This is a genomic window from Flavobacterium calami (assembly GCF_038290035.1).
In the GTDB taxonomy this organism is placed as follows: Bacteria; Bacteroidota; Bacteroidia; order Flavobacteriales; family Flavobacteriaceae; genus Flavobacterium; species Flavobacterium calami.
In genome coordinates this window covers 1-115,343 of record NZ_JBBYHS010000017.1, presented here as the reverse complement: position 1 = coordinate 115,343, position 115,343 = coordinate 1, and the positions used below count along the sequence as shown (strand labels likewise).

Sequence of the window (115,343 nt, the reverse complement as noted above, 5' to 3'; positions counted from 1 at the left end):
GCTCCTTCCATTTTATATTACAGCCGATACTTGGTTTTTGAATTTCATTCAATGAGCGATTGTAAATTAAGGCATCAATAGCACTTCGTAAATCACTTCCGTTTAATGGGATTCCGTTTCCAGGTCTTGAATCGTCTAATTGACCTCGATAAAACAAACGGTTCTGATTGTCGAACAAATAAAAATCTGGCGTACAGGCTGCATCATACGCTTTGGCAATTTCCTGAGTCTCATCAAATAAATAAGGAAAATCAATTTTGTTTTTTAGAGCAAATTCAGTCATCTTTTCAGGCGAATCTTCTGGATATTTTTCGATATCATTGCTTGAAATGGCAATTACACCAAGTCCCTGAACCCTGTAGTCGTTTGCAATCATTACAATTTCATTGATCACATGAAGTACAAACGGGCAGTGGTTGCACATAAAAATAACAAGAGTTCCTTTTGATCCTTTTAAATCTTTAAAAGAGTAAATATGGTTTGAATTAGTGTCTTTTAAAGAAAATTCGGGAGCAATGGTCCCAAGCGGAATCATATTTGAAGGAGTTCTTGCCATTTTTGCTTGAATTAGTTATTCAAAAATAGCTCATAAATTCAGTAAAAGAAAGAGAAGACGAATAAAAATATCCAAAGAAATTATTCTTAGTGAATAAAGTCTTTGGATATAAATTGAAATTTTATGCATTTAGAAATTGAAGTAAATCTTCGTTTAAACGCTCTCTTTCTGTGTAGAATAATCCGTGTGGTGCCCCTTCATAAACGATAAAAGTATTGTTTGCTATGGCAGCTGCCGTTTTTTGAGAGCTAACTTCAATTGGTACATTTTTATCATCACTGCCATGAATGATTAATGTCGGAACTGTGATTGTATGAAGTTCATCCCTAAAATCTGTATTAGATAAAGATTCTGCACATTTAAGTGTGGCCCGTGGTGAAGCAACTGAACATAACATTCTGAAATGTTCTAACAAAGGTGTGCTCAGAGGCTTATTAATAATGTTAACACCAAAAAACGTTTTGCCAAAATTTTCAAGAAAGCCTATTCTGTCCTCTCTGATTGCTTCTGCAGTTGCTTCGCCTTTTTCTCTTGGACGGCCTTCCGGATTGTCATCTGTTTTCAATAAAAAAGGAATTATTGACGAAATTAAAGCTGCTTTTGTAACGCCTTTTCCGCCATGACGACTAAAATAACGAACCACTTCTCCACCGCCCATTGAAAAACCAACCAGTGTAACATTTTCCAATTGAAGCTGTTCTATGATTTCGTGCAAATCATCTGTCAATGTATCGTAATCATAACCATCCCAGGGTTGGGAGGATTTTCCAAAACCGCGACGGTCGTAGGCGATAACCCTGAAGTTGTTCTGAACTAAAAACTCAATTTGATATTCCCACATTTCGTTTGAAAGTGGCCAGCCATGAATTAGAATAACAGGTTTTCCTTTTCCGTAATCCCTAACATAGAGCTTTACGTTTTTGGCTGTTTCTATGTATTTATCAGTGTTTTGAAGTTGTATGTCAAAATCAGAATCTCTTAGAGACGGGCTGGCATTCAGGATACTATTTTCCATTTTATATTTTTTTACAATTAAGTTCAAAGAATGATAAGTAAAATTAAACGCAGTCTAAAAAAAGTGGTTATAGAATTAGGAGCAATAGTTACAAAATTTATAGGTTTGTAAATAAACAGCAAATTATGGATTTAACCTGGAGTGAATTTGAAAGAACCGATATGCGTGTCGGGACAATTATTGAGGCAAATGATTTTCCTGAGGCAAGAAAACCGGCTTATCAGTTAACGATTGATTTTGGTGCTGAAATAGGCATCCGAAAATCATCGGCTCAGATTACCAAACGTTATCAAAAACAAGATCTGATTAACAGACAAATTGTAGCGGTTGTAAATTTTCCTAAAAAACAAATAGGCAAATTTATGAGCGAATGTCTTGTTCTTGGAGCTGTAGGCGAGGAGGGAGATGTAATTTTACTGGCTCCTGATTTTAAAATAGAAAATGGATTAAGAATAGGTTAGTTTTCAGTCTCAGTCTCAGTTACTCGATTGTCAGGCTGAGCGAAGTCGAAGCCCTTTTGTTGTAAACGAGCCTTCGACTTCGCTCACGATGACAATTGAGATTCAATTTCTTCGAGAGACTGAAAACTCAAAGCTAAAAAATTTTCTCAATCAATTTCTGCAAAATCAACTGCCCTTCTTCCCAGTACTTTAAGTCAGAATCAGAGTTGATGTGTCCTTGCAGACCTACATTTACAAAATCGCTTCCCCATTTTTCAGCAAAATATTTTTTTCTTTCGAATGAAGCATAAGGATCATTTTCGCTTGCCACTACAATGGATGGAAAAGGTAAGGTATAAAGAGGCATTGGTGAAAAATTCCGGATAATTTCAGGCGTATGTTCAGGGGAGTCTACATCTGCGGGAGCAACGAGTAGTGCGCCAATAATATTTTTGTTCGAATTGGTTTCTGCCCAATGCAATACTAATGAAACAGCAAGACTGTGTGCTACTAAAATGGTAGGCTCTTCAAGTTTAGAAATAGCTTCGTCAAGGCGTGTAATCCAGTCTTTGCGAAGTGGTTCGTCCCAATTGTCCTGAACTATACGAATTGAATTTTTGAATTTTTCATGCCAAAAGGTCTGCCAGTGTTTTTCTCCAGAATTCCCGAGTCCGGGTAAAATTAAAAGTTGTATGTCCATTGCCGTGGATTTTATTTTTTGGTAATTATTATTTCGATAAAATAATAGAATTTAAATATATAAAAAAAGTCCAAAATGCGGGACATATTGGACTTGTACTTTTGGGAAGTTATATTATTTTAAATATCGTCAAAATCGATATCTGTAAAACTTGATCTTTGCCCTTCAGATTTGTCAGAACTGTATTCTTTTTTGAAATCTTTTTGGTGTCTTTCAGATATTACTTCTTCACCTTTGTGGTTTAATACATAAGAAGTCATTTCTTCCAGTATTTCGGCAAATGCACTAAAATCTTCTTTGTATAAGTAAATTTTGTGTTTTTTAAAATGAAAAGAACCATCCTCTTCAGTAAATTTTTTGCTTTCGGTAATTGTGATGTAATAATCGTCAGCTTTTGTTGCTCTCACATCAAAGAAATAAGTTCTTCTTCCTGCGCGTAATACTTTAGAAAAAATCTCTTCTTTTTCTAACATGTCATTTTCTCTCATAATACGTTCTATCATTTTGGAATTAATAGTAATCAAAAATCATAAAAAATTATCTATTACGCAACATTTAAAGTAATTCTTTTTCCGAAAGTTGTTTTAAATATAACGCTGAATAATAGCCTTCCTGATTTATTAATTGATTATGAGAACCTTGTTGTATTATTCGGCCATCTTCCAGAATAATAATTTTGTCTGCATTTTTTGCAGATGATACCCTATGACTGACAATTATAGTCGTTTTGTTTTTACAGATTTCAAATAAATTATTTAAAATCGTTTCTTCGGTTTCAGTGTCAACAGCAGATAAACAATCGTCAAAAAGTAAAATAGCAGGATTTTTAATGATGGCTCTGGCAATAGAAACGCGTTGTTTTTGTCCGCCCGAAAGCGTGATGCCCCGTTCTCCCAAAACGGTATCGTATTGTTTGTTGAAAGCTATAATGTTATCGTGTACGACAGCATTTTTTGCGGCTTCAGTCACTTCTTCATCAGTTGCATTCTGGTTGCCGAATTTGATATTGTTTTTAATGGTGTCCGAAAATAAAAAAGCATCCTGAGGCACAATTCCGATATTGTTTCTCAAATCATTTAGATTCAAAGTACTGATTTCATTGCCATCAATTGTAATTTTTCCTTCGGTAACATCATACAAACGTGAAATTAAGGATAAGATAGTTGATTTTCCGGATCCTGTTTTTCCCAAAATAGCAAGTGTTTCTCCGTTTTTGACAGAGAATGTTACATTTTTTAAAGCTTCTATATTAGTGTCCTGATAGGTGAAACTTACATTTTCAAAAGCAATTGAACCCTGTATTTCTGATGGATCAGGATTGTTATTTTTGATTTCAGGCTCAATTTTTAAAAATTCATTTAAGCGTTTTTGAGAAGCTTCTGCCTCCTGAACCATTGATGAAACCCATCCTAAAGAAGCAACCGGCCAGGTCAGCATATTGACATACAGAATAAATTCGGCAATCGTTCCTATATTTGGGATGCTTCCATTAATGTACATAACACCTCCAAAATAGATTACGACCAGATTGCTGATTCCGATAAGGGCAATCATCAAAGGACCAAACAGCGATTGAACTTTGGCCAGATCTAAACTTTTCTTTTTGCTTTCATCTGAAAGATCAATCATATTCTTTTGATGCTGATTTTCTAATGAATATGCTTTTATTACCCGAATTCCGGAAAATATTTCCTGTGTAAAACTGGAAACTTTCGATAAATATTGCTGGAAAGTGGTACTGCGTTTATTGATTTCTGAACTTAGTTTAAAAATACAATATGATAGAATTGGTAAAGGAAGAATTGTGTATAAAGTCAATAGTGGAGAGACATTGTACATATATAGAATTACAATTGCAAAGCGAATCACGGTATTGATTGTATACATAACTGCTGGTCCTACGTACATGCGAACTTTTGAAACGTCTTCGCTAATACGGTTCATTAAATCTCCTGTTCGGTTTTGTTTGTAGAAGTTTTGAGAAAGGTTTTGATATTGGCTAAAAACTTCATTTTTTAAATCAAATTCAATATGTCGTGACATTACAATTAAGGTCTGTCTCATTAAAAAGGTTAGAAAACCCGCGACAATCGCACTTCCTATAATTAGCAATACGTTATGGATTAAATCTTGTCTATAATATCCAATAATTATCGAAGATTGTCGGTCGGCATCTGACAGTTTTAAGAATTTTTCGATAGTGTCAAAAGACTGGCTAACCAGTTTTGGAGTAAACAAGAAAAATATTTGTGCGATTATAGTGATTAAAATTCCAAAAGAAAAACTGTATTTGTACTTAATGAAATATTTGTTTAAATAGCTTAATTCTTTCATTTTTTTAAGAAATGTGATGTTGTATTGATTTAAAATTTTGAATTATTATGAATTAAAAGTATAATAATTTGCACTTTAATCAAAACAATTATATTGTAAAATTATTAATTTAAAGTTTAAAAATTAGCACATGTGTATTTTTTATGTATGTTTGAGTTGTCTTTTTGACGAATTCGTAATTTTAACTAAATAATACTAGCGCTATGGATGCAACTTTCGCAACTGGAAAGGAACTTCAAAAAATGGATCCTGTTTTTGGTCAGTTATCTTTTAACGATCACGAACAAATTGTATTTTGCAATGACAAAGATACAGGTTTAAAAGCAATTATTGGTATTCATAATTCGGTTATGGGACCAGCTTTGGGAGGTACAAGAATGTGGAATTATGCTACTGAATGGGAAGCTCTAAACGATGTTTTGCGTCTTTCAAGAGGGATGACTTATAAATCTGCCATTACCGGACTTAATATTGGAGGAGGTAAAGCGGTTATTATTGGTGATGCTAAAACACAGAAAACGCCTGAGTTAATGCGCAAGTTTGGTGAGTTTGTTCATTCTCTAAGCGGAAGATATATTACAGCTGAAGATGTTGGAATGGAAACAAAAGACATGGACACTGTTAGAGATGTAACGCCTTATGTTACGGGAATCTCTGAAGAAAGAGGCGGATCTGGAAATCCTTCGCCTGTTACAGCTTACGGAGTTTATTTAGGAATGAAAGCCGCTGCTAAAAGTCAGTTTGGTTCTGATGTTTTAGACGGTAAAAAAGTTTTGGTTCAGGGAATCGGACACGTGGGTGAAACTTTGGTTGAATATTTAACGAAAGAAGGAGCGCAGGTTACCATTACTGATATCAATGAAGAAAAATTATATCAGGTTGCTCAAAAATATAACGCAGCTATTTATACTGGCGAAGATTTGTATACCGCAGACGTTGATATTTATGCGCCATGTGCAATGGGGGCAACAATCAATGATGCTACAATAGAAAAAATCAAGGCAAAAGTGATTGCGGGTGCTGCAAACAATCAGTTGGCAGATGAAAATATTCACGGTGCAAGATTACAGGAAAGAGGTATTTTATACGCTCCGGATTTCTTAATCAACGCTGGCGGAATTATCAATGTGTATGCAGAATTAGCACACTATGGAAAAGCTGAAATCATGAGTAAAACCGAAAACATCTATAACACAACTTTAGAAATTATCGATTTTGCAGCCCAAAATGGTTTAACAACGCATAAAGCTGCACTTACAATTGCTCAGAATCGTATCGATGCGAGAAGAATTGAAAACGCAGCTAAGAAATAATTTTTTTAGTTTACAGTCTCAGTCTCAGTTTTCAGTTTTATCTGGAAACTGGGACTTTTTTTATCTCTATTCTACAATTGTAAACTGATACTTTTTATATAATTCCTAATATATTATTGAAAACTGAGACTGTGACTGCAAACTGCGACTAAAAGCTGCGACTTTTTCACGAATTAATTTTAATATAATCTCTTTAATTCTTATTTTTGCAGACTAATTTTTAAAAGTTCTTACAAGGTGGTAAATAGAAGACACTTACGCGTTAAAGTCATGCAATCCATTTATGCAATGCATCAAAGTGGTTCTGATAATCTGGAGAAAGAAGAAAAATTTCTTTTTTACAGCATTGATAATATTCAGGATTTATATTTAATAATGCTTTCTTCATTGATTGAAATTTGCAAAAAAGAATCAGTATTCTTGCATCTTTCAAGCAAAAAACATCTTGCAACTGCAGCAGAACGTAATCCGAACGAAAAATTTATCAAAAACAAAATTTTTCAGCTACTTGCCGAAAGTAATTCTCTTAGCATTGCTTTAGAAACCCGTAAAATCAACAACTGGTCTTTAAATGACGATTATATCATTTTACTTTTAAATGATATTAAAGCGAGTGATTTGTATAAAAATTACATGAGCAATAATGTGAATACGTTTGAAGAAGACAGACAATTTGTAATTGATTTGTTCGAAAATGTTATTGTTCCGAATGAAAAATTATATGAGTATCTGGAAGATGATAAATTGACATGGGTTGATGATATTCCGGTTGTAAATACGCATATCGTAAAACAGTTAAAAGCAATCAAAACAGAAGACCCGGATGCTTTCAGAGTTCCGAAATTGTATAAAGATGTTGAAGATAGGGATTTTGCAAAAGATTTGTTCAGACGTACCGTTTTAAATGAGTCAGTTCTTGCAAAAGAGTACGATGATAAAACGCCAAACTGGGATAGCGAAAGAATTGCAGAAATCGATACCATTATCCTGAAAATGGCAATTTGCGAGTTTTTGAAATTTCCTTCAATTCCGGTAAAAGTAACGCTGAACGAATATTTAGAAATTGCAAAAGAGTATTCTACACCAAAAAGCAGTATTTTTATCAACGGAATTTTAGATAATCTGGTAAAAGAACTTACTGCCAATAAAAAAATGATTAAGGTAGGTAGAGGGTTGATGTAATTTTTAAATAAATTCCAAAAATCAAATAACAAATTCCAATAAAAGAATATTAAATATAAATCAAAAATAAATTTAAATTATGGGACAATTAGGTCAATTTGCACCATTCCTTTTAATGTTTGTGGTAATCTATTTCTTCATGATCAGACCACAGCAAAAAAGAGCAAAAAACGAAAAAGAATTTGAAAGCAACCTAAAAGTAGGTGACAAAATAATTACTAAAAGTGGTTTTCACGGTAAAGTTGTTGAACTTGCAGAAACTACTGTTGTTATCGAAACAATGTCTGGAAAATTAAAATTAGAGCGTTCTGCTATTTCTATGGAAATGAGCGCTGCTTTGAATGCTAAAAAAGCGTAAGTTTTTTTTAATTCCAAAAAATTATAAATCCCAAATTCCAATTTAAAACTGGAGTTTGGGATTTTTTGTGTTTAGTCAGTTTTTATATTTTCATATTTATTTGAGAAATAGCAAAAATAAGCATAGGTTAAAAAATAGAAACAGTTAACTAAAAAACCATAATTGTATTTTGAAGGTAACTCAAAATTAACAACGATAACAATTGATGCTATTAGAATGACTAACCAGAACAATATAAAAAAAACCGTTTTTCCTTTTGTATAGTTTATTGCTTTCGTATCACTAAAAAATAATAATACTATATAATTGTAGACCCACCCAATTAGTAAGTTGATGAAATCTAATCCATTATAATAAAGTAAGATTGGAAAGCAACAAAGCGATATACATATAAACATTATTATGGGTATCTTTTTTTCTTTTTTCTTCTCGTCATGGTATAAAAATAAAGGAAAATTTAAGAGCAAAAGAAAAAACGAACCCCATAAATTTACCAATATTGTTGTTTCGGCGCTAAAATCTGTAAAAAACAAATAGAGGTTATAGGCCGCCCAAATTAGATTTATAATTACTGGAATAATGTTTATTTCGCTGGTTGGTTTTGCTAAATTTACATTTTTATGATATTTACTTTTTTGTTGGTTGAGTATACTTATAACAAGTTCTCTTTTCTCCCAAGCTTTGCAAAAAAGTTGGTAAAGTATAAAAGAAACAAATACAATAGGTAAATATGTAAAAAGAGATTCGAACATGTTAAAAATTTTTATTAAAAACCTACAGAAAATGATCATGGAGGTTGCGGAATTTTGTAATCCATTTTTATAAGTTTTCCTTTAGAATCATATTGAGAATGTTCTTCTTCTAATAATATTTATCTATTTTATAAAGTTTCTATAGAGTAGTTTTCCGTCTTTATAATCTTCCTCTTATCAGATGTCTTTAATATTGTTTTTTTCTTACGACATAAGTAACAAATGAAAAAATTAATGTAAAGGCACCCAGTACGAAAGTTGGCAGCCATAAACTTGAAAAATCATTTATTTGTGCATCACTGCTATTATCAGGACTATACATAATTTCAATTTCTTCACCAATATTATAGGCAGGAGAATTTCCTTTACCGGCGTTTGATTTTACATTTATTAATTTTCCTGCTTTGTCTTTAAATTCAAATTCAGGATAGTAAAAAGTTGTTGTTTTTGTACGCTTTTTTTCTTTCTTTTCTTCAATTTTTTCTGTAAAGCCTACAATTTTACCAGTAGTAAAAATTGCTCTTTGAATTTTAGCATATCTGTAATAAGTGACACATAAAGTTATTGCTAAAAAAACGATACTAATTATTAGAAGTACTTTTGCTGCTTTACTTTTTTCTCTTTGCATAGTGTTGTTATTTGTTTTTAGGTTTGTAGTTGTTTTTTATTTTGGCGATGTGTTTATTTCGAAAATAAAGTCATTGTTAGTGTCACTGATTTCACAATCAATTTCGACCTCGTAATGTAATTCTTTAATAAGTTTTTCATTTTCGAAAGCCTGATACATGTAACCATATTTTCTTGTTTCATGAAATCTGGAGTGTTCCAACTCACGATTATTATAAAAGATGATTTTTTCTAACGCCGGCATATAAGAAAAGGCTTATTATTTTTATTTGCCAAATGTAGGATTTTGTTTTCAAAAAAAAACTATGATTAGTCTGGATTTAACAATAATTCTATTATTTAAAGTATGTATATAGAGTCAAAAATCAATGTAGTTATCTTCAAGTTTCTTATTTTGAATAAGATGGATCTTCAAAAGTAACTACATAAAGATTTTTAATATTTTTCATTTCAGAGTACATAGAGATTTTCTTTGCAAATTCTGTAATTAGATTTATCTTACTTTGAAATGACAATACTTTTTAAACTTATGTTCTTGGTTCGAAAAAAAAAACTTAAACCCCAAAAAAACCTTTATCAAAATTTGTAAAACTTTGATAAAGGTTTGTTATAGTTTGGAATTTAGAAATTTTGATATTATTCCAAATTATCTTTTTGATTTAGGTCTTTCAGCACCATCAAAAATTCCCGGAATTGCAGTAAGTTCTGCAATTTTTACGATTACATCTGTAGCTTTTTGAATGCTTTCAGCCGGAACATATTCATATTTTCCGTGAAAGTTGTGACCACCTGCAAAAATGTTCGGACAAGGCAATCCCATAAATGATAATTGAGATCCGTCTGTACCGCCGCGAATAGGTTTGATGATTGGTTTTATGTTCAGGTCACGCATTGCTTTTTCTGCAATATCCACAATATGTTTTACCGGAAGCACTTTTTCCTTCATATTGTAATACTGATCTTTAACTTCAGCAGTTACAATGTCTTCTCCATATTGTTTAGCGAATTTTTTATTGAATTTTTTGGTAATCTTTTCAATTAACTCTTTTCGTTTTTCGAATTTCTTTCTGTTATGATCTCGGATAATCAATTCTAAAACAGTTTCTTCAATGTTTCCTTTTATATGATGAACATGAAAAAAACCTTCGTAACCTTTAGTTTCCTGCGGTGTTTCTCCTTTTGGAAGTTCATTTATAAAATCATTTGCAATCAGCATTGAATTAATCATTTTTCCTTTGGCATAACCAGGATGAACGCTTTTTCCTTTAAAAGTAATTTTAGCTCCTGCAGCGTTGAAATTTTCATATTCCAATTCGCCAATCTGACTACCGTCCATTGTATAAGCCCATTGTGCTCCAAATTTTTCTACATCAAAATGATGTGCTCCACGACCGATTTCTTCATCCGGTGTAAAACCAATTCTTATTTTTCCATGTTTAATTTCAGGATGCTGAATAAGATATTCCATTGCCGAAACAATTTCGGTAATTCCGGCTTTATCATCGGCACCTAATAAAGTGGTTCCGTCGGTTGTAATGATGGTCTGCCCTTTGTATTGTAATAAATCCTTGAAGTAATTCGGAGATAAAATGATGTTTTTTTCGGCATTCAAAACAATGTCTTTTCCGTCGTAATTTTCTACAATCTGGGGCTTTACATTTGCTCCGCTGAAATCAGGTGAAGTATCAAAATGAGAAACAAATCCGATAGTTGGAACTTCATGATCAACATTACTTGGTAAAGTTGCCATGATATAAGCTTTGTCGTCAATTGTTACATCTTCAAGGCCAATTGTTTTTAGTTCCTCGACTAATTTATTAGCAAGATTCCATTGTTTTTCTGTACTTGGTGTAGTTTGTGAATTTGGATCCGATTCGGTATCAATCGTTACATAACTGATAAAGCGGTTTATGATATGTTGCATTTTTTTGAATTTTTAGCAAATATAGAAAATTTTTTCTGCTGAAAATTTAGCTTTCAATATCCGAAATAATAAAAAAGGGACTCTGTTAAGAATCCCTTCAGTATTTTAATTTGTTATTTGCTTTTTACACATCTGAAACCAACGTGGTTTGCGGCAGATCTGATTTCACCTTTTCCTCTGGTTCCGACCATGTATCGGGTACAATACTGGTCTGTACATAAAAATGAACCACCTCTGTGTACTCTTTTTATCTCAGACGGATCGTTGGGATCATAGTAAGCGTCAGGTCCCTGTGGATTTCTTGTTGTTTTTCCACTTTCGGCTAATGATTTATAATAATCTACACTATACCAGTCATTAACCCATTCCCATACATTTCCTGCTATATCGTATAAACCGTAAGCGTTTGGAGCGTATTGTTTTGTTGGAGCAATTCCTTTAAATCCGTCTTCGCCTGTATCTCCATCTTTTATTGGGAAATGCCCCTGATAAATATTAGCCTGAAATTTTCCGTTAGGTTTTAAATTATTTCCCCAGGCATATAGATTCCCTGATTTACCGCCTCTGGCTGCAAACTCCCATTCTGCTTCTGTAGGAAGCCTTTTTCCTGCCCATTTTGCGTATGCTTCAGCATCTTCGTATACAACATGTACAACAGGATATTTTTCTTTTCCTTTAATGGTACTTTGTGGTCCTTCTGGATGTCTCCAGTCGGCACCTGGCTCGTAACGCCACCATTGCAGGAAATTATTCAGATTGACTGCAGATACGGTAGGAGTGAAGACAACAGAACCCGTAACCAAATCTTCTTCACTAGCTGTTGGAAATTCCTCTTTTGTTGGTTTTTTTTCTGCAACTGTCACATAACCTGTGGCTTTTACAAATTTTTCAAACTCCTCGTTAGTAACTTCGGTTTCATCCATATAGTAGCCGTCAACATACACACGATGTATCGGAGCTGCATCTTTTGTAACTCCTTTTATGCTGCATAAACTTTCATCCTCTACATTTGACCCCATTGAAAATTCGCCACCCGGAATCCAAACCATGCCTTTTGGTGCTTTCCCTACAGGTTTGTTTTTGTTCTCAATGGTTGGTTTAAATGCATTTGCTTCAGTTGTGTCCGGAATTTCATGACATTCCTGAGCTACGGCTTCTTTTTTAGGTACATTAACCAATTTTGTATAACCAAAGGCTATTGAAATAATGGAGATTGTAAGTAAACCGATAATCCAAAAAGTTTTATTTTTCATTGTAATAATTTTTTAAGGTATTGTGGTTGTCAATAGGGGATAAAATTATAAAAATAAGATTTAAATTACTCTATTTATTTTATAGAACTTGTGTGTTTTGTTTTAACTGTCTTTTTCAACTGAAACAACTTCATATTTATCCTTACCATCAACTTGAACTGGCTGATAATAGGTTTCGCCAAACTTTACATATTTTACGTCACCAATTGTTACTTCCTCACCACCTTCGGGTAAATTATCAACGATTGTTCCGGCTGTTGGAGCGACTACGGTGTACTTGCCTCCGTCTTTTTCATAATATGTTCCTCCGTAATAATAATTATTAACAGTTCCTGTGTTGACGGTCTCTGCGCCACTCGGAATGTTATTTACTGTGCCGCCAACAGGTGCAGGAACAGCAGTATAACCTCCGTTTGTAGAGGTGTACCAAACTCCCTGGTCATAATGATATTTGTTATTTTCAACGCTTACAATAATTGCTGTAGTTGCCAGAGTTGCAACAAAAAATCCCCATGGATGCCAAACTGGCCCCCAATAAAAAGGTCTGTATGGGCGAGGATAATAAGGATGGTAGCAATTGTATCTGTAGCCACCGTGTACATAAGGAGGACGCACATAAGGTCTAGGGCCAGGTCTTACAACTGTATTTCGATTGTTACGAACATGGACACTATTGTTAACGTTGATATTAACATTGTTTCTGTTTCTATTAACCGTATTGCCACTTATGTTGGTGTTTTTGTTGCCTGAATTATTGATTCTGTTGCCTGAATTCTTGTTTCTATTATTAGTGATATTTCTATTGTTGATTTTAGAATTAGAAGCATTAGACGGCTTGTTTATTTTGGTACTGTTATTATTTGCTTTAGGTCTGGATGCAGACTGATTTATACTAGGTCTGGTCTGTGTGGCTGGTCTTGCCGGTCTTGTTTCCCGATGTTGTCTTGTCGGAGATACTCCGCTAGTTTTGTGAACGCCACCACCGCCGCCACCTGCTCCATGAAAACCCCCTCGGCCACGCTGTGCAAAGCTTTCAATCGAAATCAAAAAAAATGATCCGGCTAAACATATCAATGAAGTTTTTTGTATTGTATTTGTTATGTTTTTCATTTTTAGAGTTTTAGTTTTATAAAGTTATTAAAAAAAAGATCTTCCTTATGGAATTTAACTATATTTCGGGTTAACATATTTATTAGTTTATGAAGTATCCCATTGTATTCTAAAGAACCACCACGTTCTAATGGTAAGTTATTTTAAAAGTAGTCTAGTATCATAAGGTGCTGAAAATCGGAACTACAGATGGCTTTTTCAATTGAAAGAGAATTTTTTGACTCGTGTTTCCAGTTTAATTCTCTTACTTCCATATCGAACATTCATTAGTTTCGTAGTATCTTTTTCTTGCTGAGCAAGTCCTTTGAAACCAATTGATAAAGAAAAACTAAGATTGTGTTTTTAGAACTAAGATTCGGTTTATTTGTACTATATAAGATCAAATAAATTGGTAGAAATTATTTCCCTCCAAAGCTTTTCGCAATTCCTAAACCAAGTCCCCAGCTGTCATAAGCATTCCATTTAAAATCATAACTCACAGTGCCGAAAATTTCCCAGCCTTTTGGAAGTTCGTAACCATATTCTATTCCGGCTCGGGTTAGGAAAAAATCTTCTTCTTTGGCAAATTCACCACCAAAGCCCAAAAGAAAACTCCAATGTTCGTTTGGTTTGTAAATTCCCATTAAGGCAGGAGCTATTGGATAGCTTCTTTCTACAGTTTCTTTGTCTTCTCCACTAGCGTAAACTTTTTCGACTTTAAATTTTTCGACAATAAAATCTGTATGAAGACCGATTGCCCATTTTTCATGAAATTGATACGTATAATCGATTCCCCAGGCAGGTAGCGTTAAGGTTTCTCGATTTCCTTCTTCATCACGACCTTCAAAAACATGAACATGATTTATAGAAATACCGATCTGATGGTGAGGCCTGAAAGCAGCTTCTTCTTGTTCCTGAGCTGTAATTTTGTTTTGAATAATTAAGCAAAAGAAAGCTATCAGAAAAAGTGTTTTTTTAAGATTATGAATAACAGACATTGTGATTTAGTTTTTAATCTTTAATAAAAAAGAGGTATTTTATTCAACTTTTGCAGTTTATAAATACCTCTTTAGTTAGTTTTTTATTAGATTAATCGCGTTTCATGGCTCTAATTGCTTCATTATTTAGGTTTTCAAAGCTTTTTTCACTGATATCAACACCAACTCCTAAAATTTCACCACCTTTAAAAGTACCAGGTGTTTTATATTGGTTACTAACAGCATCACCGCTGTCAAAACCTACACATAGACCATCTCCTGAAAGTGTAAATTTACCCGGTTGAGTTTTCATAGGACCTTTTGCAACTTCTTTACCATCTATGTATAAATGCCCTGTACCAATTTGTTCCCCATTTTTACCAGTGCTTTCTCTAACAAATTCAAAACCCAGAGCATGTTTTCCCGGAGTTAATGTTGAAGAAGAAACAAATGTTTGTTCTGGTTGAATACCTAAGAAATTATAGACATAGTATAATTTATTGTCTTTTATAAAAAGAGAATGACCACCAAAACGGGAACCGTGTGCAAAAATTACTCCGGAAGCCCCTGATTTAATATCAACATCACCGATAATTTTATAAGAACGACCACGAACATTAACCGCTACTCCTTCAGGAACAGCAGATGTGCCAGGATAATATACATAACGTGTTTTTGGTTTTTCCTGTGATGGACGCTCGGTTCCTAAAATTTCTACAGCAGAACGGTCATCTAATGGTAATACTAAGTTTTTGTCTGCTTCGTCGAACCAGGTATCTATTAATTCTTTTAATTTTTCAGGATTCTTTTTGGCTAAATTGTTAGCTTCTGCTCTGTCTACATCTACATTGTACAATTCCCAAACATCCTTATCAAATTTACCTGTTCCGGTAAGAGGGGCGTGAACTGCAACAGCTTTCCAACCGTCTTTCCAGATGGCACGTGTTCCTAACATTGTGTAATATTGAATGTGTTTTTGAGTAGGGGTATCTGGTTTTGCATCAAATGAATAGCGCATTGAAACTCCCGATATAGGGTATTGACCAACGCCATTGAATGTTTTAGGCATTTCTACGCCGCAAATATCCAGAATAGTTGGTACAATATCTGTAGAATGATGATATTGGTTACGAACTTCACCTCTGGATTTTATTCCTTTGAGCCAGGAAATTATTAAAGCATCACAAGTCCCGCCTGAATAATTACTGTAACGCTTGAACATTTTATAAGGAGCTGAAAAACCTGCTGCCCATCCGGTAGGATAATGCTCGTAAGTGTCAGGACCTCCTAATTTATCCACATATTTTAAGTTTTCAGATAACTCGTCAGGATATCCATTGAAGAATTTGTTTTCATTTACAGAGCCTGATGGAGAACCTTCTCCTGAAGCGCCATTATCAGCAGCATAAATTACAACAGTATTTTCTAATTGACCTGTTTTTTCCAAATATTCAATAACACGTCCTACCTGTGCATCGGTATATTCAGAGAAACCGGCATAAACTTCAGCTAGTTTAGAAAATAATTTTTTTTCGTCAGCACTTAATTTATTCCACGGTTTTACATAATCTGCCGGATTTGCAAGATTTGGCGGTAAAAAGTTTAAAGGTGTGTTTTTGGTATCTTTTGGTAAAATCCCTTTAGCAATCATTCGTGGTAAAACCCATTCACGATAAGCTTCATAGCCACTATCAAATTTTCCTTTATACTTAGCAATATATTCTTCTGGTGCGTGATGCGGTGCGTGATTTGCACCCGGACAATACCACATATACCAAGGTTTTGAAGGGTTAGTTGCTTTTTGGTCTTTAATATATTCAATGGCTTTATCTGCTAAGTCTTTAGACAAATGATAACCTTCTTCAGGGCCATAAGGTTGTTCGATAAAATGATTGTCCTCAGCTAAGTCAGGATACCATTGGTTAGTTTCTCCTCCAAGAAATCCATAGAAACGGTCAAATCCCATTTGTGTTGGCCATTGTGATCTGGATCCTCCAGAAGCAACATCCTGTTCTGGTACATTATGGTTTTTTCCAATCCAGAAAGTACTCCAGCCGGCTTCCTGTAATACTTGTCCAATAGTTGCGCATTGTTTAGGTATTCTGGCATTTGCACCAGGGTATCCATCTGCAGTTTCGGTAATTGACGACATACCATTTAGGTGATGATTACGTCCTGTTAATAATGTGGAGCGGGTAGGAGAGCATAAAGCTGTTGTATGCCATTGAGTATAGATAAGTCCGTTATCCGCCAATTTTTGTAGTGTTGGCATGTTTATTCCTCCTCCATAAGGTGACCAGGCTGCCTGACCTGTGTCATCATATAAAATAAACAAAACGTTTGGAGCGCCTTCCGGTGCAGATTTTAGTGTATATGGTTTCCAGTCTGCCTTGGAATTTCGTACATCGAGTTCAATAACTCCTTTAAAATTTTCTTTTCTTACTTCTCTTGGGTCTGCCTGAGCGACTAACTTAGAAACTAATCCAAAAGACAGTAACAATGATAAAATCGAAAAAAAATTTTTACAAATTGATTTAGTGTTGTTGTTTTTCATAATTATCCAGATTGATTAAGCGTTTAAACAAAAAGTACTTGAAGAGAAAACTCAAGTGTTTCAAAATTAGATAATAAAAAAAGTTAAAAAGGTTAAAATCAGATTCGAATGTGTTTCATTTTATAATTTGCAACCTGAAAAAACTGTTTTTTGAAAAATTTTTTTTGTTTTATACTTTGAAAAATTTATTGTTTTAATCTAAAATACATTTATAGAACAAAATTGAAATTATTTGTTTTGCATAAAAAAGCACCGTTTTCAAGTTTAATATTTAAATTTGCATCCAAAAAAATAACAACACACTCTTATGTATAAATTGATAATCCGCCCGATACTTTTTTGTTTTGACCCAGAAGAAGTACATTATTTTACTTTTTCATTTGTAAAATTCATTTCAAAAATCCCGGGAGTTTCATCAATTATCAAATCGATCTACGAAGTAAAAGACAGTCGTTTAGAAAGAGAAGTTTTCGGAATTAAATTCAAAAACCCTGTTGGACTTGCAGCTGGTTTCGATAAAGACGCAAAATTGTATAAAGAACTTGGTGATTTTGGTTTCGGATTTATTGAAATTGGAACTGTAACGCCGGTTGGTCAGGAAGGAAATCCAAAAAAGCGATTATTCAGGTTAAAAGAAGACCAGGCGATTATTAACCGAATGGGGTTTAATAATGGTGGAGTTCTGGAAGCTGTTGAACGCCTGAAAAAGAATTCGGGAGTTTTAATTGGTGGAAATATAGGAAAAAACAAAGTAACTGATAATGAGGATGCTGTAAAGGATTATATCATTTGTTTTGATGCACTTTTTAATCACGTAGATTATTTTGTGGTAAATGTAAGTTCGCCAAACACACCAAATTTAAGAGCGCTACAGGATAAGGAGCCTTTGACTGCTTTACTGCAGACATTGCAAAACAGAAATGTTGAAAAGCAAAAAACAAGTACTCAAAAAGTAAAACCAATTCTTTTAAAAATTGCTCCTGACTTAACAGATGAGCAATTATTAGATATTATTGATATTGTAAAGATTACGCAGATTGCCGGTGTGATTGCTACAAATACAACAATTTCAAGAGATGGCTTATTATCTGACAATAAAACAGAAACTGGTGGTTTGTCTGGAAAACCACTAACAAGACGTTCTACAGAAGTGATTCGTTTTCTTTCTGAAAAAAGTAACAAAGCATTCCCGATTATTGGAGTTGGAGGAATCCATTCTGCAGAAGATGCGATTGAAAAACTAAATGCTGGTGCAAGTTTAGTGCAGTTGTACACAGGTTTTATTTATGAAGGTCCGGCATTGATAAAAGCAATCAATAAAAAAGTTTTACAGCAATTGTAAAAGAAGGAACTGCATAATTAAACCGGTTAGTATTGCAATTCCAAAACTGATTAGCGTACCAATCATTACATATTCGGTAAGTTTTCTATCCTTTGCTTCTTTTAAATCCCCAAACCTGAAAATGGATTTGGCGGCCAGCAAAAATCCAATGGCTTCAAAGTGTCCGGTTAAAATAAAACAAACTACAAACAGACGTTCTAAAATGCCAATGTAATTTCCTGCATTGGCAAGCGAATTGTCCTGATGACTGTTCTGACTTTCAGGACTCCAGATTGAAATAATTGTTTTTATGAAAATCGAAGTGGGTTTAGTCATTAATATAATTCCGGTCATCAGAATCCAGAATTGGTTTTCGAATCTAAAAAAGCTTAAGTTATTGTTTTGATAAAAAAGTACAACGGTAGTTATAATCACTAGATGTAAAATTTGATCGATAACAAACCAAGTACGTTTCGTTTTGTTTTTCTGAAAATTCAATTTGATCAGATCTACTATCCCATGTGTAGCGGCAATCAAAAGGCCATAAGGTATAAAACTGATTTCTCCCACTAGTATTATCGATAGAAATCCGTGAAGTAAAACATGCAGGTATAAATAAATACTTTTATGCTTATTAGCTTCTTTATGAATTACCCATGAAGTCGGCTGCCAGATAAAATCACCTAACAAGTGTGCCAAAAGCAGTTTTATAAATAAAATCATAATGCTGTAAGTTGTTTTATTTGTTTTCTAAAATAACGGTCCAAATTCATAACCAAATCAAATTGGGCTCGTTTTTGTCTTCTGCTCACTGCAGCCTGATTAATACCTAGTTTTTGTCCTAGTTCTTCCTGTGATAAAGTTGGGTTTTCTATTGCGACAGCTACAAATTCAGCCGATTGTGCTAGCCAGCTGTCCATAAAAGTCAAGGCGAGTTGTATCATTAAATTTAACTTTTCATCTATTTCACCATTGCCTGTTCGCATAGCCAAAGTGACTTTTTGCTTTTTTAAAGTTTCAAAAAGTTCTCCTGAGTTAATAAAAGCGGACCCATTACTTTCGGATATTTTTTCTGCATCGTGGGTTTTATCGCCAATACCAATACTCATTCGGGCATCTGATTTTAGAGCTCTCAAATGTGCTTTTACCAAAATGGCTGTTAATAAGGCTTCTTCAGGATTTTTGATTTCGATTTGAAATTCATCTCCTCTGTAAACTTCCCATTGACTTGGTGTTTTACCAAACTGAGCTAAGATTTTTTTTAAATCTTCAACCCAATGTTCTGATTCCTGTTGTCTGGAATCTATTATATCACCTGTGATTATGCTGGTCATACTCAAATAATTAGAAACTTTCTATTACAAATATAATTAATAATTTCTTTTTATTACACTTTTTGGTAATAATTCAATTTATTACGTATTTGGGTAATATTTTGCACTATTACTTATTTGAGTATTATACTTAAATAGTACCTATTTCGGTAATAATAGAAATTATTACAAAAATCTGTAATTTTAAATGGAAGCAGATCATGAATTTATATCATTTTGCATAGTCCCAAAAATAATTACGGAAAGACTTATTTTTATTTCTTTAAAAAACAAACTAACTTAGCATTTGCTAAAAAAATAAGTTTTGAACAAAGAAATCAAAATCATCGAATGTCCACGTGATGCTATGCAGGGTATCAAAACTTTTATTCCTACGAAAAATAAGGTTTCTTATCTACAGGCTTTGCTAAGAGTGGGTTTTGATACGATAGATTTTGGAAGTTTTGTGTCACCCAAAGCGATTCCGCAAATGCAGGATACTGCAGAGGTATTGGAAAAGCTTGATTTATCTCAGTCAACAAGTAAACTTTTGGCAATTATAGCCAATACACAAGGGGCGCAAACTGCTGCAGAACATGAAGCTATTAAGTATTTAGGGTTTCCTTTTTCGATTTCAGAGAATTTTCAGATGCGAAATACGCATAAAACAATTGCTCAATCCTTAATTACACTACAGGAAATTTTTGAAATTGCGGATAAAAAAAATAAAGAAGTCGTAACCTATCTTTCTATGGGGTTCGGGAATCCATACGGAGACCCGTGGAATGTCGAGATCGTGAGTGAATGGACAGAAAAATTATCTGAAATGGGCGTGAAAATCCTGTCGCTTTCTGATACTGTCGGTAGCTCAACTCCGGAAGTAATAACCTATCTTTTTTCTAATTTAATCCCAAAATACCCTCAAATTGAGTTTGGTGCACACCTGCATACAACACCCAATAGCTGGTTCGAAAAAATTGATGCTGCACACAAAGCGGGCTGTACACGTTTTGACGGTGCTATTCAGGGTTTTGGAGGTTGTCCTATGGCAACAAATAAACTAATAGGTAATATGCCTACAGAAAAACTCATTTCGTACTTTACTGCCAATAAAAAAACTACAGGTTTAAATTCTTTAAGTTTTGAAAGTGCTTATAATGAGGCTTCAAAACTATTCGGTGCGTTTCATTAGGATTTTTTGTATATTTACTATAACTCTCACAATATGTGATTGTTAAATGGCGTTGTTTTTTAAATAACTTAATTTTTAGTTATGAAACCAGCAGACATGAGTAAATTTGCAACACTTTTAGTTTTGGTATTTCTAAGTTTTTCCTGCTCGAGCGATTTAGATTTCGATCAGATTGATAATTTGAAACTGGAACCTGTCGTAGTGGCAAATTTAACCTACTTTAATATTCAGGCGAAAGAATTTGTTGATAACGGAAATGAAAACAGTATTGCTTTTGATGCTCAGGATTTTAATCCGTTCAGGAATTCACTCATGCGGGAGGATCTGATAAAAGCCGAATTTAATTTCGAAATAACAAATACAATCAACAGAGCGTACAAAATTGATTTGGTTCTTATTGATGCCCAAAATAATACTATTGAAACATTAAGTTTTAATGTTCCGGCTTATTCAGGCAGTACGACTGTTCTGAATTTTACTGAAGTTTTCGAAAATCAGCGTTTGGTTAACCTTAAAAGACTGCAAAAAATAGGATTTGTGATAACCATGGCCGCAGGTCCTCCATTAACCGAAAACAGTCCGGGGAACTTAAAACTTCGTTCGGCAGGAACACTAAATTTTGATATCGAAATAGAGGATTGAAATGAGAAGAGTATATCTAATCATACTAGCCTTTGTTTATGTCATTTGTTTTTCTCAAAACAAGCAAATCCTGTATAATTTTACTTCGATTCCACAGTCATTACTTGTAAATCCGGGTGCCGATGTGTCCTATAAATATTTTTTCGGGGTTCCGGTATTGTCCGGTGTTTCGGCAAATTTTGGTTCGAGCAGTTTTTCAGCGTATGATTTATTTGCAGACAATGGTGTTGATTTTAATGATAAAGTAAGGAATGTTGTCAATAAATCATCCAGCAGAGATAAGGTGTACACCAACCAACAGCTCGAATTGTTTTCCGGAGGGTTCAGGATTGGAGGAGAAGAAAGCAAATCGTATATTTCTTTTGGAGGCTATCAGGAATTTGATTTTTTAATGTATGTTCCAAAAGATATGGCTATTTTGGCTTTAGATGGAAATCGGGACTACATCGGGAAGTCTTTTGATTTAGCCGATATAAGTTTACGTGCCGAAATACTTTCGGTTTTTCATGTTGGATTTCATAAAAAAATGAATGAAAAGTTCGTGTTTGGAGGTCGGATTAAATTATATTCCAGCGGTGCCAATGCACATTCTACTAAAAACTCAGGGTTCATTTACACAACAAGCGGAACAGCTGATCAAAACATTTATTATCAATATATTTCTTCAGATCTAGAATTGCAGACCTCCGGGATTGCTGCTTTTACAAAAGATGAATATGATGGAAATATAACGGATGATCTTATTCATAATACTTTTTTTAACGGAAGTCTAGGGCTGGGTTTAGATGCAGGATTTACCTATTATTACAAAAAAAATCTTCAGTTTACGGCAAGCATTATAGATGTTGGTTTTGTCAGACATACAAAAGATATCGAAACACTCACCTATAAAGGAAATTATGAATATAATGGTGTAAACCCAAGTTTTGATTTTACAGATGAACCCGAAAATGTTTTCGACGACTTCGATAAAGCTATTCCACGCGATACACTTTATAATAAATATACTACCTGGAGACCTGCCAAATTTAATACTTCAGTAGAATATTCTTTTGGGGAATCCAGATTCGATGATGGCGAATGCAGCTGTAAAGTACCAAATGAGCCGCTATATGTAAATGCAGTTGGAGCACAGTTTTTTGCCATGACTATGCCAAAAGATCCTTTTGTTGCTTTTACAGCTTTTTATAAACGAAGGCTTTTAAGAAAGTTAGAACTCAAGACCACCTATACAATTGATTCGTTTTCCTATAAAAACATTGGTTTAGGAGTGGCAGGAACATGGGGTAAGGTAAATATGTACTTGCTTGTTGACAATGTATTAGAATATAAAGACATTACCAAAGCCAATAGTGCGGCATTTCAGTTAGGTGTCAATTTTGTTTTTCAGGATTCCGATTAATTTGAATTTGATATTAACATTGACATTTGACATTGACATTTGACATTGACATTTGACATTGATATTGACATTTGATTTTTGATATTGACATTGATATTTGACATTGATAGAGTCAAAAAAAAATCTGAATAGGTTAATGAACAAGTTTCCAATTTATTCATTATATTTGCACGCAATTCAACTACAAATTGCAACATGATAGCACACAACTCCAAGATCATCGGCGAAGGTTTGACTTACGATGATGTATTATTAGTACCTAACTACTCGAATGTGCTTCCACGTGAAGTGAGTATCAAATCAAAATTCTCAAGAAACATAACATTAAACGTTCCAATCGTATCTGCTGCTATGGATACAGTGACCGAAAGTGCAATGGCAATCGCTATGGCGCAGGAAGGCGGAATTGGTGTTTTACATAAAAATATGACCATCGAGCAGCAAGCTGGTAAGGTTAGAAAAGTGAAGCGTGCAGAAGCAGGAATGATTATCGATCCTGTAACGTTGCCAATGACTTCGACAATTGCAGATGCAAAAGCTGCAATGAAAGAATTCGGAATTGGAGGTATTCCAATTGTTGACGAAAACAGAATCCTAAAAGGAATTGTTACTAATCGTGACCTTCGTTTCGAAAAAAATAGCTCAAGACCAATTGCTGAGGTGATGACAAGTACTAATCTGGTTACTGTTGCTGAAGGAACCTCATTAGAACAGGCCGAAGTAGTTTTACAAGGACATAAAATTGAAAAACTACCGGTTGTAAATGCTAAAAACGAATTAGTTGGTTTAATTACCTTTAGAGATATTACAAAACTGACTCAAAAGCCAATTGCAAATAAAGATTCATTTGGACGTTTAAGAGTTGCTGCTGCCATTGGTGTTACTGGTGATGCTGTAGAAAGAGCAGGTGCATTAGTTGCTGCCGGTGTAGATGCTATCATTATCGATACAGCTCACGGGCATACTGAAGGTGTAGTGAATGTATTAAAAGAAGTAAAATCAAAATTCCCTCAAATAGATGTAATTGTTGGAAACATTGCAACTCCGGAAGCGGCTAAATATTTAGTAGAAAATGGTGCTGATGGTGTAAAAGTTGGAATCGGTCCTGGTTCTATCTGTACAACCCGTATCGTTGCAGGTGTTGGTTTTCCTCAGTTCTCAGCAGTTTTAGAAGTTGCTGCTGCTATTAAAGGAACTGGTGTTCCGGTTATTGCTGATGGAGGAATTCGTTATACGGGAGATATTCCTAAGGCAATTGCTGCAGGTGCTGACTGTGTAATGTTGGGTTCATTATTGGCAGGAACAAAAGAATCTCCGGGTGAAACTATTATCTTCGAAGGAAGAAAATTCAAATCATACCGCGGAATGGGTTCTGTTGAAGCAATGCAAACAGGTTCAAAAGACCGTTATTTCCAGGATGTTGAGGATGATGTGAAAAAACTAGTTCCGGAAGGAATCGTTGGACGTGTTCCTTACAAAGGCGAATTGAACGAAAGTATGCTTCAGTTTATTGGAGGACTTCGTGCCGGAATGGGATACTGTGGTTCAAAAGATATTCCAACTTTACAGGAATCTGGACGTTTTGTTAGAATTACATCAAGCGGAATCACTGAAAGTCACCCACATAACGTGACTATTACAAAAGAAGCTCCAAATTATTCAAGATAATTTTTAGTATTAATATACAAAAGGCGTAAGAATTTAAATCTTACGCCTTTTTTAGTCTTATCTATTTAAGATTAAATCATTTTTAGAGAGAGGTTGTTTTTTTCTCCGTTTCTCTTACAGTTTGATTTTCTAAAATTTCCTGAATAAAAGGTTTTGTCTGTTTTTCAATCTCAGCTTCAGAAATGTCCAAAGTCTTTGGATCAGAAGTTAATTGCAGCCATGGCTTAGGTTTGTCAAAATCATAGCTTCCAAAAACAACTACAGGAGTTCCTTTTACTTTTACATTTTCTTTGTCTTTCAAAATCCATTCATCTGCGAATTTATACAGATATTTGGCGTCCTTTTCCAGTAATCTTAAGCAAGAGTGCGATGCAGGATAACCGGGTAATTCATATTGGTGGAAACCAACTCCGAGTTTGTTTTCTATGTTGAAATTCCATTTAAGTTCCCATTCGTCATTAAAAGTACTGGTCGTTTTTTCTGCTTTCCAGTTGGTAAAAAATAATCCTGTTGGAGTTGGGTCTGACTTTCTTCCCATATTGGTAGGGCCGGTATAAACTAATTCGCCATTTTCATAAGCTGCAAAAGTTTGTGTAGGATAAGAAAAAATAATGATTTTTGAGACTTCTTCCAAAGCATTTACATGTAGTGGAAACGGAAGGTAATAAACCAAATCACCACTAAAATCTTCAGGAATTACAACTGAGTCTAATTTTTTGATATTGGCTTTGTCAGTACGATTTATAGCATAGACGATATTCAATTTACTGCTGTCGGATTCATTCGTTTTAAGCCATTCTTTAGTATTCTGAATTTGGTAAGAAACTGATTTGGGCTTTTTGTATTCAATTGTTTTTTTAGGTTTGGTATTTTCTGTTAGTTTTATTGTATCACTTTTTTTGCAGGAAATCATCAGAAATAAAATTAGTAAAAGTAATGCGTTTGCGATGTAATATAACTTTTTCATAATTTGGCATGTTTTGATTATGATAAAGGTCTATTTTTTAAGCCGGTCATTCCTTATAGAATTTTTTGAAATATTTATTTGATTTGCATTTTAGTAAATTAGTAAAAACTATAACGATTTATATGAGTCCTTGTATTTTAGCATGTTGTAACAGCATAATGGTTTTTGCATCAGTAATCTCGCCTGATTTAATCATGGCATAAGCCTCATCAAAAGTATATTCCAGAACTTCAATATTTTCTTGTTCAGCATCCAGTCCGCCGCCTTCGCTTACTTTCATGCTTTCATCGTACTCGCCTACAAAAAGATATAAAATCTCAGTTACTGCACCTGGAGACATATAGGTTTCAAAAACTTTCTCAACTTTAGAAATTCGGTAACCTGTTTCTTCTTCTGTTTCGCGGATGATAGCATTTTCGGGATTATCCTGATCTAAAAGTCCGGCACAAACTTCAATCATCATTCCATCTTTATTTCCGTTAAGGAAAGTTGGTAATCGAAACTGCCTTGTTAAAATAACTGTCTTTTTTGTTGAGTTGTACAGTAAAATTCCGGCACCATTACCACGATCATAGACCTCACGTGTATGTATTTCGTGTACGCCGTTTTCTTTCTTGTAATCAAAAGTTACCCGGTTTAAGATATACCAATTGTCTGATAATAATTTAGTTTCTTTAATTTGAACTTCTGGATTTTTCATAATGAAGTAATTTGTGTAAAAAAAAAACGCTCTGATAATCAGAGCGTTTAAAATGTGTTATTTTGTTATTGTTTGCTTTCTGTCTGGTCCAACCGATACGATTTTGATTGGAACTTCAATTTCTTTTTCAATAAACTCAATATATTCTTTTAGCTCAATTGGTAATTGATCGTAAGTTGTCAATCCAGTTAAGTCTTGTTTCCATCCTTTAAACTCTTTGTAAACCGGAGTAACATTTTCTGGCTCGATGTTATAAGGAAAGTGAGAAATATTTTGACCTTTGTAGTTGTACTCAGTACAAACTTTTAAAGTTTCAAAACCGGAAAGTACATCACCTTTCATCATCATTAACTGCGTAACTCCGTTAACCTGAACGGCATATTTTAAAGCTACTAAGTCTAACCATCCGCAACGTCTTTGTCTTCCTGTTACAGAACCAAATTCGTTACCCACTCTTGCCATTGTAGCACCAACTTCGTCAAAAAGTTCAGTTGGGAAAGGTCCGCTACCTACACGTGTAACGTAAGCTTTGAAAATTCCGTAAACTTCTTTGATTTTGTTAGGAGCAATTCCTAAACCTGTACAAGCTCCGGCAGCTGTAGTGTTTGATGATGTTACGAAAGGATAAGTTCCGAAATCAACATCTAATAAAGATCCCTGAGCACCTTCGCAAAGAATAGATTTACCTGCTTTTTGAGCCTGGTGCATGTATTCTTCACTGTCAATGAAGTCTAATTTTTTTAGTTCCTCAATAGCTTCAAAGAATTCTTTTTCAAGTTCAGCTAAGTTATACTGAATATTAACATCGTAAAAAGCAATCATTGCCTCATGTTTATCAGCCAAAGCTCTGTAACGATCTTTAAAGTCTTCTAATTCAATATCTCCAACACGTAAACCATTTCTACCAGTTTTGTCCATATAAGTTGGTCCAATTCCTTTAAGAGTAGAACCAATTTTGGCTTTTCCTTTTGAAGCTTCAGAAGCTGCATCAAGCAAACGGTGTGTCGGTAAAATTAAGTGTGCTTTTCTTGAAATGATTAATTTACTTTTGATATCAAGGTTGAATTTCTCCAAACCTTCAATTTCTTTTTGAAAAACTACCGGATCAATTACAACGCCATTTCCGATGATATTTACTGAATTTTTATGAAAAATTCCGGAAGGAATGGTTCTAAGCACATGTTTAATTCCGTCAAATTCTAATGTATGTCCTGCATTTGGTCCTCCCTGAAAACGTGCAATAATATCATAATTTGAGGTAAGAACGTCAACAATTTTTCCTTTACCTTCGTCTCCCCATTGTAATCCTAGTAATAAATCTACGGTCATTCTGTTTTAATTTGCGTTGGGACAATCTTAGTTGTCCTACTGATTAATGTAGTTAATTTTCTTTTTTTTTATTTTTTGAATAATTCCCTTTCCGGATTATTGTTTTTGCTTTTTATTTCCGTAGAAATACAGTGAATGATTCGTAATTTCGATATCAAATATTTCTTCGATTGTTTTTTTGATGGTCTGAATTCTTGGGTCACAAAATTCAATTACCTCGCCAGAATCTGTCATAATGATGTGATCGTGCTGTTTATCAAAATATGATTTTTCGTAGTAGGCCTGATTTTGTCCAAATTGATGTTTTCTAACCAATGCGCAGTCTAACAATAACTCGATCGTGTTGTATAAAGTTGCTCTGCTCACACGATAGTTTTTGTTTTTCATTTTGATATATAGGTTTTCTATGTCAAAATGCTCTTCGCTGTCGTAAATTTCCTGAAGTATAGCATAGCGCTCAGGAGTTTTGCGATGCCCTTTTTGTTCAAGATACATTGTAAAAACATTTTTTACAATTTCTTGATTTCTAGTGTTGTCAGTTGAAATGAGTGTCATATCCTGCAAAGATAAATTTTTATTTTCAATCAATAAAAGTTTAAGGTTTAAAGTTTAGTTATAAAACCCAGATAGAGTGATTAAAAAAGTTAGGTTCTGTATTCTCTTGTTACTTTGTCAACACCGTCAATTTTTTTAATAGCGTTGATCATTTTTTTCAAAATGGTATTATTTTTTACAATTACGGCAACTTGTCCATGGAAAATCCCGGCATCGGTGCTAAGCGAAATACTCTGAATATTCACACTCATATTGTTTGAAATTACTTTTGTAAGTTGATTAGTAAGTCCGAGAACATCCATTCCTGTAATATTGATAATGGCTTTGAATTCTTCCTGAGAAGAGTCAATCCATTTGGCACTCATGATGCGATACGCATAATTAGACTGCATCCCGATGGCGTTTGGACAATCTTTTTTATGCACTTTGATTCCTTCGTTTATTGTTACAAAACCAAAAACATCATCACCCGGAATAGGGTTGCAGCATTGCGAAAGTTTGTAATCCAGTTTGTCATGTTCGGTTCCGAATACCAGCATGTCGTAATTACTGCTGATAACCGGTTTATGAATATCCTCGGCAGCAGTATCTTTAGTTCTTTTGATTTTGTTTTTAAAGAAATTGATAAAAGTATTGCTCTTTTGCGCTGCATAATCTTTTAATTGTTGATTTTCGATAGCGCCGATTCCAACACGATAAAATAAATCTAAACTAGTTTTTAATTTAAAGAAGTTAACCAACTCGTTTGTGACTTGTTCATTAAGATTAACTTTTAAATGTCTTAATTTTCTTGTAAGTAATTCTTTTCCTTCTTCGGCAATTTTTTTGGTATTCTCGTTAAGAACATTTTTGATTTTATTTTTAGCTCTCGAGGTTGTTACATAATCCAGCCAGTTTACTGTTGGTTTTTGACTTGCTGAAGTTATGACTTCAACCTGGTCACCACTTTTCAATTCGTGATTTAAAGGAACCAAACGTCCATTCACACGGGTTCCACGAGTTTTAATTCCGATTTCAGAGTGAATACTGAAAGCAAAATCCAGAGACGTGGCGCCTTTTGGCAGTGATTTGATTTCTCCTTTTGGGGTAAAAACAAAGATTTCTTTCGAATACAAATTCATTTTGAAATCTTCTACAAAATCAACCGCATTGGTTTCTGGGTTTTCCAGAGCTTCACGAAGCAGGTTTAGCCAGGTATCAAGGCCGCTTTCTTCAGATGCACCGTTTTTGTATTTGTAATGTGCAGCATACCCTTTTTCTGCAATTTCGTCCATTCGTTCGCTTCGAACCTGTACTTCGACCCAACGGCCTTTTGGTCCCATAACTGTAATGTGAAGTGCTTCATATCCAGTTGATTTAGGAGATGAAATCCAGTCACGCAAGCGGCTCGGGCTTGGTCTGTAATGATCTGTAACGATAGAATAGATTTTCCATGCAATAAATTTTTCATCATGAGAATCACATTTATAGACAATTCTAAGCGCAAATTTGTCGTATACTTCATCAAAACTTACATTTTGGGCACGCATTTTACGGCGAATAGAATAAATAGATTTCGGGCGTCCCTTTATGATGTAATCAATATTTTCGGCATCTAAGGATTTTTTTAGAACATCCGAAATATCTTTGATATAAGCGTCCTGCTCTTCTTTGGTTTCCCTTATTTTGCTTACGATATCATTATAAATTGCGGGTTCTGTATATTTTAATCCTAAATCTTCGAGTTTCGTTTTAATATTGTAAAGTCCCAGACGATGGGCGAGAGGGGCGTAAATGTATAAAGTTTCAGAAGCGATTTTGGTTTGTTTATACTCCACCATCGAATCCATGGTCTGCATATTATGAAGACGATCAGCTAGTTTAATCAGGATTACACGTACATCATCGTTTAGGGTAAGAATCATTTTTCGGAAATTCTCTGCCTGCATGGAGGCATTCAAATCTTTTTGAACCAATGAAATTTTAGTCAGACCCTCAACCAACTGAGCAACTTTTGGATTGAACAAGCGTTCAATATCTTCAACAGTTATCGGGGTGTCTTCGACAACATCGTGTAATAAGGCCGCAGCAATAGAGGTAGCTCCCAGACCAATTTCGGAAGCTACAATTTTTGCAACTGCAATAGGATGAAAGATATAGGCTTCGCCAGATTTACGTCTTTGTTCCTTATGGGCATCGACAGCCACGTCAAAGGCTTTTCGAATTAGTTTTTTATCGGTCGGTGTTAAAGTCTGGTAACTGATTCGAAGTAATTCTTTGTACTCTTGTGCAATTGCTTTGTTTTCTTTTTCAATATCTATTTCTGTCATAACGGCATAGGTTCAAGTCCTAAAAATAAGGATTTGTTTGAATATACGCAAGGGAATGGGTTGCTGATTTTGGAGTTTAAATTTTAAGTTTCAATAAGGTGAAATTAGTTTTTTTTTGCAATAAAAAAGACTTCGACTCCGCTCAGTCTGACAAACAAAAAAATAAAGTTTTGTGTTTAAAAATAAATGAAAAGTCTTTAATTTTTTTGTTATAAGAAAATCACAGACTTTTAATTTTCAACTAACAACTAACAACTAACAACTAACAACTAACAACTAACAACTAAAATCCTCTTTGTCTTTTAGCTTCAAAAATCAAAATAGCAGCAGCCACAGAGACATTCATGCTGTCAATTTCGCCCTGCATCGGAATAATGATGTTTTGAGTTGCAGCATCACGCCATTCCTGAGTTAATCCGGTAGCTTCTGTTCCCACGACCAAAGCAGTTGGAGTAGTAAAATTTTGAGTATGATAGGAAGTTGAATTTTGTAAAGTAGCGCAATAAAAATCAATCTTTTTCTCTTTCAAAAAAGCAATGATTTCTGCGGTAGTTCCGGTTGCAATCTGATTGGTAAACAAACAGCCAACACTGGAACGAACAATGTTTGGATTGTATAAATCACTTTTTGGATTTGCAATCAATACAGCATCCAGATTGGCAGCATCGGCAGTTCGTAAAAGGGCTCCGATATTTCCGGGTTTTTCTGGGGCTTCTGCTACCAGAATCAACGGATTTTCGGATAATTTTAAATCTGATAATTGCAGCGATTTGGATTTGGCTACAGCCAAAATACCTTCAGTCGTGTCACGATAAGCCAGTTTTTGATAGACTTCTTTGTTGATTTCGATTAACTGAACCGATGATGAAACCAGTTTGCCAATTTGATTTTCATTAACCAGTTCAGGTAAAAATAAAACCGTTTCTATTTCGTAACCTCCTTTTTGAGCTAATGAAATTTCACGTAATCCTTCAATCAAAAATGTACCTGTTTGTTTACGGGCTTTTGCTTTTTCCTGCAATAAAACAAGCGATTTTATAAACGGATTTTGGACTGATGTGATTTGTTTCATTTTTTGAGCGACTAAGTTTCTGAGGCGCTAAGGTACTGAGATTTTTTGAAAAAGGGATAATGAGGATTAGAGCGATTTTGGTTAGGGTTTTAACTTTTTGTTGTTCTTGACTTCTTAATATTTATTGCAGTTTTAGCTGCTACGAGAATTAGAGTAATCACTAAGAAGATTTGTATACCTATTGCGATATGAAAAAGATTTTTCATACTATTATCTTCATGTATTTGTATATTAGCCGAAAGAGGTGGGTAAATTGTCCATCCTGCTTCTACTATAAGGAGTTTTGTTACCTGAATTATATATCCAACCACAATAATCATTAATACATTTGAAAAAAGGAACATTCCGTTGATGATACTATTCTTTAATCTGGAGACTATTATTCGAATTGAATAAACAATAAAAAATAAAACAGCTATAATCAAAAAAAGAATATTAAGGGATTCTATCACAAAATAGGTGTCGTGAATATTTATATCTATTGTCGATTTATTATTTGAATTGAAAGACAAATCAGGATTATAAATGAAGTAGCTGATGATTAATAAAGCTACTGACCAAATAATTTCTTTTTTTAATAGTTTCATCGCAATTTACATTTCACATTTTACAACTCTCAGTTCACAATTTCGCTACAAAATCCCTCTCGACTTAATCTCCAAATATTTATTAATAGCATCCAGAGTCAGATTCTCAGGCTGTGTAAGAACTGAATGGATTCCATATTTTTTGAGTTCATTGGCAATTAAACGTTTTTCGAACATGAATTTTTCGGCAATTACTTTGTCGTAAACTTCCTGAATCGTATTGGTTTTTTTGTTGATGATTTCGTTCAGTTCAGTATTGCTGAAGAATACGACAACCAATAAATGACTTTTGGCAATTCCTTTCAAATAGGGCAACTGGCGGTTTAACCCGTCCATGGTTTCGAAATTGGTATATAAAATAATCAGGCTTCGCTGGTTGATGTTTTTCTTTACATCTACATACAAACGGCTGTAATCGCTTTCAAAAAAATCGGTTTTAATGTTGTATAAGGTTTCAAGGATTTTTTGCATTTGTGAGCCTCTTTTTTCGGCAAAAACCCTGTTTTCTACTTTTTTAGAGAAAGCAAAAATTCCGGCTTTATCCTGCTTTTTCAGAATCACATTAGCCAAAACCAAAGTCGAATTTATAGCGTAATCCAGTAAACTCAGCCCGTTAAAAGGCATTTGCATTACACGCCCTTTGTCAATCGCCAAGTAAACCGATTGTGATTTTTCGTCCTGAAACTGATTGACCATCAAGGCATTTTTCTTGGCCGTAGCTTTCCAGTTTAAAGTGCGAAGATCATCACCCTGAACATATTCTTTAATTTGCTCAAACTCCATGGTGTGACCAATTCGACGGATTTTTTTAATTCCGTATTGAAACAAATTGTTTGAAAAAGCCAATAAATCATACTTTCTTAATTGAATGTAGGACGGATAGGCTGGGACCATTTTGTCTTTATCGAAAGTAAACCTTCTGGAAATTAATTTTAAAGGAGAAGAAACGTAAATATTTAAATTACCAAAGTAATATTCCCCTCGTTCCGTCGGACGTAAATCGTATGAAACTTTATCCTGAGCAGCTGCTTTAACAGTTCTTTCAATTTTGAAATCACGTACCTGGAACTGAAACGGAATTTCGTCAATAATTTTAATTGAAATCGGAAAAGTATAATGGTTTTTGACTGCAATATTAACCGGATTCAAATCACCGTTGGAGAGCTTTTCGGGCATGTCCCTTGAAGCTTCAATTCCGGTTCGGGCTACATACAAAATCAGAAGGTCAAGAGCCAGAAAAGTAATTAAAATCAGGACAAGAAACCATACTCCGTTGTATAAAACAGGAAAAATAAAAGCACAAACAAACAGTGCTATGATACCTAAAAGCACATAGAAAAAGAAGTTGTTGAGATATAAACTTTTTATGAATTTCAATTTAAAATATTTTTTCAGATTCGGATTTCAGATTTTATTCGTTGTTGTCAGGCTAAACGGAATCGAAGGGCTTCGACTCCGTTTAGCCTGACAATTATCAATTCATAATTATCGTGGTATCTCAACAGTTTCAATAATCTGTTTGATGATTTCTGCACTTGTAATTCCTTCCATTTCACGCTCCGGAGCAACAATTACACGGTGTTGTAAAACCGGAACCGCAGCTTCTTTGATATCTTCAGGAGTTACGAAATCACGACCACGTATTGCTGCAAAACCTTTCGAAGCATTCAAAATAGCAATTGAGGCACGTGGAGAAGCTCCTAAATATAAAAAGGCATTTTCTCTCGTATTTACTACGATTCTGGCAATGTATTCCAGCAAATTTTGCTCTACTCTGATTTGTTTGATCAAAGCCTGATATCCTTTTATTTCTTCAGCAGAAAGAATGGTTTTAATAGCCTCTAATTTCCCGTGATCCTTCAAAAGATGTTCTCTCTGAATAATCAGAATTTCTTCTTCTAATTTTGGATAATCAATCGAAATTTTGAATAAAAAACGGTCCAATTGTGCTTCAGGCAAACGATAAGTACCTTCCTGTTCTATTGGATTTTGTGTAGCGATAACCAAAAATGGAGTTTCTAATTGATATGCAGAACCATCAATGGTAATCTGACGCTCTTCCATCACTTCAAAAAGAGCAGCCTGAGTTTTGGCAGGCGCACGATTGATCTCGTCAATTAAAATCAGGTTAGAAAAAATAGGGCCTTGCTTAAATTCAAATTCTGAATTTTTTAAATTAAAAACCGAGGTTCCTAAAATATCCGAAGGCATTAAATCCGGTGTAAACTGAATTCGGCTAAAACCAATATTAAGTGTTTTCGATAATAATTTGGCAGTAATGGTTTTGGCAACTCCCGGAACACCTTCCAATAAAACGTGTCCGTTTGATAAAATAGCAACCAATAATTGATCGACCATTTTATGTTGTCCCACAATTACCGTTTCAATCTCTTTTTTGATAGTATTGACATGATCTAAAAGAGGCGCTAAATTAAGCCTTGTTTCAAAATTCACATTTTCGTTCGTGATTTCAGTTTCTGTTGTATTGATATCGTCCATGTTTGGTGTGTTTTCTTTTAATGAATTTGAGTTAAAAAATTAATGTAAAACCTTTTCTATTGCATTATTGATTCTGATTAAATCTTCTTCGAGGCTCCCGTGGTAACTTTTTCGGTATTCGTTGATTAAAAATATAAGTTCCCTGATATCGTTTTCATCTTTTCCTGATTTATGATGCAGTTTTTTGATAAAATCATCGTCAAGTTTTGAAGTGTCAAGTAAATATTCATTTCTGATTTTTTCGAGGAAATAAATAATTTTTTTATCAATAATATTATCATGGTCACCTTCCTGATAGTATAAATTCCCAATGGTTTTGGTAAAATCTACTGTTAAGTTCGGCAAAGGTTTTAGTATCGGAACAATTCTTTGTTTTCGCTTGGCGTTAAAAAGAATAAAAATCAGCATTCCGATTAAGGATAGATAAAAAGCCCATTCTAACGGAGGCTGGCTTAAAATGAATCGTAAAGGAGAATCAGAAATCGATTCGCTGTTTTGTCCTTTGGTGTACCAGTAAACATCGCCTTTCGGAATGTAAGAAAGCACACTTTGAGCGTATTCATAATGATTGTCTTTCAGCAAGTGAAAATTAGAAAAAGCGGCAGGCTGTGTGTGTAAATAAAAGTATCCGTTTACGTATGGAACTTTTATGAAATTGATTCGTTTTTTATTTTCATTATTGGCCTGATACCCTAAAACAGTAGTGTTTAAGGTGTCAATTTTTGAAAAATAATAATTACCCATTCCTTCAATGAGACGGAATTTTTTTTGACTTACATTTTTATTGGCCAGCCAGATTTTAGTACTGTCAGAAAATTGAAAATCGGTTCTAAAATCAACTTTTAAACTGTCTAATAACAATTGAGGAAAGGTTTTCATGCTAAGGAAAGCACTATTTCCATGGGAAACAAAATAAAAAAGCTCTTTCATGGACTGATCGTCAATGGATGCAAATTCTGTAATGTTAAGGAAAGTTCCTTTTATTTTATAGGTACCCACAACAGTATCCGGGACATATTTTGAATCGAGAAACTCGTAAGGAGTTAAAGCAGAAACTCTTTCAATCTTTTGCTTTTTTAAAAGTCCGTTAATCTCTTTGTCGAAAACATATAATCCAAGCGGAATTTTATCATTTACAGAATAAGAGGGAGTCCAGTCAATTCTTTTTGGGGAATTGCTGCCTGCTATTAAAATTAAGGCAAAAACCAAAACCAGTATAGCGATATAAACTTTGATCGATTTACCCATGGTTAAAGGTTTTTAGGGATTTTTTAAATTGATTTTCAACTTTTACGAAAGAAGCTTCATCGATTTCAAATTCACCATACCAAATATAATTGTACAAGTATGACAAATATGTAAATTCTTCTTTGTGTGCTGGGTTTTTAATTTCGTACAAATAATCTGTATTCGTTTTTTCAATATCCCATTCGATATAATGATTTTTCGCCATAATCTTCAATAGCCAAAGATAATAGTAGCGGATTGCAATTCTTTTTTCCCCAGAATCAATGCTTTCTTTTATCAGTTTTTCGAAATCCAGAAGGTGGATGTTTTTTTCAGCATCGGTATAATGAACAATTTTTTGTTTTGCATCTTTACTGAAAATCCATTGCCCTTCTTTTGATATCAGAGCCTTTACAATTAAATAAATTACAAAAACGACAATCAGTATAGCCAGTACTTTTAATAAAATTGCCACAAAATTGAGTGATGCCTGAGGGTCTTTAAAAGTGAATATTTCATCGAAAATACCTGCCAGCCATTCTTTAAAATGATCCCACCAATTTTTTTCAGGAATTTTTTGTTCGTATACAAAATCATCGTCAGTATATTCTTTTTTAAAATTTTTCTGAAATGTTTTGGCTTCGATAGTGTCTGAATCGATAGAAATATCAGCTTCGGTATATTTTGTCGGAGCAGCTTTCGGAGGTTCGGTTTTAACCAAAGTATCCTGTGCATTCAGAATATTGCAGCACAGAACAAAAGATAAAATAAGTAATAATCTATTCATTATTGGTTATGGTTAATTCGATTTGGTTTAAAGTTGTTGTGTCTTTTTGTGTACAATAAAAGGATAAACCAAATAATAAAAAGAGATAACACCCAGTGTAAAGAGGATGATAAAACTACTTAGCCAGTTAGGCATATCGATTGAATATCGTGTAATAAAACCTTCAAGAAATCCTGCACTAATGGTAAAAGGAAAGGTGCTCAGAAATATTTTAAAACTGTTTTTAAAACCTATTTTAAAAGAATTGACTCTTGAAAAAGTTTTAGGAAACAAAATAGAAGCTCCTAAAATAAATCCTGCAGCGGTTTCAATTACAATAGCAAATATTTCCATTGAACCGTGAATCCAGATTCCACGGACACTTTTCCAGAAAACATTTTGTTCGTAAAAAAAATATTGAAAGGCTCCGAGCATGATTCCGTTTTGCAGGGAAATGTACAAGGTCCCAATACCGGCAAAAAGTCCCCAAATGTAGCATCTTGCCCCTACATAAAGGTTATTCATGGTGATGCCTACAAAACTACCCCAGTTACTTCCGGAACCATAAACAGCCATGGGATTGCCTTTTTTGATGTTTTCTAAAGTCATATTGACATAGCCATCTCCCAAAATTAACCGAACGAAGTCCTGGTCATATCTTGCAGAAACTACACCCATTGCAACGGTTACAAAAAACAATATAAAGGCATAAAGCAAATATCTTTTGTATTCGTAAACCAATAGCGGTACTTCGGTTTTAAAAAATTCCAGAAACCTGTTTTTTTCTGCACGTTTGGTTTTGTAAATCTTTTGATAAATCTGTGAAGCAAGGTGATTTAAATAAATCACAGTTTTACTTTTGGGGTAATACGTTTGCGCATACGACAGATCATTCATCATTTGAATGTACAAATTAGCTAACTCATCAGGATTTTTTTTAGCTTTACCAAAAATAGCCAGTTCAAATTCCAGCCATTTTTCTTTATTTTGTTTTATGAATGCAACTTCTCTCATTGAGGGCTAAAATATAAAATATGTCAGAATTATCTATAAACACAACACAAAATGTTAAAATAAATTTTATAGCCGCTTCTGCAGGTGAACGAATAGGGGCGTACTTTCTGGATCTGATTATCAAAATAGCCTATGGAATAGTGATTTACCTGATTTTTTTCTATTGGTTAAATCTGGATCTTTTGTTTCAAAATTTAGATCAATGGTCAGTAATGACGATTCTTTTGGTATTTTATTTTCCAGTTTTAATTTATTCGATAACATTAGAAAGCATTTTTGAAGGACAGACCATAGGAAAAAAAATAGTAAAAATAAAAGTCGTAAAAATAGACGGCTATCAGGCCGGTTTTGGAGATTATCTGATGCGATGGTTTTTTCGGCTAATTGACATTTCCATTCTTAACGGAATTATAGCTCTGATCGCTGTTGTTTCAAGTAAAAAAGGGCAGCGGTTAGGGGATATGGTAGCAGGAACTTCAGTGATTACCTTAAAAAATAAAATTGATATAAGCCATACAATTTTAGAAGAAATAGAAGAAACTTATGTGCCTACATATCCTCTAGTCATAAAATTATCAGACAATGATATGCGAATCATAAAGGAAACTTTTTTGAAAGCTGAAGCGAAAAACGACTATGAAATCATTTATAAGCTGATTCATAAAATTGAAAACGTTACCGGAATCAAAAACCAGTCAATTGGTGATCCTGCCGGTTTTATCAGAACGGTTTTGAAAGATTATAATTTTTATACGCAGAATATGTAAAAATTGCAATGTCAATATCAAATTGAACGAAAAAGATTTTTTTTAATCTTTGAAACTTAGCTACTCAGAATCTTAGAACTTTACAATGATGTTCCAACTTTTAGACATTATCGGTACAATGGCATTTGCTATGTCAGGAGCTTTAACAGCCATGCATAAAAGACTGGATCCGTTTGGTGTTTTTATCATTGCCTTTGTTACAGCAGTTGGAGGCGGGACATTACGGGATGTTCTGATTGGGAGAACACCAGTGGTATGGATGCAGGATTTAAAATACGTTTATGTAATTATTTTAGGCTTTGCGTTGGCCATTCTGTTTAGAAAAAAATTCGATAAGCTTCGTACCTCCTTATTTTTGTTTGACACAATAGGATTAGGAGTTTTTACGCTAATTGGTCTTGAAAAAGGAATCTCAATTGGTTTACACCCTGTAATTTGTATTGCTTTAGGAACAATGACAGCTTGTTTTGGAGGTGTAATCCGGGATATTTTGTGTACAGAAATCCCAACGATTTTCAGGCGAGAAATTTATGCTACCATTTGTATTTTTGGAGGAATTGTGTTTTTTGCATTGCGAAGTTTAGATTTAGACAAAGATATTTTGTATTTATCTACTTCAATTGTTATAATTTCGGTGCGCTTAATGGCTGTAAAATTCAAATGGCATTTACCGGCTTTTGATTATAAATAAAAAAGAAATTGGATAAATACACGATAAAAAAATACGAGAAAACTTATTTTAAAATCTGGAATGATTTTATAGCTCAGGCCAAAAATGCTACGTTTCTGTTTCATCGTGATTTTATGGAGTATCATAAAGATCGTTTTGAAGATTATTCATTAATGGTTTTTGAAGGTGAAAACCTTGTTGCGGTTCTACCGGCAAATGTTGTTGGAAAGACGGTTTATTCACATCAGGGTCTGACTTATGGAGGTTTGGTTTTATTACCAAAATCCAAGTTGTACAATACAATTTTTGTTTTCAAGACAATCCTCGAATATCTCAATAAAAATAATGTCTCAAAATTGGTTTTAAAACAAATTCCTTCCATTTACTGTGATTATTTATCGGATGAAATTAATTATTTGACATACATCGCTAAAGGAAAAACAATAATGAAACATAATGTGTCTGTTATTTCTTTGGAGAAAAATTTTGTTTTTTCCAAATCCAGAAGAGAATGTATCAATAGGGGAAAAAAGCAAAATTTGATTATTAAAGAGGAATCTAATATGGGAACATTTTGGAACGAACTTTTGATTCCCAATCTAAGGGATAAATACAAATCAAAACCTGTTCATTCATTGGAGGAAATACAGTTTTTGAGGAGTAAATTTCCAGATAATATTCGTCATTTTAATGTTTACAACAATGATAAATTAGTGGCAGGAACCACACTTTTTATTACCCAAAAAGTAGTAAAACCACAATACATTTCTGGAAGTGAAGAAAATAATTTTTTAGGGAGCATTGATTTTTTATATGATTATTTAATAAAGGTAATTGCCCAGGGAAAAGTTTTTTTTGATTTTGGACCATCACATGAAAATAATGGATTGGAAATTGTTGAAAACATTAATTTTTGGAAGGAAAGTTTCGGTGCGCATTCTTTGGTTCAGGATTTTTTAGAAGTTGAAACTTTAAATCATTATTTGTTAGACACTGTTTTGATATGATTTCCTTTTTAGATTTAAAAAAAATAAATGCTCCCTATGAAAATCTTTTTCAGGAAAAACTGAAATTGGTTCTTGATAACAGTTGGTATATTTTAGGGAATGAGGTAAAAACATTTGAAAGTAGTTTTGCCGATTATTGCGGGACAAAATTTTGTATTGGAGTTGGAAATGGTTTTGATGCTTTAGTATTAATTTTTAAAGGATATATTGAGTTAGGGAAACTTCAAAAAGGAGATGAAGTAATCGTTCCTTCCAATACATATATTGCTAGTATACTGGCGGTTTTACAAGCTGATTTAGTTCCTGTTTTGGTTGAACCAAATTTAGAAACTTACAACATCAATCCAGATTTAATTTTAGAAAAAATCACATTTAAAACAAAGGCTGTTTTAGCGGTTCATCTTTATGGGCAATTGGCTGAAATGAAAAAGATTAATGAAATTGCCAATCAAAATGATTTATTGGTAATTGAAGATGCGGCTCAGGCACATGGTGCTAATTTAGATGAAAATAAAAAATCAGGAAATCTTTCAAATGCTGCAGCTTTTAGTTTTTATCCGGGAAAAAATCTTGGTGCTTTGGGAGATGGAGGAGCAATTACTACAAATGATTCAGAATTGGCAAAAGTGCTTTTTTCTTTAAGAAATTATGGCTCAGAAAAAAAATACTATAACGAATATATTGGTGTGAATTCACGATTGGATGAGTTACAGGCAGCTTTTCTGAATGTTAAATTGCCTAATTTAGATCAAGATAACAATAATCGAATAGTGATTGCAAAACGTTATTTGTCTGAAATTAAAAATGATAAAATTATTCTGCCATTTTGGGATTTTTCAAACAATCATGTCTTTCATTTGTTTGTTATTCGAACCGAAAACAGAGATCAATTACAACAATATTTGTTGGAAAACAGAATCCAAACTGTGATTCATTATCCAGTTGCACCACATAAGCAAAAAGCATTTTCAAACAGGAATAATTTATCTTATCCAATTACTGAAAAAATACACAATGAGATTTTAAGTTTGCCAATAAGTCCTGTTATGTCTATGGAGGAAGTGGATTTTGTTATTGAGATTTTAAATAAATACAGAATTGAATTTTATTAAAAAAATAGTTCAGACACAATTGTTTAAAGTTTCTTCTTTAAACAGTTTAAGTGTTTTATTAAAAATTGGCATTGGTCTTATAACCTCCAAGATATTAGCTGTTTTTGTAGGGCCTGGCGGTATGGCTTTGGTAGGGAATTTAAGAAATTTCATGACTACGCTGGAAAATATTTCTACTTTGGGTTTCTCAACAGGAATCGTCAAATATGTGGCAGAAGCAAAAGAAGATAAATCCGGTGTTCAGAGAATAATGGCTACTGTTTTTATCTGCCTGTTATTGGTTGCTATTGTTTTGAGTTGTATTTTATTTTTTTTTGCTACTTACTGGAATGATCAGATTTTTGGAATTCATTATGGGTATTCTTTTGTTTTTAAAGTATTAGCATTGGCTCTGCCGTGGTATTCAGTTTCATTGATTTTCACATCTTTTATAAACGGTCTCGGTCGATTTGAAAAAGTAATCTGGATTACTATTTGGGGTAATTTTATTGGATTGTTGATGTCCTTAATTTTGGTAGTAAATTACCAAACTTTTGGAGCTTTATTAGCCATTGTGATCACGCCTGCTTCATTGTTTTTGTTGAGTTTTTATTTTGTGAACAAAGAGATTCCTTTTTTGAAAACGATCCGACTGCATTATTTTGATTTTAAGATTCTCAAAAATCTTTCTTCTTATTCCGTTATGATATTGGTTTCATCCGTATTTGGCCCTTTAGTTTTTTTAGCGATAAGAAAAAATGTAATTGATGTTGTTGGAATTACTCAGGCCGGATATTGGGAAACTATGACCCGGATTTCATCTTATTACATGCTGTTTGTTAGCACTATTTTATCTGTGTATTTTTTACCTAAATTGTCTGGAGCCAAAAGCAGAGAAGAGACAAAAAAAGTTTTTTGGGATTATTATAAAAGTATTTTGCCTCTGTTTATTATTGGTCTTTCCTTGATTTATGTACTGCGTTTTTTTATAGTGCAATTGCTTTTTACTAAAGAATTTCTGCCAGTCACCTCAATGTTCTTTTGGCAGTTGACCGGAGATGTTTTAAAAGTGGCTTTTTTAATTTTAGGGTATCAGTTTTTTGCAAAAAAAATGACTAAGGCCTTTATCATTTCTGAGATATCATCACTCGTTGTACTGTATTTTTTTAGTGTTTATTTAATTTCAAATTTAGGGATTCAAGGTGTTTTAATTGCTCAGGTATTGGATAATTTGATTTATTTACTGGTTTTGATAATTTATTTTAGGAAGAATCTGTTTTGATTTTTTTTGATTGAAGATTAAAAATCAATTTTCGTTTACTCCTTTGAATTCGTAAAAAAAAGTCTAGTTTTGAGAAGATTTTAAAAAAAAAAATATGCAAGAGATATAATGGGAGAGAATCCGGTTTTAACTGGGTATATGTTCGTTAATTAGTAATATTGGTAAAATATTTTAGAATAGTATATGAAAAAATTTCTCTGCATAATTCCATTTTATAATGAAGAAATCCGATTTTATCAGTTACCCTACGAAGATTTGTTTTCAAAGTATCCAGAGATTGATTTTTTACTTATTGATGATGGAAGTTCGGATAATACATTAAATATCCTCAAAAATCTTCGAGATAAGAATCATAATGTAAAACTGATTTTGATAAAAAAGAATTTGGGAAAAGCAGAAGCCATCAGAACTGGGGTTCTAAATGATATTTCAATAGATTATGAATATGTAGGTTATCTAGATGCTGATTTAGCCACTCCTATGATTGAAATGAAAAGATTATTTACATTTATTTCTAATAGAGAATCAATTGTAATGGTTATGGGAAGTAGAATTAAATTACTAGGTAACGGAGTAGACAGAAGTTACTTAAGGCATTATTTAGGAAGGATTTTTGCAACAATAATTAGTGGTTTTATTCTGAAAGTTCCTGTATATGATACACAATGTGGAGCCAAAATCATTAGAACTGATTTCGCAAGAAGAATATTCAAAGAGCCTTTTCTGACCAAATGGATATTTGATGTTGAATTACTACTTAGGTTTCGTGGGAATGGAATGATTATTCAGGATTGTGTTGTTGAAATTCCTTTAGAGCAATGGAAAGAAAGAGGGAATTCGAAAATCAAGCTTAAAGAGTTTGTCCTTTTTCCTTTTCAAATACTTAAAATACATTTTTATTATGCTAAATAAATTGTTTGCTTCTAAACTCTTTGCTTTTACAAAAGATGTTTATGTCCGTAAATTAATACTTTTCGGGTTGCTGATTCGATTTATAATTATTTTATTTTATACAAACGTTACAATTTATCCGGATAGTTCTGGATTTTTAGAATTATCCGATTATTTGTTGAATTTTGATTTGTCCGGGTATGAAGGTTACCGGACTATTGGATATCCTTTTTTGATTTTTTTGGGATTTGGAAATGAATGGTTAGTTGTTATATACCAGTTTTTTATTGGGGTTTATGGTTCGGTTGTTCTTTATAAAACAGCAGTTAATCTACGCTTTTCTTCTAAATTTAGTTTTATAATTTCATTAATTTCTCAAAGTTTTTTAAATGTCCTCTTCTATGAGACAGCCATCCTTAGTGAATCATTAACTTTGTTTTTTATGATGTTATTGATGTATGAAATTTCTAAAGGATATTTTTCAAAAACAAATTTAAAATCCGAAATATGGATGGGATTTATTTTGGGATGTTTAGTTTTGATAAAACCATTTTACGCTTACATCGGTTTTTTGATTTACGGTTTGTCTCTTTTACAGGACTTTAAATGGAATAAAATTATTAGTAAAAAAATTATTATTTTAATTCTTCCGTTATTTGCGTATTTCGGATGGTCTTATGTTAATAAAGTGAATACAGGTTATTTTGTTTCTACTACTTATTTTGGTTTGAATTTGTCACAGAACTGTGTTTATTTTGCTGAAAAAGGTCCAAAAGAATACGATTGGATTATGAAACCGTATGTCAAATACAGAGAAATTTATATTGAGGAAGATAAAGATGTTGCTATGACTATTTGGGGTGCGTATGAGACTGAGCTACAATATTCACATACCAGCCTTCCAGATTTTTCTGCAGAATTAGGGAAGTACGCTATGGCTACTGTCCAGATGAATCCGAAAGAATACTTAAAGCAGGTTGTGTGTCGTTCATGGGTTGATTTCTGGAAGCCTGCAATTTACTGGAATTATAATCAATTTAATTTTAAATACGCCAATATGCTTTTTTTACTAATATGGTATTTTCAATTATTGCTGATTACTGTTACGACAATAACGTTTATTATAATTAGCTTATATTATATATCTGATTATTTTAAAACTAAGATTATAAGTTTTGAGTTTTTTGGGGTATTATTGGTTTGGGTTACTTCTATTTTGCAGGCATTGGTTACTTACGGCACAAATGCAAAATACAGATTTCCATTTGAGTTTGTAATACTTTTAGTGGTTATTCTTTTTTTTAGGAATAAGAAAATGATTCCCAGTAGTTTAAATAATTTTTTGCAATAGCAATATAATCATGTTCTTTCTCAATAAATAATCTGGCCCGTTTTCCAATAGCAATTATTTCGTTAGGATTTTCAATTAAAAAAGAAAGTTCTTTTACGATGGAATTGACATCCGGAAGAGCATTGATACAAACCCTTTCATTTAAATTGTAGTGTTCGATAAATTCTCTTTCGGCTCCGGTAAATACCACTTTTCCTTTTGACATTGCTTCCAGTGCATTGTAGCCTTGGTCATAACCATAAATTTGATCTAGAAGTATATGGGATCTGTCGTAGAGTTTTATATATTTATTGTAGGGGATGTTTTTTGTTATTATAACTTCAACTTTCTCAGGGTATTTTTCCTGGATAATTTCCAATGCTTTTTCAAAAAAAACAATTCCTTTTTTAATGGAACTGCTTTCATTTATTCCCAGAAAAATAATTATTTTGTGTGAAATATTTAAAGGCTGTAATGCAATTCTGTCTGTATTTATAGGATTAGGAATAAAGGTGGTTTTAAATCCCATTTCCTGCATGGGTATTTTGTAATCTAAATCAGAGGTGATTATTCCTGAAGCTTTTGTTTTGACGAAATTAAAAGTTTTTCGATAATTTTTTTTTATGTATTTTAGAGTGTAGCGATATTTTTTTTTGAGCTTTTTTGACTCAAAGAGAGGGCTTAAAATAGAATATCTCATTTTGTTTTTTAAAAGATATTCAACTATTGGAGTTTCTTCACCGCATACTAAAAGAAATATTTTTTTGTTCTGCAAAAATAGTTTTTTCAATAAAAATCGTGAAAAAACAGGATAGGTTTCTATAGCATTGGAATTAATTAACTGTACAACATCGTAATCTTTTAATTTTGACAAAAAAAAGTAAAAACGAATACCTTTTTCAAGATTTTCTAAATCTGTTTTGGTAATTAGATATACAAGATTTTTAATTTTTTTAATGAACCAATAATTGCAGCAAAAACTTGGATACAATGAATAATCTACATCGTATTTTTTAAAATTATCACCGGTACCAATAATAAAAACATCATGTCCTAATGTGATTAATGCTTCTTTTAATGAATTATGTAACCTGCTGTATTCGCCAACCAAAAGTATTTTCATTTACATAATCGTTTTATATATATTTGTGCAAATGTAGCAACAAATTGGAAGAAAAATATACAAATCGGGGTTTAGAAATAATAGTTTCAACGATGAATAGAAATTCTTTAGATTTTCTAATTCCAATGTTTCCATTTAGTCATTTTTCTAATTTTTCTATTTTAATAATTAATCAAACAAATAGAGATCAGATTTTACTATCTGATTATCCTTCAGTCCGGGTTATTAATTCGTTCGAAAAAGGGCTTTCAAAAAGTAGAAATTTAGGAATTAAAAACGCTATAGGTAAAATCGTGTTAATTGCTGACGATGATGTTGTTTTTATTGAAAATTTCCAAGAAAAAATAATAAAAGCATATAATGAAAACCAAAATGCCACTGCTATATGCTTTCAAACTCTTACCAAAGACGGACATTTTTATAGTAACTATCCAAAACATCAAAAAGAATTAAATAACAGAAAAATCAGAAAAGTGCTGTCTATTGAACTGACGTGCAAACTTGAAGATTTAAGAAAACATGATTGTGTTTTTAATGAACTCTTCGGTTTGGGAAGTAAGTTTCAGGATTCAGAAACTTTCTTTTTTCTAAAGAGCATACGGCATAAAAAATTAAGGGTAATTTTTTATCCTTTTCAGATTGTTATACATGAAGCCTTTTCTTCTAGTGATGATGCTGGTTCAGATCGTGTGATTTATGCAAGAATGGCTGGTTACTATAAGATTCATGGCATTTTTTCTTATTTGTTTCTGTTCAAGTATATGTTTTTTTTGTTCAGAAAATATAATTTGCCTGTATCTGAAATAAAGAAAAAGTTTGCGATTGGCTTATCTGGTATATATGATTATAGATTAATTTTAAACAAAAAATTAGATTCACGTTATGAATAAATCATCTTTTTTTGAACTTATAAACTTACCAAAAATTGAAGATCCAAGAGGAAATCTTTCATTTATAGAAAACGATATCATTCCTTTTGGAATTAAAAGGGTATATTATTTATATGATGTTCCTAGTGGCGCAGAAAGGGGAGGCCATGCCCATAAAGATCAATCGGAATTCCTCATTGCTTTAAGCGGGAGTTTTGATGTAGTACTAAATGATGGAAAGGATAAAAAGAAGGTTACTTTAAACAGGCCAAATATTGGACTTCTAATCCCAACTGGCGTCTGGAGAGAACTGTATAATTTTTCTTCCGGTTCTGTTTGTCTGGTTCTGGCTTCAGCTGTTTTTGATGAAGATGATTACATTCGGGACTTTGATAAATTTATGTTATTTAAAAACTGAATTTCCTAATCCAAAATTTGCCAAAATTGTCTTTAAGGCTATAAGGATTTTAAGCAAAAAAGAGGGTAGTCTAAGTAATAATCTTTTTTTTAGAGACAATTTATTTAAGTCTATCTGTTTGTAAAGTTTATTAAAGCTTTTTTTATCCTTAATTAATTTGGATTTTATTGCCAATGAAAAACGATTCAGATCAAGGAATTTTTTTAACTCAGGGTTTGTTTCTTCCAGTAATTGGTATTTATAGAAATTTATGGAGTCAATTGTTATTTTATGTTTTTTGGAAAGACTATCTGGATCATACGTATATCTAGCAAGTATTTTCCAGGAAAAGTGTATCGGATAGGCTAATCCAATTCTAATCCATAAATCGGTATCTTCACCACTTTTTATTTTTGTATCAAATGAACCAGAATGTTCAAAAACGGTTTTATGAAAAATGGCAGAGGAAGAACAAAGTACTGTTCTTTTTGAGCTGCCTTTAAAATAGTTTACAACTTCGAAATCACCTGTTTTTTTTATGGAATAATGAGCGGGTATTACACTCTTAGAAGTTTCAATTTCTATTGCAGCCGAAAAAACTTTTAGTTCAGGACAGGTCTTAATATTCTTAAACATTTCGCCTAAAAAGCCCGGATACCAATAATCATCAGCGTCTATAAATGCAATATAATCGGATTTAGCTTTTTCTATGCCATAGTTTCTTGCAGCAGAAACACCATCATTTTTTTGGCGATAATAATGAACTCTTGAATCATTAAATTGGAGAACCTTTTCTTCGCTCGAATCTGTTGAACCATCATTAACAATAATCACTTCAAAATCCGTGAAATTTTGATTGAGAACACTTTTAAGAGTGTTTTCAATAAAATTTTCTTTGTTATATAAAGGAATAATGATCGAAAAATACGGCATAAGGATTATTTTATTGTACACATGTATCCCAATCGGTAAATATCAAAACAAAACAAGTTTGGTTTTTTACTCAAAATTTTTCTTTTTAAAAATGGTTCAAAAATTTTAAAAAACAGTGTTGCAATTGGCAATAAATGAAATCGTTTTATTTTTTTGTAGGTTTTGATTAATGGGTTAATCTTCTCGATTTGATTACAATCAATCAAAAAATGCTTCCTCATCTCAACAGACTTCAGGCTTTTTTCGAAGAAAATTTGATTAGTTTCCAGCCCTAAATGGTAAATTGGATTTTCAATATGGATTACTTTAATTTTATTAAGGAAAAGCTGATATGCGAAGAAATTATCCATACCATAAAATGTGTTTTCTGATGTGTAATTTGTAATTTTAAAAGTTTCTTTGCAAATTAAAATGTTGCCAGAAAAGATATAATTGTATGGAGTAAAGTTTCTTTCTGAAGCTGCTTTTTCTTCTCTATCTTTTCCATATTTATGCCTAAATAGCATTTCAGGGTTAGGTCTTATATTTTGGTAGCGATATCCTCCAACAACAACCTTATATTTATCATTCAGAAATGAAATGTAATTATTAATAAAATTTGAATGTACCGGAATTACATCTGCATCTAAAAATAAAAGCCATTTATATAATGCTTTTTCAGCAAGTTTATTTCGCGTTGAGGTACGCCCTGCATTTTTATCATTTACGAAATAATTACAATTTGTTAATTGCTTGATTTTTTGGTTTTCAATAGAGTAATAAACAGAAGCATCATCAAGACATAAAATCTCAAACTCAATTCTACTTTTCATACATTGTTTGTGTAATTCTAAAACAAGATTATAAACATTGTAATTATAGGTCGGAATAAGAATAGAAAGCATTAATAAAAACTATTTAGTGATATATTTGTAAAGCAATAAAACATTCAAAAATATGGAATTTATAAATAGAATTGAGCTTGCCGAAATTATTTATAAAAGAGTCAATGATGAGAAAGTTCATCTTTCAAAACAGTTTGCAGAATCAAAAGAAGCGATAGGCTATTTTTTTCTGGATAATTTGCTTCCTGAAGAAATAGCAGTTGAATTGTATAAAGTTTTTCCCAAGCAGGATCAGATGGTTCTGAAAAAAAGTATTAAGGAAGATAAATTTGTCGCAGTTCAGATGAATTTATATAATCCGGTTTTAGAAGAAATCATTTATGCTTTTCAGGATAACAGAATTGTAGAACTGATTGGTGAAATTTGTCAAATTAAAGACCCTATTCCGGATGAATTTCTTTATGCTGGAGGACTTTCCATGATGCGGAATAAACAATTCCTGAATCCGCATCTGGATAATTCACACGATAAAGACCGTGAACGCTGGCGAGTATTGAATTTGTTATATTATGTCACTCCCAACTGGAAAGAAGAATACGGAGGTAATCTCGAATTATGGCCGAATGGTTTACAGAAAAAACAGATTACGATTCATAGTAAATTTAACAGACTGGCTGTCATGGTTACACACAATAAATCGCTGCATTCGGTTTCACCTGTGGTTTATGACGGATTCAGATGTTGTATTTCGAATTATTACTTTTCAAAAACACCGGTTTTAGCAACCGATACGTTTCATGTGACTTCTTTTAGGGGAAGACCTGAACATAAATTTACCGATGTAATTCTGAAAATGGATACTTTTTTAAGAATGAATATTAGAAAAATCTTCAAAAAGGGTATTAAAGAAAACCCACACGTTTACAAGAAATAGGTCGTTTTATACACTTCTCTGTACCACCTCAAAAATTCTTTGATCTTCACATTTAAGTGTTTTAGAAGGGAATTTCATTAACAAAGCGTAATCGTGGGTAGCCATGATAACCGTTTTTCCGTTGGCGTTGATTTTTTTCAAAACTTCTAAAACTTCAGAACTTGTCTGAGGATCAAGGTTTCCGGTTGGCTCATCGGCAAGGATAAATTCAGGGTCATTTAATAAAGCTCTTGCAATAGCAACACGCTGCTGCTCACCTCCTGATAGCTGATGTGGCATTTTGTTTAGAAAATCTTTCATTCCAACTTTATCAAGTACTTCGTCAATTTTATGCTGCATAGCTTCTTTTTCAACCCATCCTGTTGCTTTAAGAACAAACAGCATATTGTCTTGTACAGTTCTGTCCGGAAGCAATTTAAAATCCTGAAATACAATTCCGATTTTGCGTCTTAAATACGGGATCTGACTTTCTTTTAAAGCAGCCAAATCAAATTCTACGATATGTCCTTCACCTTCTAAAAGAGGCAAATCACCATACAAAGTTTTCATGAAACTACTTTTTCCGGTACCGGTTTTTCCAATGATATAGATAAATTCACCGTGCTCAACTTCTAAATTGATATGTGATAAAATTTTTCTTCCTTCCTGAAATATAGTGACATCTTTAAGAGATAGTACGGTTTCTGACATAATAAAATTGATTTGAATGGTAAAAGTAATAAGTTAACGGTTGGATTCAAAATAAATTTTAATCATTTGGGAAGAAAAAATTTAGTCAGAAGCAGGTTTTGTAATTGTTTAAATAGTTAAACTATCTTCTTAGAAATTAATCGGTTTGGGAAATTTACAATCTCTGTTTTGGGGTTTGTAAGGCTGAAAATTTAGAAAACATGAAACTTTTGTTCATAATAAAAGCTTAAAACGTTTCGTTATAAACAGTATAAAATGATACATTTGAATACTAAATATAACTAAAATGCGTAAAATTTCCTGGTTCTTTTTTCTCCAGATTCTTATTGTTTCGGCAACCGTATCGGCACAAAAATCGGCAATTTATACTTACGATTTAAAAGATTTTGACAAAGCGCTGGCTTTATATAACGACAAGCAATATGCATCGGCCAAACATATTTTCGAATCTGTAAAAAATACCGAAATTACAGAGGAAGTTCAGTCGGATTGTGCTTATTATATTGCAAATTGTGCCATTAGAACAAATCAGTCTAATGCCGATGAATTAATGGAAAAATTTGTTAGTGATTATCCAACAAGTACTAAACAAAATCAGGCGTATATTGAAGTCGCCCATTTTTTCTTCGAGCAGGCAAATTATCCAAAAGCATTACAATGGTTTGATAAAGTAGACGAAAGTTATATGAATAAATCTGATTTGGATAAGTTTAATTTCCAAAAAGGATACAGTTACTTTAATGCCAAAAAGAAAAAAGAAGCTACAACATATTTCAATAAGGTGGTAAACTCTCCGCAATTTGGTTCACAAGCCAAATATTACCTCGGATTTATGGCTTATGAAGGCGATGATTATAAGGAAGCAACTAAATATTTTGATGAGGTTTCGGGTGAAGAAAAATACAAAGAAAAGCTTTCGTATTTTCAGGCTGATATGAATTTTAAACTAGGAAATTTTCAAAAAGCAATAGACTTAGGACAGGCAGCAATGGCTCAGTCGAATGCAATTGAAAAGTCTGAGTTAAATAAAATTATCGGAGAAAGTTATTTCAATCTAAAACAATACGGCAAAGCGATTCCGTTTTTAGAAAAATATGAAGGCAAGAAAGGAAAATGGAATAATACCGATTTCTACCAATTAGGGTATGCTTATTATGAACAAAAAGAATACGAAAAAGCGATTTCACAATTCAATAAAATTATTGAAGGAAAAGATTTCGTAGCGCAAAACGCTTATTACCATTTAGGTTTAGCATACCTTAACACAGGTAAAAAGCAAGAAGCCCTGAATGCGTTTAAAAATGCTTCTGAAATGGATTTTAATGTCCAAATTCAGGAAGATGCTGCTTTGAATTACGCAAAGTTGAGTTACGAAATAGGAAATGCTTATCAGACTGTTCCGGGAATTTTACTTGATTTCTTGAAAAAATACCCAAATAATTCAAGTCGTTCAGAAGTAGAAAAATTATTGGTGGATTCTTATATTTCGTCTAAAAACTACAAAGAAGCTTTGGTTTTACTGGAAAAAAACAGAACTCCTGAAAATAAATTGGCATATCAAAAAGTACTTTTTTACAGAGGTTTAGAATTATACAATGAGTCAAATTATTCCGAAGCTTTAAAAATGTTTAATGGAGCCGTAAAAGAGCAAAAAAATCCTGAGTTTACAGCTCGTGCCACTTTCTGGAAAGCAGAATCTGAGTATGTAACAGATGATTTTCAGAATGCATTATTGAGCTACAAGCAGTTTGCCGGCTTATCATCAGCAAAAACAACTGACGAATATAAAAACATTAATTATAATATTGGATACACGTATTTTAAACTGAAAGAGTACGATCAGGCAGGAAATTCTTTTCAGGCTCAGATTGATAATGCTACAGGTGACAAAGTGCGATTAAACGATTCCTATTTACGTTTGGGTGATTGCCGATTTGTAACTTCTAAATATGCTCAGGCAATGGAAGCTTACGGAAAAGCAATTAGTGCAAAAGGAGTTGACGCTGATTATGCGCAGTTTCAAAAAGCGATTTCATACGGCTTTATGTCCAGAAACGACAAGAAAATTGACGAGTTGAATAATTTTCTTCAGATGTATAAAAAATCGGAATATCGTGATGATGTTTTATTCGAATTGGCGAATACGTATGTAACTGATAAAAAGAATGAGCAGGCGATTAAAACTTACGATCAGTTAATTTCAGAATACAAAAATGGTTCATTTACTTCAAAATCGATTTTGAGACAAGGTTTGATTTATTACAATTCAGATCGTGACGAACAGGCTTTGACGAAATTTAAAAAAGTAGCTGCCGAATTCCCAAAAACGCCTGAAGCTCTTGAAGCAGTTTCGACAGCGAGATTAATCTATGTTGATTCCGGAAAAGTAGATGAATATGCAACCTGGGTGAGAACGTTGGATTTTGTTTCGGTTACAGATGCAGAATTAGACAATGATACTTATGATGCTGCTTTTAAACAATACAGCCAGAACAACAGTAAACAGGCCATTACAGGTTTTACAGGTTATGTAAGCAAATTTCCTTCGGGATTACATTCATTGGAAGCGAATTTTTATTTGGCACAATTGCTTTATGCAGAAGGTTCAGAAACTAAGTCAGTATCAAATTACCAATACGTAATTGCTCAGCCAAGAAGCGAATTTACAGAGCAATCTTTAAGCAGATTGGCTCAAATTTTCTTAAAAGCAAAAGATTGCGATAAATCGGTTCCGGTTTTGGTTCGTTTAGAAAATGAAGCGGATTACCCTCAGAATAAAAATTTTGCTCAGGCAAATTTGATGAAGTGCTATTACGATAAAAAAGATTACGCTAATTCTGTTATATACGCAGATAAAGTGCTGCAAAATCCGAAAGCAGATGCCAATGTAAAAGCAGATGCGCAGATTATTGTTGCACGTGCAGCAATACAAACCGGTGACGAAGATAAAGCCAAGTCAGCTTATGCAAAATTATCAGCGACATCAAAAGGAGAACTGGCAGCAGAGGCGTTGTACTATGATGCTTATTTTAAAACGAAAGAAGGAAAATTTGATGCCTCTAATACAGTCGTTCAAAAACTGGCTAAAAATTATTCAGGCTATAAATATTACGGTGCGAAGGGATTGGTTCTAATGGCTAAAAATTTCTACGGTTTAAAAGATAGTTATCAGGCGACATATATTTTGGATAACGTAATCAACAATTTTACAGATTATCCTGATGTGGTTGAGGAAGCCAAAAGAGAGCTAAGCGCAATCAAATTGGAAGAGTCTAAAACGAATTCGTCAATTACAAAATAGTTTTATAAGTAAAAAGTAAGATGTTATCTGTAAAAAGAACATAAAGGAAATTACATTTTACATCTCACAAACCACATTTTACAAGTTATGAGTTTACCTTTTTATATAGTTGATGTTTTTACAGATAAAAAATATGCCGGAAATCAGTTGGCTGTTTTTTTAGACGCTGGAAATCTCAGTTCAGAAGAAATGCAAATTATAGCTAGAGAAATCAATTTTGCAGAAAGTACTTTTGTTACCAATCTTGATTTCAAAAACAATAGCGCCGATCTCAGGATTTTTACACCCGAGCACGAAATGCAATTTGCGGGACACCCAATAATTGGAACTTCATGGGTTTTAATGAATAAGATCTTTGATAATTCGCCTGATGAAATTAAACTAAATGTTCCAATTGGGCCAATTGCCATTCATAAGAAAGAAGATTTGATTTGGCTTAAAGCGGCACAGCCAAGATTTTGGGATGTTTTTTCTAAAGAAGACTTTACTTCATTTAGTAATTTAAAAGTCAGTGATTTTGAGAATCAATATCTTATTCAGGAAGTTTCTACCGGAAGTGCTTTTGTGATAGTGCCTTTAAATAGTAAAAGAGCTTTAGAAAATTTAGTTTTAGATAAAGATAAAACGGATGAATGGCTGAAAAGAAATTGTAAAACCAGTCACAGAGCCTTATATTTTTATTGTATAGAAGATTCGGAAATTATAAGCAGAATGTTATGCATAGAACACAATCAGTTGGTTGAAGATGCTGCGACGGGAAGCGCAAGTACTTGTTTGCAGGCATTTCTTTTAAAGTATCATTCGCCGGAAATTGAAACGATAAATCATCAGGGAGATTATATTGGTCGTCCGTCTCAAATTTATTTCAAAGGAAAATTAACAGACAATGAATTTGATATAAAAATAGGAGGGAAGACTCAATTTATAGCTAAGGGCGAATGGGAAGCCTGTTAATTAGAGAATGTGATAATTAGAAAATTTAGATAATGTAATAGAATTGTAAAATGTAATAAGTAAACTGAAATAAAGCATTTTACATTTTACAGAATACATTTTACAAAAAAAGTATAAAATATGAAGATTAATTTCCAGAATAAAACTATAATTCTAACATTGCTGTTTGTTTTTCAGCTTTCGTTTTCGCAAAAGAAAAATGAAAATATTGGAACAGAAACGGTAAACGTAGTAAAACCATATTCTCCAACAATATCAGATGCGTTTAAAGTGAAAGAAACTCCTTCGCTTGACGATTCTGGAAACCAGCCAAAAGAAACTATTAAGTATAGTATTCTGTCTGTTCCTGTGGCATCAACGTTTACCCCTTCAAAAGGAAAAGCGGCTGGCGTAGAAAAAACCAAAAAAGAACGTCTGTTTAATAACTATGTGACTTTAGGTCTTGGAAATTATAGCACACTAAATGGGGAGTTGTTTGTAAATCAGGATTTAGGAAATGATGATTTTGTGTCTGGAATGTTCCGTCATCATTCATCACAGGGCGGAATCAAAGATGTACTTTTGAATGATGAATTTTATGATACGGCATTAAATGTAGGTTATGGACAAAATTACAGGGATATGTCATGGAATGTAGAATTAGGATATCAAAACCAAATCTACAATTGGTACGGACTTCCTGAGGATTTTGGTTCGAATTTACTTCCGCAGGATCGTGTTGATTTAATAAATAAAATCAATCCTGGACATACTTATAATACAATTTCAGTGGGAGGAAATTTTGAATTCAATGAAAGTGTTTTTAGTAAAGTAGCGACAAAATTCACTCATTTTTCGGATAGTTTTTCTTCGTCAGAAAATCGTTTTTACCTGAAACCTACTTTTAAAGTTGATATAATGGATCATTCAATCAACACTAATGTAATTATTGACCATGTAAGCGGAAGCTTTGAAAATAATTATTTTAAGACTAATACAGATCCTGTAAAATATAGTCTGACCAATTTTGGCGTTGAACCAAGTTTCGTAGTAAATGAAAACGACTGGACTCTGGAATTAGGAGCAGGATTGTATTATGCACTGGATTCTGAAAATAGCGGAAATAAGTTTTATATCTATCCAAAAATCAATGCTTCGTATAAATTAGTGGGAGATTTAATGATTTTCTACACAGGAGTAAATGGAACTTTAACGCAGAATTCATATGCTGACTTTGTAAATGAAAATCCTTTTTTATCGCCAACACTAAACATGACGCCGTCAAGCACTCAGTATAATGTGTTTGCAGGTTTGAAAGGTAAATTAGCAAACAATGTAAGCTATAATCTGACAGGTTCTTATCTGAATGAAAAAAACAAAGCTTTGTTTAAAAGCAATGATTACACAGAAGATTTTACAAACGAGAATTACGCTTACGGAAACTCATTCGGAGTGGTTTATGAAGATGTTAGGACATTTCGTTTTTACGGAGAATTAAAAGCCGATTTTTCTGAAAATGTAACTTTTGGAATCAACGGAACTTTTAATAGTTACAAGACAGATGGACCTGTAGAAGCCTGGAACCTTCCAACAATCAAATTAGGTTCTAATCTTGATGTCAATATCACCAGACAATGGTATGCTGGCTTAAACGTTTTTTATGTGGGAGAGCGTAAGGATATGCAGACTAAACAAACTGATTTTACTGTTCCGATTGCAGGAGTTCCAGTTACCCTAAAGAGTTATTTTGATGCGAATGCACATTTAGGATATAAATTCAGCGAACGACTGACTTTCTTCCTCAAATTAAACAATATTGGAAACCAGAATTATGAAAAATGGCTGAATTATCCGGTGCAAGGATTCCAGATGTTAGGCGGTGCGAATTACAAATTCGATTTTTAAACAAAATTCAATTATAAAAAAAATAGCTTCCAAAATCAGGAAGCTATTTTTTTTTGATTTTAAAGTATTGTTATTCCGTAAAAGGAACCGCCACTCTTACTTTATCCCAGCCTAAGTTTAAAACAATTCCTTTGTCTGCTTTTGTGAAAACCATTGAAAAAGCTTCCAAAGAATCTGCTGCTTCAGTTACAGGTACTTTTAATCTTGCTACATCATTTTCTGCTTTGTAATTATAAGAACCCCAAACATTCAGATCTTTGCTGATGATAACAGTGTAAGAATCTTTTTCAGGAATAGTGAAAAAGGTATATGTTCCGGCTTTAATTTTGCTGTCACCTAATTTTACATCTTTGTAGAAAGTGATTTCTGCTGCTTCGTTTGCTCCGGTTCTCCAAACTTTTCCGTAAGGAGCCAATTCGCTTACATTACGCCCTTTTAACTGAGGTCTGCTGTAAGTAATTTTAGCAATTTTAGCACTTACCTTATAATCATTTGGATAAGATGCTGCATCCATTGGACTTTTGTCTAAATCAGGGAACTTTTGAGCATTCATATTTAATGATAAAAGCATTGTGAATGCAAAAGCAATTGTTGTGATAATTGTTGATTTTTTCATATTGATAGTTAAAATTAATGAGTGTTAAAATTATTGATAGTTTACTGAAAAATCTAAAACATCTTGTTAATTTTTGTTAATGAATCTTGATTGGAATAAAAAAAAGCATTTAGCTTTATGAAGCTTTTGGATAAAACCTTTGCATCTTTGTAACTTAGAAACATCAGTACCTTTAAAAATGACTTTTAAACAAAAAATACATTCTCATTACCTGCAAATGGTTCAGGACAGAATCGATGTTTTCAGGGATATGATTTCAAATCTGACCGAAGACTCTAAAAACGACGCCAAAGGTTCTGCAGGCGATAAACACGAAACAGCATTGTCGATGATGCATATCGAGCAGGAAAAACTAACCAATAAGTTAAAAGAAGCAATTACCCAGAAAGCGGTTTTAGACAAAATTGACTCTGCAAAAACAACTGAAAATATTATATCAGGAAGTCTGGTAAAAGCAAACGGAATCTATTTGTATGTATGTGTCGCGCTTCCCAAAATAGCAATTGACGGCATCAATGTTATTGCGCTTTCACCACAATCTCCTTTGGGAAATCATTTAATGGGTAATAAAGCTGGGTTTAAGTTTGAAATTAATAAAACGCATTATAAAATTGAGAGTGTAGAGTAGAGATATTCTGCTCCATTTTTTCATTCCGAGGTACGAGGAATCTTTGTAAGTAGCTCGAGAAAGATTGGTCTAAGTTTTAAATGAATTATATATGAAGGAGTTACTTTTTTAAACCCTTTTGATCTTTCAAATTAAAAATTTCAAGTTTGAGCCTTTTTTTTGCCTTAAAATTTTACATTTAGTATGTAAATTAATTGTTTTGATTGATATTTGTAATTGATATTGGTATTTGTGTTTTTAGATTATAACTAATACTTCATCTTTGCCCTATCAAAATAAAATTTAAAAAGAAAAAAATATAAAATTATGTGTGGAATTGTATGTGCCTTTGATTTGAAGCAAAAAGCCGAAGCGCTAAGACCTCAGGTTTTAGAAATGTCAAAAATTATTCGTCACCGCGGACCGGACTGGAGCGGAATTTTTAGCAATGATAAAGCGATTCTTTCTCACGAGCGTTTGGCAATTGTAGATCCGGCTTCAGGAAAACAACCTTTATTTACTGAAGATAAAAAATTAGTTTTGGCTGCAAACGGCGAAATCTACAACCACAGAGAGCTTCGTAAACAATTTGCTGGAAAATACAACTTTCAGACAGAAAGCGACTGTGAAGTTATCTTGGCTTTATACAGAGAAAAAGGAGTGAGCTTTGTAGATGAATTAAACGGAATCTTTGGATTTGCGATTTATGATGTTGATAAAGATGAATATTTTGTAGCTCGTGACCACATGGGAATTATTCCATTATATATTGGTTGGGATCAGCACGGAACTTTTTATGTAGCTTCTGAATTGAAAGCTCTTGAAGGATACTGTACAAAAATTGAATTATTCCCTCCTGGACATTACTTATCAAGCAAAGACGGAGAATTTGTACAATGGTACAAAAGAGACTGGACAGAATATGATGCTGTAAAAGACAATGAGACAAGTATTCCTGCTATTAAAGAAGCTTTAGAAGCAGCTGTTCACAGGCAATTAATGAGTGATGTTCCTTACGGAGTTTTACTTTCTGGAGGTTTAGATTCTTCTATTACTTCTGCTGTAGCTAAGAAATTTGCTCAAAAAAGAATTGAGTCAGACGATACTACAGATGCCTGGTATCCACAATTGCACTCTTTCTCAGTTGGTTTAGAAGGGTCACCAGATTTAGCTGCTGCAAGAAAAGTAGCAGATCATATCGGAACAATTCACCACGAAATCAAATTTACAATCCAGGAAGGTTTAGACGCTGTTCGTGATGTAATTTACAATCTTGAGACTTATGATGTAACTACAGTTAGAGCTTCAACTCCAATGTGGTTAATGGCAAGGGTTATCAAGTCTATGGGGATCAAAATGGTGCTGTCCGGTGAAGGTGCAGATGAGTTGTTTGGAGGATATTTATACTTTCACAAAGCACCAAATGCTAGAGAATTTCACGAAGAAAACGTTCGTAAATTAGGCAAACTTCACATGTACGACTGTTTGCGAGCCAATAAAAGTTTAGCAGCCTGGGGAATCGAAGGTCGTGTGCCATTCTTAGATAAAGAATTTATGGATGTTGCGATGCGCATCAACCCACAAGATAAAATGATCAACAAAGAACATCCAATGGAAAAATGGGTTGTTCGTAAAGCTTTTGAAGATATGCTTCCGGAAAGTGTGGCATGGAGACAAAAAGAGCAATTTTCTGACGGAGTAGGATACAGCTGGATCGATACCCTGAAAGAAGTAGTGGCAAGAGAAGTTTCAGACGAGCAATTAGCAAATGCCAGATTTAAATTCCCATTACAAACACCAACTTCAAAAGAGGAGTACTACTATCGTTCAATTTTCACAGAGCATTTTCCAAGTGATGCAGCGGCATTATGTGTACCTCAGGAAGCAAGTGTGGCTTGTAGTACAAAAATTGCTTTGGAGTGGGATGAGGCTTTCAAAAACATGAACGATCCATCTGGAAGAGCGGTTGCGAGTGTACACGATGATGCTTATCAAAAATCATAAAGTTTGATGTAGAGCTTATATTACAGAAAACGTTCTCTCTGGGAACGTTTTCTTGGTTTATAAAACTTGTTTGAAATGTTTTTTTGTGAGTTTAATTATTTGCAGTTTAAATGTTTATTTGAATTTTTTATATTTGGCTTTCGCCGAAAGAAGAAATTTTTCAGAATCAAGTCAGGAATAAATACATAATTAAAAACAGAATAGTATGGGTGGGATATTAGCCGTTATAGGTAAAGGAAAAGACCCGCAACTCGTAAAAGAACTTTCTAGAAGAATGTCGCATCGGGGAGCAGATGATAGTGATTTGCATATTATGGAAAATGGAAGCATTTTGGCTAGTGAACGGATGTTTATTATGGATTTGCATTCAGGCAAACAGCCAATTCAGGGATCAAAAAACGCATGGATGGTTCATAATGGAGAAATTTATAACCATCAGAAACTAAGGGATGGGATTTTAAAGCACCACACATTCAAAACAAAAACCGATTCGGAAGTAATAGTACATTTATACGAAGAATTTGGTTATGATTTTTGTAATTTACTTGATGGGGATTTTGCCTTTGTAGTCGTTAATGGTGATGATTACATTGCAGGAAGAGATCCGGTTGGTGTTAAGCCACTGTATTATGGATTAGACGAAAGAGGAAGAATTTATTTTTCTTCGGAAATGAAATCCATAGCAGATCAGTGTAAGTCATTTTCAACCTTCCCTCCGGGTCATTATTATACGGCTAAAACAGGATTTGTTAAATATTATGAACCAGAATATGAGGAATATGAAAATGCAAATCAGCCACTTGATTTAGATTTGATCAGAGAGTCTTTAATTGAGGCAACGCGCAAACGTTTAATGAGCGATGTACCGGTTGGAGTATTGCTTTCAGGAGGATTGGATTCATCTTTAACTTCTGCTATTGCATCACGATTATTAGCAGGAAGCAAAGAAAAATTACATTCATTTTCTATAGGTTTAGATGCGGATTCTCCTGATAATATTGCGGCAAGAAAAGCAGCTGAATTTTTAGGTACTCAACATCATGAAATTTATTTTACAGTTGAGGAAGGGGTAGAGATTTTAGAAAAACTAATTTACCACATCGAAACATACGATATTATTTCTGTACGTTCAGGTGTTCCGATGTATTTATTAGCAAAAGCAATCAGAGAAAAAGGAATAAAAGTGATTCTTTCAGGAGAAGGTGCTGACGAGGTTTTTGGAGGTCATTTGTATTTTAGAAATGCACCGTCTTCAGAAGAATTTCAAAAAGAAACTATCGAAAGGGTTCAAAAGCTGTTTACTGCAGATATATTACGTGCTGATAAATCTACAATGGCGCATAGTTTAGAGCTTAGAGTGCCATTTTTGGATAAAGACTTCCTTGATGTTGCAATTCGAATTAAAACAGAGGAAAAACAACCCAAAACATATGAGGCTGTTGAAAAGTATATTTTAAGGAAAGCTTTTGATACACCTGAAAATCCATATTTACCTTCGGATATTTTGTGGAGACAAAAAGAGCAGTTTTCAGATGGTGTGGGCTATGAATGGGTTAATGGATTAATTGAATATTGTGCTGCGCAGGTTTCAGATGAACAATTGGCAGGAGCAGCAGTAGAATTCCCTTATAATTCGCCTACAACAAAAGAAGCTTATTTGTACAGGTCTATTTTTCATAAACATTATCCTCAGGTAAGTTCAGCACAGACAGTTCGAAAATGGATTCCAAAATGGCAGGATAATCCTGATCCAAGCGGAAGGGCGAATGCAGCACATTTAAATGCTGATGTTGAAATAGCGAAAACAGGAATTGAAGTTTAGGCTTAGTTTCGATTAAATAACATTCGTAATTTTAATATTTTATTAAAATAAGCAATACCGAAATGCATTCAAAATGTGTTTCGGTTTTTTTATGGAGCTTAATTCCGGGAGTTATAAAATAAGGTTTGAAATTTAGAAACATATCGATTTTTACGCTATTCCTATTTTTAGATTTTGGAAATTAATAAAATTGGAATTTAAAGTCGGCTTTTGGGTTTATTTTTTGATTTTTCAGACAATTGTGTTAATAACTTAGGTCTTTAAACAGTAAAATTAAGAGGTATATAAATTGCGTTTTCATATATTTGCGTGTTAAGACAATAATTACATTTTTTAGAATAAATTATATGAGCGAAGAAATCAAGAAGAACAATTATTCAGCAGATAGTATTCAGGCATTAGAAGGAATGGAGCACGTAAGAATGCGTCCATCGATGTATATTGGAGATGTAGGCGTTCGAGGGCTGCACCATTTGGTTTATGAAGTTGTGGATAACTCTATTGATGAGGCGATGGGAGGACATTGTGATACGATTAGTGTTGCAATAAACGAAGACGGCTCAATAACAGTTGAGGATAATGGTCGTGGTATTCCGGTTGATTTACATAAAAAAGAAGGAGTTTCTGCACTTGAGGTGGTAATGACTAAAATTGGTGCAGGAGGTAAGTTTGATAAAGATTCTTATAAGGTTTCCGGAGGTCTTCACGGTGTTGGGGTTTCTGTTGTAAATGCACTTTCGGTTCATATGAAATCTACTGTTTTTAGAGAAGGAAAAATCTATGAGCAGGAATATGAAAGAGGAAAATCTTTGTATCCGGTAAAACAAATCGGAGAAACAGATAAAAGGGGTACACGTCAGACTTTTTACCCGGATGATACTATTTTTACTCAGACAACAGAGTTTTCTTACGATACACTTTCAGCTCGTATGCGTGAGCTGTCCTTTTTGAATAAAGGAATCACAATCACTTTTACAGATAAAAGAGAGGTAGATGAAAAAGGCGAATTTAAAAGTGAAGTATTCCATTCTGATGAAGGCCTTAAAGAATATATACGTTATTTAGACGGAAACCGTGAGCCAATTATTTCTCACGTAATCAGCATGGATAATGATAAAGGAGAAATACCGGTTGAAGTGGCGCTGATTTACAACACAAGCTATTCAGAAAATATTTTCTCTTACGTTAATAATATCAACACACACGAGGGAGGGACACATTTGCAGGGTTTTAGAAGTGGTTTGACAAGAACCCTTAAAAAATATGCCGATGCTTCCGGGATGTTAGATAAGCTGAAATTTGAAATTTCTGGAGATGATTTCCGTGAAGGATTGACAGCTATTATTTCGGTAAAAGTTTCAGAGCCTCAATTTGAAGGACAGACAAAAACTAAACTTGGAAACAGAGAAGTAGTTTCTCCGGTTTCCCAGGCTGTTGGAGAAATGCTTGAGAATTATCTTGAAGAAAATCCAAATGATGCAAGAGTAATTATCCAGAAAGTAATTTTAGCTGCTCAGGCACGTCATGCTGCGAAAAAAGCGCGTGAAATGGTTCAGCGTAAAACCGTAATGGGCGGTGGAGGATTGCCAGGAAAACTTTCAGATTGCTCTGAACAGGATCCGGCAAGATGTGAGGTTTATCTTGTCGAGGGAGACTCGGCAGGCGGAACTGCAAAACAAGGACGTGACCGTAATTTTCAGGCCATTTTGCCATTACGAGGTAAGATTCTGAATGTTGAAAAAGCAATGCATCATAAAGTGTTTGAAAACGAAGAGATTCGTAATATTTTTACAGCACTTGGTGTTACTGTTGGGACAGAAGAAGATAGTAAGGCACTGAATCTGTCAAAATTGCGTTACCATAAAGTAATTATTATGTGTGATGCCGACGTTGATGGTAGTCATATTTCTACCTTAATTTTGACGTTCTTCTTCCGTTTCATGAAAGAATTGATTGAAGAAGGGCATGTTTATATTGCAGCTCCACCTTTGTATTTGGTTAAAAAAGGAAACAAAAAGGAATATGCATGGAATGATGTTCAGCGCGATCAGGCGAATGAAAGAATGGGAGGAAGTGCAGCAATTCAGCGTTATAAAGGTCTTGGAGAGATGAATGCTGAACAGTTATGGGAAACCACAATGGATCCGAATTTCAGGACTTTACGTCAGGTAAATATTGATAGTCTGGCAGAAGCAGATCAGGTTTTCTCAATGTTAATGGGTGATGAAGTACCACCTCGTAGAGAGTTTATTGAGAAAAACGCTGTTTACGCAAATATTGATGCATAATTAAGGAGTTGTTTTTTTTTGCAGGTAGAATTTTTGATTTAAAAGGCAAAAAAAACAAGCAATTTATTCGTCAGGTGTTTAAACAATTCGTAAATTAAACCTAAAAAATAATTAATAACCAATAAAGTATAAAATATGAAAGTTACCATTGTAGGAGCAGGAAATGTTGGAGCCACTTGTGCGGATGTTATTTCTTATAGAGGAATAGCCAGCGAAGTAGTATTGTTGGATATTAAAGAGGGTTTTGCCGAAGGGAAAGCGTTGGATATCATGCAATGTGCTACAAATACAGGTTTTAATACTCATGTGTCTGGTGTTACTAATGATTATTCCAAAACAGCTAATAGTGATGTAGTTGTCATTACCTCAGGTATTCCAAGAAAGCCCGGAATGACTCGTGAAGAGTTGATAGGTATTAATGCAGGAATTGTAAAAACGGTTGCCGAGAATGTATTGAAATATTCGCCTAATACAATTATAGTGATGGTTTCTAATCCAATGGATACTATGACTTATCTGGCTTTAAAATCTACTGGATTACCAAAAAACAGAATAATTGGAATGGGAGGAGCATTAGATAGTTCCCGATTTAGAACATATCTTTCTTTGGCTTTAGATAAACCGGCAAATGATATTTCGGCAATGGTAATTGGTGGTCATGGAGATACAACTATGATTCCGTTAACCCGTCTTGCATCATACAACGGAATACCGGTAACGGAATTTCTTTCGGAAGAAGTGCTGCAAAAAGTAGCTGCTGATACAATGGTTGGAGGAGCTACGCTTACGGGGCTTTTGGGGACATCTGCCTGGTATGCTCCTGGCGCTTCGGTTGCTTTTTTGGTGGATAGTATTTTAAACGATCAAAAGAAAATGATTGCCTGCTCTGTCTTTATTGAAGGGGAGTATGGTCAAAATGATATATGTATCGGTGTGCCTTGTATAATTGGTAAAAACGGAGTTGAACAAATTTTGGAAATTCATCTCAATGAAAAAGAAAAAGCTTTGTTTGCTAAAAGTGCAGATGCGGTTAGGAGTATGAATGATGCCCTAAAATCGATTCTGGCTTAGATATTTTAAATAAAAAAGAATCAAGACTGCACTTTTGCAGTCTTTTTTTTGAGATTAATTAATAAATAAATTGTTTAATCATTTCGAGAATTATATATTTGCTCGGTTTAAAAAAAATGTTGTAATTCGTGATTACGGTTTTTTAGTTTAAAAACTCATATCAGGGCTTATTTTATGGGAGTTTAAAACAAACAACAAACAAAAAACATAATTAATTTTTAGTAATAATGCAGAATAAAGGACTTATTAAATTTTTCGCAATTCTATTTGCATTGGTAAGTATTTACCAGCTTTCTTTCACTTTTGTGGCAAATAATGTCAAGGAAGAAGCCAAAGCTTTTGCAGGAGATAATCCTGATAAAGAATTAAAATATTTAGATTCTATTGGTAAAGTAAAGGTTTTTGATCTTGGTTTTACAGATTTTACTTATAACGAAGTAAAAAACAAACAATTGAATAAAGGTCTTGACTTAGAAGGAGGAATCAATGTGATTCTTCAGATTTCTATAAAAGATGTTTTGAAAGGTTTGGCTAACAATTCTAAAAACCCTGTTTTTAACAAATCATTAGCCGACGCAAGTGCAAATTTAGAAGGGAATAAAACCTATTTAAATAAGTTTTTTGAAGCTTTTGAGGCTAACTCAAAAGGACAAGTGAAATTAGCATCACCTGATATTTTTGCAAACAGAAGTTTGCAGGGAGAAGGTGGTATCGATTTTCAGATGTCAGATGCTCAGGCTCAGAAAGTTATTAAAAGAAAAGTTGATGAATCTGTTGAAAGTGCTTTCAAAGTATTAAGAGAGCGTATCGATAAATTTGGTGTTACACAGCCAAACGTTCAAAAATTAGGAGAAACAGGAAGGATCTTAGTAGAGCTTCCGGGTGCTAAAGATGTTGATAGAATCAAAAAATTATTAGGAGGTAAAGCTCAGTTAGAGTTTTGGGAAACTTTTAAAATTGAAGAAATCGGAAACTTCTTAGTGTCTGCTAATGAGGCTTTGAAAAAGACTGAAATTAAAAAAACTGAAACTAAAACTGTTGCTAAAGATTCATTAAATGCATTATTAACTGATGCAAAGGATTCAACTGATACTAAAAAAGGAAACAATCCTTTGTTTGATAAAATTATTGGTCAGGGTGGCGGACCTGTTTTAGGTTATTTTGCTCCAAAAGATACTACAGTTATTAATGAGTATTTCAAAAGACCTGAAATCAGAATTTTATTGGCAGGAGATCAGCATAATGCAAAATTTGTATGGAGTAAACCAACTGTTACAAAAGATGCTAAAGGAAAAGATATTGAAGCAGTAGAATTATATGCTTTAAAAGGAAACAGAGATAATGCTCCTGCTATGAGTGGTGGTGTTGTTACTGATGCAAAAGATACTTTTGATCAATTAGGAAAACCTGCTGTTTCAATGCAAATGAGTCCTCAGGGGGCTAAAATTTGGGAAGAATTGACAGGAAGAGCTTTTGCTCAAAAAAGTTATATCGCTATTGTTCTGGATAATGTAGTGTATTCTGCACCAGGAGTAACTAGCGGACCAATCGCGGGAGGAAGATCTGAAATTACAGGTTCTTTTGATGTGGCAGAAACTAAAGATTTAGCTAACGTTTTAAATGCAGGTAAATTACCGGCTTCGGCAGATATTATTCAGTCAACTGTTGTTGGGCCATCTTTAGGTCAGGCTGCGATTGATGCAGGTACTATTTCTTCTGTGCTAGGATTTTTGTTAGTTTGTTTATGGATGGTATTCTATTATGGTAAAGCGGGCTGGTATGCTAACCTTGCATTATTATTGAACTTACTTTTCTTGTTCGGAATTATGGCAAGTTTTGGTTTCGTATTGACATTGCCGGGTATTGCAGGTATCGTATTAACTTTGGGTACAGCGGTAGATGCGAATATTATTATATTTGAAAGAGCCAAAGAAGAATTACGCGAAGGGAAGTCTTTGTCTGAAGCTGTGTTAGCTTCCTACGGATGGCATGGTGCGATGCGTTCTATTATTGATGCAAACGTTACTCACGTATTGACTGGAGCAATCCTGTTTATTTTTGGAACAGGACCAATTAAAGGTTTTGCTTTAACATTGCTTATTGGTATAGTAACTTCATTATTTACATCAATCTTTATTGCAAGAATTTTTATTGATAGAAATATAGCAGGAAAAGGAGATTTAACCTTCTCTACAAATATTACTAAAAACTGGTTTACTAATTTCCACTATGACTTTATTAAAGTTAAGAAATTCACTTATATTTTCTCTTCTATTGTAACAGTAGTGAGTTTGGTTTCTATCTTTTTCGTTAATGGATTAGATGAGGGTGTTGATTTTGTCGGAGGTAGAACATTTCAGGTTAAATTTGAGAAACCTGTAGATGCAACTGCTGTTTCGGATGAATTATCTGCTGCATTTGGAACTCCTGTTGAGGCTAAAATCTTAGGTGATGACGATCAGTTGAAAATCACTACGAAATATAAAATCAAAGAGGATGGAGTAGCTATTGATGAAGAAGTGAATCAAAAATTATATAACGCACTAGCGAAATATTTCCCTGGTGTTTCTTATGAGAAATTCATAAATACTTATGATGGAAAAACGGTTGGGGTTTTACAGGCTTCTAAAGTTGGAGCTTCTATCTCTGAGGATATCAAAACTAATTCATACTGGGCAGTTCTTGGAGCAATGGCAGTTATTTTCTTATACTTAATGGTTTCTTTCCGTAAATGGCAGTATTCATTAGGTGCGATCGCAGCTGTTGCGCATGACGTAATCTTTGTATTAGGAATCTACTCTTTATGTTATAAGTTTATGCCTTTCCACATGGAAATGGATCAGCACTTTATTGCAGCAATTCTTACAGTTATTGGTTACTCTATGAATGATACGGTAATTGTATTTGACAGGGTTAGAGAGTTTATTATCGGAAATCGTAAAGGTAGTTTTGAAGATATTGTAAATGCTTCTATTAATACGACTTTATCAAGAACATTGAATACTTCGTTAATGATGATCATCGTATTATTGACCATGTTCATTTTTGGCGGAGAATCAATAAGAGGATTTATCTTTGCAATGTTAATTGGTATTATTGTAGGTACTTATTCATCATTATTTATTGCTACACCGGTCTTGGTTGATACAATTTCAAAAGATGAAAAACACACCATTGAAGACAAACATAACAAGGCCTAATTAAAGTTAAAACCTTGATTAAATATAAAATCCGGCTTTTGCCGGATTTTTTTTTGAAGGGATTGTGAAGATTTATTTTTGAAATAAGAATTTTGAGCGGTTTTTAAGCTGTAATTTTATTAAAATACTGATACTGTTTTATTTGATTGAAATCAGTAGAATGATGTCAATTACAGATGCGGTAAAAAGAATCGTAAGGAATTTTATAATTGATTATTTCGTTATAATTCAGTTTTATAACGTTTTTGATTGAAAGAGTTTTGACTATACACAGTCGATGTTTGGTTCTAATTTTGTCCAACAAACATGATTTATTATGAAAATAAAATATCCTGTTTTAGCCCTGATGGAAGTGGTATCCTTTTTACTGCTTCTTTAGCAGTGAAAAGATATAGCGTACAGCAGGACAGAGGTTGTGGTGGAATCCAGATTTCTGCTTCTAATGTTTGTAGAATGAGAAACGGTAGGGTGTTTGTTAAATTTCGAAACTTTAGTTTTATGATACAAAAAATGCCCAATATTAATTGTATTGAGCATTATATTTATTCTTCACTTTTGTTTAAGATTCCGCTAAAGGATTTCTTTGTGCTCTAATGATGAAGAAAAGACCGATTATGATAAAAGGGATGCTTAGCCATTGTCCGGTAGAGAAATAGCCTAATGCGCTTTCAAAACCACCCTGGCTTTCTTTTACAAATTCTACTATGAATCTTACTACAAATAAAAGAACCAAAAACAAGCCGAACAAATAACCTGATTTAAGTCTGGCATTTGTTTTCCAATATAAGAAGTATAAAATAGCAAAGACAAAAACGTAGCAGAATGCTTCGTATAATTGCGTAGGATGTTTTGCAGGGACCTGAGCTAATAAGCTGGCAAATTTTGGGTCTACTGCTATTGCGGTGTAGGCATCTGCGGGATTAGCTATTTGAGTTGCATTTACAGCTTCATTTTTGCTAAACTGATCGTGTAAAAAACGAATTCCGAAAGCAGAGGTAGTGTCATTTCCAATAATCTCTGAGTTCATGAAGTTTCCGATACGTACAAAGATGGCTCCACTTGCTACCGGAATAACTACGCGGTCTAAAATCCATAATAATGGACGTTTTAGGATCATTTTGCTGTAATAATACATGGCAATAATAATGGCAATTGCAGCACCGTGACTCGCTAATCCCTGAAATCCTGTGAATTCGAATTTTGGTTCAAATCTAAAAGGTAGAAATATTTCTAGTAAGTGGTTTCTAAAGTATTCCCAGTCATAAAATAAAACATGACCCAAACGGGCGCCAATCAAAGTTGCTAAAACAGTCCAGACAAATAAAGAATCCAGTTTGTCAATTGATTCGTTTTCGCGTTCGAACATCTTTTTCATCAGGAACCATCCTAATCCGAAAGCGATAACGAACATTAAACTGTAATAGCGAATCATAAAAAATCCTAAATCGATTCCCTCAGAAGGATTCCAAACGATATTTAAGGCGTGTGTCATGTAATATTGTGTTTTGTTAATTGTAAAAATAAATATTTATAGAAGAGTTCCTCTTTATAAAAAGTTAATGTTTATGTGAGCATTTTTTTTCGGGAACAGGGTCATAGCCTGATTTTCCCCAGGGATTACAACTTAAAATGCGTTTCATTCCTAAATAGCCTCCATAAAATAATCCATGTTTTTGCAAGGCCTCAATCATATAGCTCGAACATGTTGGTTCAAATCGGCATGATGCTGGCGTAAATGGCGAAATAGCATTTTGATAAAAGCGTACTAATAAAACAAATGGAGTTGTAACTTTCATGATTTATTAGGGATAGATCGTTTAAAGTGAAAAGGTGGTACCTTCTTTTCCGTCTTTTAATTGAATGCCCAAAGTAATTAACTGATCTCTAATTTGGTCAGATAGAGCGAAATTTTTATCAGCTCTTGCCTGATTTCTCATTCCGATAAGCATGTTTACTACACCTTCTAATTTATCATTGTTGCTGTCGGCAGCTTTTTCATCGCTTAATCCCAAGACATCAAAAACGAAAGCATTAATTGCAGTAGAAAACGTTTTTAAATCTTCGGCAGAAATGGTCTCTTTGCCTTCTTTTAGTAAATTAATATAACGAACTCCTTCAAATAATTGAGCAATTAAAATAGGTGTATTAAAGTCGTCATTCATTGCGTCGTAGCATAATTGTTTCCACGCATTAAAATCAATTGAACTCGAATTTCCTGCTGAAATTCCAGATAAAGCATCAAGTGCTTCCATTAATCTTTTGTATCCTTTTTCGGCAGCGGTTATAGCATCATCAGAAAAATCAAGGATGCTTCTGTAATGTGCCTGTAACATAAAAAATCTCGTTACCGAAGCAGAAAAGGCTTTGCTTAAAATAGTATTGTCTCCGCTTAAAATTTCTCCTGGCAATATATTATTTCCTGTAGATTTTGCCATTTTTTTGCCATTAAGCGTAAGCATGTTGGCGTGCATCCAGTAATTTACAGGAGACTGACCGGTACAGGCTTCGTTTTGGGCAATTTCACATTCGTGATGCGGGAATTTTAAATCCATTCCGCCACCGTGAATGTCAAAGTGGTTTCCTAAGTATTTTGTACTCATTGCAGTACATTCAAGGTGCCACCCAGGAAATCCGTCACTCCAGGGAGAAGGCCATCTCATGATATGTTCAGGTTCTGCTTTTTTCCAAAGCGCAAAATCCTGCGGATTTCTTTTATCTGATTGTCCATCCAGATCACGTGTATTGGCCAGCATATCTTCGATATTTCTGCCGCTTAAAACGCCGTAATTGTTGGTTTGGTTATATTTGACAACATCAAAATAAACAGAACCGTTGGCAACATAACCAATTCCGGTATCAATAATCTTTTTGATAATTTCGATTTGTTCAATAATATGACCTGTTGCGGTTGGTTCAATGCTTGGTGGTAAAAAATTGAAAGCTTTTAGAATATCATGAAAGTCAACTGTATAGCGTTGAACAACCTCCATTGGCTCCAATTGCTCTAAACGCGCTTTTTTTGCAATTTTATCTTCACCTTCGTCAACATCATCCACAATGTGGCCGACATCGGTAATATTTCGGACGTAGCGAACTTTGTAATCCAGATGTAAAAAATACCTGAAAATGACGTCAAAAGACATAAAAGTCCTTACGTTTCCTAAATGCACATTACTATAAACCGTTGGTCCGCAAACATACATTCCAACATTTCCTTCATGGATTGGTTTGAAATTTTCTTTTTCACCCGAAAGGGAGTTGTATATTTTTAAGGGCTGACTTGTATATAAAGGCATAGTATTTATGTTTAATCGTTTAATCGTTTAATCGTTTAATCGTTAATTTTGATTATCTGATTTATACTTGTGAAAGATAGTATTTTTTTAGATTATTTATTGATTGCAGATTTTTTCAAGTTTTTCACGACATTGAACATATTCTGGTTCTGAAATATAATTTAAATCTTTTGAAAGAATTAAATGATTCAAAGTTTCCATTGCGGATGAATATGAGATTGTTAAAAAATGAGCTTTATCTTTGTTTGTATTTCTAGAAGTTCCTTCTGCAATGTTAGTAGCAATTGATGATGAGCTTCTTTTTATTTGAGAAGTAATACCGAACAATTCATTCGATGGAAATTTACTAGTTAATTTATAAATATCCAAAATAAACATTCTTGCATTTTGCCAAACTTCTAGCTTTTCAAATGAAAAAAGATACATTGATTTCTGTTTAATTGTTGATTTGTTTAATCGTTTAATCGAAAATTAAGGTTTAGTGACGAAGCGATTAAACAAATTAACGATTTACCGATTAAACTAAAACTGAGTATCTAATTTAATATAATCTAAAAATTCTCTTTTCGTTTGAGGATCTTTGAATTTTCCACCAAATTCAGATGTTACTGTACTGCTTTCGATATCTTTAATTCCTCTTGAGTTAACGCAAAGGTGTTTTGCATCAATAACACAGGCAACGTCTTCAGTGCCTAAAGCCTTTTGAAGTTCCTGAACTATCTGCATTGTTAATCGCTCCTGAACCTGAGGTCTTTTTGCGTAATATTCTACAATACGGTTCATTTTTGATAAACCAATAACTCTTCCGCTTGAAATATAAGCAACGTGAGCACGTCCTATAATTGGTAGTAAATGATGTTCACATGTAGAATAAACTGTAATGTTTTTTTCTACTAACATTTCTCCGTATTTGTAATTATTGTCAAAAGTAGAAGCTTTTGGCTGTTTTGCAGGATTTAAACCTCCAAAAATTTCTTTTACAAACATTTTTGCAACTCTGTTTGGAGTTCCTTTTATGCTGTCATCCGTCAAATCCATTCCCAGAGTTTGTAGAATGTTTTCAACATCTTTTTTTATTTTTTCTATTTTTTCCTCGTCAGTTATGTCAAAAGCATCAGCTCTTAAAGGGTTTTGAGCATTACTGCTGAAGTGATTGTCACCTATTTCGTCTAAAAAATCTTCGTTATTTATCATTAAAAACTACTATTATAATGGGTATATCTTTTTAAGGCGGTAAAGATAATTAATAAATAGGAAACCTTTTCTATCGTTTTTACTATTTAATTGCTCCTTTTTGGATATAATTTAAATTAAAAAGAAAAGGTATTTTATTAAAAACACAAAAGACAATAACTTAGGATGTTATTGTCTTTTGAAGATTGTGTTTGCACTTATTATTTTTTGTTATAAACAATAAGCGCTTCCTTTAATATGGTTACTGCGGTAATTAAATCTTTTTTGTTTAAAACATAAGCTATTCTAACCTGATTCAGTCCCATTCCCGGAGTTGAGTAAAATCCTTTAGCCGGAGCAATCATAACAGTTTCACCATTTAAGTCATAGCTTTCTAAAAGCCATCGTGCAAAATCATCGGAATTGTCAATTGGTAATTGTGCAATGCAGTAAAATGCACCTTTCGGCTTGGTTACAATTACGCCCTCAATTTTGTTTAACTCTGCGATTAAAGTATCACGACGATCTTTGTATTCTGATATTACTTCATCAAAATAGCTTTGAGGTGTGTCAATAGCAGCTTCGCAGGCAATCTGTTCAATAGTTGGCGGACTCAGACGAGCCTGGGCAAATTTCATAACAGTAGCCAGAACTTCTTTGTTTTTAGTCACCAAACAGCCGATTCTTGCACCGCACATACTGTAACGTTTTGAAACCGAATCGACCATAATTACATTTTGCTGTACATCATCTAAATTCATTACAGAAAAATGGACATCGTCTCCATCATATAAAAACTCACGGTATACTTCATCAGCGATTAAATATAAATCGTGTTTTTTTATTAAGCCTGCTAATTGTTTAATTTCTGTTTCAGAATATAAATAACCAGTTGGATTTCCCGGATTGCAAATCAGGATGGCTTTTGTCTTCGGTGTAATTAATTTTTCAACTTCTTCTATACTTGGTAAGGCAAAAGCGGTTTCGATTGTAGAAACAAGAGGTACTACAGTTGCACTTGTTGATGATGCAAAGGCATGGTAATTAGCATAAAAAGGCTCTGGAATAATAATTTCATCTCCAGGGTCTGTAATTGTGGCCAGTGCAAAAAGTAAGGCTTCAGAACCACCAGTAGTAACAATGATGTCTTCTGTGTTAACGTTTACATTTTGGCGCTGGTAAAAATGAGCTAATTTTTTTCTATAACTTTCATATCCGGCAGACGGACTGTATTCTATAAGACTCAAATCAATATTTTTTACCGCCTCGATGGCCACTTCGGGTGTCTTGATATCCGGTTGACCAATGTTTAAGTGATACACCTTGTGTCCTTTTTTCTTTGCTAAATCTGCAAAAGGAGCCAGCTTGCGTATCGGTGATTCGGGCATGTTTTTGCCTTTGAGTGAAATTGTTGGCATGAGTATAAATTATTGAAGTGCAAATTTGCATTTTTTTTTCGAATTTAACGTAAACAATACAGGTACTTATAGAAATGTAACAATAATCAATATTTTTAGTAATTTTATCATAAAAAAATATCAATGAAAGGATTTATCATATTGTTTTTTGGGCTTTTGGCATCTTTTACAGTGAAGGGACAAGATGATTTTTTGCTTGAAAGACATAAAAAGAAAGTGGTAATCCCTTTTAAACTGATTAATAATTTAGTTTTTCTTCCAATAAAAGTTAATGGTGTTGAATTGAACTTCTTGTTAGATTCTGGTGTAGATGAAACTATTCTTTTCAGTATGGATGAAAAAAAGGAGGTAAGTTTTAAAAATGTTCAGAAAATTAAGCTCAGAGGATTAGGAAGCGAAGAGGAAATCGAAGGATTGAAATCAACTAATAATATTTTGGAAACACATGGGATGAAATCTGTTAACCACATGCTTTATATTATTTTGGATCAGGGATTTAATTTGTCTTCGCATATAGGTATCCCGGTTAATGGAATTATCGGATATAAGTTTTTTAAAAACAATATTGTAGAAATTAATTATCAGAAGAGGAAAATTTTTGTTTATCAAAATAATGAAAAGATTAGAAAAGATTTGGATAAAAAATTCGTGAGCCTGCCTATTACGATTGAAAGATCTAAACCATATATTGTAGCATCTGTATTTGTAAACAATTTGAACATGCCGGCTAAATTGCTCGTGGATATTGGAAACAGCGATGCATTTTGGGTTTTTGAAAATGATAAAATAAAATTACCTGAAAAGAATTTTCCCGATTTTTTAGGAAAAGGATTTAGTGGTGATATTGAAGGGCACAGAGCAAAAATGACTAAATTTTCCCTGGCTGATTTTGAATTTAAAAATCCAATTGTTTCTTTTCCGGATTCAAGTTCTATAAAAAATGTAAAAATGGTTGTCAATAGAATAGGTTCTGTTGGTGGCGAAGTTTTGAAGCGATTTACAATTGTCATGGATTATGCTGATAAAAAAATGTATCTGAAAAAGAACAGCAAATTCAGTGATCCTTTCACTTATAATAAAAGCGGAATTACGGTTCAGCATAATGGGCTGCAGTGGGTGCAGGAAACGGTTCACTTAGAAACGGTGAAAATAAATACTGTTTCAACGGTTGATGAAAATAACTTAGACTCAAGAAGTAACGATTTTAGGTATAAGTTTCAATTAAAACCTGTTTTTGAGATTGTAAATGTCCGAAAGAAGTCTACTGCAGAAAAATCTGGTCTGCAAAAAGGAGATATAATTATCAGTATAAACGGAAATAAACCTTATAAATATACTTTACAGCAAATTAATAATCTGCTAAAATCAGAAGAAGATGTCTGGATTAATTTAGAAATTGAGCGTAACAGTGCGTTGTTAAAATTCAGGTTCAGGTTAGAAGATGAATTGTAAGTTTTTTTTTAAATAAGAAATAAATTGAGAAGCCTTTTTTATTGGCTTCTTTTTTTTATTTTTATAAAGATAACCATGAATTAAAATGTCAATTATGAAAAAACTAGTTTTATCCTGTCTGATTTTATCTTTAACCGGACTACAAAGCTGTAAAAATGATGAAAAACAAAAAGAAACCGAAGCTGCTAAAGCAGAAGGTGAAAAAGTTGTAAGTACCCAATGTTATAAAGCAATTTATGAGAATGATAATATTGATTTGAAATTGAATAATTTAAAAAATGGAAAAATAAGCGGAAGCATGTCGATGAAAGTTTCTGGTGCAGCAGAAAGAATTGGTGAAATAAAAGGAGAGTTTCATGGAGATACCTTATTTGCAGATTATACTTTTACAGAAGGAGCAGATAAAAAAACGTTCAAAAATCCAATGGCATTTTTAAAAAAAGACAAACAGCTTATTTTAGGAAACGGAACAATGCAGACTACAATGGGAGTAACGTATCTGGTTAAAGATAAACCAATAGACTTTGAACGTGTAAAATATAAATTTGATAGTATCGATTGCGCTGACAAGTAAAATGTAATTGTTTTGCTTATATAAAACAAAAATGCCGTTTCCCGGGAGAAAACGGCATTTGTTATTTAGATTTAAAAATTCTTACTGAACTTCACCTTTAATTTTTAAAGCAACCCTTCCGTCAGGATAATTTACGGCATTAGTTTCAACAGTAATCGTTTTACGAATTGGCCCTGCAGCCATGTTATATTTTACGTCAATTTTTCCTTTTTTTCCTGGCTGAATTGCACCAGCGGGTTTTGTAACCACAATAGAACTCAGTGTGGACTGTGCTGAAATTATCGTTAAGGGAGCATCACCGGTATTTGTAAATTCAAAAGATCTGACAGCATTGTCGCTCTTTGAAACTTTTCCGTAATCAATAGTATTGTCCTGAGCTGAAAACTCAATTTTAGGACCGTTTTGAGAATAACCCGCCACGCTAAACAGTACGATTACAATAAATTTAATAACATTTTTCATTTTGAAATTGTTTTTAAGATAGGAGTAAATATACTTTCTTTTAATTAATACACAAATTATTATTTCGTTTTTTATAGTGTACTTAATTATTTACTTTTGCTGTCGGTTATAAGTACAAGAATTGAACCAAAGTTTCGTTTCTTTGTTTAACTGTTTAATCGTTTGACAGATTTGCCTTAATGGATTTCACAAAAAAAATAAACGATTAAACAATTTAACGATTAAACGAATCAACAAAAAAAAGTAAACGATTAAACAACCTATTTAAATGACAATTCCAGCACAATTTGACGCTAAAGCGATTGAGAACAAATGGTATGAGTATTGGATGAAAAACAATTATTTTCATTCAGAACCAGATCATAGAACACCTTATACAATTGTAATCCCGCCGCCAAACGTCACTGGAGTCCTTCACATGGGGCACATGTTAAATAATACGATTCAGGATGTTTTAATTCGTAGAGCACGTCTTAAAGGTTTCAATGCCTGCTGGGTTCCGGGAACGGATCACGCATCGATTGCTACTGAGGCAAAAGTGGTAGCGAAATTAAAAGCAGAAGGAATCAATAAAAACGATTTAACCCGTGAAGAATTCCTAAAACATGCCTGGGAATGGACCGATAAATACGGAGGAACAATCTTAGAACAGCTTAAGAAATTAGGCGCTTCTTGCGATTGGGAACGTACTAAGTTTACTATGGATCCTGATATGTCTGCTTCTGTAATTAAATCGTTTGTAGATTTATACAACAAAGGATTAATTTACAGAGGATACCGAATGGTAAACTGGGATCCTGAAGCTAAAACGACTTTATCTGACGAAGAAGTTATTTACGAAGAACAACAAGGAAAATTATTTTTCTTAAAATATAAAATCGAAGGTTCAGAAGATTTCTTAACCATTGCCACAACGCGTCCGGAAACTATTTTTGGAGATACTGCCATCTGTATCAATCCGAACGATGAGCGTTTTACACATTTAAAAGGTAAAAAAGCAATCGTTCCAATTTGCGGAAGAGTAATTCCAATTATCGAAGACGAATATGTCGATGTAGAATTCGGAACAGGATGTTTGAAAGTAACGCCTGCGCACGATATGAACGATAAAACGTTAGGAGAAAAACACAACCTAGAAATCGTTGATATTTTTAATGAAGATGCGACTTTAAACAGCTTCGGATTGCATTATCAAGGAAAAGACCGTTTTGTAGTTCGTACTGAAATTGCAAAAGAACTTGAAGAACTTGGAGCTTTAGCAAAAACAGAAATACACTTAAATAAAGTGGGAACTTCTGAAAGAACAAAAGCGGTAATCGAGCCAAGATTATCAGACCAATGGTTCCTGAAAATGGAAGAATTGGTAAAACCAGCCATTAAATCAGTTTTAGAAACGGGAGAAATTAAATTACATCCAAAACGTTTCGAAAATACGTATGCGCATTGGTTAAACAACATTCGTGATTGGAATATTTCCCGTCAGTTATGGTGGGGGCAACAAATTCCAGCGTACTATTACGGAGACGGAAAAGAAGATTTTGTAGTTGCAGAAAACATAGAAGATGCCTTGAAATTAGCACAGGAGAAAACTTCAAACTTGAAACTTGAAACAAAAGATCTAAAACAAGATGTTGACGCATTAGATACATGGTTCTCATCCTGGTTATGGCCAATGTCAGTTTTTGGTGGAATTATGGATCCGGAAAGTGCTGACTTTAAATATTACTATCCAACAAATGATTTAGTAACTGGCCCGGATATTTTATTTTTCTGGGTGGCGAGAATGATCATTGCAGGTTACGAATATGCCGGTGAAAAACCATTTACAAATGTATATTTGACTGGTTTAGTTCGTGATAAGCAACGTCGTAAAATGTCTAAATCATTAGGAAATTCTCCTGATCCTTTAGATTTGATCGATGCTTTTGGAGCCGATGGAGTTCGTGTAGGATTGCTTTTAAGTGCTTCTGCAGGAAACGATATTATGTTTGATGAAGAATTATGTAATCAGGGGAAAGCGTTTTCAAACAAGATTTGGAATGCGTTTAAATTGATTAAAGGTTGGGAAGTTTCAGAAACGATCGCTCAGCCAGAATCGTCAAAAGTAGCAATCGAATGGTACGAAGCAAAACTACAACAGACTTTAGTTGACATTGAAGATAATTTTGAGAAATACAGAATATCTGATTCACTTATGGCAATCTATAAATTGGTTTGGGATGATTTCTGTTCCTGGTTCTTAGAAATGATTAAACCAGCGTACCAACAGCCAATTGACAGTGTAACTTTCGTGAAAGCGATAGAAATGTTAGAAAGTAACTTGAAATTGTTACATCCTTTCATGCCTTTCTTAACGGAAGAAATCTGGCAGTTAATTGCTGAAAGAACTCCTGAAGAAGCTTTAATTGTTTCAACCTGGCCGGAATTAAAATCTTTCGATGCAAAATTAATTGCTGATTTTGAAAATTCAATTGAGGTAATTTCGGGAATCAGAACGATTAGAAAAGACAAAAATATTCCGTTTAAAGATGCAATCGAATTAAAAGGAATCAACAGCGAAAATGTTTCAACTTATTTCGATTCCATTATCACGAAATTAGGAAACGTTTCTGCTTTCGAATATGTTTCTGAAAAAGTAGACGGCGCATTGTCTTTCCGTGTAAAATCAAATGAATATTTCATTCCGATTACTGGAAATATAGATGTTGAAGCTGAAATCAAAAAGCTAACAGAAGAGTTGAATTATACTAAAGGATTCCTGAAATCTGTAGAAGCAAAACTTTCAAACGAGAAATTCGTAAACGGAGCTCCGGAAAAAGTTTTAAATATTGAAAAACAAAAACAAGCCGATGCTTTGGCAAAAATTGCTACAATCGAGCAGAGTTTGGCTGGTTTAAAATAAAAAATTAAACTTAGTTTTTATACAAAACCCGACAGATTTTAAAAATTTGTCGGGTTTTATTTTGGGGCTAAAATGACTAATTTTTATTCAAAAAATATATGTGGTTTTTATGATTTTGTATTTTAAAATGATATAAATTTAATACGATTTTACACTATCTAAATTTTATTTTTTCAATGAAAAAAATCTTCTTTTTTATCTTTATTTCATGTCTCTTTTTTTCTTGCTCCAATAAAATTGAGAATGTTGAAAAATCTGTTTATTACTGGAAAAGTGACAGTTGGGACTTAAGTACAAAGGAAAGTACTATTTTAAAAGATTTAAAAATTAAAAAACTTTATATTAAGTTTTTTGAAATAGATCATAATGATGCTTATGGAGATTTTCCTGTTTCTAAAACATCTTTACGATTTTATCAGCAAGACAGTCTTGATATTGTTCCAACCGTATATATTAAGAACGAAGTTTTTAAAAATACAAACAGAAAAAGGTTAGATACACTGGCAGATAATATTAATTTCCTGATTAATAAATATGCTAAAGATAAATTCGAAAGAGTAAATCCAATTAAAGAGTTTCAGATGGATTGCGACTGGACACTGACAACAAAGGATAATTACTTCTATTTTTTAAAGAAACTAAAAGAGATTTCGAAGAAAGAGATTAGCTGTACGTTACGATTATATCCTTACAAGTATCCCGAAAAAATGGGTGTTCCGCCAGTTGATAAGGCTACTTTAATGTGTTATAATTTAATCAATCCGTTAGAGAATCATTCTAAAAACTCCATTTTAGATATTGAAGAATTAAAGTTGTATCTCAATAAAAAAAGAAAATACCCATTGCATTTAGATATTGCACTGCCGACTTATTCCTGGATGCAGGTGTATCAAAATGATCACTTTTATAAAGTAATTTATGAGGAACAGAAAGAGATTTTAAAATCTTTAAAAGAGATAAAACCTTTGTGGTATGAAGTTAAAAAAGACACTGTAGTTGACAACTTTTATCTAAGAATTGGGGATAAGATTAAATATGAAAATTTAACTTCAGCGAAAATTAATGAGGCAATCGAAGTAATTAAAAAAAATGTTGATTTTGACGCAAATACTACAGTTACCTTATTTCATTTAGACGAAAAACAATTAAGCAATTACACCAATGAAGAACTTTCTGCTTTTTATAGCAACTTTAGTAAGTAATAGCATTTTTGCATGTGGTTTTTATCCGTTTGGAGAAGACATCAGATATTCTTTTTTAAACCCGGCAAATTTTAATTACTATTCTTATTCTGAATTTAATTATTCTTCTAATACATTTTATCCAAATGCAGATGGAGTTTATCCAAAAGGTGCAATTGATGAGAATGAAAAATTATGGATAAAATACTGTAATAATAAAGTTTCTGCTGAAGCTGTACGAATTGTTTTATATGATTTTAAAGAGGAAGATATTAATGAAAAATCGCCGAATGAGATGCTTCAATATTTTTATAAAACTAAAAATATCGAAGCCATAAATTATTTAAAGTTTGCTAAAACCTGCGAATTTTTCAATGGAACCTATGAAGATCCATGGGAAAGAAAAGAAAGTGTTTCGCTGCCAAAAAGAAGAGAACTGATTGATAAAGCTATTTTCATTTCTAATAAAACGAAAAATAAGGAACTTAGATTGAGATATACTTTTCTGGCGATAAGGCTGGCTTATTATAATAATGATTTTTATCAAATTAGATCCTTATTTGATACTGTTTTTAAATCTCAGAAAAAAGATATCCTATATTATTGGAGCTTGTATTTCAGAACATTCGTAGAAAAAGATAAAGCTTTGGTAAATTTTTATGCAGCACAGGTTTTTGTAAATGCACCCGATAAGCGTTTTATGATCTCTCAGGTATTTGATGCTAAAATTTCTTTGGATGCTGTTTTGAAATATGCTAAAAACAATGAGGAAAGAGCAAATGTTTATTTTTTGGCAGGTATAAAAAAAAGTGATCAGGCGTTATTTTGTTTAGAGCAAGTGTACAAATACAATCCGAAGTTTGAAGGTGTTTCATTTTTATTATTAAGAGAAATCAATAAAATTGAAGATTGGGTTTTTACGCCATATTATTCTTTATTTAATCCTTCTGTTTCAAAGTTTAGTTATTGGGGCGAAGACAGTGATAAGAATAATTCAATACACGATATTTTAAATCGTGTGGAGAATGACAGAGCTTATGCTGGCAAAGTATTACAATTTGTAAATAATGTAAACCTAAAAAAGATTAATGATCCCATTTTATGGAAAATAGGGAAGGCATACCTGTCATTTGTAACGAGAAATAATCAAAGTTGTTTAAATGGGATTACGGCGGTAGAAAAAAATATTTCTAAGAAAGATGCTCTTTATGATCAAATACAGATTATAAAAGCATTGGCATTAACTGCAAATCAGGAAAGCGGGAAAGCTGAGATTTTGGAAGAAGTGAAACCAATCCTTATTAAAAATCAAAAAAATGAAAAGTTTCTATTTGCTATTGGAAGAGAATTAGAATATAAAAAGAATACGACTGATGCGGCTTTTTTGTATTCCAAGTTTAATCATGCTAATACTGAATATGTTGGGTATTACGATTCTGGTACAGCGGTTTGGAAAACTTTAAAAAACCGGAGTAATTCCTATAGAGATTTTTATTCTGATTACTTTGATTATATTGATGTCATTTATTCGCCTGAACAAGTACAGGAAATTGTGTCGCAAATTGAAGATAAAAACAATAGCTTAGATTCATTTTCTAAATGGAAACAAAGTTATCTCAAAACTCAAATTCCAAGACTGTACGACCTGATTGGTACAAAATACATTCGTCAGAATAATTTAAAACTCGCAGCTAAATATTTTGCTAAACTTAATATTGATAAATTGGCGAACTATTCTGATTGTCTGTGGGAAAAGCCAAATTGTAAAGAATCTGATATGTTTGATGCAAATCCTTTCTTTGTACTTAAATATACACCTGAGTTTATTAAACAGGAGAAGCTTTTTAAATTAAATAAACGGAGTATTACAGAACATTTGATATCATATCTTAAAAAAGCATCTGATCCAAAAGAAGAAAATAAAGATTATTACTATTTTCTGGCAGCCAATGCCTATTACAATATGGCACAAAATGGCAATTCATGGATGATGCGTCGTTACTACTGGCATAGTTACACTGATGATGCTCCTTTTGAAGATGAAAAAGAATTTTATGAAAGTAATCTGGCGCAAAAAAATTATCTTCTGGCATTAAAAAATGCAAAGACAGATCAGTTTAAAGCATTATGTTTAAGGATGCTTGGGCGTTGCGAAAAGAATAAACTCGAATATCAGCATCCAAATAACTATGATAACAGAATTGAAAATTATGATGATTTTCTATTGAATAAAAACAGATATTATCAGGATTTAAAATCAAATTATGCAGATGATTATGAGATATTAATGTCTAGCTGTAGTTCTTTTGAAGAATATTTTAAAGCCAGAAGATAAAATATAAAACCCCGACAGAATTTTAAATCTGTCGGGGTTTATAAATATTTAGAATGGGATTTATTTCTTATTAAGCTCTTCTACTTTTTGTTCCCAATATGTTTCAAGCTTGCTATAATCAACTGGTTCTGCGGGTTTTTGATATGGCAGCCTGCCTGATTCAAATGCCCTGACGAGAATGGTTTCTATCAAATAATCTTCGTTGACTTCAAAAGGTTTATATTCCCGTTTTAAACTAATATCAAACATATTGGCGGTAGCATTTGATACAAACGCCTTAAAACCACTTTTTAATGTTTTTACCAGTTCGTATGTCGTTATTCCTGTTTGTCGATGGATTAGTTTTACTAAAATCTGACCTTGTTTTCGTGAAAGTTTTTTTAGTCTGGCTTCGAACTCATTGTTGAGATAATCTTCAACGATTTTAAAATATTTTTTCTTTTCACGGCTGGTTTTCAAACGAGCCATTCCATTATTTAAAGCGGTTAGGCGGTCTGCAGCCAGTCTTGCATAAGGATACACTTTATAAACCCTGTTTTGAAGAATCAGAAATTGTTTTTTGGCTTCAGGATCAAGGTCTCCTTTTGAGATAAGGATTTCAGGCAATTCAATAGTGTCACCTAAAATAGAGTCATTTTCTGTAAGCGTATAACCCATTTCACTTTCTTTTGGCGTAATCTGTGCTTTTGCAGCAAAAGAAATTAAAAGAAAACATAAAATACAAGTTGTAAATCTCATCGAATATATATTTAAGTGTAAAATTATACATTATATACACAACTGTAATACCAAATTTATAAATTAGCGAAAAATTTTTTTATGAGTACAAAATCTATCTTAAATGATACTTCAATCGCTTTTTTAGAAAGCTACTTAAATAACGCTTCGCCGACTGGCTATGAAAGCGAAGGACAAAAAATCTGGATGAATTATCTGGAACCTTACGTAGATACTTTTATAACGGATACTTATGGAACTGCTGTTGGAGTAATCAATCCCGACGCACATTTTAAAGTGGTAATCGAAGGGCATGCTGATGAAATTTCGTGGTATGTAAATTATATTACAGAAGACGGTCTGATATATGTAATTAGAAACGGAGGGTCTGATCACCAGATTGCGCCTTCAAAAAGAGTAAATATCCACACTAAAAAAGGAATCGTAAAAGGTGTTTTTGGATGGCCGGCGATTCACACACGTTTGCGTGATAAGGAAGAAATTCCTAAGTTAAGCAATATTTTTATTGATTTAGGATGCGAAACAAAAGAGCAGGTTGAAGCTCTTGGAGTTCATGTAGGCTGTGTGATTACGTATCCGGATGAATTTATGATTTTAAACGAAAATAAATTTGTCTGTCGTGCCATTGACAACAGAATGGGCGGTTTTATGATTGCAGAAGTTGCACGTTTGCTGAAAGAGAATAACAAAACACTTCCGTTTGGATTGTACATTGTTAACTCGGTTCAGGAAGAAATTGGTCTTCGTGGTGCCGAAATGATTGCGCAAACCATTAAACCAAATGTTGCCATTATTACAGATGTTTGCCACGATACAACCACTCCTATGATTGATAAAAAGGTTGAAGGCGATCTTAAAATGGGTAAAGGTCCTGTGATTGCCTATGCACCGGCAGTCCAAAATAATTTACGTGATTTAATCGTAGATACAGCCGAAGAAAACAAAATTCCGTTTCAGCGTCATGCGACTTCGAGAGCTACGGGAACGGATACCGATGCTTTCGCTTACAGCAATGGAGGTGTGGCTTCAGCATTGATTTCACTGCCATTACGTTATATGCACACTACTGTAGAAATGGTCCACAAAGAAGATGTAGAAAATGTGATTCAGCTGATTTATGAATCATTATTGAGAATCGAAAACAATGAAACTTTTTCTTATTTCAAATAAGAGATAATTTAAAACGTTAATTCGGTTATTTTAGAATAGCCGAATTAACTAATAAAAATAAGCATGAAAATTTTACTGCTCGAAGACGACTTTACTTTATCCAAAGAAATAACGGTATTTTTTGCTTCAAAAGAATTCGAGTGTGTTCCTTATTATGATGGCGGACTTTTGCTCCGAAAATATTTTCCTTATGATTATGATTTGATTATTCTCGACATCAATGTTCCAGGTATAAATGGAATTGAAGTTTGTAAAAAGATTCGGGAGATTGATAAAAAAACGCCTATCATAATGTTGACTGCTTTCAGTGAAATTGAAGACAAACTGTCTGCTTTTGATAGCGGTGCCGATGATTATCTGGTAAAGCCTTTTCATTTTGAAGAATTATTTGCCCGAATTTCTTCTCTTTTAAGACGAAAGGAAATTCCGCAACAGGCAGAAGATAAGATTGTAATTCAGGATTTGGAAATTTTAGAATCTGAAATGAAAGTTTTTCGTGCTGGCGAAGAAATCAAACTTACCCCTAAAGAATTTAAACTCATTTTGATTTTGGCTCAGGCCAAAGGAAAAGTACTTTCAAAACAATTCATAGCCGAAAAACTTTGGGATTATCACATCGAAACCAATCAGAATACAATTGAAGTTTACATTAATTTTCTTCGAAAAAAAATAGATAAAGATCACGAAACAAAACTAATCCGAACTAAAATTGGTTACGGATATTATCTAAGCGATCAGGAATGACATTAAAAAACAGGATATCACTTTTAGTAAGCTTGCTGTTTACAATCCTTTTTGGGCTGGCTTCTACTGTGATTTTTGTTTTGTATTCTAATTTCAGAAAAGAAGAATTTCGGGATCGTTTAGAAATAAAAGCACTTTCGAACATTAAACTTCTCGTAAATGTAAAAGAAGTTGACGACCAGCTTTTAAAAATGATCGATCAGAATTCAATTAATAAATTGTATGACGAAAAAACACTGGTTTTCGATTCTCATTTCAAACTCATCTACAGTAGTATCGATGATGCTAAAATTGACTGGTCTGTCAACGATTTAAAATACCTTAAAAAACATAAAACGTTTTTTAAGCAACAAGGCGATTACGAAGTTTACGGCGTTTTTTATGATACCAAAGACAGGGATTTTTATGCCTTAATATCGGCTACAGATGATTATGGCAAACGAAAATTACTTTTTTTACGGTATACCTTAATTATTTCTTATATCTTTTTCACCTGTATCTGCTGGGTTTTAACCTCTTTAATGGTAAAAAAAGCCATGAATCCGTTAAGTATTTTTCATCAGAAGATTAAAAATATAAACGAGAACAATCTGGATACCCGTGTTGAATCCAAAAGCAATAAAAACGAAATTGATCTGATTGCCAATGAGTTCAATTTTATGATGGACAGAATTGAGATTTCGTATCAAAAACAAAAGGAATTTACCGCTCACGCCTCACACGAACTCAGAACTCCTTTATCGAGAATTACGGCACAAATAGAAAATACAATTGCCGATTCAGAAACATCCGTTAAAGGAAAAACTTTTTTAAACACCATTTTATCAGATGTCAATCATTTGTCAGAACTGATTAATTCTTTACTTGTATTGTCAAAAATAGATACCAATACTAACGGAAACAATGAAATTCACCGAATGGATGAAATTCTGTTTTCGGCCATTGAAAATTTAAATAAAACCTTTCCTGATTTTGTCATTCTTTTTGAAATAGAAGAAAGTGAGAATCTGGATACGGCTTTAGAAATCAAAGGAAATAAAAACCTTTTAGAAATTGCACTGAGTAATGTTCTAAAAAATGCCTGTGTTTATGCTGATAACAAACAGGCAAAAGTCAAAATTAGTACTCAGGAAAATCATTTGGTCATCTCGGTTTTAAATACCGGAAAAACGCTGAGTGAAAAGGAACAGAAAAATCTTTTTCAGCCTTTTATGCGTGGCGAAAATTCAAAAGGAACGTCCGGTTTCGGACTGGGGTTACGCATTGTAAATCGCATTTTAACGCTTCATAATGCAAAAATCATATATAGCGCGCCTACTGAAAACAGCAATTTATTCCAATTGATTTTTCATTAACTAAACCCTGTTGGGTGAAGCGAAAAGATGTGTCAGGCTGAGTCCATTCGGCTTCGCTCAGGATAAACTTAGTCGAAGCTCTTCGAACTTAAAATTTATCAGTTTTTTTATTTTTTTAAGCACTTTTTAAGGTCTTTCTTAAGGTGTCTTAAAGTCTCCCGATAGCATATTTGTATCAAATAAAAATGATACAATGAAAAAGTTATTTGCATTATTCCTGCTGATTGCCATGAATCAGATGGTTCTGGCTCAAAAAACAGTCACTTTAGAAGATTGTGAAAGTCAGTTTTTAAAAAACAACCTCTTCCTGTTGGCTTCGCATTACAATATCGATGCCTCAAAAGCGCTGACGATTCAGGCGGGTATCTGGGACAACCCAGTGATTTCCGCAGAACTGAACGCCTACAATCCGGATCGTGATAAATATTTTGATATCGGAAAACAAGGTCAGAAAGTATTTGGCATCGAACAGCTGATTTATCTGGGTGGCAAAAAACGCAACGAAATAAAATTAGCAAAAACCAATGAACAGCTGGCAGAGCTGCAATTCAATGATTTGCTCAGAACACTGAAACTACAATTGCGTAAAAGTTTTTACACAGTTTATTACAATTCAAAAAGTCTGGAAACTACAGACAAACAATTGGCTCATATTGAAGATTTAATCAATTCCTATTCAGTTCAGGCGCAAAAAGGGAATATTCCTTTGAAAGATGTTGTGCGTCTGCAATCGCTTTATCTAAATTTTAAGAACGAGCGAATGGAAGTAGTAAATAACAATATAGAAGAACAGGCGAATCTGAAATTGCTTATGAATTCTACCGAAGAAATTGTTCCAAATGTTTCAAAAGATGAATTCAGCAAATACTTAAAAACAATTGATTTCGATTTAAAATCTTTCGAAAATGAAGCGATTGCCAACAGACCGGATTATCTGGCAAAACAAAAAGAAATCGATGCTAATGAACTGAATGTTAAATGGCAAAAATCGCTTTCGGTTCCGGATATCACTTTAGGCGTCAAATACGATCAGCGAAGCGGCGCTTTTAATAATGAAGCGAATTTAACTGTTGGAATTCCGTTACCGCTTTGGAATCAAAACAAAGGAAATATTAAGTACGCCAAGACCATTCTGGAACAATCAAAAATTGAAAAGCAAAATTTTGAACTGCAGCTTCAGACCGAAATTACATCCGCCTGGAATAAATGGGACGAATCGCGTAAAAACTATGTGGTGATAAAACCAACTGTAAATTCCGATTTTGAAGCCGTTTACAACGGAATCTTAACCAATTTTCAAAAACGAAACATTAGCTTATTAGAATTTACAGATTTTATGGAAAGCTACAATCAGGCAAATATTCAGGTAAACGAGTTAAAGAAAAAACTGGCGCTGTCTGCCGAAGAATTAAACAGTACAATCAATAAAGACTTATTTTAAAACGAAATAAAATGAAACATAAATTAATTATCGGAATTGCAATTGTGAGTTTATCCATCGCAGGCTGTAAAAAAGAAGTAGAAAATCCGCAGATCAATACCTCTTTTGCTTTAAGCGATAACATGCTAAAATCTACAACAACGGCGGTCGCACAAACACAGCCCGTAACAAACGAATTGAGTTTTTACGGAAAAATCACGGCCGACAACAATAAAATGATTGATGTTTATCCGCTTGTGGGTGGAAACGTAATCAAGGTCAATGTAGAACTTGGTGACTATGTGAAAAAAGGGCAGGTGCTGGCGACTATAAAAAGTACCGATATCGCCGATTTCGAAAAACAATCCCTTGATGCCAAAAGTGATTTGCTGGTTGCCAAAAACAATTTGAAAGTCGCCCAGGAATTATTTGACGGAAAATTAAACTCTGAAAGCGATGTGCTTCAGGCAAAATCTGAAGTGAATAAAGCACAGTCGCAATTAAGCAAAGTTCAGGAAACGTACAAAATCTACAACATTAAAGCAGGTTCTATTTACGAAGTAACAGCACCAATCAGTGGTTTTGTGATTCAAAAAAGCATCAATCAGGATATGCTTTTGCGCTCTGACCGCTCAGAAAATATTTTTGACATAGCCGAAATAAGCGAAGTCTGGGCAATGGCAAACATTAACGAAATCGACATTAATAAAGTAAAATTAGGAATTGATGCAGATGTTACGACTTTAAGTTATCCGGATAAAGTTTTTAAAGGAAAAGTAGATAAAATTTTCAACGTGATTGATCCGGAAACCAAGGCAATGCAGGCGAGAGTTAAACTGCAAAACCCGGGATTTTTACTGAAACCGGATATGAATGCCAACATCAAATTGTATTTTAAGGAAGATAAATCGATGATTGCAATTCCAAGTGATGCTATTGTTTTCGATAAAAGTAAAAACTTCGTCATGATTTTCAAAGACCGAAATAACATCGAAACCAGACAAGTTGAGGTTTACCGAGTGGTTGGAAAAACTACCTACATCTCAAGCGGTTTAAAAGAAAATGAAAAAGTCATTACCAACAATCAGCTATTTATTTACCGTGCTTTAAACGAATAAGACATGAACAAATTCATACGAAATATTATTGCTTTTTCGCTTAAGAACAAAGCATTTACCTTTTTTTGGGTAGGATTACTGGCGGTTGCAGGATTTATTTCTTTCAAAAACATGCCCATTGACGCTTTTCCTGATGTAACGAATACCCAGATTATCATCATTACACAATGGAACGGAAAAAGTGCTGAAGAAGTAGAACGTTTTGTGACTTCTCCTATCGAAATTTCCATGAACTCGGTTCAGAAAAAGACGAGTGTTCGTAGTATTACCATGTTTGGTTTATCGGTCATCAAAATCATTTTTGATGATGGGGTCGATGATACTTTTGCCCGTTTTCAGGTTAATAATTTATTGAAAAACGTTACGCTTCCTGATGATGTCGAACCAGATGTACAGCCGCCTTATGGGCCTACAGGAGAAATTTTCCGGTATATTGTAAAAAGTGACAGCCGTGACAGTCGTGAATTATTAACGTATCAAAATTGGGTAATCGACAAACAGCTTCGTTCTGTTCCCGGTGTGGCCGATTTAAATGTTTTCGGAGGTCAGACCAAAACCTATGAAGTTGGTGTTGATCCCGTTAAATTAGCAAAATACAATATTACGCCGCTTCAGGTTTACAATGCTGTCGATGCAGGAAATTTAAATGTTGGAGGTGATATCATCGAAAAAAACGGACAGGCATTTGTGGTTCGCGGAGTAGGACTTTTAAAATCCCGAAAAGATATTGAAAACATCATTGTGGATCAGGCGGGTGGAAATCCAATTTTGGTTAAAAACGTAGCTTCTGTATACGAAAGTTCAATGCCAAGAGTAGGACAGACGGGTATTGGAAACAATGACGATGCGGTTGAAGGGATTGTGGTAATGCGTAAAGGCGAAAATGCGCAGGAAACTTTGGCTTTAATCAAAGATAAAATCAAGGATTTAAATGAAAATGTACTTCCTAAAGACATTAAAATAGAAACCTTTTACGATCGTGATAATCTGATGAATTTCACGACCGATACGGTAATGCACAATTTATTCGAAGGAATTATTCTGGTTACCTGTGTTGTGTTTCTTTTCATGGCCGACTGGAGGACTACTTTTACAGTTTCGATTGTGATTCCGCTTTCTTTATTGTTTGCTTTTTTATGTCTGAAAATGATGGGAATGAGTGCCAATCTACTAAGTCTTGGTGCGGTCGATTTCGGAATTATTATTGACGGTGCGGTGGTAATGGTCGAAGGGTTGTTTGTAGTTTTAGATCACCGTGCGCATCAATTAGGAATGACGGCTTACAATAAAATTGCAAAAGGAAGCCTGATCAAAAAAACCGGAACAGAAATGGGTAAAGCCATCTTCTTTTCTAAACTAATCATTATTACGGCTTTGCTACCGATATTTTCTTTCCAGAAAGTTGAAGGAAAAATGTTCTCGCCTTTGGCTTTTACGTTAGGTTTTGCCTTAATGGGAGCTTTACTTTTTACTTTGACGCTGGTGCCGGTTTTGTCACATATTCTTTTAAATAAAAATGTAAAGGAAAAAAACAATCCTTTTGTGAATTTTTGGGACAGGATTGTAGGGACAGGTTTTGCCTGGACATTCAAACACAAAGTAAAATCATTAGTTATTTCAATTTCGATTATTGCGGTAACCTTCTTTTCGGCTTCGTTTTTAGGTACCGAATTTTTACCTCAGTTAAACGAAGGTGCTTTGTGGGTAACTGCAGAATTACCAATGAGCACGTCGCTACCTGAAAGTGTACAGACAGCGGCACTCATCAGAAAAGATCTGGAAACTTTTCCGGAAGTTAAAAAAGTGCTTTCGCAAACCGGAAGAAGCAATGACGGAACAGACCCGAACGGTTTTGGATTTATACAGCTTCAGGTAGATTTAAAACCTAAATCAGAATGGACGCGTAAAATCAATATGGACGAACTGATTAACGAAATGGATCAAAAACTAAAAGTACATCAGGGAATTACCTATAATTATTCACAACCGGTTATTGACAACGTAGCCGAATCTGTAGCCGGGTTCAAAGCTTCAAATGCAGTGAAAATTTACGGAGATGATCTGGATAAACTGGATGAATTATCAAATGAGGTTTTAGCGAAAATCAAAAATATTCCGGGTATTAAAGACGTTGGAATTCTGAGAAATGTTGGTCAGCCTGAAATCAGTGTGATTCTCGACAGAGAAAAAATGGCAGCATACGGGGTAACTTTGGGTGATGCTCAGGCTGTTTTAGAATTGGCTTTTGGAGGAAAAACCGCCACTCAAAAATACGAAGACGAAAAGAAATTCGATGTAAGGGTTCGTTTCTCCAAAGAATATAGAAAAGATGAGGAAGATTTGGCAGAGTTAAAAGTGCCAACCATAAGTGGTGCTAAAATTCCGTTGAAAGAAATCTGTGATATCAAAACCGTTACCGGTCCGGCTTTTATTTACAGAGACAATACCAAACGATTTATCGGTGTAAAATTCTCAGTTCGTGATCGCGATTTAGGAAGTACAATTGCCGAGGCACAGGAAAAAGTAGCCGAAGTTAAAATGCCTGCAGGTTATACGACAGGCTGGACAGGCGAATTCGAAAATCAGGTTCGTGCCAGTGCGCGTCTGGCTCAGGTTGTACCGATCAGTTTAATTGGAATTTTTGTGCTGCTGTTCATTCTCTTCGGGAATATAAAAGATTCACTACTCGTTTTGTCTAATGTTCCGTTTGCCATAATCGGAGGAATTATAGCATTGCACTTAACCGGAATGAATTTCGGAATCTCCGCAGGGGTTGGTTTTATTGCCTTACTGGGGATCTGTATTCAAAACGGGGTTATCCTGATATCCGAATTTCATCATAATCTCAAGGCTAAGTTTTCACTCGAAGAATCTATTTTCATGGGCGTAAAAGCCAGAACCAGAGCCGTGGTAATGACAGCTTTGATGGCTTCAATAGGTTTGTTACCGGCAGCAATTTCAACCGGAATTGGGTCTGAGTCACAAAAACCATTAGCCATTGTAATTATCGGAGGACTTATGACAGCTACTGTTTTGACATTATTGGTTTTCCCAATTCTGTTCTGGATATTCAATCGCAAAAAACATGCTCCAATTGAGTAAATAGCAATAGTTGGTTATTTTAATTTGAGAAGAAAAGCATCATTATTTTTTAATGGTGCTTTTTGCATTATTTAAAGATATGGAATAAAAGAATATTAATTTTCAGGAGCTAATCCCGCTGTCCCTTCTATCTTTTATGGCGAACCCCGCCATAAAAGGATGCCAGTCCCATCGGGGCTAAAAAGACACCAAAAATAAAAACGACCTTCTGCTCAGGAAGGTCGTTTCAATTACTAACTCAAACTCTTATAAATTTCAGAGATTTTATTTCAAATCTTTCAAAAGAGCAACTGCTTCTGTTGCATTAGATAATTGTGCATATTTCAAAGCAGTAAATCCTTTTTCGTTTTTAATACCAGGTTTTGCTCCTTGTGCTAATAAAATTTTCATTATTTCCACTTTGTTATAGCGTGCAGCAGTCATTAAAGGTGTCATATCTTCTGATATTTGATTTACATCAGCTCCGTATTCAATAAATTTTAAAACGATTTGAAGATCTCCTTTTAAAATTGCCACATTTAGTGGTGATGCATCATAAGGTGCAGTTATAATTTTTTTGTCTCCATTTAAAGACTTGAAATTTGAAGCTAAAGAAACATTTGTGAAAGCTACTAAAGCTACTCCTAAGTAAACGATTGATTTTTTCATAACGATTGTTGTTTGTTGATTGATTAATGATGATGATTTTTTAATTCTGATGTAAAGATAATCTAATTTTTGTATTATGTATTACAAGGTACTATGTTTTAACTAATTCTTAACATTCATTTAATAAATTCCCTTGAATACTTTTTAAAAATGTTAAATTAATGTTTCCTATATAGACGACGAATAACTCAATATGTTACAGTTTAAATGAAAAAAATATAAAAAATCTTATAAAAAAAATAAAATACTGTAAATCCTAATTTTTCTTTTTTTAACTTTAACTAACAAAAATCTTTACTAACTACTAAATCAAAGTCTATGTTGTTTATTAAAAGAGTTTTAGTTATCCTGATTTTAATTACTTCGGTTGTGTTAATTGCGGCCTATTTTATGCCAAGGGAATACGCAATAACGAGAGAAATAATAATTAATAAACCTGCTGATTCGATTTTTAAATACGTCAGATTTTTAAAAAATCAGAACGAATTTAGCGTTTGGGCCAAAATCGACCCGAAAATGAAAATAACTTATAAAGGTGTTGACGGAAATGCTGGAGCTATTTCGTCATGGGATAGTGATGTAAGGGATGTTGGTGCCGGAGAGCAGGAAATAACAAAAATTACTGAAGGAAAACGCCTGGATTTTGCATTGCGTTTTAAGAAACCAATGGAAGATACTGCTGTTGGTTTTATGACCACAGAAACGATTTCCGGAAATCAGACCAAAGTAAAATGGGGAATTAGTGGTGTTATGCCGTATCCAATGAATATGATGCTTCCTGTTATGAAGATGGACCAGATTATTGGTGACGATTTACAAAAAGGTCTGGAAAATTTAAAGACAAAAATGGAAAATTAGAGTTGCTGTTATAAGTCAAAAATAAATGCCCTGTTGTTACTTTTTTATAACTGCAGGGCATTTTATATTAAATGTGTGCTTAAATAGTTATTTTTAAATCCAATAAACTATTTAGCAGCAAGATATTCTAATACGTTTTTCTCGATACGTTTTTCAATATTCTCAATATCAGCTTTAATGAATTTCTCTCCTAAGATATTCTCATATAATTCAATATATCTTTCAGAAACCGATTCGATATAAGCATCAGTCATTTCAGGAATCTGCTGTCCTTCTTTTCCCTGGAAACCATTTTCAATTAACCAGCGACGCACAAACTCTTTTGATAATTGTTTTTGTTCTTCGCCTTTGTCTTGTCTTTCCTGATAACCATCAGCATAAAAATAACGGGAAGAATCAGGAGTGTGGATTTCGTCAATTAAAACGATTACACCATCTTTTGTTTTTCCGAATTCGTATTTCGTGTCAACCAAAATCAAACCTCGTTCAGCAGCGATTTCAGTTCCTCGTTGAAACAAATCACGGGTAAATTTCTCTAAAACAATATAGTCTTCTTCAGTAACAATTCTTTTTGCAAGAATGTCTTCACGGGAAATATCTTCATCATGTGAACCATTATCTGCTTTTGTAGTTGGCGTAATAATTGGTTCAGGAAATTTATCATTTTCTTTTAAACCTTCAGCCATAGTAACTCCGCAGATTTGTCTTCTTCCGGCAGCATATTCACGGGCAGCATGTCCTGAAAGATAGCCGCGAATCACCATTTCTACTTTAAAAGGATCACATAAATGTCCAACAGCAACGTTTGGATCCGGAGTTGCAATCAGCCAGTTTGGAACGATATCTTCTGTCAGTTCCATGAATTTTGTTGCAATTTGATTTAGGATTTGTCCTTTGTATGGAATCCCTTTTGGCAACACCACATCAAAAGCCGAAAGTCTGTCGGTTGCTACCATTACTAATAGTTCGTCATTGATGTTGTAAACTTCCCTAACTTTTCCTCGGTAAACTGATTTCTGATCCGGAAAATTAAAATTTGTGGTTGTGATTGTATTGCTCATTGTCCTTTAGTTGTGTTTTTTATGAATGCAAATTTAAACTATTTAAAAGAGCAAACAAGAAAGTATTCAGTTTTCAGTCTCAGTTTTCAGTTTTAGTACTGAGACTGAAAACTGAGACTGAAAACTATTTCTTAAGAAGTGTCGAATCGAATAGATTCAAGATTCGGCTGTATTCGTCAATCCAGGAATAGGTTTCTTTAAAACCATGTGATTCAACCGGGAAAGAAGCCAGACTCCAATTCTTTTTCTCTAATTCAATAAAACGCTGTGACAAACGCACAATGTCCTTATATTCAACATTATCATCTACCATTCCGTGCAGCATTATCAAATTGCCTTTTAGATTTCCAGCATAATAAATGGGAGAACTTTTTTTGTAAGCTTCAGGATCTGTTTCAGGGAAGTTTAAAATGTTTCCTGTGTACCCATGATTGTAATGTGCCCAGTCGGTAACAGATCGCAATGCCGCTCCTGATGCGAATTCGCCTGGTGTTGTCAACATTCCCATCAGAGTAATAAAACCACCATACGAACCGCCATAAATACCCACTCTGTTAGCATCAATGCCATATTTTTCAACCAATATTTTTTTACCGTCTAAATGATCAGAAAGATCTTTCCCACCCATAAAACGATAAATTCCGGTTCTAAAGTCACGTCCGTAACCGTCGCTTCCTCTGTAATCAATATCCAAAACAGTATATCCCAAATCGGTCAACAGATTATGAAACATATATTCACGATGATAACTGCTCCAGAAATTATGTGCATTTTGAAGATAGCCTGCTCCATGTACGAAAATTATTGCTGCTTTATTTTTAGTTTCTTCAGAAGGGGTATATAATCTTGCATTTACCGGAGTTCCATCCTGGGCTTTAAATGTAATTACTTCTGGTTCTTTCCATTTGTATTTTTTAAAATCTTCAGATACAGAATAAGAAATTTGTTCTAATGTTGTGTTCTTTTTATTTTCGGCTACATAAAAATCCCAGGGAATATTTTTATACGAATAGCGAACTAAAAGTGTTTTTTCGTCTGGTGAAACTACTACTTCATGCGCACCTTCTTTCGTTAAAACGGGTTGTAAAACACCATCTGCAACAGCTAATTTATAGAAGTTTCTGTTTCCCGGATGCGTTGTATTTGTACTCAAATAGAATACTTTCTTGTCCTTCGACAAAGTAACCTCCCGAACTTCCCAGTTTCCTTTGGTTAATTGTGCCTTTTTTTTGGTCTTTACATTATAAGTATACAAATGAGAATATCCTGTAGCTTCAGACTGAAAATAAATAGTTTCATTATCTGATAAGAAACCTAAATTCCCTGAAGCAAATGAATACGATGGAATTCCGGGACCGCCAATCCAGGCTTCGTCGTGCTGATGTTCAATTTCTTCAAAAGTTCCTTTGTCAAGATTTAAATTTACCAGCCATCTGTCTTTATTGTCCTGGCTTCTTATTTCAACAATTGCCAATGAGCCGTTTTCATTATAAACAGGAGTCTGCGCTACAATCAGTTTATCTTCTTTGGCTTTGTTTTTCAGGTTGTCATATTGTTCATAATATTTAGGAGTATCCTGAATATGGCTTAACGTTGAAAAATTTACATAATAAACCGAATCTTTTGCGACAGAATAAATTCCGAATTTGGTTTTTACAAAATTATCAACCGAGACTTTTTCTTTAGTATCCTGACTCTGATTATATCCATCACCCGTAATAAAAACCTCCATTTTTTCTTTTTTGGCTTCAGTATTTTCTATTAGCATAAAAGTGGAAAAATTTCCGTTTGGATTCACTTTTAAGTTATAAAAATCATCTTTCCCGTAAAAATATTCTTTGGAAAAATCAGATTTTACAGCTTTCGTTTTGGCAAGATTCCATTGTTTCTTAGCTTCTTTGTCTCTTATAAACTGAAACAGCTCTTTTTGCTGCGTATTCAAAAAAGTATCTTTTTCCGGTTTTGTTTCCTTTTTAGATCCTTTAGTAAAATTGGTGATCTGTAAAACCGTTCCTTCTTTCGTATTATATTTAAAAAGATTATTGTTTTGCTCAAAAAATAAAATTCCGGACTGGCTTCCTAATTCTAAATTGCTTAATGGAACTGATTGCTGAATCAGTTTTTTTACTGTTTTTGAATGAATGGAATAGGAATACAAACTTCCTTTGTCTAAATAATAAACAATATCTGATCCCGGCTTTGTTTTAAAATCAAGTTGAGAAAATGCAGCTTCTTTTGGCGCAACAACTTCCGGTTTAAGCATTCCTTTTTGCCAGAAATAAGTGCTGGTTCCTAATTCGTCTTTTGGATTCCATTCAAAATAAACTTTCTTTCCGTCCAGAGACCAGCGTCCGTTTGTGGGTTGATTTCCAACAAAAGATTCGCCTTTCATTATTTCTTCTAACTTCAGTTTTTGGCAATTTCCAATAAATGCAAAAAATGAAAAAGTAAGGATAAAAATGTTTTTTGTCATTGTAATACTTTTTGAGAAAACAAAAGTACATTATGAAATATTAAAAATGATTTTTTTGTAAAATTCTTTATAGAAACCCTGTTTAATAAAAAAAATCCCTGAATAAGTATTTCAGGGATTCTGTATTTTGATAAAAATATATTTTTAGATTAAACTTCTACAGATTTCTTGTCTAAAATTTTAGAAGCAATATACTTTGCTACGCCATCTTCGGCATTGGTTTTTATGACTTCTAAATCTGGCAGGGTTTCTTTCAATAGAGCAGGAGCATTTCCCATAATCAAACCTTTTCCTGATGCAGACAACATCTGAACATCGTTGAAACCATCACCAAATGCAACTGCTTCAGACAATGTAAAACCTTCTTTTTCCAAAACCTGTTCAATTGCTACCGCCTTATCTACAGATTTATCCATAAACTCAAGGCAAGTCGGTAAGCTGAATGCATGATGGAGATTTTCTGATGAATTGGCCAAAACAGCGTCTTTTAGTTTTACTAATTTTTCATGATTATCACAGGAGAAGAAAATTTTGATGGCGCCAAAATCTTCTAAAGTTTTATAATCAACCAATTCAGGACGGTACTTTAATTCGGCCTGAAAAGCATTTAATCTTTCATTGACCCTATTGGTCTGCCAAACATTTTCTTTGAACAAAACAACGGTGATTTCAGGATCGATTTCTACGTTTAAAGCTGCTTTTACAACATCGCTGTCTAAATTAAAGGCAAAAAGTTCTTCTTTCTCAGGAGAATGGATTCTCGCTCCGTTTGAACTCACTAAATAAACAGGAACATCAAGTGTTTCGATAATAGCCATTGCATCAAGATGATGACGACCTGTGGCAACAACGATAAGATAATTTTGATTGTGAAGTTCCTGAAAAATAGATTTGGTGTAATCTGAAATTCTGTGTTGAGGGTTGAGTAAGGTTCCATCAAGGTCGCTTACTACAACTTTTATATTTTTAAGCTTTGTCATATTAATAATCAAATATTTATGAAATGCAAAATTAAGGTTTTAAGCCCGTAAGACCAAAGTTTGAAACGTCCGATAGATCGAAATAAAGCAAGTTTATTATTTATTTAACTATTTGTTTTCAAACCTTCACTTTATTTTTTAATGTAAAATATTCGCTTGACGTACTATTTTTGCTTTAAATAATCTGAAGGTGATATTTTGTAATACTCCTTAAAACAGGTGCTAAAATAGCCTGCACCGTTAAATCCGACTTTGTAGGCGATATTTGCGATATCGGTTTCTCCCGCATCAAGATATTGTTTGGCTCTTTTTAGGCGCATCTCGCTGACAAATTCGACAGGTGTTAAGTTTGTGAGGCTTTTAAATTTTCTGTTGAAAGTGACTCTTGACATATTCAATGCATTTGCAATCACATCAATGTTGAATTTTGGATTTGTCATGCTATCTTCTACTATTGCGATAATGTCTTTTAAGAACTGTTCGTCTTTGGTTGTAATGATGATTTCACCTGGCTCTAATTCAATTGTTTTTACATTAGATTGTAATTGTTCAAAAATTTTCTTTCTGGATTTAATCAAATTTTGAATAGATGCAGTCAGAAAATCAGTATCAAAAGGCTTAGTAATATAATAATCTGCTCCATAGTGTAGTCCTTCTATTTTGCTTTCCACAGATGATTTTGCAGTTAATAAAATAACCGGAATATGACTGGTTTCTGTTGTGTTTTTAAGGGCATCGAGTAATTCAATACCATCCATTTCAGGCATCATAATATCACTTAAAACTAAATCGGGAAGTTTATTCGAAGCAATTAAAAAACCTTCTTTTCCATTTTCGGCTTCCAGTATTTGATAAAAACGCTGCAATTGACTCTTTAAAAATGATCTTAATTCATAATTGTCTTCTACAATAAGAACTACCGGTAAGTGCTCATTTAAATTATTTTGTAAAGCCTGATTTTTGCTCTTTTGTTTACTTTCTGTGAAATGTTTCTTTAATGTATGTTCAGATAAGTTTTTCTTATAACTGTTGTTTTGGAAGATTTCCTGATTTAAATCAATTGCTATAGAAACGGTCAGACCTCCATTTTCATTATTAAAGGCATAAATGATCCCCTGATGTAATTGCACATATTCTCTGCAAAGAGCAAGACCAATTCCGGTTCCTACGTTTTTATTTTTGTCTGAATCTGTTTCGTAGTAAAGTTTAAAAATATCTTTCAGCTTGTTTTCATCAACACCAGAGCCCTGATCTGAAACATTGATTTTTAAAACAGTATCATTTTCCAATTTCAGTTCAACTGTAATAATACTGTCATTCGGAGAGAATTTGATTGCATTTGACAGTAAATTATAAATGACAATATCTATTTTTTCCCTATCCAGATTTACAAGAAGAACTTCAGTGTTGCATTCCGTTTTAATTTTTATGTTTTTCTCGTAAGCCGCCTGAGAAAACAATGCGTTTATTTCATTCACAAAAGAAACTATTTCAATGGGTTCAATATGAAGCTGTTCATTGCCACTCTGCACTTTTCTAAAATCCAGCAGCTGATTCACAAATCTTACGAGCCTGTTCGTGTTTTTTCTTACGGTCTCTATATATTCACTTTCCAGGGGAGTTAACTTTTCACTTTTGGCAATTTCATTTATTGGATTAACGATTAAGGTAAGGGGAGTTCTTAATTCGTGGGAAATATTAGTAAAAAAACTCAATTTAAGCTCGGTCATTTTTTGTTCTACCACAATTTCGTTTCGCAGACGAATCATTGAAAAGGATATTCTTCGGGCAATTTCGAGCGCTGTCAGAATAAGGACAGCATATAAAAAATAAGCAAAATTGGTTTTCCAGAAAGGAGGAGCAATCGTAAAAGCTAAACTCTTCTGAGGAGTAACCGTATACAATTCTGTATTTGTGCATTTTACTTCAAACTGATAATCTCCCGGTGGTAAATTGGTAAAAGTTGCCTTTTTTTGGTTTTTTACCTCGTGCCATGTATCATCAAGACCTTTCAGCCGATAAGCATATAATTGTTTGTTGTTTGATTTATAATCTAATACCGCATAATAGATGCTAATAGTGTTTTCAGTATGGCTTAACTGAATATTGTTGGTATAATTGATATCACTTTCTAAAGGATATTCTGCCGATTTTACAGTTGAGTTTTTATTGTTGATTTCAAAACCGGTAAAAACCATTTTTGTGCTGGTTTTTTGGTTTTCTGTTTTTTTTGGATCGAAAGTTAAATAACCGTTCCTGCTTCCGAAAACCAGATTGCCATTTAGTAGTTTGATGCCAGCTGATTCAGAAAAACCGGTTTTAACCAAACCATCGTAAGAATCATAATTTCTAAAAATATACTGCTGTAAATTGAATTTTGAAATCCCATTTTCTGTTGCCAGCCATAGGTTTTTCTGGTCATCTTCTGCCATGCTCAGAATAAAATCACTTGGTAAGCCGTCGTCTTTTGTAAAGTTTTTAAATTTTAAACCATCTCCTTTTTCAATAACCTGACTGAGTCCGCCGCCAGCTGTGGAAATCCACATTTTATCAGCCGAGTCTTTGAAGATAAACAACACATCATTACTGCCAAGACTGAATTTGTCTGAAGGCATTTTTTCATATCTGGAAAATTTTAGTTTTGTGGGATTATAATCCTCAGGATTAAATGTCACTAATCCGTTTGTTGTGGCAGCCCAGATCTGGCCTTTATACCCCTGAGCCAAATATCTGATTTTATTGGATTCAATTGTGGGGTAGTTTTTAAAATGATGTATAAAATTAAATTTACCATTTTTTTCCTCCAGTAAATTGATTCCGTTGTCATAAGTACCTATCCAGATTTTTCCTTTTTTGTCTTCTAAAACAGAATAGATTTCATTGCTGCTAATGCTTAAAGGGTTTTTTTTATCAGCTTTAAACTGCTTTAAGACGTATTGTGAATTTTGTAAATTGACAGGAGTGGCTTTATACAAACCGTTTCCTTTTGTTCCTAACCATACATTTCCTTTGGAATCTCCTGTAATGGCATATACAAGACCAATTTCATTTGGGTTATAATTAGTAAAAGGGTTTGTTAATTCCTGATTTCCTTTATATATTTTTAATTTTCCTGCTTTTGATGACAGCCATAAACGATTGTTTTTATCTGAAAAGACAGCCCTGATTTCATTTTCGGTTTTGATTTTACTGTGAACTAAAAGTTGCTGCTGAAAAGTATTTTTCTGGAAAATGATTTTATTAATTCCTCTGTCGGTGGTACTCATCCAGAGAATTCCAACAGGATCAAAATACATAGTAGTAACGATATTTGAAAACTTCTGATTTTCATCTTCAGGATTATTAAAGAAGTAATCCAGACGATTCGTTTTTTCGTTATAATATCCAAAACCACCACCTTTTAATTTTACCCATACCCTGTTGAAATTGTCTTCAAAAATTTCAAAACTGTATTTTAGCTTCAAAAAAGAAGCATTTGTCTGTTGAGAAAAAAAGGCAACTTTACGTTCTTTTGGCTTTACCATAAAAACACCATGTTTGTCTGGTTCAATCCATAATGAGCCTTTTTTATCCTGATAAATTCGATGTAGTGGCGATTCAGAAACTTTAAGCGTTGATTCTGTTTTTAAAGTTCCGGTATTAAACGTAATCAATTCTCCTTCGGCAGTGGCAATCAATAATAAATTCTCGTTTTTGGACTTTATTATAGCGTTAATTGCTTTGTTTGAGACAACTGTTTTATTATATTTTTTATGAATTTTACTGTAATAGATTAAAACACCTCGATCAGTTCCAAACCAGGCATTATTGCCTTGTACAAAACAGCATTTTATAGCATTGTTTTTTAAAATAGTATTGCTTTTGTAGCCTTTTTTAGAATTTGATATATAGTCTAATCCTTTTTCCGAACCTACCCAGATAGAATGATCAGTATCTTTAAAAATAAAATTTAGGTTGTTGGAAGACAAAGAGTTGTTTCTTGAATTTTCTTGAAAATGAGTAAGCTTAATTTGATTAGTAGCTTTTTTTTGGGCTAAAAAAATTCCGCTGCCAATAGTAGTCAGCCATACATTACCATTCTTGTCAGTAATAATATTATCGAATTCAATTTTGCTGGTTCCTAAGATAGCAGCAATAGAAAGAAAAGATTCGGTTTTTTTGTCGAATCTGTAAATTTGATTATCATAAACTCTAAGCCAGATATATCCAAAAGCATCTTCCTTAATTATATCGATTCGGTTACTGCTCAGGCTGCTGTTGTCTCCGGCAATTGCTTTGTAAGTAACAAAATTTTTACCGTCAAATCGGTTGATACCGTTCCATGTGGCAAACCACATAAAACCTTCCTTATCTTTTATAATGTCTCTTATAACATCATGAGACAGACCATCTTCAGTGGCGTAATTTTCTATTTTACATTTTACTTGTGCGACTGCTTTGCTTAAGAAAACGAGAGATAGAAATCCAATTAAAAATTTAACCGGTAAAAGGTTTTTCATTCGTAATTCTGGGTTTAGTTTGGTGTAGTAAAGTTTAGTTTGTACTTAAAAGAAACTATTGTATTGATCAGTGTTTTTCAGTTAATTACCGCATAAAAATAACTTTAAAAATAAAAATTGGCAATCAGAACCCCAGTAAACACTGCTAATGATAAAAAAGTGGAAGTAAATGACCAAAATTTGAAACTCATTATTCTTTTATTAAAATAGTTTTGAAGCAAGATATTGATTAATTAAAAATTGGCATTAAAAATACAGTATTGATTTTTTATTCTATAAAAAAATAAAAATTTTATTCGTGTTTGTTGATGCTTTTTTGAATGATTAATAACTCTCAGCTTTACAACAACCAATCACTAACTATCTAATTTTATGAAAAAACTCGACTTTTTTGTCCTTCTGTTTATAGGACTTTTATTTTTTAATACAGGTGCAGCACAAAGTTTTAGCCCGGATATCGTGGTAGATATCAATGGATCAGGAAATTTTACCTCGATACAAGCCGCAATTGATGCAGCACCTGCCGGAACACCCACCATTATTTATGTAAAAAGAGGTTTGTACGACAAAGAAAAATTATTAGTTCCTGCTAATAAAACCAATTTAACATTAATTGGGGAGAGCCGTACAGAAACAATTATCTCTTATGATATTTACAATTGTAACGACGGTGGTGATGGTCTGTGTCCGGATGCTAAAGTGGCACTTTGGGCTTCCAATACAAATTTAGTGGCAACTGCAGCCACACTTACCATCATGGCAAATGATTTCAGGGCAGAAAATATAACTATTCGAAATACAGCCGGACCAGTAGGACAGGCACAGGCACTGACGCTTCGTGCAGACCGAAATGTGTTTGTGAATTGTGATATAGCTGCTTATCAGGATACTATTTATTTCTGGACTGCCGAAACTTCACGCGCTTATTTTAAATCCTGTATGATTTTAGGCCGTACCGATTACATATACGGTCGTGGAGTTGGTGTTTTTAACGAATGTGAAATCAGAAGTTACGGCGGGGCATGGATAACTGCACCTTCAAGTGAAGAATCGCAGACTTACGGTTTTGTATTTTATAAATGTAATTTAACATATCAGCCGAACAGTCCGAGGTTAGGTGATGATGGTGTGAAAATTAAATTCGGACGTCCATGGCATCAATATCCAAAAGTAGCATGGCTTTATTGTACCATGCCTGCAGAAATAGATCCGTTAGGCTGGGGAGATAAATGGAATATGGCTTATGCTGATACAGATCCAAGACTTAAGTTATACGAATGGATGAATACTGGTCCGGGAGCTGATATGAGCGGAAGAGCAAACTGGGTAGGTATTCGATCTTTGGCAGATCAGACAGAAGCCAATTTATATGAGCCAAAAATTGTATTGGCAGGTACTGATAATTGGGATCCTACAGCGATAGCTCCAACAGTAACCGTATACAATTGGGATGGAGGTGCTGCAAATACCGGATGGCTGGAAGCAGACAACTGGAACCCTAATGCTGTACCGGTTGCATCAGAAGCGGCAAATGTTGATGGAATTTTTACAATAAATGCTAATGGCGGAAATTTTGCAGCCGATTTGAATTTATTGAATGGTGCTACTATTGATGTTTCTTCCAATAGTTCAACAACTTTACTTACACTTAATCAGGCATCAATTTCTAGTGCGGCTAGTGCTTCTTTGGGTGGAAACATCAAAACTAAAGGGGCAGTAACAATCAATAGTTCTGCTAATCTGAATCTGACTGCTGTAATCAGTGGTGTGCACCAGATAACAAAAACAGGTACAGGAATAGTGCAATTTAATAGTAATAATTCAGGATATACAGGAAATTTAGTTATTGAAGCGGGTGAGCTTCAGGCTGAAATTGCTAATTCATTAGGGAAATCACCAAAAATAACCGTAAAAACGAATGGAAAACTTACTGTTGATTTGAGTACAGCAGTGGATGTGAAAACAGCACTTTACACAGAAGGAACAGCGTCTGTTGTTCTTAATCAGGATATCACAATTAATGAATGGTATATTGATGGTGTTTTACAGCCCATTGGTATTTATACAGCTGCTACAAATGCATCTACAATTAGCGGAACAGGTAAAATAATTATCGGAAGACCAAGTGAATTTGGTTTCTTAGGCGGACTTTGGGATGATGTTACTAAATATTCTCCGGCCTTGTTGCCAAAAGCAGGCGAAAAAGTAATTGTAAACAGTGGAATTACAATTGAAACAACGCTTACACAATTTGAAGGTGATATGTATGTAAAAACAGGCGGAACAATCCGTTTGAGACAAATAAAAGATTCCAAATGTTTAGGCCCTGTTAGAATGGCTCAGGGATCTACCATTACCTATGCAACAAGTGGTACGGGTTTCTATTTGAACGCTCCAATTGTTTTAGAAGGAGATGTTTCTCTAACCATGAGTAGTAATAATGTAGCAGGAAACACAATGGATTTACCGGGAACATTTTCGGGAAGCAATAAAGTGATTGTTCGAAACATCAGGGATTTTGCAAGTACAGCAACGGTAAAATTAGGAGGAGATAACAGCAATTTTACAGGAATATGGGATTTGACTCTTGCTGCTGCAAATGCCGGAGGTTCAGCTGCAATCAACGGAACAGTTGAAAATGCTTTTGGTAAAGGTACAATCAGTCTGGCTTTCAATAACAAAGCTGTTTTCAATCATGCAAAATGTGCCGGAGACGAATTAAATATGAATATAACCGGTTCTTCTGCATCAGCGGTATTAAACGTGGCAGTTGCAGTTAAGAAATTTACTTTAAACGGAACACAGCTGGCAGATGGAACATACAATGCTGCTACACACCCGGGACTGTTTACGGGTACGGGATCAATTACTGTAAATTCTGCCAGCCTGGGTTTAGATGAAAATGTTTTTCTGGAGTATGATATGTTGAAAGTAAACGGTGTACTTGAAAATCTTGATGTTTATAATCTTGCAGGGCAACGTGTTTATCATACAAAAGCTGCTGCAACAGAAATAAACGTAAATAATCTAAAAACGGGAATCTACATTGTTCGTTATAAAATCAACGGAAAACAAGGAGCTACAAAAGTTTATAAAAAGTAAAGCAAGATTATAAATTTTTATTTCATATAAATAAATACCACAAGGGTATATACTTTCTCATATACCTAATACTTACATAAAATAAAATCCAAAAATGAAATCAATATTGTCAAAATTATTTGTTGTTGCCTTAGCTTTTTGCAGCATCACTTCAGTAAATGCACAAATTACGCTTCACACCATTGGTGACTCTACAATGGCGAACTATGACGAAAGCACTTCTGATATAAGAGGCTGGGGAATGATGTTTCAGCAGTTTTTTAATTCAGGAGTTACAGTTAATAATCGTGCAAAAAATGGTGCCAGCAGTAAAAGTTTTTATATGGAAGCTCCGTATTGGACAACCGTAAAGCAACAAATAAAAGCAGGGGATTATGTGATTATTCAGTTTGCTCATAATGACGAGAAAAACGGAGGACTCGACGGCGGCACTGATCCTGCAAATCCAATTAACGGAACAGACTACAGAGGTACAAATCCGCAAACAACTTATAAAGATTATCTCAGAAAGTATATTGATGAAACCCGTGCTTTAAATGCGACCCCTATTCTGGCCACTTCTATGTGTAGGAAATATTTTAGTGGGGGTATGATTACACGTAAAGGGCTTCATGATTTAGGTCCTGATTTCAGTCTTCCGGCAACCGATCACACTTATGATTATGCTTATGCGATGAAAGAAGTTGCGACAGAAAAAGGAGTACAGCTTATTGATTTAACTACCTTGACCAAAACCTTAGTTGAATCTTATGGTGATGCTGCAAGTACAGCTCAGCTCTACGTTTCAGCAGATTCTACGCATCCAACAGCATTGTTAGGAACATTAACCGCCAGATTGTGCGCGCAGGAAATGGTAAAACAAAATATTTTAGCTTCCTACATCAATACATTAACAGATGTTTTAATTAATCCGACCAATTGTGATTTTGGAGATGCCTACACTGGTCAGACACTTACAAAAGAAGTGACAATCACAGGTTTTGATCTCCAGCCTGCTGCAGGAAGTTTTTCTCTTTCTGTAGATAATGGTTTTTTGATTGCAGCAAACAAAACCGACACTTTTAATTCTTCAATTACTATGAATTACACAGGTAGCAATCTTGCTTTTACAAAGTTTTATATTTCGGCAACACAGTCGGTTGGAGGAAATAAGACAGGGACACTGACTGTAACTAATGGAAGTGTGACAAAAACAGTTCCTTTAACAGCTAATTTTATTACATTGACCGGCGGTACAGAAGTTAATCTTATTTGGGCATTAACTACAAATGATTCTTACGTTTTACAAGGTCCGGCGATTCCTCTAGATCAGTCGCATACAGGTATGTCCGTTCAGTCGTATGCAGCACCTGCTAACTCGGGGACTTCTAGTACAATGTGGCCTGTTGGCAGCGGTTATGATACGACAAGAAAAACTCAAAGAAACGAACCTACAGGAGGGGGCTGGCCTGCCGGAGAAATTGATGAAGTATCAACACGTTATACACAGTACGGAGTTTCTCCTGCTGCGGGAACAGAATTAAATGTTGATTTAATAAGTTTATATGTTGGAGCTGCCGGAGGAAGTGGTATGAGATGCCGTATTTCGTATTCTACTGATGATTTTGTAACTACATCTGCTGTGGGAGAGCTGACGAGTATGGCTTCAAACACAATGTATGCGGTTTCAAAAATTCCGGTGCTTAAAATTCCTTATGGAAAAACCTTAAAAGTCCGTGTTTATCCATGGTATAATACTGCTTCAGGTACCAGCGGAAAAAGAATTTGCCTTTCGGATGTCAGAATTCATGGGGTAGCTCTTCCTGCAGCTAACCTTGGGAATGATGATTTTTTAAAAAGCCAATTAAAATGGACAGTAAAAGATGGTTTTATTAAGATAGAAAATGCTCCTGAAAATAGTAAAATCAGAATCTATGATTTAACAGGAAAACAAGTTGTTAAATTAACAAACATAAGCAATGATTCAGGTATAGAATTACCAAAAACCAAAGGAGTTTATATTGGGAAAGTTGAATCTGAAAAAGGGGTAAAAACAATTAAGTTTTTAGTTCCATAAATTTTAATCAGATATACAGTTCATAATACAATTGATGTTTAATTGAAGCCATTAGAATTTTAGATTTTAATGGCTTTTTGGTCTGGATAAGTGAAGTGAGCTTATAAAAAAATATTCGTTTTGCGCTTTTCCTTAAAAAAAGCTACAAAACGAATATTAATAAATGTCAAAACACATTTTACGATTTACATTTGACATTTTATAAAAATTAATCGTGATTTTCGATTTGTTTATAAGCATCAATAACTTTTTTAACCAATCTGTGACGAACGATGTCTTTATCATCCAGATAAATAATTCCGATGCCATCAATGTCTTTCAGTACCAAAAGAGCCTCTTTCAGCCCGGAAATTGTACGACGAGGCAAATCGACCTGACCTGGGTCACCTGTAATCATAAATTTGGCGTTTTTTCCCATACGGGTCAAAAACATCTTCATTTGCGAGTGTGTAGTGTTTTGTGCTTCATCAAGGATTACAAAGGCATTGTCTAAAGTTCGTCCGCGCATGAAGGCCAAAGGCGCAATCTGAATAATTCCTTTCAGGATATAGTCTTCCAGTTTTTCATTCGGAATCATATCTCTTAAGGCATCATAAAGCGGTTGCATATAAGGATCTAGCTTTTCTTTCATATCTCCGGGCAGGAATCCCAGATTTTCTCCTGCTTCAACCGCCGGACGAGTCAATATAATCCTTTTTACTTCTTTGTCTTTAAGTGCTTTTACGGCCATTGCGACACCTGTATACGTTTTCCCTGTACCTGCAGGGCCAACAGCAAAAACCATATCATTCTTTTTAATGGTATCAACCAACAGCTGCTGGTTTGGGGTCATTGCTTTTACGATTTTACCACCAACTCCGTGAACTAATATTTTGTCATGGTCATAAGCTTTTTTTTCGTCCTGACCATCACTCATTATTACGCGTTCAATTACATTATCGTCAATGTTGTTATATCGGGTAAAATGAAGCATAAGCCTCTGAAATCTCTTTTCGAATTCATCTAAAACTTCTTTTTCGCCAAAAGCTTTCAAAGTAGTCCCTCGTGCTACGATTTTAAGCTTCGGGTAGTACTTTTTAATTATTTCTAAATGGCTGTCCTGAGCGCCCCAAAATTCTTTAGGGGCGATGTCTATTAGCTCTATTATTCGTTCGTTCAAATGAGGTAGTTTTAAATTAAAAATAAATTTGTTTGTAAATCTATAGTTGTCGGGTATGTTTATATCTTTAAGTGCAAATTGTATTTCTTTCTTTCAATTTGCATTAAGTATTATTAGATTTGCATTTCTCAAATTTAATGAAATTTAGGTTTAAAAGCTACCAATAGTTATAAACAAAATGATGTCAATAATTACCCTTACTACTGATTACGGCCTAAAAGATCACTTTGTGGGTTCACTGAAGGGGAAAATAATTTCGGAAATTCCGGAAGCAAAAATTATTGATATTTCACACGATGTAGATCCATTTAATACTGCCGAGGCAAGTTATATTATTGGAGCATCCTATTTAAGTTTTCCTAAAGGAACTGTACACTTGATAGGAGTTGATATAGAGCGTAATAAAGAGAACCAGCATATAGCGATGCAATGGAACGACCATTATTTTATTTGTGCTGATAACGGAATCCTGAGTATGCTCACGCAGAAAATTGTACCGCAGAAAATCGTAGCTATTAATATTCATGACCGTTTTCCTGCTGAATATTCTGATCTGGATGTGTTTATTCAGGTTGCATGCCATATTGCAAAAGGAGGTTTACTAAATGTCATTGGAAAAGAAATTGCTGAAATTAAAGAAGCAACAGAATTGCAGGCTGTGGTTACTGATGACGGTAATTCACTAAAAGGATATGTAATTTATATTGACCATTTTGGAAACGTCGTAACTAATATTTCTAAAAAACAGTTTTTAGAAGTGGCAAAAGGGCGACCGTATGAAATTGTCATGAAACCCAAAAGTATCAAAACTATTTTGCCTAATTATTCAGCTATCGCAACTTCTGATAAATATCCGATTAAAACGTATGAAGGCGAAAAACTGGCTATTTTTAACGAAGCTGGTTTTCTTGAAATTGCTATTTTTAGAAGTAATCCTTCAAAAGTAGGTTCTGCAAATAGTTTGTTGGGGCTAAACTATCGTGATGTGATTACAATTAAGTTTTCTTAAAACCAGATTTAAGGATCAGTTTTAAATAAAATAGAATTTGGATCTTTACACCATGAAAAAGTAAAGCAAATCATTACTGAATTTTTAATTTTTTTCTAAAAAGACAATCAATTTTGGTACTTTTGCGCGCTTGTAATGCTTTTGGGTAATAGTACCAAAGTAAGTAAAACAAATCAACGATTAAACGAATAAACGTTTTTACATGAAATCAATCATTTTACGGGAAATAAAATCCTTTTTTGGGTCTCCTGTTGGCTATTTGGTCATTGCGATTTTCTTAATTTCCAATGGGCTTTTTTTATGGGTTTTTGAAGGGGATTATAACATTCTGAATACAGGTTATGCCGATTTAACTCCGTTTTTTACATTGGCACCATGGATTCTGATTTTTCTGATTCCGGCAGTAACAATGAGAAGTTTCTCTGATGAAAAAAAACAAGGAACATTAGAATTACTTTTAACGAAGCCTTTGTCTATTTGGGAAATCGTAAACGGAAAGTTCTTCGGAGCTTTATTTCTAATTATTCTCGCCATTATACCAACCTTAATCTATGTAAAAGTGATTTCGGATCTGGGTTTGCCGGAAGGGAATATTGATATGGGGAGCACAATTGGCTCTTATTTCGGATTGTTGTTTCTGATAGCAGCTTATTCAGCTATAGGAATTTTTACTTCGACACTTTCAGAAAATCAAATCGTAGCTTTTATTATTTCGGTTTTTTTATGCTTTTTCTTTTATTTCGGTTTTGAAAGCATTGCTTCTCTGATTCCTGGGTTTTCAGGTTTTGTTTCAGTTTTGGGTATGCAGGATCATTTTAAAAGTATGAGCAGAGGAGTAATTGACACCCGTGATGTAATTTACTTTTTGAGTATTACAGTTTTGTTTTTGTCTTTTACAGTTTATCAATTAAAATCTTTTAAAGCCTAATGAAAGCATCTGCTCAAATAAATATCAAAACGTTGTGGGCGACTATTTTGGTTTTGGTTGTCCTGAATGTATTGGGAACCTTCTTTTTTTACCGTTTCGATTTAACCAAAGACAAACGTTATACTTTATCCGAAACTTCTCTTCAAATATTAAGACAAGTCAAAAACCCGTTGTCTGTTAAGATTTATATGGAGGGCGACTTGCCAGCTGATTTCAGACGTTTGCAGCAGGAGACAAAACAATTGCTGGAAGAATTTCAGGCTTATAATTCTAATATTGTTTTCGAATTTGTGAATCCTATGGAAAACAAAGACGAAAGCATGGATTTGATGAAATCATTATATCAAAAAGGGCTTACGCCAATAAATATTACGGTTGATGATAAAGGGAAGCAATCACAGGAAATGGTTTTTCCATGGGCGATTGCAGTTTACAATAATAAAGAGGTTAATATTCCTTTGCTGAAAAACAGAATGGGAGCATCAACTACTCAAAAAGTAATTGGTTCTATTCAGCATTTAGAGTATTCAATTGCAGACGCTGTAAATAAAATTACCAAAGACAAGCAAAAGAAAGTTGCAATTATAAAAGGTAACGGTGAAATAAAAGAGAAGTATATTGCAAAAATGCTGTTGCAAATACGTGAAAATTATTTTATAGGGCCTTTTACATTGGATTCGGTAGCAAATGATCCAAACGGAACTTTGAATGCGCTTAAAAAATACGATTTAGCCATCATTTCGAAACCGACAGAAACTTTTACTGATGAAGAAAAGGAGGTTTTGGATCAGTTTATCATGAATGGTGGTAAAACCTTATGGATGATTGATCAGGTTGCAGCTGATATGGATAGTTTGTACAATCAGGCAGGAGCGACTTTAGCTTATCCAAGAGATTTGAACCTTAATGATATGTTTTTTAAATATGGTGTCAGAATTAACCCCGATTTGGTAAAGGATGAGCAGGGAAGTCCATTAAAACTGGCAACAGGAGAGCAGGGAAGTGCAACACAATATCAGGATTTTGTCTGGAAGTTTGCTCCGCTTGTTTCGCCTGAAAGCAAGCATCCTATTGTGAAAAATCTTGGAGGAGTGAAATTTGATTTTGCAAGTCCTATTGATACTCTGAAAAACGGAATTAAAAAAACGGTTTTATTGCAGTCGTCTCCTTATTCAAAGAAAGTAGGAACGCCGGCTGAAGTTAACTTGGAAATTGTTTCAGAGCAGACGTCTCCAAAGGATTATCTTAATAAAGGAAATTTGCCTCTGGCTGTTTTGTTACAGGGTTCTTTCCATTCAGCATTTGAAAATAGGGTATTACCTTTTAAAGACAATTCTTTCGTATCGCAAGGAAAGCCAAACAAAATGATTGTTGTGGCTGATGGAGATATAGCCAGAAACCAATTGGATAAAAACATGATGCCTGTGGAATTGGGATACGATCAGCGTTCAGGGAATTTGTATGACAACAAGGATTTTATAATGAATTGTATCAATTATCTGCTGGACGATACAGGACTTATTAACATTAGGAGTAAGGATTTGGATTTGCCATTATTGGATAAAGAGAAAGTTTACGAAAACTATACGAAGTCACAATTCATAACTGTCGGACTTCCAATCTTGATTTTATTGATTTTCGGACTTGTATTTACCTATATCCGAAAAAGAAAATACAGCAAGTAGATGTTAATAAAAAAATTGCAAAACTAAGATTGTTTACGATATATTTGTAATCCGCTTATTTAGGGTAAATTACTAAATAGGCACAAAAATTAAAAAAAGAGAGATGAAATTTATAGTATCGAGTTCGTACTTATTAAAACAATTACAGGTTTTAGGTAGTGTAATTAATAGCAACAACACGTTGCCTATTTTAGATAACTTCTTATTTGAACTAAATAATAATGAGTTGACAGTTTCGGCTTCGGATCTTGAAACAACAATGTCTGCTACATTATCAATCGATTCTACAAGTAAAGGGAGTGTGGCGGTGCCGGCAAAATTATTACTTGAAATTTTGAAAACTTTTCCGGAGCAGCCTCTGGCTTTTACTGTGGAGGATAATAATACTGTCGAAATCAGTTCGAATTCTGGTAAATATGCTGTGGCATACGCAGCCGGAGAAGAGTTTCCAAAAGCAGTTAATCTGGAAGATCCTTCTGTAACTTTGGTGCCTGCTGATGTTTTGGCAACTGCTGTAAGTAAAACCATTTTTGCAGCCGGAAATGATGATTTGCGTCCGGTTATGTCGGGTGTTTTCTTTCAGTTTTCACCAGAAGGATTAACGTTTGTTGCGACAGATGCTCATAAATTAGTAAAATATGCCCGCACGGATGTTAAGTCTTCTCAGGTAGCTGATTTTATCATGCCAAAGAAGCCGTTAAATATTTTGAAAAGTATTTTAAGCACTTCTGATGCTGAGGTGAAAATTGAATATAATGATTCAAATGCAACTTTTTCATTTGATAACTATATTTTAATGTGTCGTTTGATTGACGGGAAATACCCGAATTATGAAGCAGTAATTCCGAAAGAAAATCCAAACAAATTAATGATTGATCGTTCTTTGTTTTTAAGTTCTGTTCGTCGTGTTGCAATTTTCTCAAACAAAACAACACACCAAATCCGTTTGAAAATCGCAGGAGCCGAATTGAACGTTTCCGCTGAAGATATCGATTACTCGAATAAAGCAGAGGAAAGATTAACTTGCGATTATCAGGGAGATGATATGCAGATTGGTTTCAATTCACGTTTTTTAACAGAAATGCTTACTAATCTACAATCAGACATAATCATGTTAGAGATGTCATTGCCTAATAGGGCAGGAATCCTTACGCCAGTTGATGGTTTAGAAGAAGGAGAAACAGTTACAATGCTGGTAATGCCTGTAATGTTAAATAGTTAACATCAAAACTTCTTTTTGTTACAGGGATTTTTTTTAGTTTCAAATTAAAGGCATAACATTGTAAAAAAAAAGTATCGCTATTAACCAACCATTTTTTATACCTGAAAACCGCAATTCTTAAACAGAGTTGCGGTTTTTTATTTTGATCTATGTTCGATAGACTTGCAAAAAAGTCCGTAATTTGTAATAAGTAAAAATATGAGGTCTTGAAATAAATAAACATAGAAAAAAATGAAAATAGAAATTTGGTCGGATATTATGTGTCCGTTTTGTTATATCGGAAAAAGATTGCTGGAGTCGGCTTTGGATGAATTTCCAAATGATAGATTTGAAATCGAATGGAAAAGTTTTCAGCTTGATCCATCGATAACTTCGCAACCTGGAAAAGATATTTATACTTTTTTGGCAGAACACAAAGGTATTACACTAGGACAGTCCAAAGAAATGCATAAAGGAGTTGCTGAAAGAGCAAAAAGTGTTGGTTTGGATTATAATTTTGATAAAACTATTATTTCAAATTCGTTGACAGCTCATAGAATAATTCAATTGGCTAAATCAAAAGGTTTGGGAGATGAAATGGAAGAAATTTTCTTTAGAGCGTATTTTACTGAGGGAAGAGATTTAGGTAGCGATTCAACTTTGATAGAACTAGGTGCTCAATGTGGGTTGGAAGTTAATGAAGTTCAGGATGTGGTTAAAAATGAAACTTTATATTTAAGTAAAGTAGCGGCAGATATTGACGAGGCTCAGAAAATAGGAGTACAGGGTGTCCCATTTTTTGTTTTTGATAGAAAATATGCTGTTTCAGGAGCGCAACCTGTGGAAGCTTTTGTGCAAACAATTAATGAGGTCAAAAAATAGTTTTTATAACAACGTAAAACTATGGAGGCTGTCCGAAAAGGGCAGCCTTTTTTATGCAGCAAATTTTAGGGATTGATTTTGCGTTGGTTGTTTTATGAAAAAATATTCTGTTGCGGTTTTAAAAAGGTAAATTTCGACTTCTACAACTCTATTTCGAACTCGCATAGAAA

At 33.7% G+C, this 115,343-nt stretch carries 91 protein-coding genes (1 of these 91 running past the window's edge); 47 read left to right on the top strand and 44 right to left on the bottom strand.

The annotated features are described in order from the left end of the window. Together AAEO57_RS16240 and AAEO57_RS16235 are read right to left on the bottom strand one after the other, a co-directional pair. Positions 1–556 carry the 5' portion of a thioredoxin family protein gene (locus AAEO57_RS16240; RefSeq protein ID WP_341694082.1) on the bottom strand. Its footprint begins 8 nt before the window's first position, so only the first 556 of its 564 coding nucleotides appear in the window; the start codon lies at positions 554–556; its stop codon lies beyond the left edge, outside the window. Positions 557–677: 121 nt separating this feature from the next. After that, a complete protein-coding gene (locus tag AAEO57_RS16235) occupies positions 678–1,571 on the bottom strand; it encodes an alpha/beta fold hydrolase (RefSeq protein ID WP_341694081.1) in 894 nt (297 codons plus the stop codon). 125 nt (positions 1,572–1,696) lie between these two features. Between AAEO57_RS16235 and AAEO57_RS16230 the strand changes: the two genes are divergently transcribed. After that, positions 1,697–2,032, top strand: coding sequence for a tRNA-binding protein (locus AAEO57_RS16230; RefSeq protein WP_341694080.1), 336 nt, complete (start codon positions 1,697–1,699; stop codon positions 2,030–2,032). Between the two features lie 133 nt (positions 2,033–2,165). Here AAEO57_RS16230 and AAEO57_RS16225 read toward each other — a convergent pair whose 3' ends face one another. The 3 genes from AAEO57_RS16225 to AAEO57_RS16215 all read right to left on the bottom strand — a co-directional run bounded on the left by AAEO57_RS16225 (position 2,166) and on the right by AAEO57_RS16215 (position 5,045). Continuing rightward, complete coding sequence (locus tag AAEO57_RS16225; RefSeq protein ID WP_341694079.1) at positions 2,166–2,711, bottom strand: RBBP9/YdeN family alpha/beta hydrolase; 546 nt, start codon at positions 2,709–2,711, stop codon at positions 2,166–2,168. 119 nt (positions 2,712–2,830) lie between these two features. Further along, positions 2,831–3,199, bottom strand: coding sequence for a PUR family DNA/RNA-binding protein (locus tag AAEO57_RS16220; RefSeq protein WP_341694085.1), 369 nt, complete (start codon positions 3,197–3,199; stop codon positions 2,831–2,833). Positions 3,200–3,266: 67 nt separating this feature from the next. Further along, complete coding sequence (locus AAEO57_RS16215) at positions 3,267–5,045, bottom strand: ABC transporter ATP-binding protein (RefSeq protein WP_341694078.1); 1,779 nt, start codon at positions 5,043–5,045, stop codon at positions 3,267–3,269. Between the two features lie 203 nt (positions 5,046–5,248). Here AAEO57_RS16215 and AAEO57_RS16210 point away from each other — a divergent pair, with 203 nt between their 5' ends. The 3 genes from AAEO57_RS16210 to yajC all read left to right on the top strand — a co-directional run bounded on the left by AAEO57_RS16210 (position 5,249) and on the right by yajC (position 7,898). Continuing rightward, positions 5,249–6,358, top strand: coding sequence for a Glu/Leu/Phe/Val family dehydrogenase (locus tag AAEO57_RS16210; protein ID WP_341694077.1), 1,110 nt, complete (start codon positions 5,249–5,251; stop codon positions 6,356–6,358). Between the two features lie 270 nt (positions 6,359–6,628). Further along, positions 6,629–7,540: a transcription antitermination factor NusB gene (gene nusB / locus AAEO57_RS16205; RefSeq protein ID WP_341694076.1), complete on the top strand. Its 912-nt coding sequence runs from the start codon at positions 6,629–6,631 to the stop codon at positions 7,538–7,540. A 79-nt stretch (positions 7,541–7,619) separates the two neighbouring features. After that, positions 7,620–7,898 (top strand): preprotein translocase subunit YajC, encoded by a 279-nt coding sequence (gene yajC, locus AAEO57_RS16200; RefSeq protein ID WP_341694075.1) that lies wholly within the window; start codon positions 7,620–7,622, stop codon positions 7,896–7,898. Between the two features lie 939 nt (positions 7,899–8,837). Here the strand turns inward: yajC and AAEO57_RS16195 are convergent. From AAEO57_RS16195 to AAEO57_RS16170, 6 genes are all read right to left on the bottom strand, one after another. Further along, entirely contained in the window at positions 8,838–9,278 is a 441-nt protein-coding gene (locus AAEO57_RS16195; protein WP_341694074.1) for a DUF3592 domain-containing protein, read from the bottom strand. Positions 9,279–9,923: 645 nt separating this feature from the next. Further along, a complete protein-coding gene (pepT, locus tag AAEO57_RS16190; RefSeq protein WP_341694073.1) occupies positions 9,924–11,201 on the bottom strand; it encodes a peptidase T in 1,278 nt (425 codons plus the stop codon). A gap of 113 nt (positions 11,202–11,314) precedes the next feature. Further along, positions 11,315–12,454, bottom strand: a complete 1,140-nt coding sequence (locus tag AAEO57_RS16185) for a formylglycine-generating enzyme family protein (protein WP_341694072.1) — start codon at positions 12,452–12,454, stop codon at positions 11,315–11,317. Positions 12,455–12,556: 102 nt separating this feature from the next. Next, on the bottom strand, positions 12,557–13,564 hold the full coding sequence (locus AAEO57_RS16180) for a DUF6515 family protein (RefSeq protein ID WP_341694071.1): 1,008 nt from the start codon (positions 13,562–13,564) through the stop codon (positions 12,557–12,559). A 398-nt stretch (positions 13,565–13,962) separates the two neighbouring features. Then, positions 13,963–14,541: a hypothetical protein gene (locus tag AAEO57_RS16175; protein ID WP_341694070.1), complete on the bottom strand. Its 579-nt coding sequence runs from the start codon at positions 14,539–14,541 to the stop codon at positions 13,963–13,965. Positions 14,542–14,632: 91 nt separating this feature from the next. After that, the gene (locus AAEO57_RS16170) at positions 14,633–17,074 is read right to left on the bottom strand and encodes an arylsulfatase (protein ID WP_341694069.1); all 2,442 of its coding nucleotides are present in this window, start codon (positions 17,072–17,074) and stop codon (positions 14,633–14,635) included. A 307-nt stretch (positions 17,075–17,381) separates the two neighbouring features. On the opposite strand from AAEO57_RS16170, the gene AAEO57_RS16165 reads away from it, so the two are divergent. Beyond that, positions 17,382–18,416, top strand: coding sequence for a quinone-dependent dihydroorotate dehydrogenase (locus AAEO57_RS16165; protein WP_341694068.1), 1,035 nt, complete (start codon positions 17,382–17,384; stop codon positions 18,414–18,416). Here the strand turns inward: AAEO57_RS16165 and AAEO57_RS16160 are convergent. Continuing rightward, the gene (locus tag AAEO57_RS16160) at positions 18,402–19,118 is read right to left on the bottom strand and encodes a DUF3307 domain-containing protein (RefSeq protein ID WP_341694067.1); all 717 of its coding nucleotides are present in this window, start codon (positions 19,116–19,118) and stop codon (positions 18,402–18,404) included. The two genes, AAEO57_RS16165 and AAEO57_RS16160, sit on opposite strands and share 15 nt — an antisense overlap. After that, positions 19,115–19,729 carry a SatD family protein gene (locus tag AAEO57_RS16155; protein WP_341694066.1) on the bottom strand — a complete coding sequence of 205 codons (615 nt, stop codon included), beginning with the start codon at positions 19,727–19,729 and terminating at the stop codon, positions 19,115–19,117. Before AAEO57_RS16155 ends, AAEO57_RS16160 begins: the two co-directional genes overlap by 4 nt. Positions 19,730–20,033: 304 nt before the next feature. Here AAEO57_RS16155 and AAEO57_RS16150 point away from each other — a divergent pair, with 304 nt between their 5' ends. The 4 genes from AAEO57_RS16150 (at position 20,034) to guaB (ending at position 24,612) form a co-directional block, all read left to right on the top strand. Continuing rightward, entirely contained in the window at positions 20,034–20,900 is an 867-nt protein-coding gene (locus AAEO57_RS16150; protein ID WP_341694065.1) for a hydroxymethylglutaryl-CoA lyase, read from the top strand. Positions 20,901–20,981: 81 nt separating this feature from the next. After that, on the top strand, positions 20,982–21,542 hold the full coding sequence (locus tag AAEO57_RS16145) for a hypothetical protein (protein ID WP_341694064.1): 561 nt from the start codon (positions 20,982–20,984) through the stop codon (positions 21,540–21,542). Position 21,543: 1 nt separating this feature from the next. Continuing rightward, positions 21,544–22,944: a DUF5723 family protein gene (locus tag AAEO57_RS16140; RefSeq protein ID WP_341694063.1), complete on the top strand. Its 1,401-nt coding sequence runs from the start codon at positions 21,544–21,546 to the stop codon at positions 22,942–22,944. Between the two features lie 195 nt (positions 22,945–23,139). Then, the gene (gene guaB / locus AAEO57_RS16135) at positions 23,140–24,612 is read left to right on the top strand and encodes an IMP dehydrogenase (RefSeq protein ID WP_341694062.1); all 1,473 of its coding nucleotides are present in this window, start codon (positions 23,140–23,142) and stop codon (positions 24,610–24,612) included. An 82-nt stretch (positions 24,613–24,694) separates the two neighbouring features. On the opposite strand, the gene AAEO57_RS16130 is transcribed toward guaB, so the two are convergent. From AAEO57_RS16130 to AAEO57_RS16075, 12 genes are all read right to left on the bottom strand, one after another. After that, positions 24,695–25,579, bottom strand: a complete 885-nt coding sequence (locus AAEO57_RS16130) for a L,D-transpeptidase (protein ID WP_341694061.1) — start codon at positions 25,577–25,579, stop codon at positions 24,695–24,697. 118 nt (positions 25,580–25,697) lie between these two features. After that, the gene (gene nudK / locus AAEO57_RS16125) at positions 25,698–26,279 is read right to left on the bottom strand and encodes a GDP-mannose pyrophosphatase NudK (RefSeq protein WP_341694060.1); all 582 of its coding nucleotides are present in this window, start codon (positions 26,277–26,279) and stop codon (positions 25,698–25,700) included. A 57-nt stretch (positions 26,280–26,336) separates the two neighbouring features. Further along, positions 26,337–27,608: an adenylosuccinate synthase gene (locus AAEO57_RS16120; protein WP_341694059.1), complete on the bottom strand. Its 1,272-nt coding sequence runs from the start codon at positions 27,606–27,608 to the stop codon at positions 26,337–26,339. A 96-nt stretch (positions 27,609–27,704) separates the two neighbouring features. Then, positions 27,705–28,163 (bottom strand): Fur family transcriptional regulator, encoded by a 459-nt coding sequence (locus AAEO57_RS16115; RefSeq protein WP_029268726.1) that lies wholly within the window; start codon positions 28,161–28,163, stop codon positions 27,705–27,707. An 89-nt stretch (positions 28,164–28,252) separates the two neighbouring features. Next, the gene (locus AAEO57_RS16110; protein ID WP_341694058.1) at positions 28,253–30,472 is read right to left on the bottom strand and encodes a RelA/SpoT family protein; all 2,220 of its coding nucleotides are present in this window, start codon (positions 30,470–30,472) and stop codon (positions 28,253–28,255) included. 283 nt (positions 30,473–30,755) lie between these two features. Beyond that, the gene (locus AAEO57_RS16105) at positions 30,756–31,544 is read right to left on the bottom strand and encodes a TrmH family RNA methyltransferase (RefSeq protein WP_341694057.1); all 789 of its coding nucleotides are present in this window, start codon (positions 31,542–31,544) and stop codon (positions 30,756–30,758) included. Between the two features lie 89 nt (positions 31,545–31,633). Next, positions 31,634–32,131, bottom strand: a complete 498-nt coding sequence (locus AAEO57_RS16100) for a hypothetical protein (protein WP_341694056.1) — start codon at positions 32,129–32,131, stop codon at positions 31,634–31,636. A 45-nt stretch (positions 32,132–32,176) separates the two neighbouring features. Beyond that, entirely contained in the window at positions 32,177–33,508 is a 1,332-nt protein-coding gene (locus tag AAEO57_RS16095; protein WP_341694055.1) for a DUF58 domain-containing protein, read from the bottom strand. A gap of 108 nt (positions 33,509–33,616) precedes the next feature. After that, complete coding sequence (locus AAEO57_RS16090; protein ID WP_341694054.1) at positions 33,617–34,630, bottom strand: AAA family ATPase; 1,014 nt, start codon at positions 34,628–34,630, stop codon at positions 33,617–33,619. A gap of 39 nt (positions 34,631–34,669) precedes the next feature. After that, positions 34,670–35,878: a DUF4350 domain-containing protein gene (locus AAEO57_RS16085; RefSeq protein WP_341694053.1), complete on the bottom strand. Its 1,209-nt coding sequence runs from the start codon at positions 35,876–35,878 to the stop codon at positions 34,670–34,672. Continuing rightward, positions 35,871–36,644 (bottom strand): DUF4129 domain-containing protein, encoded by a 774-nt coding sequence (locus AAEO57_RS16080; RefSeq protein WP_341694052.1) that lies wholly within the window; start codon positions 36,642–36,644, stop codon positions 35,871–35,873. The genes AAEO57_RS16085 and AAEO57_RS16080 overlap by 8 nt, the downstream gene beginning before the upstream one ends. A gap of 27 nt (positions 36,645–36,671) precedes the next feature. Beyond that, the gene (locus tag AAEO57_RS16075; protein ID WP_341694051.1) at positions 36,672–37,637 is read right to left on the bottom strand and encodes a stage II sporulation protein M; all 966 of its coding nucleotides are present in this window, start codon (positions 37,635–37,637) and stop codon (positions 36,672–36,674) included. Positions 37,638–37,657: 20 nt separating this feature from the next. Between AAEO57_RS16075 and AAEO57_RS16070 the strand changes: the two genes are divergently transcribed. The 7 genes from AAEO57_RS16070 to AAEO57_RS16040 all read left to right on the top strand — a co-directional run bounded on the left by AAEO57_RS16070 (position 37,658) and on the right by AAEO57_RS16040 (position 44,696). Then, positions 37,658–38,404, top strand: a complete 747-nt coding sequence (locus tag AAEO57_RS16070; protein ID WP_341694050.1) for an RDD family protein — start codon at positions 37,658–37,660, stop codon at positions 38,402–38,404. A gap of 88 nt (positions 38,405–38,492) precedes the next feature. Further along, positions 38,493–39,095 carry a trimeric intracellular cation channel family protein gene (locus tag AAEO57_RS16065; RefSeq protein WP_341694049.1) on the top strand — a complete coding sequence of 201 codons (603 nt, stop codon included), beginning with the start codon at positions 38,493–38,495 and terminating at the stop codon, positions 39,093–39,095. Between the two features lie 8 nt (positions 39,096–39,103). Continuing rightward, positions 39,104–40,081 carry a GNAT family N-acetyltransferase gene (locus tag AAEO57_RS16060; protein ID WP_341694048.1) on the top strand — a complete coding sequence of 326 codons (978 nt, stop codon included), beginning with the start codon at positions 39,104–39,106 and terminating at the stop codon, positions 40,079–40,081. Then, positions 40,078–41,193 (top strand): DegT/DnrJ/EryC1/StrS family aminotransferase, encoded by a 1,116-nt coding sequence (locus AAEO57_RS16055; protein ID WP_341694047.1) that lies wholly within the window; start codon positions 40,078–40,080, stop codon positions 41,191–41,193. The genes AAEO57_RS16060 and AAEO57_RS16055 overlap by 4 nt, the downstream gene beginning before the upstream one ends. After that, positions 41,180–42,454: an O-antigen translocase gene (locus tag AAEO57_RS16050; RefSeq protein WP_341694046.1), complete on the top strand. Its 1,275-nt coding sequence runs from the start codon at positions 41,180–41,182 to the stop codon at positions 42,452–42,454. The genes AAEO57_RS16055 and AAEO57_RS16050 overlap by 14 nt, the downstream gene beginning before the upstream one ends. 183 nt (positions 42,455–42,637) lie before the next feature. Continuing rightward, entirely contained in the window at positions 42,638–43,366 is a 729-nt protein-coding gene (locus tag AAEO57_RS16045) for a glycosyltransferase (protein ID WP_341694045.1), read from the top strand. Continuing rightward, entirely contained in the window at positions 43,356–44,696 is a 1,341-nt protein-coding gene (locus tag AAEO57_RS16040; protein WP_341694044.1) for a hypothetical protein, read from the top strand. Before AAEO57_RS16045 ends, AAEO57_RS16040 begins: the two co-directional genes overlap by 11 nt. Here the strand turns inward: AAEO57_RS16040 and AAEO57_RS16035 are convergent. Further along, on the bottom strand, positions 44,647–45,798 hold the full coding sequence (locus tag AAEO57_RS16035) for a glycosyltransferase family protein (protein WP_341694043.1): 1,152 nt from the start codon (positions 45,796–45,798) through the stop codon (positions 44,647–44,649). The genes AAEO57_RS16040 and AAEO57_RS16035 overlap by 50 nt on opposite strands. A gap of 44 nt (positions 45,799–45,842) precedes the next feature. Here AAEO57_RS16035 and AAEO57_RS16030 point away from each other — a divergent pair, with 44 nt between their 5' ends. Both AAEO57_RS16030 and AAEO57_RS16025 read left to right on the top strand, forming a co-directional pair. Next, the gene (locus tag AAEO57_RS16030; protein WP_341694042.1) at positions 45,843–46,688 is read left to right on the top strand and encodes a glycosyltransferase; all 846 of its coding nucleotides are present in this window, start codon (positions 45,843–45,845) and stop codon (positions 46,686–46,688) included. Further along, positions 46,681–47,085, top strand: coding sequence for a sugar 3,4-ketoisomerase (locus AAEO57_RS16025; RefSeq protein ID WP_341694041.1), 405 nt, complete (start codon positions 46,681–46,683; stop codon positions 47,083–47,085). The genes AAEO57_RS16030 and AAEO57_RS16025 overlap by 8 nt, the downstream gene beginning before the upstream one ends. On the opposite strand, the gene AAEO57_RS16020 is transcribed toward AAEO57_RS16025, so the two are convergent. Then, on the bottom strand, positions 47,071–47,997 hold the full coding sequence (locus tag AAEO57_RS16020; protein ID WP_341694040.1) for a glycosyltransferase family 2 protein: 927 nt from the start codon (positions 47,995–47,997) through the stop codon (positions 47,071–47,073). The two genes, AAEO57_RS16025 and AAEO57_RS16020, sit on opposite strands and share 15 nt — an antisense overlap. Before the next feature lie 5 nt (positions 47,998–48,002). Then, a complete protein-coding gene (locus AAEO57_RS16015) occupies positions 48,003–48,881 on the bottom strand; it encodes a glycosyltransferase family 2 protein (RefSeq protein WP_341694039.1) in 879 nt (292 codons plus the stop codon). Positions 48,882–48,933: 52 nt separating this feature from the next. Here AAEO57_RS16015 and AAEO57_RS16010 point away from each other — a divergent pair, with 52 nt between their 5' ends. Then, on the top strand, positions 48,934–49,755 hold the full coding sequence (locus AAEO57_RS16010) for a 2OG-Fe(II) oxygenase (RefSeq protein ID WP_341694038.1): 822 nt from the start codon (positions 48,934–48,936) through the stop codon (positions 49,753–49,755). A 6-nt stretch (positions 49,756–49,761) separates the two neighbouring features. On the opposite strand, the gene AAEO57_RS16005 is transcribed toward AAEO57_RS16010, so the two are convergent. Further along, complete coding sequence (locus tag AAEO57_RS16005; protein WP_341694037.1) at positions 49,762–50,445, bottom strand: cell division ATP-binding protein FtsE; 684 nt, start codon at positions 50,443–50,445, stop codon at positions 49,762–49,764. Between the two features lie 286 nt (positions 50,446–50,731). Here AAEO57_RS16005 and AAEO57_RS16000 point away from each other — a divergent pair, with 286 nt between their 5' ends. The 3 genes from AAEO57_RS16000 to AAEO57_RS15990 all read left to right on the top strand — a co-directional run bounded on the left by AAEO57_RS16000 (position 50,732) and on the right by AAEO57_RS15990 (position 56,584). Then, positions 50,732–53,746, top strand: coding sequence for a tetratricopeptide repeat protein (locus tag AAEO57_RS16000; protein WP_341694036.1), 3,015 nt, complete (start codon positions 50,732–50,734; stop codon positions 53,744–53,746). Positions 53,747–53,833: 87 nt separating this feature from the next. Then, a complete protein-coding gene (locus AAEO57_RS15995) occupies positions 53,834–54,700 on the top strand; it encodes a PhzF family phenazine biosynthesis protein (protein ID WP_341694035.1) in 867 nt (288 codons plus the stop codon). Positions 54,701–54,820: 120 nt separating this feature from the next. Continuing rightward, on the top strand, positions 54,821–56,584 hold the full coding sequence (locus AAEO57_RS15990) for a TonB-dependent receptor (RefSeq protein WP_341694034.1): 1,764 nt from the start codon (positions 54,821–54,823) through the stop codon (positions 56,582–56,584). A 70-nt stretch (positions 56,585–56,654) separates the two neighbouring features. Here AAEO57_RS15990 and AAEO57_RS15985 read toward each other — a convergent pair whose 3' ends face one another. Next, a complete protein-coding gene (locus AAEO57_RS15985; RefSeq protein ID WP_341694033.1) occupies positions 56,655–57,200 on the bottom strand; it encodes a DUF2911 domain-containing protein in 546 nt (181 codons plus the stop codon). Positions 57,201–57,378: 178 nt separating this feature from the next. Here AAEO57_RS15985 and AAEO57_RS15980 point away from each other — a divergent pair, with 178 nt between their 5' ends. From AAEO57_RS15980 to secDF, 6 genes are all read left to right on the top strand, one after another. Further along, positions 57,379–57,828: a hypothetical protein gene (locus AAEO57_RS15980; RefSeq protein ID WP_341694032.1), complete on the top strand. Its 450-nt coding sequence runs from the start codon at positions 57,379–57,381 to the stop codon at positions 57,826–57,828. 306 nt (positions 57,829–58,134) lie between these two features. Next, positions 58,135–59,811: an asparagine synthase B gene (gene asnB, locus AAEO57_RS15975; RefSeq protein WP_341694031.1), complete on the top strand. Its 1,677-nt coding sequence runs from the start codon at positions 58,135–58,137 to the stop codon at positions 59,809–59,811. 205 nt (positions 59,812–60,016) lie between these two features. Beyond that, positions 60,017–61,633 (top strand): asparagine synthase B, encoded by a 1,617-nt coding sequence (gene asnB / locus AAEO57_RS15970; protein ID WP_341694030.1) that lies wholly within the window; start codon positions 60,017–60,019, stop codon positions 61,631–61,633. A gap of 347 nt (positions 61,634–61,980) precedes the next feature. After that, complete coding sequence (gene gyrB / locus AAEO57_RS15965; RefSeq protein WP_341694029.1) at positions 61,981–63,921, top strand: DNA topoisomerase (ATP-hydrolyzing) subunit B; 1,941 nt, start codon at positions 61,981–61,983, stop codon at positions 63,919–63,921. A 135-nt stretch (positions 63,922–64,056) separates the two neighbouring features. After that, positions 64,057–64,992 carry a malate dehydrogenase gene (mdh, locus tag AAEO57_RS15960; protein WP_341694028.1) on the top strand — a complete coding sequence of 312 codons (936 nt, stop codon included), beginning with the start codon at positions 64,057–64,059 and terminating at the stop codon, positions 64,990–64,992. A 227-nt stretch (positions 64,993–65,219) separates the two neighbouring features. Then, on the top strand, positions 65,220–68,192 hold the full coding sequence (gene secDF / locus AAEO57_RS15955) for a protein translocase subunit SecDF (protein WP_341694027.1): 2,973 nt from the start codon (positions 65,220–65,222) through the stop codon (positions 68,190–68,192). A 559-nt stretch (positions 68,193–68,751) separates the two neighbouring features. On the opposite strand, the gene lgt is transcribed toward secDF, so the two are convergent. The 6 genes from lgt to AAEO57_RS15925 form a co-directional block, all read right to left on the bottom strand. Continuing rightward, positions 68,752–69,684: a prolipoprotein diacylglyceryl transferase gene (gene lgt, locus AAEO57_RS15950; RefSeq protein ID WP_341694026.1), complete on the bottom strand. Its 933-nt coding sequence runs from the start codon at positions 69,682–69,684 to the stop codon at positions 68,752–68,754. A gap of 64 nt (positions 69,685–69,748) precedes the next feature. Next, a complete protein-coding gene (yidD, locus tag AAEO57_RS15945; protein WP_341694025.1) occupies positions 69,749–69,988 on the bottom strand; it encodes a membrane protein insertion efficiency factor YidD in 240 nt (79 codons plus the stop codon). 21 nt (positions 69,989–70,009) lie between these two features. Next, positions 70,010–71,488: a cysteine--tRNA ligase gene (gene cysS / locus AAEO57_RS15940; RefSeq protein WP_341694024.1), complete on the bottom strand. Its 1,479-nt coding sequence runs from the start codon at positions 71,486–71,488 to the stop codon at positions 70,010–70,012. 96 nt (positions 71,489–71,584) lie between these two features. Then, positions 71,585–71,914: a four helix bundle protein gene (locus tag AAEO57_RS15935; protein ID WP_341694023.1), complete on the bottom strand. Its 330-nt coding sequence runs from the start codon at positions 71,912–71,914 to the stop codon at positions 71,585–71,587. Between the two features lie 96 nt (positions 71,915–72,010). Then, positions 72,011–72,682 carry a GTP cyclohydrolase I FolE gene (gene folE, locus AAEO57_RS15930; RefSeq protein ID WP_341694022.1) on the bottom strand — a complete coding sequence of 224 codons (672 nt, stop codon included), beginning with the start codon at positions 72,680–72,682 and terminating at the stop codon, positions 72,011–72,013. Positions 72,683–72,882: 200 nt separating this feature from the next. Beyond that, positions 72,883–74,079, bottom strand: coding sequence for a pyridoxal phosphate-dependent aminotransferase (locus tag AAEO57_RS15925; protein ID WP_341694021.1), 1,197 nt, complete (start codon positions 74,077–74,079; stop codon positions 72,883–72,885). A gap of 123 nt (positions 74,080–74,202) precedes the next feature. On the opposite strand from AAEO57_RS15925, the gene AAEO57_RS15920 reads away from it, so the two are divergent. Beyond that, entirely contained in the window at positions 74,203–75,531 is a 1,329-nt protein-coding gene (locus AAEO57_RS15920) for a PDZ domain-containing protein (RefSeq protein WP_341694020.1), read from the top strand. A 94-nt stretch (positions 75,532–75,625) separates the two neighbouring features. After that, entirely contained in the window at positions 75,626–76,105 is a 480-nt protein-coding gene (locus tag AAEO57_RS15915; RefSeq protein ID WP_341694019.1) for a hypothetical protein, read from the top strand. Between the two features lie 81 nt (positions 76,106–76,186). Here the strand turns inward: AAEO57_RS15915 and AAEO57_RS15910 are convergent, their stop codons facing one another. Then, on the bottom strand, positions 76,187–76,567 hold the full coding sequence (locus AAEO57_RS15910; protein WP_341694018.1) for a DUF1573 domain-containing protein: 381 nt from the start codon (positions 76,565–76,567) through the stop codon (positions 76,187–76,189). A 268-nt stretch (positions 76,568–76,835) separates the two neighbouring features. Between AAEO57_RS15910 and AAEO57_RS15905 the strand changes: the two genes are divergently transcribed. The 3 genes from AAEO57_RS15905 (at position 76,836) to AAEO57_RS15895 (ending at position 82,985) form a co-directional block, all read left to right on the top strand. Then, a complete protein-coding gene (locus AAEO57_RS15905; RefSeq protein WP_341694017.1) occupies positions 76,836–79,469 on the top strand; it encodes a valine--tRNA ligase in 2,634 nt (877 codons plus the stop codon). 176 nt (positions 79,470–79,645) lie between these two features. Beyond that, positions 79,646–80,671: a hypothetical protein gene (locus AAEO57_RS15900; RefSeq protein WP_341694016.1), complete on the top strand. Its 1,026-nt coding sequence runs from the start codon at positions 79,646–79,648 to the stop codon at positions 80,669–80,671. Beyond that, positions 80,631–82,985 carry a hypothetical protein gene (locus tag AAEO57_RS15895; RefSeq protein WP_341694015.1) on the top strand — a complete coding sequence of 785 codons (2,355 nt, stop codon included), beginning with the start codon at positions 80,631–80,633 and terminating at the stop codon, positions 82,983–82,985. The genes AAEO57_RS15900 and AAEO57_RS15895 overlap by 41 nt, the downstream gene beginning before the upstream one ends. A 60-nt stretch (positions 82,986–83,045) precedes the next feature. Here the strand turns inward: AAEO57_RS15895 and AAEO57_RS15890 are convergent, their stop codons facing one another. Next, the gene (locus AAEO57_RS15890; RefSeq protein WP_341694014.1) at positions 83,046–83,723 is read right to left on the bottom strand and encodes a DUF4294 domain-containing protein; all 678 of its coding nucleotides are present in this window, start codon (positions 83,721–83,723) and stop codon (positions 83,046–83,048) included. Positions 83,724–83,804: 81 nt separating this feature from the next. Here AAEO57_RS15890 and AAEO57_RS15885 point away from each other — a divergent pair, with 81 nt between their 5' ends. The 6 genes from AAEO57_RS15885 (at position 83,805) to AAEO57_RS15860 (ending at position 92,632) form a co-directional block, all read left to right on the top strand. Next, a complete protein-coding gene (locus AAEO57_RS15885; protein WP_341694013.1) occupies positions 83,805–84,893 on the top strand; it encodes a M42 family metallopeptidase in 1,089 nt (362 codons plus the stop codon). 63 nt (positions 84,894–84,956) lie between these two features. Continuing rightward, positions 84,957–85,637: a response regulator transcription factor gene (locus AAEO57_RS15880; RefSeq protein ID WP_341694012.1), complete on the top strand. Its 681-nt coding sequence runs from the start codon at positions 84,957–84,959 to the stop codon at positions 85,635–85,637. After that, on the top strand, positions 85,634–86,992 hold the full coding sequence (locus AAEO57_RS15875) for an ATP-binding protein (RefSeq protein WP_341694011.1): 1,359 nt from the start codon (positions 85,634–85,636) through the stop codon (positions 86,990–86,992). The genes AAEO57_RS15880 and AAEO57_RS15875 overlap by 4 nt, the downstream gene beginning before the upstream one ends. 193 nt (positions 86,993–87,185) lie before the next feature. After that, positions 87,186–88,433, top strand: a complete 1,248-nt coding sequence (locus tag AAEO57_RS15870; RefSeq protein ID WP_341694010.1) for a TolC family protein — start codon at positions 87,186–87,188, stop codon at positions 88,431–88,433. A gap of 11 nt (positions 88,434–88,444) precedes the next feature. Beyond that, positions 88,445–89,530 carry an efflux RND transporter periplasmic adaptor subunit gene (locus AAEO57_RS15865; protein ID WP_341694009.1) on the top strand — a complete coding sequence of 362 codons (1,086 nt, stop codon included), beginning with the start codon at positions 88,445–88,447 and terminating at the stop codon, positions 89,528–89,530. Positions 89,531–89,533: 3 nt separating this feature from the next. Continuing rightward, complete coding sequence (locus AAEO57_RS15860) at positions 89,534–92,632, top strand: efflux RND transporter permease subunit (protein WP_341694008.1); 3,099 nt, start codon at positions 89,534–89,536, stop codon at positions 92,630–92,632. Positions 92,633–92,896: 264 nt separating this feature from the next. Here the strand turns inward: AAEO57_RS15860 and AAEO57_RS15855 are convergent, their stop codons facing one another. After that, positions 92,897–93,280 carry an ankyrin repeat domain-containing protein gene (locus AAEO57_RS15855; RefSeq protein ID WP_341694007.1) on the bottom strand — a complete coding sequence of 128 codons (384 nt, stop codon included), beginning with the start codon at positions 93,278–93,280 and terminating at the stop codon, positions 92,897–92,899. Positions 93,281–93,796: 516 nt separating this feature from the next. Between AAEO57_RS15855 and AAEO57_RS20920 the strand changes: the two genes are divergently transcribed. Then, complete coding sequence (locus tag AAEO57_RS20920) at positions 93,797–94,138, top strand: SRPBCC family protein (protein WP_481129031.1); 342 nt, start codon at positions 93,797–93,799, stop codon at positions 94,136–94,138. Positions 94,139–94,245: 107 nt separating this feature from the next. Here AAEO57_RS20920 and AAEO57_RS15845 read toward each other — a convergent pair whose 3' ends face one another. The 4 genes from AAEO57_RS15845 to AAEO57_RS15830 form a co-directional block, all read right to left on the bottom strand. Then, the gene (locus AAEO57_RS15845; protein WP_341694005.1) at positions 94,246–95,199 is read right to left on the bottom strand and encodes a phosphoribosylaminoimidazolesuccinocarboxamide synthase; all 954 of its coding nucleotides are present in this window, start codon (positions 95,197–95,199) and stop codon (positions 94,246–94,248) included. A 124-nt stretch (positions 95,200–95,323) separates the two neighbouring features. Continuing rightward, the gene (locus tag AAEO57_RS15840; protein WP_341694004.1) at positions 95,324–97,672 is read right to left on the bottom strand and encodes a S9 family peptidase; all 2,349 of its coding nucleotides are present in this window, start codon (positions 97,670–97,672) and stop codon (positions 95,324–95,326) included. 149 nt (positions 97,673–97,821) lie between these two features. Beyond that, positions 97,822–98,652, bottom strand: a complete 831-nt coding sequence (locus tag AAEO57_RS15835; protein WP_341694003.1) for a Cof-type HAD-IIB family hydrolase — start codon at positions 98,650–98,652, stop codon at positions 97,822–97,824. 164 nt (positions 98,653–98,816) lie between these two features. Continuing rightward, on the bottom strand, positions 98,817–103,151 hold the full coding sequence (locus AAEO57_RS15830) for a hybrid sensor histidine kinase/response regulator transcription factor (protein WP_341694002.1): 4,335 nt from the start codon (positions 103,149–103,151) through the stop codon (positions 98,817–98,819). A 372-nt stretch (positions 103,152–103,523) separates the two neighbouring features. On the opposite strand from AAEO57_RS15830, the gene AAEO57_RS15825 reads away from it, so the two are divergent. Further along, on the top strand, positions 103,524–106,253 hold the full coding sequence (locus AAEO57_RS15825) for a pectinesterase family protein (protein WP_341694001.1): 2,730 nt from the start codon (positions 103,524–103,526) through the stop codon (positions 106,251–106,253). Positions 106,254–106,347: 94 nt separating this feature from the next. Continuing rightward, complete coding sequence (locus AAEO57_RS15820) at positions 106,348–108,309, top strand: GDSL-type esterase/lipase family protein (RefSeq protein WP_341694000.1); 1,962 nt, start codon at positions 106,348–106,350, stop codon at positions 108,307–108,309. Positions 108,310–108,517: 208 nt separating this feature from the next. Here the strand turns inward: AAEO57_RS15820 and AAEO57_RS15815 are convergent, their stop codons facing one another. Then, positions 108,518–109,468, bottom strand: a complete 951-nt coding sequence (locus AAEO57_RS15815) for a PhoH family protein (RefSeq protein ID WP_341693999.1) — start codon at positions 109,466–109,468, stop codon at positions 108,518–108,520. 181 nt (positions 109,469–109,649) lie between these two features. Between AAEO57_RS15815 and AAEO57_RS15810 the strand changes: the two genes are divergently transcribed. The 5 genes from AAEO57_RS15810 (at position 109,650) to AAEO57_RS15790 (ending at position 115,173) form a co-directional block, all read left to right on the top strand. Next, on the top strand, positions 109,650–110,477 hold the full coding sequence (locus AAEO57_RS15810; protein ID WP_341694084.1) for an SAM hydrolase/SAM-dependent halogenase family protein: 828 nt from the start codon (positions 109,650–109,652) through the stop codon (positions 110,475–110,477). Between the two features lie 202 nt (positions 110,478–110,679). Next, entirely contained in the window at positions 110,680–111,405 is a 726-nt protein-coding gene (gene gldF / locus AAEO57_RS15805) for a gliding motility-associated ABC transporter permease subunit GldF (protein WP_341693998.1), read from the top strand. Beyond that, positions 111,405–113,090, top strand: a complete 1,686-nt coding sequence (gene gldG / locus AAEO57_RS15800) for a gliding motility-associated ABC transporter substrate-binding protein GldG (protein ID WP_341693997.1) — start codon at positions 111,405–111,407, stop codon at positions 113,088–113,090. The genes gldF and gldG overlap by 1 nt, the downstream gene beginning before the upstream one ends. Before the next feature lie 103 nt (positions 113,091–113,193). Further along, positions 113,194–114,312, top strand: a complete 1,119-nt coding sequence (dnaN, locus tag AAEO57_RS15795; RefSeq protein WP_341693996.1) for a DNA polymerase III subunit beta — start codon at positions 113,194–113,196, stop codon at positions 114,310–114,312. A 231-nt stretch (positions 114,313–114,543) separates the two neighbouring features. After that, the gene (locus AAEO57_RS15790; RefSeq protein WP_341693995.1) at positions 114,544–115,173 is read left to right on the top strand and encodes a DsbA family oxidoreductase; all 630 of its coding nucleotides are present in this window, start codon (positions 114,544–114,546) and stop codon (positions 115,171–115,173) included. Positions 115,174–115,343 lie beyond the last annotated feature (170 nt).

What these genes read in the sequence shown, in the direction of transcription:
- dnaN (WP_341693996.1), top strand. Translation starts at nt 113,194, where the DNA reads ATGAAATTTATAGTATCGAGTTCGTACTTATTAAAACAATTACAGGTT.
- AAEO57_RS15905 (WP_341694017.1), top strand. Translation starts at nt 76,836, where the DNA reads ATGACAATTCCAGCACAATTTGACGCTAAAGCGATTGAGAACAAATGG.
- AAEO57_RS15900 (WP_341694016.1), top strand. Translation starts at nt 79,646, where the DNA reads ATGAAAAAAATCTTCTTTTTTATCTTTATTTCATGTCTCTTTTTTTCT.
- secDF (WP_341694027.1), top strand. Translation starts at nt 65,220, where the DNA reads ATGCAGAATAAAGGACTTATTAAATTTTTCGCAATTCTATTTGCATTG.
- AAEO57_RS16100 (WP_341694056.1), bottom strand. Translation starts at nt 32,131, where the DNA reads ATGAAACTATTAAAAAAAGAAATTATTTGGTCAGTAGCTTTATTAATC.
- gyrB (WP_341694029.1), top strand. Translation starts at nt 61,981, where the DNA reads ATGAGCGAAGAAATCAAGAAGAACAATTATTCAGCAGATAGTATTCAG.
- nusB (WP_341694076.1), top strand. Translation starts at nt 6,629, where the DNA reads ATGCAATCCATTTATGCAATGCATCAAAGTGGTTCTGATAATCTGGAG.
- AAEO57_RS16230 (WP_341694080.1), top strand. Translation starts at nt 1,697, where the DNA reads ATGGATTTAACCTGGAGTGAATTTGAAAGAACCGATATGCGTGTCGGG.
- AAEO57_RS16035 (WP_341694043.1), bottom strand. Translation starts at nt 45,798, where the DNA reads ATGAAAATACTTTTGGTTGGCGAATACAGCAGGTTACATAATTCATTA.
- AAEO57_RS15845 (WP_341694005.1), bottom strand. Translation starts at nt 95,199, where the DNA reads ATGAGCAATACAATCACAACCACAAATTTTAATTTTCCGGATCAGAAA.
- AAEO57_RS16160 (WP_341694067.1), bottom strand. Translation starts at nt 19,118, where the DNA reads ATGATTTTATTTATAAAACTGCTTTTGGCACACTTGTTAGGTGATTTT.
- AAEO57_RS16045 (WP_341694045.1), top strand. Translation starts at nt 42,638, where the DNA reads ATGAAAAAATTTCTCTGCATAATTCCATTTTATAATGAAGAAATCCGA.
- AAEO57_RS15885 (WP_341694013.1), top strand. Translation starts at nt 83,805, where the DNA reads ATGAGTACAAAATCTATCTTAAATGATACTTCAATCGCTTTTTTAGAA.
- pepT (WP_341694073.1), bottom strand. Translation starts at nt 11,201, where the DNA reads ATGCAACATATCATAAACCGCTTTATCAGTTATGTAACGATTGATACC.
- AAEO57_RS16005 (WP_341694037.1), bottom strand. Translation starts at nt 50,445, where the DNA reads ATGTCAGAAACCGTACTATCTCTTAAAGATGTCACTATATTTCAGGAA.
- AAEO57_RS16165 (WP_341694068.1), top strand. Translation starts at nt 17,382, where the DNA reads ATGTATAAATTGATAATCCGCCCGATACTTTTTTGTTTTGACCCAGAA.
- AAEO57_RS16235 (WP_341694081.1), bottom strand. Translation starts at nt 1,571, where the DNA reads ATGGAAAATAGTATCCTGAATGCCAGCCCGTCTCTAAGAGATTCTGAT.
- AAEO57_RS20920 (WP_481129031.1), top strand. Translation starts at nt 93,797, where the DNA reads ATGAAAATAACTTATAAAGGTGTTGACGGAAATGCTGGAGCTATTTCG.
- AAEO57_RS16220 (WP_341694085.1), bottom strand. Translation starts at nt 3,199, where the DNA reads ATGAGAGAAAATGACATGTTAGAAAAAGAAGAGATTTTTTCTAAAGTA.
- AAEO57_RS15990 (WP_341694034.1), top strand. Translation starts at nt 54,821, where the DNA reads ATGAAGATTAATTTCCAGAATAAAACTATAATTCTAACATTGCTGTTT.
- AAEO57_RS15825 (WP_341694001.1), top strand. Translation starts at nt 103,524, where the DNA reads ATGAAAAAACTCGACTTTTTTGTCCTTCTGTTTATAGGACTTTTATTT.
- AAEO57_RS15875 (WP_341694011.1), top strand. Translation starts at nt 85,634, where the DNA reads ATGACATTAAAAAACAGGATATCACTTTTAGTAAGCTTGCTGTTTACA.
- cysS (WP_341694024.1), bottom strand. Translation starts at nt 71,488, where the DNA reads ATGCCTTTATATACAAGTCAGCCCTTAAAAATATACAACTCCCTTTCG.
- AAEO57_RS16040 (WP_341694044.1), top strand. Translation starts at nt 43,356, where the DNA reads ATGCTAAATAAATTGTTTGCTTCTAAACTCTTTGCTTTTACAAAAGAT.
- AAEO57_RS16010 (WP_341694038.1), top strand. Translation starts at nt 48,934, where the DNA reads ATGGAATTTATAAATAGAATTGAGCTTGCCGAAATTATTTATAAAAGA.
- yajC (WP_341694075.1), top strand. Translation starts at nt 7,620, where the DNA reads ATGGGACAATTAGGTCAATTTGCACCATTCCTTTTAATGTTTGTGGTA.
- AAEO57_RS15985 (WP_341694033.1), bottom strand. Translation starts at nt 57,200, where the DNA reads ATGAAAAAATCAACAATTATCACAACAATTGCTTTTGCATTCACAATG.
- AAEO57_RS16065 (WP_341694049.1), top strand. Translation starts at nt 38,493, where the DNA reads ATGTTCCAACTTTTAGACATTATCGGTACAATGGCATTTGCTATGTCA.
- AAEO57_RS15925 (WP_341694021.1), bottom strand. Translation starts at nt 74,079, where the DNA reads ATGCCAACAATTTCACTCAAAGGCAAAAACATGCCCGAATCACCGATA.
- AAEO57_RS15835 (WP_341694003.1), bottom strand. Translation starts at nt 98,652, where the DNA reads ATGACAAAGCTTAAAAATATAAAAGTTGTAGTAAGCGACCTTGATGGA.
- AAEO57_RS15840 (WP_341694004.1), bottom strand. Translation starts at nt 97,672, where the DNA reads ATGACAAAAAACATTTTTATCCTTACTTTTTCATTTTTTGCATTTATT.
- AAEO57_RS16075 (WP_341694051.1), bottom strand. Translation starts at nt 37,637, where the DNA reads ATGAGAGAAGTTGCATTCATAAAACAAAATAAAGAAAAATGGCTGGAA.
- AAEO57_RS16085 (WP_341694053.1), bottom strand. Translation starts at nt 35,878, where the DNA reads ATGGGTAAATCGATCAAAGTTTATATCGCTATACTGGTTTTGGTTTTT.
- AAEO57_RS16015 (WP_341694039.1), bottom strand. Translation starts at nt 48,881, where the DNA reads ATGCTTTCTATTCTTATTCCGACCTATAATTACAATGTTTATAATCTT.
- AAEO57_RS16215 (WP_341694078.1), bottom strand. Translation starts at nt 5,045, where the DNA reads ATGAAAGAATTAAGCTATTTAAACAAATATTTCATTAAGTACAAATAC.
- guaB (WP_341694062.1), top strand. Translation starts at nt 23,140, where the DNA reads ATGATAGCACACAACTCCAAGATCATCGGCGAAGGTTTGACTTACGAT.
- AAEO57_RS15890 (WP_341694014.1), bottom strand. Translation starts at nt 83,723, where the DNA reads ATGAGATTTACAACTTGTATTTTATGTTTTCTTTTAATTTCTTTTGCT.
- AAEO57_RS15860 (WP_341694008.1), top strand. Translation starts at nt 89,534, where the DNA reads ATGAACAAATTCATACGAAATATTATTGCTTTTTCGCTTAAGAACAAA.
- AAEO57_RS16195 (WP_341694074.1), bottom strand. Translation starts at nt 9,278, where the DNA reads ATGCAAAGAGAAAAAAGTAAAGCAGCAAAAGTACTTCTAATAATTAGT.
- AAEO57_RS16080 (WP_341694052.1), bottom strand. Translation starts at nt 36,644, where the DNA reads ATGAATAGATTATTACTTATTTTATCTTTTGTTCTGTGCTGCAATATT.
- AAEO57_RS15995 (WP_341694035.1), top strand. Translation starts at nt 53,834, where the DNA reads ATGAGTTTACCTTTTTATATAGTTGATGTTTTTACAGATAAAAAATAT.
- nudK (WP_341694060.1), bottom strand. Translation starts at nt 26,279, where the DNA reads ATGAAAAATCCAGAAGTTCAAATTAAAGAAACTAAATTATTATCAGAC.
- AAEO57_RS16130 (WP_341694061.1), bottom strand. Translation starts at nt 25,579, where the DNA reads ATGAAAAAGTTATATTACATCGCAAACGCATTACTTTTACTAATTTTA.
- yidD (WP_341694025.1), bottom strand. Translation starts at nt 69,988, where the DNA reads ATGAAAGTTACAACTCCATTTGTTTTATTAGTACGCTTTTATCAAAAT.
- AAEO57_RS16110 (WP_341694058.1), bottom strand. Translation starts at nt 30,472, where the DNA reads ATGACAGAAATAGATATTGAAAAAGAAAACAAAGCAATTGCACAAGAG.
- AAEO57_RS16070 (WP_341694050.1), top strand. Translation starts at nt 37,658, where the DNA reads ATGTCAGAATTATCTATAAACACAACACAAAATGTTAAAATAAATTTT.
- AAEO57_RS15935 (WP_341694023.1), bottom strand. Translation starts at nt 71,914, where the DNA reads ATGTATCTTTTTTCATTTGAAAAGCTAGAAGTTTGGCAAAATGCAAGA.
- folE (WP_341694022.1), bottom strand. Translation starts at nt 72,682, where the DNA reads ATGATAAATAACGAAGATTTTTTAGACGAAATAGGTGACAATCACTTC.
- AAEO57_RS15880 (WP_341694012.1), top strand. Translation starts at nt 84,957, where the DNA reads ATGAAAATTTTACTGCTCGAAGACGACTTTACTTTATCCAAAGAAATA.
- asnB (WP_341694031.1), top strand. Translation starts at nt 58,135, where the DNA reads ATGTGTGGAATTGTATGTGCCTTTGATTTGAAGCAAAAAGCCGAAGCG.
- AAEO57_RS15865 (WP_341694009.1), top strand. Translation starts at nt 88,445, where the DNA reads ATGAAACATAAATTAATTATCGGAATTGCAATTGTGAGTTTATCCATC.
- AAEO57_RS16115 (WP_029268726.1), bottom strand. Translation starts at nt 28,163, where the DNA reads ATGACACTCATTTCAACTGACAACACTAGAAATCAAGAAATTGTAAAA.
- AAEO57_RS15830 (WP_341694002.1), bottom strand. Translation starts at nt 103,151, where the DNA reads ATGAAAAACCTTTTACCGGTTAAATTTTTAATTGGATTTCTATCTCTC.
- AAEO57_RS15980 (WP_341694032.1), top strand. Translation starts at nt 57,379, where the DNA reads ATGACTTTTAAACAAAAAATACATTCTCATTACCTGCAAATGGTTCAG.
- AAEO57_RS15915 (WP_341694019.1), top strand. Translation starts at nt 75,626, where the DNA reads ATGAAAAAACTAGTTTTATCCTGTCTGATTTTATCTTTAACCGGACTA.
- AAEO57_RS16170 (WP_341694069.1), bottom strand. Translation starts at nt 17,074, where the DNA reads ATGAAAAACAACAACACTAAATCAATTTGTAAAAATTTTTTTTCGATT.
- AAEO57_RS15910 (WP_341694018.1), bottom strand. Translation starts at nt 76,567, where the DNA reads ATGAAAAATGTTATTAAATTTATTGTAATCGTACTGTTTAGCGTGGCG.
- AAEO57_RS15820 (WP_341694000.1), top strand. Translation starts at nt 106,348, where the DNA reads ATGAAATCAATATTGTCAAAATTATTTGTTGTTGCCTTAGCTTTTTGC.
- mdh (WP_341694028.1), top strand. Translation starts at nt 64,057, where the DNA reads ATGAAAGTTACCATTGTAGGAGCAGGAAATGTTGGAGCCACTTGTGCG.
- AAEO57_RS15870 (WP_341694010.1), top strand. Translation starts at nt 87,186, where the DNA reads ATGAAAAAGTTATTTGCATTATTCCTGCTGATTGCCATGAATCAGATG.
- AAEO57_RS15790 (WP_341693995.1), top strand. Translation starts at nt 114,544, where the DNA reads ATGAAAATAGAAATTTGGTCGGATATTATGTGTCCGTTTTGTTATATC.
- AAEO57_RS16225 (WP_341694079.1), bottom strand. Translation starts at nt 2,711, where the DNA reads ATGGACATACAACTTTTAATTTTACCCGGACTCGGGAATTCTGGAGAA.
- AAEO57_RS16185 (WP_341694072.1), bottom strand. Translation starts at nt 12,454, where the DNA reads ATGAAAAATAAAACTTTTTGGATTATCGGTTTACTTACAATCTCCATT.
- AAEO57_RS16210 (WP_341694077.1), top strand. Translation starts at nt 5,249, where the DNA reads ATGGATGCAACTTTCGCAACTGGAAAGGAACTTCAAAAAATGGATCCT.
- AAEO57_RS16140 (WP_341694063.1), top strand. Translation starts at nt 21,544, where the DNA reads ATGAGAAGAGTATATCTAATCATACTAGCCTTTGTTTATGTCATTTGT.
- AAEO57_RS15810 (WP_341694084.1), top strand. Translation starts at nt 109,650, where the DNA reads ATGTCAATAATTACCCTTACTACTGATTACGGCCTAAAAGATCACTTT.
- AAEO57_RS15920 (WP_341694020.1), top strand. Translation starts at nt 74,203, where the DNA reads ATGAAAGGATTTATCATATTGTTTTTTGGGCTTTTGGCATCTTTTACA.
- asnB (WP_341694030.1), top strand. Translation starts at nt 60,017, where the DNA reads ATGGGTGGGATATTAGCCGTTATAGGTAAAGGAAAAGACCCGCAACTC.
- AAEO57_RS16025 (WP_341694041.1), top strand. Translation starts at nt 46,681, where the DNA reads ATGAATAAATCATCTTTTTTTGAACTTATAAACTTACCAAAAATTGAA.
- AAEO57_RS16090 (WP_341694054.1), bottom strand. Translation starts at nt 34,630, where the DNA reads ATGGACGATATCAATACAACAGAAACTGAAATCACGAACGAAAATGTG.
- AAEO57_RS16020 (WP_341694040.1), bottom strand. Translation starts at nt 47,997, where the DNA reads ATGCCGTATTTTTCGATCATTATTCCTTTATATAACAAAGAAAATTTT.
- AAEO57_RS16155 (WP_341694066.1), bottom strand. Translation starts at nt 19,729, where the DNA reads ATGACCAGCATAATCACAGGTGATATAATAGATTCCAGACAACAGGAA.
- AAEO57_RS16055 (WP_341694047.1), top strand. Translation starts at nt 40,078, where the DNA reads ATGATTTCCTTTTTAGATTTAAAAAAAATAAATGCTCCCTATGAAAAT.
- AAEO57_RS15855 (WP_341694007.1), bottom strand. Translation starts at nt 93,280, where the DNA reads ATGAAAAAATCAATCGTTTACTTAGGAGTAGCTTTAGTAGCTTTCACA.
- AAEO57_RS16175 (WP_341694070.1), bottom strand. Translation starts at nt 14,541, where the DNA reads ATGTCTGTTATTCATAATCTTAAAAAAACACTTTTTCTGATAGCTTTC.
- AAEO57_RS16105 (WP_341694057.1), bottom strand. Translation starts at nt 31,544, where the DNA reads ATGAAACAAATCACATCAGTCCAAAATCCGTTTATAAAATCGCTTGTT.
- gldG (WP_341693997.1), top strand. Translation starts at nt 111,405, where the DNA reads ATGAAAGCATCTGCTCAAATAAATATCAAAACGTTGTGGGCGACTATT.
- AAEO57_RS15895 (WP_341694015.1), top strand. Translation starts at nt 80,631, where the DNA reads ATGAAGAACTTTCTGCTTTTTATAGCAACTTTAGTAAGTAATAGCATT.
- AAEO57_RS16180 (WP_341694071.1), bottom strand. Translation starts at nt 13,564, where the DNA reads ATGAAAAACATAACAAATACAATACAAAAAACTTCATTGATATGTTTA.
- AAEO57_RS16000 (WP_341694036.1), top strand. Translation starts at nt 50,732, where the DNA reads ATGCGTAAAATTTCCTGGTTCTTTTTTCTCCAGATTCTTATTGTTTCG.
- lgt (WP_341694026.1), bottom strand. Translation starts at nt 69,684, where the DNA reads ATGACACACGCCTTAAATATCGTTTGGAATCCTTCTGAGGGAATCGAT.
- gldF (WP_341693998.1), top strand. Translation starts at nt 110,680, where the DNA reads ATGAAATCAATCATTTTACGGGAAATAAAATCCTTTTTTGGGTCTCCT.
- AAEO57_RS16145 (WP_341694064.1), top strand. Translation starts at nt 20,982, where the DNA reads ATGAAACCAGCAGACATGAGTAAATTTGCAACACTTTTAGTTTTGGTA.
- AAEO57_RS16120 (WP_341694059.1), bottom strand. Translation starts at nt 27,608, where the DNA reads ATGACCGTAGATTTATTACTAGGATTACAATGGGGAGACGAAGGTAAA.